This window comes from Thioalkalivibrio sp. ALJ3 (genome assembly GCF_000377205.1).
Lineage (GTDB): Bacteria > Pseudomonadota > Gammaproteobacteria > Ectothiorhodospirales > Ectothiorhodospiraceae > Thioalkalivibrio.
The window spans coordinates 1-111,081 of sequence record NZ_KB897907.1; the positions used below are offsets into that span (position 1 = coordinate 1).

The following is a 111,081-nucleotide window of genomic DNA, read 5'->3' on the forward strand; positions in this document are numbered from 1 at the left end:
GCTTGTGGGGTTGGTGCCCCCTGTTCCCCGATCCTGCGTTGCGCCGCTTGCGGGTAGAACCACTACCCGCTACACGACGCGCCTTGTCTCGGAAAACAGGGGGCACCAACGCGGACGTGCGATTAAATCAGCGTCTCCCTAGGTCAAAGGCAAGTGGCTGCTGAACGTGGACAGTTGCCAGAACAGGGTCAGCAGGGCGATGGGCGCGACATAGCGCAGGATCAGACGCCAGATATGGAAGGCCGCTGTGGGCCGTCCCATTTCGTCGCGAGTGATCGCCACCGGGAGGATCCAGCCGGCAAACACCGCGATCAGCAGGCCGCTGACCGGCAGCAGGATGTTGATGGCCGTGTGTTCCAGCAGGTGGTACAGCGTTGGCAGTTCGCGCCCCAGCACGACCAGGTCGATCTGGGCCCAGCCGGCCCCCGTAAACGAGAATATGGTGATCAGACTGAAGCCCCAGATGGCCAGCGCGCTGCCCAGGGCGGCCTGCAGGTTGGAGATACCGAAGTGGTCGTGCAATAGATGCACGAATACCTGGACGTTCGCGATCATGGTGCTGAAGGCCGCGAGGCTTAGCGTTGCGAAGAACAGCGTCGTGAGCATGACGCCCGCCGGGATCGCGGACAGCGCCAGCGGCAGTGCCTCGAACATCAAGCCCGGCCCGGTGGCCGGATCCAGGCCATAGGCGAAGACGATCGGGAAGATCGCCACACCGGCGATCAGCGCAATCACGGTGTCCGCAATCGCGACCCCGACGGCGGTGCCGGCGATGGAGGTTTGCCGGGGCAGGTAGGCACCGAACATCATCAGTACGCCGGCGGCGAGCGTCATGGTGAAGAATGCATGCCCGACCGCGATCAGCAGACTGTGACGGTCGAGGGCGGAGAAGTCCGGACGGAACATGAAGTCCAGGGCCAATTGGACGTCCCCGACCCAGAGACCGCCGACCATGGCGGCCAGCAGCAGGACAAACAGCAGCGGCATGACCAGCGCTACACCACGCTCCAGCCCGTTGCGCAGCCCCAGGGCCACAATCGCGAAGGTCGCCGCGATGCCGAAGGTGGTCCACAGCAACATGCCCGAAAGTGATGTCTGGACGCTCTCGAAGACCGCGATGACCTCGGTTGCATCGATGCCCGTGAAGGCGCCGCCGGCGGCGCGTGGGACATAGGAGAAGACCCAGCCGGCGACCACTACGTAGAACGTCATAATCACGAACAGGGCGATGATCCCGACCCAGCCGACCATCTGCCAGGCGTCGCGCACTCGCGCCTCGCGGGCGACCGCGAGCGCCGCGTATCCAGGGGAGCGGCGACCCCGCCGCCCGATCATGACCTCGGCCATCATGATCGGGATGCCGATCAGCGCGATCGTCAGCAGGTACACGGCCAGAAAGGCGGCGCCGCCGTTCTGGCCGAGGATGTAGGGAAACTTCCAGATGTTGCCGAGCCCGACCGCCGAGGCGGTGGCGGCCAGCACGAACGCATAGCCATGCGTCCAGCGCTGCCGGGTGGCGACGATGTCCATCAGCGGTGGACCGGGCGCGGGTCAGGTAATTACATCGGGTTTGTCGCGCCCGGCCAGGCCCGGGAGATCACCCAGGCGCACGGCGGCCTCGATCAGCGGGCGCAGCAGCTCCTGCGGCTCGCGGTCCAGGTGCTCCGGGTGGGTCTCGTACTGCTCGATGTAGATGCGCAGGGTGGCCCCTTCGGTGCCAGTCCCGGAGAGGCGGAACACGATGCGGGCGCCGCCCTCGAACAGGACCCGCAGTCCCTGATGCTCGGTCACGCCACCATCCACCGGGTCGCGGTAGGCAAAGTCGTCCGTCTCCGCGACACGCATGCCGGCGAGCGACTGTCCCGGGAGGCTCGAGAGCTGTTCACCGATACGCGCCATCACCTGTTCGGCACGGGCCGTATCCAGCGCTTCGTAGTCATGCCGGGTGTAGTAGTGGCGACCGTAGTCGCGCCAGTGGTCGCGCACGATCTCTTCCACCGACTGGCGGCGGGCGGCCAGCAGATTCAGCCAGAACAGCACGGCCCACAGGCCATCCTTCTCGCGTACATGGTCGGAGCTGGTGCCAAAGCTCTCCTCCCCGCACAGGCGGATGCGGCCGTCGTCCAGCAGGTTGCCGAAGAATTTCCAGCCGGTGGGGGTCTCGAAGCAGGGGATGCCGAGCGCTTTGGCGACCACGTCCACGGCCTGGCTGGTCGGCATGCTGCGCGCCACACCCTTCAGGCCGTCGGAGAACGCGGGTATCAGGTGGGCGTTGGCCGCCATGATGGCCAGGCTGTCGGAGGGCGTGACGAAGAAATGCGGGCCCAGGATCAGGTTGCGGTCGCCATCGCCATCGGAGGCCGCGCCAAAGTCCGGCGGGTTACGCCCGTACAGGGCCTCGCACAACTCGCGGGTGTGGGCCAGGTTCGGGTCCGGGTGGCGTCCCCCAAAATCGGCCAGCGGCTCCGCGCGCAGCAGGGTTTCGGCGGGGGCGCCCAGACGGTTGATCAGGATCTCCTCGGCGTAGGGCCCCGTGACCGCATGCATCGCGTCGAAGCGCATACGAAAGAAGTCCGAGCGCAGGAGTTCGCCGATGCGCTCGAGGTCGAACAGCGTCGCCATGTGGTCGGCATAGGCGCCCACGGGGTCGATGATCTCGACCGACATCTCCCCGAGATGGGTGCTGTGCAGGTGGTCGATGTCGACATGTGGCGTGCCGCTGGCGATGCGGTAATGGGTGAGCGACTTGCTGTGCTCGTAGATGGCATCGGTGACGCCGGGCGGCGCGGGCCCGCCATTGGCCGTGTTCAGCTTGACGCCGAAGTCTCCCTCCGGCCCTCCGGCGTTATGGGAGGCCGAGAGGATGATGGCGCCGGTGGCGCCGCGCGAGCGGATCAGGTGGCTGGCGGCCGGGGTCGACAGCAGTCCGGCGTGGCCGACCGCGACCTTCTTGACGCCGTTGGCCGCAGCCATGCGCAGGATGGTCTGGATCGCCTCGCGATTATGGAAGCGGCCATCCCCGCCCAGGATCAGTTCTCCTTCGCACAGGCTGGGGTGCGCCTCGAAAATGCTCTGGACAAAATTCTCCAGGTAGTGCGGTTGTCGAAACTGCCGTACCCGCTTGCGCAGGCCCGAGGTGCCGGGCCTTTGATCGGTAAACGGCCGGGTCGTGACGACACTGATATCCATGAAGTCGTGAGTCCTTGTTGGTTGCACGCCGGTGGTTCCCATCTGACTTGACGGTACCAAAAAGGGCCAGGGGTGTCCCGTGCCGGACGGGCGGTTTGGGTATGGTTTTCGGCAGCCGCTGGCCGCCGGCCAACTCGGGCTGGATGGCGTTGGCCAGTGACAAAGCGGAAGGTGGATCGTGGGAAACCGGGCACTCTTTCGTGCGGATTCATTGGCCAGTGTTTGTTCGGGGGCTGTTAGACTGCGCGGCATGTTGCTGGATACCCGCACCCCTGCCCATCTCGAGCCGCGCCCTGTGACCTTCGCGGCGCTGATGGAGATGTACGAGGAGAACTACCTGTCCGTGCGGCGCCTGTGCCCGGAGCTGCACCGCCAGCCGGTACGCTCGGTCTCGCGAGTCGAGGGGGCGCTGGATCTGCACATGGAGGTACTAGAACGCACGCGGTATACGACCACGCTGCGACTGACCTATGCGTTTGCCGGGCGTGACGAACCGCGCCTGCAACCGGATGCCCGGGTGCGCCTGTTCCACGATGCGCGGCAGGCCGAAGTGCTGGGGCGTCACTGCCGGCGCAGTGGCGAGGACCTGGTGATCGACACGATCGCGGGGCACCCGGGGTTGGGCTGCCGCTGGCGGCACAACCGGTTTCTGTTCAAGTGGCTGCGCTACTGCCTGCGCCAGGGCCACCGCTTTCACCCCGACGCCACGGCTGCTCCGCTGGCGACGGACTAGCTTCCTGCCGGAGCAGGCTCGCCGTTCAGGTCAGAAATTCTCGGTGGAGGTGAACAGGCCCACGCGCAGGTCATGTGCCTCGTAGATCGGCCGGCCGTCGACCTCGACGATGCCGTCGCCAATACCGAGCACCAGCTTGCGCGAGATCACCCGCTTCATGTCGATGCGATAGGTGACTTTCTTCGCGGTGGGCAGGACCTGACCGGTGAACTTTACCTCGCCCACACCGAGTGCGCGGCCGCGGCCGGGGTTGCCCAGCCAGGCGAGGTAAAAGCCGACCAGCTGCCACATCGCGTCGAGTCCCAGGCAGCCGGGCATCACGGGATCGCCGGGGAAGTGGCAGGCGAAGAACCACAGGTCCGGGTCGATATCCAGCTCGGCGATCATCTGGCCCTTGCCATGCTCGCCGCCGTCGCTGTTGATCTCCAGGATGCGATCCATCATCAGCATGTTGGGGACCGGCAACTGGGCGTTGCCCGGGCCAAACATGTTGCCGTAGCCGCAGGCCAGGAGTTCGTCGCGATCGTACTGATTCTTCTGCATGGGGGCGCCGCTCGGGGAAAAGCCCGGTATTGGACCGAAACCCGCGCGCAAAAGCAATTCCGCCGGTCACCGACGTGGCGCGTTCGCGGCCGCTCAGCCGCGGACGTCAGGCATCGCTGGGGTAGCGCAACAGCTCGGCCAGCGTGTAGAAGCGCGACCCGCGCAGGTAGCCCGCCTGGATGTCGGCCACCAGCGCGCCGGGGCGGCCTTCGGCGTCCCGCTCGGCGATCCAGCCCGCGGGCAGGGTGTCGAGAATATGAGTACAGGCCAGGCGGCCGTCTTCCAGATGGCTGGCATGCACCTCGCCGGTACCGCGATGGCGAAAGGCGGGCAACCAGCCAGCAGTGAAACCGGCGTCCAGCCAGCCGGGTTGTCCCATGCGTTCGGGAGCGGCGACGGGAAGTAGGTCGGTCTGCAGCATCTGAAGTTCTCCGGGGATTTACCCTGCTATCGGCGTGCCCACCGCAAACTTGAGTGGCAGGGAAGCGCTGCTTGATGTGCACACCCGCGTTTGGGCGGCTTTCGTGTGCGAACAAGGCGCGGTGACCGCCATGCAGGGATTCTGCACAAGGGAGCCGCAATGCTCTTCCCGCGCCCATTGCACGACGCGCCTTGGCTTGGAAAACCTGGGTACCAGCGCGAGCGTGTTCATTCATCAGCGTTTCCCCACGGTCCTCGCGCGTCGAACGGCGGGATCGGCCATAATCCGGCGGGGAGAGGATCGGCGACGGGTGAATGGCCGTTGCCAACCGTGCAGGGGTGGGGCTCGGTACATCCGGGGCACAGACAGAACCGATGAGGGGGTGGCGTGGCTATCACGATCCTGATTGTGACTCTGGCGATCATCGTCGCCATCGTGCTGCTGGACTGGGCGCGGAATCCGGTACGCGCTGTACTGTTCGCGGTTACCGGCGGACTGGTGCGCGTGATGTGTGCCCTGCGGCGACACCTCGTTCATCTGCGGGACGCCGTAACGGGCTGGCATCGCCGCTATCTGGCGCGTCTGGAGGCTGATCGCATTCACGGGGCAGTGGAGGCCCTGGAGCGTCGTTATGGCCATCTGGTGGGGCATGACCTGGCGCAGATGCCGCAGCTTCGCCAGGAGGCGACCGATACCTTGCGTGCCCTTCGCGAGGCCTACGAGCGGGACGAGACCCGTCTGCTCGATGAACCCGCCTGGGTGAGCCGTCTCGAGGCTCTGGCGAGCACGCCCGTCAGCGATACGCCCCAGAGCCAGCGGCTGGCCCAGGATATCCAGGAGACGATCCTGCGTATCGCGCGACTGGGCATGGAAGAACACCGACAATTGTCGCAGGGCATGCTGGCCGCCCGGCGGCGGCTCGAGACTCCGGTGGATCAACTAGTCGATCGCCTGGAGGGCCTGCAACGGCGTTTGGGTGACTTGCTCCGCCAGGGCGACCGTCTGGACCGCGCCTTGACACGTTGCGAGCAGACCGAACCCTCGGTTCGGCATCAACTGCCGTCGTATGTCCAGGCACTGAGCCAGGGGCTCCTGGGGGTGGTGGGACTGGTGCTGACAGTTCTGGCGGTCACTGTGTACCACCAGCTTTTCGGGCCGCCGTTCGCCGGGCAGTTCCCGGGGGCGGACGACGGTGGGCCCGGGACGCTGTCGGATCGAATTATCGCGCTGCTGCTGGGGATCGCGCTGGTGAGCGGGTGGTTGCTGGCCGAGAGTCGCGGGGCAATCCGGCTGTTGCCGCAGGCGGTGATGGAACGCGACAACTGGGCCCGCCTGGGGCTGGTGGTCACGGCATTGATGGTGCTCGCCGCCGTGGTGGTGCTGTCGGGCCTGGCCGGTTATCACCTGGAGTGGGTCCGCTACCGAAACGAGCTGTTGGAGACCCTGATGGCCGGGGAAGTGGCGCCTCCACCCACGTTGTACTGGACCGAACAGATGGTCGGTGCGGCCATCGGGTTGGTGGTGCCGCTGGTGGTGGCGCTGACGCCGTTGTGGCTGGTATCCCTTTTGCAGGCGATACGGGTACTGATCGGGGGCGTGCTGGGCATCTTGCTCGCGCTGCTGACCGGGGTGCTGCACCTGCTTGCCGTGGTCGCGCTGCAGTTGCGGCGCCTGTTGCCTGCGCTGTTCGAACTGGTGACCTTTCCGGCACGCACGGTGCGCGAACGGCTCACGGGGCGGTCGATGCCGGCCCGGGATACGGAGGCCGGAATGTGATCCGGATCACCCCGCAGGCGGTGCGTTCCCGCGAGCCGCGAATGCCACTGTAGAATGCGCCCCCCGGCCATGATGGCGACGCTCACTCAATGGCCGGATCGGGCAACCAGGTGAGAGGCAGGAAATGGGCATGCAGATGCAGCGGGTGATGCGCGGGCTGATGGTATCCGGGATTCTGATTCTGGGTGGCTTGACCGCGACGGCGGTGATGGCCGAGACCACGCGTTTCGTCAGCGACGAACTGGAAGTCGGGGTGCGCAATGGCACCGGACCGAACAGCCGAATTATCAGTTCTGTGCGTTCGGGGCAGGAGGTCACGGTGCTCGAGGAGAGCGGCGATGGCCATACCCGTATTCGCCTGCCCAGCGGTACCGAGGCGTGGATCCTGACGCGCTATCTGCAGGACGAGCCGCATTCCCGTGAGCGTCTGGAAGAGGTCGAGGCCGAGCTGGCCGAGATCCGCTCGGGCGCGGACGACCAGGAGGGACGCATCGCCGAGCTCCTGGATATCCGCAACGAACTCGAGTCCGAGCGTGACGGACTGGAGGTGCAGGTTGCGGATATGGAATCGGAGCTGGAGGAGTTGCGCGAGGTGGCGGCGCGGCCGCAGGAGATCCAGCGAGAGAATCGTCGACTGGAGGGCGAACTGGTCGAGGCCCGTGATTCCGCGGACGAGTACCGTCGCCAGGTCGAGGTGATGCAGGCCGACAGCCAGCGGCGCTGGTTCATGACCGGTGCGGCCGTGACCGTCGGCAGCCTGATTCTCGGCATCATCCTGACGCGCATCCCGCTGCGCCGCCGCCGAAGCGACTGGTACTGATCCCGCGGTCACCCCAACTCTGCCGCGAGCAGGCGCTGAAACGTGTCCCGATTCGCGTTTCTTGCGTGGCGGCGGTTGAGCCATTAGGCTTTCGCAGCTGTTTTGAAGCCGTCGCCGGTGGTCCTTGGTGACGGACGCAACTCCAGTAGCGTGATTCCCGGCAGATCGGTCGGTGTCACGCGGATAACGCCCGACGCAAAAGGACTCAGCTGGCCGGATGCTCTACGCAATTCTGTCAACATTTCTGGTGGCCGCGATTGCGCCCGCGGTCCATCGCGTCACCGGTCGCGCCAGCGGCTGGGTGCTGGGGCTCCTCCCGGCGGCGCTGTTCGTCTATTTCCTGAGTTTCCTGCCCGCGGTTTCGAGCGGGGAGTCCATCGTACTCAGCTGGCCCTGGCTGCCGGGCCTGGATATCCACCTGTCGTTCCTGGTGGATGGCCTGTCACTGCTGTTCGCGCTGCTGATCTCGGGCATCGGGTTCTTCATCGTCACCTATGCCGGGCGCTATCTCGAGGGCCACCGAGACCTCGGGCGGTTCTACGTAATCATCCTCGCCTTCATGGGCTCCATGCTGGGGCTGGTCTTGGCGGACAACCTGATCGCGATGTTCGTGTTCTGGGAGCTGACCAGCATCACGTCCTATCTGCTGATCGGCTATAACCACGAGAACGCGGACGCCCGCAAGTACGCATTGCAGGGCCTGATTGTGACCGTTGGTGGTGGCCTGGCTCTGCTTGCAGGGATTGTCATGCTGGCGATGGCCGGCGGCTCGTACGAACTCTCCGAGATCCTGGCCAATGGCGATGTCGTCCGCGAGCACTCGCTGTACCTGCCATTACTGATCCTGATACTGATCGGGGCCTTTACCAAGTCGGCACAGGTCCCGTTCCACTTCTGGCTGCCGCGCGCGATGGCCGCGCCGACGCCGGTCTCCGCGTACCTGCACTCGGCCACCATGGTGAAAGCCGGGGTCTACCTGCTGGCGCGCCTGAACCCGTCGCTGGGCGGCACCGAGATCTGGTTCACCACGCTGGCACTGTTCGGTGCGATCACGATGTTCACCGGCGTCTTTCTGGCCTTCCGCAGTACTGGGGTGAAGCAGGTTCTGGCCTATTCCACCGTGATGGCACTGGGCACACTGACCATGCTGATCGGTATCGGCACCGAGACCGCGCTGATGGCCGCGATGGCCTTCCTGTTGGCGCATTCGTTGTACAAGGGAGCCCTGTTCATGGTCGCCGGCATCCTCGACCACGAGGCCGGGGCCAAGGACTTCCTGCAGACGGGCGGGCTGCGCACCGCATTACCCGTTACCGCAGCCTTTGCGATCCTCGCCGCGCTCTCGCTGGGTGGGGTGATCCCGCTGTTCGGCTTCGTAGCCAAGGAGCTGATGCTGGAGTCGGTGCTCGAGGCGCCGGGTCTGGTGGGCATCCTGACGCTGCTGGCGGTGCTGACTGCAATCCTCGGCGTGGCGGTGGCCGCGATCGTCGGTATTCGGCCGTGGTTCGGGGCTCGGGTGGAAACACCCAAGACCCCGCACCACGAGGCGCCACCGGCGATGCTGGCCGGCCCGGTCGTGCTGGCGAGCCTGGGCCTGATCTTCGGTCTCGGGCCGGGGCTGGCGGACGAAGGGCTGGTCAACGCCGCGGCGGCGAGCGTGCAGGGCGCGCCGGTGGATGGCTACCTGGCGCTGTGGCACGGCATCAACTGGCCGCTGGCGATCTCCGCGTTCAGTCTGATCGCGGGTGGTCTGCTCTACTGGCGCTGGGAGCAGGCGCGCCGGGCCCTGGCCTGGGTGGACCAAGCGGCCGAGTACGGCCCCGAGAAGGGCTACTTCAAGATGATGGATGGCCTGGTCTGGCTCTCCGAATGGCAGACCCGCGTGCTGCAGAACGGCTATCTGCGCTACTACGTGATCGTGATCGTCGTGATGACCGCGGGCCTGGTCGGGGTGACTGCACAGCTGTTTGACGTGAGTGTTGGCACGGTGCACTTCGAGCGTCTGCGGATCCACGAAATGGCGATCATCGCGGTCCTTGCAGCCTCGATGCTGTTTGCGGTCACCACGCGCTCGCGTCTGGGCGCGGTGGCGGCACTGGGGTCGCTGGGCTTTACGGTTGCCCTGGTGTACGTGCTGTACAGCGCGGCCGACGTGGGGATTACCCAGGTGCTGGTGGAGACCCTGACGGTGATCCTGTTGGTGCTGGTGCTGTTCCGCCTGCCGGGGTTCCTGAGCCTGTCGTCCAGCGCGCTGCGGCTGCGTGATGCCGGGATCGCGCTGATCACCGGCGGCATGATCACTCTGCTGATGCTGAGTACGCTCGATGCGCGCCTGTTCGATTCCATCGCGCAGTACTTCATTGAGGAGTCGGAACCCTCTGGGTACGGCCGCAACATCGTGAATGTGGTGCTCGTGGACTTCCGGGCCCTGGATACGCTGGGCGAGATCTTCGTGCTGGCTCTGGCGGCGATCGGGGTGTACGCGATGATCCGCTTCCGTGCGGAGGACCGCCGATGAATATGCATTCGTTGATCCTGCGTACGGCCGGGCACTTCCTGCTGCCGCTTCTGCTGCTGTTCTCCGTGTTCCTGCTGCTACGCGGGCACGACGAGCCGGGTGGCGGCTTTATCGGTGGTCTGGTCGCGGCCGCGGCGATCGTGCTGTACCTGTTTTCGATGGATATCCGTTCCGCGCGCAAGGTGCTGCGCGTGGACCCGCGGGACCTGCTGGGGGCCGGTATGGTGCTGGCGGTCGTCAGCGCGTTGCCCGCAGCCTTCCTCGGACAGGCGTTCTTCACCGCCCAGTGGTGGGAATTCACGGCCCCGGTCTTCGGCGAGATCAAGCTCTCCACCGTGCTGGTCTTCGATATCGGCGTCTATCTCGTCGTGATCGGGTCGGTGCTGACGATCATGCTCAATCTGGCGGAGGCGGAAGACTGATGGAAGTCGTCATGTCCTTCGTGATCGGCGGCATGTATGCCGCTGCGATCTACATGATGCTGCGGCGTTCGATCGTCAAGCTGGTGATCGGCCTCGTACTGTTGTCGAACGCCGCCAACCTGCTGATCTTCACGATGGCCGGAATGCTGCCGGGCGCCCCGCCGCTGATCCCGCCGGGCGCCACGATGCCCGAGGGGTTGTCCGCCGATCCGCTGGCACAGGCGGTGGTGCTGACCGCGATCGTGATCGGCTTCGGCGTGCTGGCCTTCGCCGTGGTGTTGATCCATCGCGCCTACGAGGTCGTGAAGGCCGATGACATGGACCAGATGAAGGACACGGATCGATGAATATGTCCGTTGCCCTTCCGGTCATCATCCCGCTGCTCGCCGGCGCGCTGTCGGTGATGTTCTGGCGCTCGCATTTCGCCCAGCGCGCGCTGGGTGTGCTCGGCACAGGTGCGATGCTGGCAGCCACCGTCTGGCTGCTGCTGGAGACCTGGGAACACGGCCACATCGTGATGGAGATGGGTTCCTGGCCGGCACCGTTCGGGATTGTGCTGGTGTCCGACATGCTGGCCGCGATCATGGTGGTGCTGAGCGGCATCATCGGGTTTGCGACGGCGGTCTACTCCCTGTCCGGCATCGGCAAGATGTCGGAGAAGTTCGGCTACTATCCCCTGCTGCACCTGCTGCTGGCGGGGGTGAACGGCGCGTTCCTGACCGGCGACATCTTCAACCTCTACGTCTGGTTCGAGGTGATGCTGGTCGCGTCCTTCGCGTTGCTGATCCTGGGTGGTGAGCGCGCGCAGATGGAAGGGGCGATCAAGTACGTCACCCTGAACCTGCTGTCGTCGATGATTTTCCTGACTGCGATCGGCCTGACCTACGGTCTGACCGGTACGCTGAACATGGCGGACATCGGCGACAAGCTCTCCACGGTGGAGGATACCGGGCTGATCACCGTGATCGCGATGCTGTATCTGGTCGCGTTCGGGGTGAAGGCGGCGGCCTTCCCGTTCTTCTTCTGGCTGCCGGCGTCCTATCACACGCCGAAGGTCGCGGTCTCCGCGCTGTTCGCGGGCCTGCTGACCAAGGTCGGGGTGTATGCGCTGTTCCGTGTGTTCACGCTGATCTTTAACCAGGATGTGGATTACACCCACGAGATCCTGCTGTGGGTCGCTGCGGCCACGATGCTGACCGGCGTGCTCGGGGCGGCCGCCCACTACGAGTTCCGGCGCATCCTGTCGTTTCACATCATCAGCCAGATCGGCTACATGATCATGGGACTGGCGTTGTTTACGCCGCTGGCGCTGGTGGGTGGCGTGTTCTACATCATGCACCATATCATCGTGAAGGCGAATCTGTTCCTGATCAGCGGGATTACCTTCGTGATGAAGGGCACCCATGAGCTCAAGCACATGGGGGGCATCTACCGCACGAACCCGATGCTGGGGGTGCTGTTCCTGATTCCGGCGCTGTCGCTGGCGGGTCTGCCACCGCTGTCCGGGTTTTTCGCCAAGTTCATCATCATCCGCGCGGGCATCGAGGCCGAAGCCTACTGGGTCGTGGCCGTGGCACTGGTGGTTGGTCTGCTGACGCTCTATTCGATGATCAAGATCTGGGCCGAGGTGTTCTGGAAGGCGCAGCCGGAAGGGGTCGAAGACGAGCTCCGTGATGTCAGCTCCGGCCCGATGATCTGGATGTGGGTGCCGGTGATCATGCTCGCGCTGATGACCGTGGCCATCGGCCTGTACGGCGAGCCGATCTATCAGATGGCGGCGATGTCGGCGGAACAGTTGCTGGATCCGTCGCAGTACATCGAGGCGGTCCTCGGGGAGGCACGGCAATGATCGCGCTGACCTGGAATATCGCGCTGGCCCTGATCTGGGTGTTCCTGACCGGCAACTTCACCGGGGGCAACCTACTGATCGGTTTCTTCCTCGGCTATGTCCTGCTGGCATTCGCACTGCGCGACATGCCGGCGTTTGCGAGCTACGCCCGCCGGGTGCCCCGATTCTTTGCCTTCATTGGGTTCTTCCTGTGGGAGTTGTTCCTGTCGAACCTGAAGGTCGCCTACGATGTCATCACGCCCACGCACCACATGGTGCCGGGCGTGATCGCCTTCCCGCTGGATGCACAGACCGATGGCGAGATCACCATCGTCGCGAACCTGATCTCGCTGACGCCGGGTACGCTGAGTCTTGACGTATCCACAGACCGGAAGGTGCTCTACATCCATGTGATGTACCTGGAAGACCGCGACGCGGTGATCCGCTCGATCAAGTATCTGGAACACCGGGCCCTGGAGGTCCTGCGTTAGCGGGGGCACAGATGTTCGAAATCGCCATCATCGTCGCCAATGTCCTGCTCAGTATCTCGCTGGTGCTGGGGTTCTGGCGTCTCTATCTGGGGCCGACGCTGCCCGACCGGGTGGTGGCGCTGGAGCTGATCGCGTCGCTGACCATCGGCTTTATCGCCGTGTACGTGATATCCAGTGGCCGGACCCCGTTCATCGACGTGGCCATGGTCCTGGCGCTGACCGCATTCCTCGCCGCGATCGGCTTTGCCCGCTATCTGGAGAAAGGGGGGCACCGCGAAGATGATTGAGTTGATTACGGGCTTTTTCCTGGTCTCCGGCGCTGCGTTCATGGTGGTCGCGGCACTCGGGCTGGTGCGCATGCCGGATCTCCCCATGCGGCTGCATGCCACGACCAAGGCCGGAGTGCTTGGTGCCGGTCTGATGATGGTCGGTGTGGCCATCTACTTTGGAGAGGGGGGGGTGACCGCCCGTGCGGTGGCCGTAATCGGCTTTCTGCTGCTGACCGCCCCGGTGGCCGCGCATGCCATCGGCCGCGCTGGGTATTTCGTCGGTGTTCCGCTGTGGGAGCGTACGCGTTCCGACGAGCTGAAGGGGCGCTACGACGAAAAGACGCACACGCTCGCCTCGCCGCCGGAGATGAACGAGTCCTCGCCGGACGACGAACCCCGTCGGTAGGGCTCGCTACGGCGTGATCCATAAAAAGCCGGGACACAAGGTCCCGGCAATGGGCACAGTCGCAGGAAAGAAGTACGACTGGAGGTCACTCTGTCATCAGCACGGGCTCAGGCCGCCTGATGGGTTTCCTTCGCCTCGCGGGCGGCCTTGGCCTCTTCCGGGGAATACGCCGCACCCGACCAGAGCATCTCGTAGGCGATCTCTTCGTTACCGTTTTCGCACAGCTCCAGGACCTCCTGGAAAAGCGGCTGGAAGGTCTCGCTTTGGTGCGAGGCCTCGTGCTCCTCGAAGCTGCGCCAGAAGGTGATGATCAGCGCCTCCTTGTCCTTCATCGGGCTCTCCACGGCTTGGCCGATGGTGGAGCCTTCGTTGGATACGGCTCCGGAGTTCAGCGCGACGAAGCCGCCAACGAAGCCGGTATCCGAGTGATAGGTCTTCACGTTTTCGCACAGCATGGCGACACGCTCCTGCAGGTCATCGATGCTGTACTCCGGCTTCAGGATCACCCGGTTGATGGTGACGACGCCGTCGGCCGGGAAGTTGTGGATCAGTTGGCTCATGGTTGTCCTCCTTTCGGGAACGGGTGCCCAGCTGCGGGCACGGCTTGTCGGTTAGTTAGTTAACAACTGCTAATGAATAGTTCCCGAGTAATTTACTCAAGAATGGGCAGGGCACAACATGACCGCGTTCCCGCTTGGGCCTTGCACCTCGGGGCGGTGCGGTCTACCTTGCCGACTTCCCCATCTGGAATGCGTTCATGTCCGATCGCGAACTGAAGGATTTGCTCTATGACCAGGTCGCACGAATCGGCAAGGCGGCGTCCAGTCCGAAACGACTGGAACTGATCGAGATCCTGGTTCAGGGCGAGAAGAGCGTTGATCACCTCGCGGCGGATGCACAGATCAGCGTCAAGCTGGCCAGCGCCCACCTGAAAGAGCTTCGGCAGGCCCATCTTGTCGAATCCCGGCGCGAAGGGCGACGCATTTTCTATCGCCTGGCAGACCCGCGTGTCGCGGACTTCTGGGTCGTTTTGCGGGAGCTGGCCGAGAGCCGGTTGCTGGAGTTGCAGGGCGCCGTGCGCGATATGGCGGCCAGCGCCGGCGATATGGTCCCGCTGAGCGGTCGGGAGTTGCTGGAGCAGGCACGCAAGGGCGAGATCATCGTGCTGGACGTTCGCCCGGACACCGAGTACGCCACCGCGCATCTGCCACATGCCCGCTCCATCCCGCTGCGCGAGTTGAAACAACGTCTGGACGAACTGGCGCCGGATGTCCCGGTGGTCGCGTACTGCCGGGGGCCGTATTGCCTGATGGCGCGCGACGCGGTTGCGATTCTGGGCGAGCATGGTTTCCGCGCGGTCCGTCTTGATGAAGGCGTGGCCGAATGGCGCCATCAGGGGCTCCCCCTGGAACAAGGGAAACACTAGTTAATGTTTCCCTAGACCCCTCCGGGCGCTGAAGCCGCCTTGTGGTGGCGATGCCGGTTCGCTTACTCCGCGTCAGCGCCCCTAACGGCAACGCCTGCCCCGCGTGCAGTCGGGCGTTCGTCCGTTTCCTGCGCTGGACCCCATCTGCATTGGTCAGAACATATTTGACATCCCCTCGGCTGCGGAATAGTCTTTATTCTAAAGAATATTAGACTAAAACCGTGCCCGCCGGGGTCCGTTCGGTTGCGGAGGGGCTTCCCCGGTATGGAAGCAACCGTATTCCCATTCTCGCCGGATCCTTGTTGTCATCATGGATGATCCAGGAGGTATGTCATGTTTTTCCGTCAGTTGCCGACTACAGAATCGTCATTGTCCTATCTCTTTGGGTGCGGGTCGCTCGGCAAGGCAATCGCAGTGGACGTCGTCGAGGGTGATCAAGAGTGGTTCCTGGAGCAGGCGCGCCAGATCGGCGTCGAGATCACGCACGTGATCGATACCCATGTGCACGCCGATCACTATTCCGGTGGACGTGATCTGGCAGAGCGTGCCGGCGCGAAGTACTGCCTGCATGAATCGGATCGCGAGGTGGTCGAGTTCGATTTTCATCCCCTGCGCGACGGCGACCGGATCGAGGCCGGTAACGTCGAAGTAGAGGTTGTCCACACGCCGGGGCATACGGAGGACAGCGTGTGCCTGCTGGTGACCGACAAGCGTCGCGGCGGCCAGCCCTGGTTCGTGCTGACGGGTGACACGCTGTTTATCGGGAGCGTCGGGCGCCCCGACTTGGCCGGGCAGGAGCGCGAGATGGCCGGGCGGCTCTACGACAGCTTGCATCAGCGGCTGCTGGGGCTGCCGGATGAGCTCGAGATCTATCCGGGCCACTATGCCGGAAGCGCCTGCGGCGCGGGTCTGTCGGGCAAGCCGTCCTCCACCCTGGGTTTCGAGAAACGCTTTAACCCGGGGCTCGCATTCAGCGATCGCGATGCGTTCGTCGACTTCCTGACGAGTGACATCCCCCCGCGACCGGCGGGCATGGATGCCTATGTAGCGGCCAATATCGCGGCCTGAGTAGCGCAAGACAAGGAACTCTGATGAGCGATCCATCCAGGGCCGCGCAGGCTTATGAACACCTGACCCACGGGATCCGCGAGAACCTCGCGCAGTTCGGGCAGCAGCTGATCCAGGTCTTCTTTGTCGGCCTGACGATCGGGATGATGCGCACCGTCATCCCGGCGCTGGCCGAGGACGAGTTCGGCGTGGCCGAGGGCTCGTTCATGCTGTTGACTGCGTTCGTCGTCGCATTCGGCGTGGTCAAGGGCGTGCTCAATTTCGTGGCCGGACGCCTGTCCGAGCGCATGGGGCGCAAGACCGTGCTGATGCTCGGCTGGATCGCGGCCATCCCGATCCCGTTCATGATCCTGTACGCCCCGTCCTGGAGCTGGATCGTGGCCGCCACCATCCTGCTGGGCGTGAACCAGGGGCTCGCCTGGTCGATGACCCAGACCGCGAAGATGGACATCACCCGGGGCGACGAACGCGGCTTCACCATGGGCATGAACGAGTTCTCCGGCTATGTCGGGGTGGCCGTGGCCGGGATCGTGACCGGCTATATGGCCGCAGCCCTCGGGCCGCGCATGGGGGTGTTCGTATTCGGCGTAGTCGTGATCGCGATCGCGATCTTGATGACCGCACTGTGGGTGCGCGAGACCCTGGACTGGGCCAGGGCCGAGGGGGCACGGCATGCCGCCGGGCAATCCACCGGTCCACAACCGCGCTATCCCAAATCCATCGCCGATAAACCGACCACCTGGGAGGTGTTCACGCTGATGTCCTGGCGTGACCGGCGCATGGCCGCGTTCAGCCAGGCGGGCCTGGTGGAGAAGTTCGTCGATGCCCTGGTCTGGGTGTTCTATCCGGTATTCCTGTATCAGCAGGGACTGAGCCTGGCCGCGATTGGCTGGGTCGTCGGGATCTACGGCTTTGTCTGGGGTGGCTCGCAATTCGCCACCGGCAAGCTCTCCGACCATGTGGGACGGATGCAGCCCATCGTCTGGGGCATGTGGATCTGCGGCGCGGGCGTGGCCCTTACGCTGCTTGGCGAGGGGGTCATCTGGTGGTCGTTCGCGGCGGCTGTAACCGGCTTTGGCATGGCCCTGCTGTATCCCAATCTGAGCGCGGCGGTCGCCGATATCGCCCATCCAAACTGGCGTGGCTCGGCGATCGGCACCTACCGCTTCTGGCGCGATCTCGGCTACGGCGTTGGTGCGCTGGGTCTGGGGATTGTGGCCCACATCGGGGGCTCGGTCACGTGGGGCTTCTGGTTCGTGGCCATCGCCATGTTCCTGTCCGGCGCGCTGGTGCTGCTGTGGGGGGAGGAGACCCACCCGCGGCTGAATCCCGAGAAGGATTAGGTCCGTACGTGCGGCGCGCCTACCAGCGCGCCTTGTCCCACATCTCGGGATTGGCCCAGAAGCGGGCATTCAGCCAGTCCGGCGTCAGCTTGTAGTCGTACAGGCTGGTGCGGTAGACCGCATGATCCGGTGCGGCCGATTCGGCGTCCAGGTCGCGGCGAAAGCCCAGTGCCAGAAAGTCGTTCAGCCCCCAGCGTTCGTCGTCCAGCCGATGCAGGATCAGGACCTCGTCGGCCCAGCGATCCCGCAGCCCGCCGAGCAGGTGCTGGCCGGTCGGGATATCCAGCTCGCTGAGGGTGTCCAGTAGCAGGACCATTGGCACGCGGGATTCGGGTGGGTGTTCGAGAAAGACCTCCACGGTGATCTGTTCCAGCCCCGGTGGGCTGTCCGGTGGCTTGGCCCCGGCCGCGAGCAGAAGGGCCCGACCTTCGCGCAGGCGGCGCGGCAGATGTCGGCGCAGGGCATCAATGTCGATCAACGCAGGCCTCCTTGGTGATTCCCGTCGCCTGTGCCGACGGCGCGTTCGTTATACTCTAAATCACTCCCACTTCTACTGCGGACCCGTCAGAAGGAAGCCCCCTCATGTCCAAGGAACTGCTGACCGAATTCCTCTCCAAGCACCCGATCTCCGCGTCCCTGACGCCTGCGGAGGTCGAAGTCCTGCTCGAATACCTGGAGGTGGTGGAGACCCACCACAAGCAGGTGATCGCGGATATCGGCGAGGTGGGCGAGTCGCTGTTCTTCGTGGTGAGCGGGACGGCCGCGCTGTATCACGACGACGGCAGCCAGGAAATCGAGGTGGGCCGCATGCAGACCGGCGAGCTGGCCGGTTCGATGTCGTTCTTTGACCGCGTGCCGCGCGGCGTGCGCATGCGTGCACTGAGCGACAAGACACGGCTGCTGCGCCTGTCGCGCTCGATGTACGACCGCCTGCGGGTGGAGAACCCGTATATCGCGGTGAACCTGCTGGAGTTCGCGATCATCAGCCTGGATCACCTGATCCGCCGGGTCTCCGAGGATGTGGCGACCTACGCCCACTACCTCTATTCCCCGGGCAAGAAGTAAATCCCAGGGGACCGCCCATGCTCGCGTCCCTGCAAACCATCGCGGAACATTTGCTGTTGCCGCCAGGGCTGGGCATCGCCCTGACGGTACTGGGTGTGCTGTTGTGGCGGGCTGACTGGCGTGGTGGTCGGCCGCTCCTGGCGCTTGGGCTACTGGCGCTGGTGCTGCCCAGCCTGCAGGTCGTGGCGCAACCCCTGGCTGATACGCTGGAACGCGAGGTTCGTGACAGCGTACTGGCGACCGGGCGGGCGGATGCGATCGTGATCCTGGGCGGTGGTCGCTGGGTGGGCCGTGCGGAGGACGCCGGACATGATGCCCTGAACCCCCGCACCCACGAGCGTGTGCGCGAGGGCGCGCGACTGCACCGTGCGACCAACCTGCCCATTGTGGTTTCGGGTGGGGCGCCGAGAGCGCTGTCCGGGCGGCGTTCGGAGGCGGAACTGATGGCCGCGACCCTGCAACAGGATCTCGGCGTCTCGGTGCGCTGGCTGGAGAATACCTCGCGCAACACCTGCGAGAACGCCACGCATACGCGCCAGCGCCTGCAGGGGCAGGGCGTGGAGGCCGTGCTCGTGGTGACCCAGGCGATGCATCTGCCGCGGGCCCTGAAGTGTTTCGAACGCGCCGGATTCGACGCCTATCCAGCGCCTGCCGGCTTTCGTGGTAGCACCGGTGACCCGCGCAGCCTGCGCGACTTTCTGCCCACGGCCGAGGCCATCGAGACCTCGCGCTTTGCCCTGCGCGAGTGGCTGGCGCGGGCGGTGTTGCCCCTGCGCGAACGTCAGCGCGGCAGTTCGGGAGACTGAGGCCCGTGCCCCGTCCGGTGTGCTGGATGCTGGCGGGGCTTTGCGCGGGCGGCATCGTGGCGATGCCGTTCCCGGTGGTGGCCGAGCCCGATGTGTCCTTCGGGGCCGATCTGAATATCGAATCGCTGATGCACGAGGCCCTGAGTGCCGAGGGGCTGAGTTCCCGCGTTGGCTGGCGCGACGGTCGGCTGAGCCTCGATTTGCGCGCCGAGCGTATCGAGTTGCCGGACCCGGTGGGCACGCTGACGGCCGCGCGGGTGGAGTGTGCCGATCTGCGCCTGACCCGGCGCGAAGTGGCCTGCGATGATGCGCGCCTGTGGGGGCGCTCCGGCGACCTGCGCCTGGACGGGCATCGCCTGTCGCTCGCCTGGGGCCGCGACAGCGGCCATCTGCGGCTGTCCGGGGACTGGCCCGGGTGGTTCGGTGGGCGCGGAAGCCTGCGCGCGGATTTCGCCCCCGAGCGCGGCTGGGATATCGACGCCCGGCTGCAGGGGATCGATCTCCAGGCGCTGGCCGCATTCGACCGTTTGCCCGTCGAGTTGCCGGTGGCCATGGAAGGTGGTCAGGCCGACCTGGACCTGCGGTTGCGCCCGGACGGTTGGGCCACGGCGCGTCTGGCGCTGGAAGATGTTGCGTTCAGCGATCCGCTGGGCCTGCAGGCCGGCGAGGAATTGCGCGGCCAGGCGCAGTTGTCCGGCGACGGTACGCGGTGGGATCTGGATCTCGCGCTGGACGGGGGCGTCGTCTACATCGATCCGTGGTTCGTGGATCTGGATGAGGAGGGCCCGGTGGAGATCTCCCTGAGGGGAGTGGAGGGAGACCCCGAGGCCCTGGCATTACGCATGGACGCGCTGAATCTTCGCTACGGCAAAGCCCTGGAGGCGCGAGGCGAGGCGGTGGCCTTTGACCCGGAGACGGGGCTGGATGGCCTCTTTCATGGGCAGGTCCATGCACTCGCGCCCGTCTACAACTCCCTGCTGGCACCCTGGCTGGCCGGAACCGTGCTGGGAAATCTCGCCACCGGGGGGCAGATCGCAGGGTATGTGGAACTGGCGGGCTCGCAGCCCCGCCGCGCGGATCTGGCATGGTCGGAACTGGATGCCAGCGATCGGCGGGGGCGGTTCGGCCTGGCCGGTGCGCGTGGTGCACTCGACTGGTCGGCCGACGAGGCGGGCAGTCCCGGCACCTTCGCGCTGGATGCCGCACACCTGTACGGGCTGCCGTTCGATGCGTTCGAGGCGCAGATCCGTACCCTGCCGGCTGGTCTGGAGTTGTTGGCCCCTGCGGATATCCCCATTTTCGATGGTGGACTGCGCGTCGGGACTTTCGAGTTGCGGCAAACGGACACGGGGCCGGATGTGCGCTTCGAGGGCGGTATACGCGCGATCAGCCTCGAGCCGCTGACCGAGGTGCTGGGCTGGCCGCGATTCTCCGGGCGTCTGGCCGGCATGATTCCCCGGGTGCGCTATGAGCGGGGGGACTTGAACGTGGATGGGCGTTTGCTGGTCCAGGTGTTCAACGGCGAGGTTGTGCTGCGCGACGTATACATCCATGACCTGCTGGGTTATGCCCCGGAACTGGGCCTTTCGGCCGAGATCCAGCGGCTGGACCTGGATCCGCTGACACAGGCGTTCGACTTTGGACGCGTGCAGGGTCGCATTTCCGGGCACGTGCGCGACCTGGTGATGGTGGACTGGTCGCCGGTGCACATGGATCTGGAGTTGATGACGCCGGAGCGCGATCGGGGGCGCCGGAGGATCAGCCAGCGTGCGGTGGAAGACATTACCGAGCTGGGCGGTGGCTTCCAGGCCGCGGCGTCCTCGATCTTCCTGCGGGTGTTCGAGAACTTCAGCTACCGCCGTCTCGGATTTCGCTGCGAGCTGCGTGGCGAGGTCTGCACCGCATCGGGTGTGGCCGATCGGCCTGATGGCGGGTTTGTGCTGGTGCAGGGCGGGGGTATCCCGCAGATCCAGGTCATCGGCTACAACCGCCGAATTGACTGGCCCGAGCTGATCGACCGCCTCGCGACTATCCAGGCGGGTGATGGGCCGGTCGTGCATTAATCATTGTTTCCTTAAGGTGCGCGGTGTTTGGTTGCCGTTCAGGATGATGGTGTAGATTGATGAACATGCGGGATTGACCGCCTCGAAAAGGGACGTACGGCATGAAGGCTTTGTGGAGTATTCCGGGACTGGCACTGGTGTTCGCCCTGATGGCGGGCTGTGTGACCATCAATATCTATTTCCCGACGGCCGCGGCCGAAGAGGCGGCACGTGCGATCGTGCGCGACGCATTGCAAGTGGAAGAAGGCACACCGGAATCGGAGGCGCCATCCGAAGCGGAGCCCGGTGCGATGCTGATGCCGCGCAATACGCAGGCGAATGCCAGTCTCCCGGTCCCGGTGCTGGCGTGGGTGCTGGACCGGGTCGTGAGCCCGGCTGCCGCGCAGAGTCCCGACCTGCAGATCCAAACCCCGGCGATCAACCGTATCCGCGCTTCCATGCGTGAGCGGGCCCCGGAGCTTTCGCCCCATTTCCGCAGCGGGGCAATCGGCTTCGGGCGTAATGCCGATGTGGTGATCCGTGATCTGTCCGAGGTCCCGCTGCGTGACCGCAGCACCGTACAGCGGCTGGTGAGCGAGGAAAACTCGGATCGCGACTCGCTCTACCGCGAGATCGCGCGGGCGAACGACCGCCCGGACTGGGAGGACCGGATTCGCGAGACCTTCGCACGGGTCTGGGTGGAAGAGGCACCTTCCGGCTACTGGTACCAGGATCGCAACGGCCGGTGGCAGCAAAAATAGCCCGCATGAGGTTGACGGCTACAGGGAGTGACGGGTGCCGGCGCTGACGCTGGCCGAGCGCATCGAGGCCCAGCGCCAGCGGTTGGTATCGCTCGTGCAGGATACCGACCTGACGCGGCTGCCACGCTGGAAGGCCCTGCTGCTTGGCATCGTGCGGGGTGCGGGCGCGATCGTGCACGAGGCCAAGGAAGGCCAGCTCACGCTGCGCGCGATGAGCCTGGTCTACACCACGCTGCTCTCAATGGTGCCGCTGATTGCACTGTCGTTCTCGGTGCTCAAGGCCTTCGGTGCACACAACGCCGTAGAGCCGGTCGTCCTCGGCTTTCTGGAGCCGTTGGGGGAGCAGGGGGTCGAGATTGCGAACAACGTCATCGAGTTCGTCGACAACATGCGCGTCGGCGTCCTGGGTTTTGTCGGTCTGCTGTTCCTTGTCTATACGGTGATCGCGCTGGTGCAGAAGATCGAGCTGGCGTTCAACACCATCTGGCGGGTCGAGAACAGTCGTAACTTTGCCCAGCGGTTTTCCAACTATCTTTCGGTGATCCTGATCGGGCCCTTGCTGGTGGTGTCCGCACTGGGGATTACCGCGACAGTGATGTCCACCACCGCCATGCAGACCGTGGCCGGGATCGAGCCGTTCGGCACGCTGATCACCGGCGCCTCGCGGATGGTGCCGTACTTGCTGATTATGGCCGCGTTCACCTTCATCTACGTGTTCGTGCCAAACACTCGGGTACGGTTGTTCCCGGCCCTGGTCGGGGCCGTTGTGGCCGGGTTGCTGTGGCAGAGCGTGGGCTGGGGGTTCGCGACCATGGTGGCCGGGTCCACGCGCTATGACGCGATCTATTCAGGCTTCGCGATCATGATCCTGCTGCTGATCTGGATCTATCTGGCCTGGCTGATCCTGCTGATCGGGGCCAATGTGGCCTTCTACGTGCAGCATCCCGAGTACATGACGGTGCGCGGGCTGCGCCTGCGCCTGTCCGGCGCGGCGCGCGAGCGCATGGGCCTGCACTTGATGCAGCAGGTGGGTCAGCGTTTCCTCGATGGCCGCTCGCCGCCGACACTGGATCATGTGGCGCATGATCTGTCAGTGCCGGGCAATGCCTTGGGCGAGGTCGCGCAGGCGCTCGAGTCAGCGGGGCTGCTGGTGCGTGCCGGCACCGATGGCACATGTTATGTGCCGGGGCGTGATCTGGAGCGGATTCGGGTGGACGAGATCCTGGAAGCCCTGCGCCAGGATGCGGATGCCCGTGCCCTGCGCCGTTTGCAGGGCGACCCGGCAGTCGAGGCCACGCTGGAGGAACTGGAGGCCGCGCGCCGTGACCGTCTGGACGGGCGTACGCTGCGCGACCTGTTGAAAAGCGAGGGGGCCGTGGCGGCGGCCACTTGATGCCCTGCGCCGGGCTTACTGGCGCTGGGCCTCGAACTCGATGATCAGTTCGACCTCGTCCCCCACGAGGTCGCGGGTCAGGCCATAGGTCATGCCGAAGTCCGAGCGGTCGAAGCTGCCGCGCATCGAGGCGCCCAGCACGTAGGGTCGGCCGAACACCCCGCCGAGCGGAAACGGATAGCGCCCCACCTTGTTGATCGTCACGTCCAGGGTGACCGACCGGGTCTCACCCAGCAGCTCCAGATCGCCGGTCAGGCGTCCAGTGTCATCGCCCGTAGGCTCGTACTGGGTCGCGGTGAAGCGCATCTCCGGGTATTCCTCGACGTTCAGGAAGTCGTCGCTGCGCAGGTGGTCGTCGCGCTCCTCGTGGTTGGTGAACACGCTGTCGGTCTGCACGACGAAATACCCTTCGCGCAGCTCCCGCGTCTGCGGGTCAAAGGTGAATTCGCCTTCGGCTTCCAGAAACATGCCCAGGACTTTGGCGTAGCCGGCATGGTCAACCAGAAAGCCGACGGCGAAGTGTTCCGGATCGATCTCCCAGCGATCGGCCTGGGCAAGGGCAGAAAAGGGAAGGACCAGGGCCAGCAGGCCGGCCAGGAGCAGCGAACGTGGGGCACGGGCGTTGATCATGTCGAACCTCCGGGGCGGTGGCGATGTAACCAGTGGATGTCGGTGGCGAACGAACCGGTCAGGGCTGCGAGCCCGATCAGCGTGATCGCGATTGTCGCGCCCGCAGGCAGGCCCGGGATCAGGGCGATCAGGAGGACAACGCTCTGCATGACACAGATGGCCTGGCGCCGACGGCTCGGGGGCAGGTCCGCGGCCAGCCAGGGCCAGATGCGCTGTGCACCCAGGAACACGTAGCGCATGGCGCCGATCAGCACCACCCAGGGCCCGACCGCCGTCATCCACCAGACCAGGATCGAGAGGGCGAGGATGATGGCCGCGTCCAGTTCCATGTCGAAGCGCGCGCCAAAGGCCGTGCGGCTGCCGGTGCGGCGGGCGACGGCACCGTCCACGCCGTCCAGGATCAGGGCCGTTCCGGCCAGGGCCAGGATCCACAACATGACAGTCGTGTCGGGGACCGCGACCGGGGCCAGGACGAGCGCCCCCAGGGGCGTGGCGATAGCAGCGCGGGCCAGCGTTACACGGTTGGCTGGGCCGGGTCCGCGGTGCGCATCGGTCAGGCCGGCCTGTGGAGTGTTCACAACCAGCATCAGCCCCAGCAGAATCCAGATCCCTGCGTGTGCGACCAGCAGGGCGGCCACGGCACCGATCTGCCAGCCCAGCAGTGCGGAGAGCGCCAGTCCGGCCGTGCCGGCCAGTGCCCAGTCCCGCGCCCAGGTGCGCAGCCCCGTGCGCGCGCGTTCCGGCCAGCGGTTGGAGGTCAGCGTGGAGTCCATGGCTCGAGTGTAGTCCTCACAGTGGTAAGGAAACACTGATCCATGTACACGCTCGCGTTGGCACCCCAGGTTTTCCGAGACAAGGCGCGTCGTGCAGCGGGTAGTGGTTCTACCCGCAAGCGGCGCAACGCAGGATCGGGGAACCTGGGGTGCCAACCCCGAAGGGGCTCGGCCGCTTTTGCGCGCGCACGGCGTTGCGGCTCCCTTGTGCAGAATGACTGCACGGCAGTCACCGCGCCTTGTTCGCACGCAAAAGCGACTCGAGCGCGAGCGTGTACATGGATCAGTGTTTCCTTTAGGACCGTGGAAACGCCCGCGAGTTGCCGGGAATCACGACCATCGACCACACTGGCCCCATGCCGGACGATGATCGAACCGCTCCATGAGCGTCCCCCGTGCCACCGCCTTCTGGGTCACCGGACCCGGCCAGGGCGAGTTACGTGACGAGTCCCTTGAGGCGCCCCATGCCGACGAGGTGCGGGTGCGCAGCCGCTATTCCGCGATCAGCCGCGGGACCGAGTCGCTGGTGTTTCATGGTCGCGTCCCCCCCAGCCAGTACCCCGCGATGCGCGCACCCTTTCAGGCGGGCGACTTCCCGGCACCGGTCAAGTACGGCTACATCAGTGTGGGCGACGTCGTCGAAGGCCCCGGGGCGGGGCAGACGGTGTTCTGCCTGCACCCGCACCAGTCGGAGTATGTCGTGGCGGCCCAGGCCGTGGTGCCGGTGCCGAAGGGTGTCCCCGCCGAGCGTGCGGTGCTGGCGGCCAACATGGAGACCGCGATCAACGCGGTCTGGGACAGTGCCGCCGGTCCCGGGGATCACATCGCCGTGATCGGCGCGGGCGTGGTGGGTCTGCTCGCCGCCTGGTTGTTGCGAAGCATTCCCGGAACCGAGGTCGCCGTGATCGACCCCAACCCCGCGCGCGAAGAGATCTGCGCCGCCCTCGACCTGACCCTCCTGACTCCGGAGCAGGCCGCGCAGAAAGCCTCCCTGCAGGACCTGGATCTGGTGGTGCATGCGAGCGGCAACCCGGCTGGCCTGCGCCAGGCGCTGAGCCTGGCGGGCGTCGAGGCACGGGTGGTGGAGATGAGCTGGTACGGTGATCGGATGGCGGATCTGCCGCTGGGGGAAGGCTTCCACGCACGCCGCCTGATCCTGCGCAGCTCGCAGGTGGGACGCATCCCGCCCGAGCGGGCGCCGCGCTGGGATTACCGGCGGCGGCTGGCGCTCGCACTCGCGCTGCTCGACACCCCGGCCCTGGACGGCCTGATTACCGGCGAGGACGCATTTGCCGATCTCCCGGCCGTGATGCAGCGGGTGACAGGGCCGGAGGCGGACCGTACGCTGTGCCACCGCATTCGCTACTGATCCCTCCCGCACCATCACGCAAGGAAAACGTATGTACAGCCTGAATGTCCGTGACCACTTCATGATCGCTCACAGCTTTTCCGGCGAGACGTTCGGCCCGGCGCAGAACCTGCACGGTGCCACGTATGTGGTGGACGTGACCTTCCGTCGTGCGGCGCTGGATGCCGATGGTCTGGTGGTGGATATCGGCCGGGCAAGCGAGGTCGTGCGGGCCATCCTGAACGAGCTCAACTATCAGAACCTCGATGAGCGCGAAGACTTTCGCGGGCAGAACACGACCACCGAGTTTCTGGCCCACGCGATCCACCAGCGTGTGGCGCAGGCCATCGGCAGGGGTGATCTGGGCGATTCGGCCCGGGGACTGGACGCCGTCGCGGTGACCCTGCACGAGTCCCATGTGGCCTGGGCGAGCTACGAGGGCGCTCCCTGAGAAATGCCCGAGCTTGGTTTCGTGGTCCCCGGAGCACTGGACCAGCCCACCGGCGGGTACCGCTACGACGCACACATGATCGCCGGGCTGCGCGAGCAGGGCTGGCAGGTCGAGCTGCGCGAGCTGGAAGGCCAGTTCCCCGGGCCTGATGCGCGCGGGGAACGGGCCCTCGAAGAGGCCCTGGCGGGCTTTCCCGACGGCATGCGGGTGCTGGTCGACGGACTGGCCGCGGGTGCGCATCCCGCCACCTTGCGGCATCACGCAGGGCGCCTGCGGCTTGTCTACTTGATGCATCACCCCCTCGGCCTGGAGGCGGGGTTGACGCCTGCACGCTCCCAGGAACTCCTCGAGGCGGAGCGTGCGGCCGTGGCCCTCGCCGAACGGGTGGTCGTGACCAGTGACTACACGCGGGCGCAGGTGGCCGACTGGGGTGTGCCGCCCGAGCGCCTTTGCAGCATCCCGCCCGGCGTGGAACCGGCGTCACTGGCCCTCGGCCCGAAGGATGGGGTGCCGGTGCTGTTGTGCGTGGCCGCCTGGGTGCCCCGCAAGGGACAGCTCGAGCTGGTGCGTGCGCTGTCCGGTCTGCGCGATCGGTCCTGGCGTGCCGAGCTGGCCGGTGCGATGGATCGCGACCGGGACTACACGGCCGCCGTCCGTGCCGCCATCGCCGAGGGGGGCTTGGAAGCGCGGATCTCGACACCCGGCGTGCTGACACACGAGGGCCTGGCAGGGCTTTATGACCAGGCCTCGATCTTCGTGCTGCCGAGCGCCTACGAAGGCTTTGGCATGGCTTTCACCGAGGCAATGATGCGCGGCCTCCCGGTAATCGGGACCACCGGTGGGGCCATTCCCCGGACTGTGCCGGAGCCGGCGGGCCTGCTGGTGCCGCCCGGCAATGTGGAGGCCTTGCGCCGTGCACTGGAGGGGCTGCTGTACGACCCCGAACAACGTCGACGTATGGGCCGCGCGGGTCGCGCGCATGCCGAGTCTCTACCGGACTGGGCAGAGGGTACCCGGCGTCTGGCCCAGTGGCTTGGGAAACACTGATCCATGTACACGCTCGCGTGGGTACCCCAGGTTTTCCGAGACAAGGCGCGGTGCGCAGCCGGTAGTGGTTCTACCGGCCCGTTGTTGACTGATTCGGGCCGCAACGCAGGATCGGGGAACCTGGGGTGCCAACCCCGAGGGGGCTCGGCCGCCCGTTGTTATCAAAAACGGGCGTGGGAGCGGCGTTGCCGTTCCCTTGTGCAGAATGACTGCACGGCGGTCACCGCGCCTCGTTCGCACGCAAAAGCGACGAAGCAGCGAGCGTGTACATGGATCAATGTTTCCCTGGAGGCGGTCTGAGATGGCCGAGTACTTTTCCAGGGACTGGCTGGCCCTGCGCGAACCGGCGGATCATGCCGCCCGGCCGGAATCCCTGCTCGGCCCCTTGAACGACGCGCTTGCGGAGTGCGCGACGCCCCTGCAGATCGTGGACCTGGGCAGCGGTGCCGGTTCCAACCTGCGCTACCTGGCGCCGCGCCTGGTTGGGCCCCAGCACTGGACGCTGATGGATCACGACGCCGACCTGCTGGCGATGATCGCCGAGCCGGACGGCGCCGTCACCATTGCCCGGCAGGTGACCGATTTTTCCGCAGGCCCGCCACCGATTCCGCACGATACCAGTCTGGTGACGGCCTCCGCATTGCTGGATCTGGTCTCCGCAGACTGGCTCGACCGTCTGGTGACGATGCTGACCCAGTGGCCAGTCCCGGTACTGCTGGCGCTCAGCTACGACGGGCGCATCGAGTGGAGCCACCCGCATCCGGCCGATGAGCATGTGCGTACCGCAGTGAATTGCCATCAGCGTACGGACAAGGGTTTTGGCCCGGCCTTGGGGCCCGATGCCGCGGATTACTGTGCCCATGCATTTGCCGACAAGGGTTGTCGGGTGATGATCGAAACGAGTGACTGGCAGCTGGGGGCGGACCAGGCGGTGCTTGCGGCTGCCCTGATCGGAGGTTGGGCGGAGGCGGCCGCCGAGATGGAGCCGCAGGCACGTCCGATGTACCAGGAATGGGCCAGCTCGCGTCGCCGGGATATCGCGGACGGGCAGTTGCACCTGAGTGTTGGGCACTGCGATATGCTGGTATTGGGGAAACACTGATCAGTGCTTCGCTAGCGTAATTGGCGGGAGTAACTACGGCAATTGTGTTGTCACACGCGTTTAGGAGAATGCGCAGTTCGCCAGAATTCTGCATGGCGCTTGAATCTGGCGGTGCCTGGAGAAGGAGTCCAAACATGAAGCGACCACGCCACATTTTTTGGGGTGCCGCGTGCCTTGGCGGTCTGCTGCTGGCGGGGCCAGCGCTGGCGCAGGACGCAGACCCAGCGTCTGACAAGCCGGGCGCGATGTATGCACCCATGATCCCTGGTCCCTATGGCTACCCGGGAATGCACGGTCAGGGTGGACATCCTGGCGGTCCGGGCATGATGCATCGAGAAGGCATCCCCGGGCCCTACGGGCAGGGTGCTCGAGGCCCTGGCCATGGAGGCATGATGTACGGCCGGCCCATGGGGCCGGGCCCCTATGGTCCCGGGCACGGTTATGGGCCGGGCCACGGTTATGGCTACGGACATGGCTGGGATCATGGGTATGGTCCCGGTTATGGCCAGCGGCCTTATCATGGCCCTTATCACGGCGGGTCGATGCAGTACGGCATGCCGTATGGCCCCGGGGGGAAGGAGCGCATGCGCGACTTCGACCCGGATTTCGATCCCGAGGACCGGGAGGCGATGCGCGAGCACATGCGCGAGCGCCAGGCTGAGCGCGAGAAAATGCGCGAGGCACACCGCCAGGCCGCGGAGCGCGCGCGCGAGGTCTATCGCGAGGAAATGCGTCGCCACCGCGAGGCCATGCAAGAGCAGCAAGACGACGCCAACGGATCCTGAATCCTGGCGCGACCCACGGGGGTCGGGCAGTCGTCCGGCCCCGAACTCATGCAGGCAGCTCCGACGGAGGTTTCGTCATGAGCCAATCACGCAGTCTTCTAAAGGCCGGGGTCTTTGGTGCCCTGATGGCCGCCCCCTTTGCCGTTTCCGCGCAATACGCACCCGGTGACAACTCCGGCCTTGCGCCCTATTCCGGACCCACCGGTCTGGGTGAGCGTCCCGCATTCGCGAGCGAGCGGGGACACGGCCTGGACCAGGTTCAGGCCCCGGGTGGCGATCCGGGCGGCCCCGCGGGTGGGCCCCCTCCGGGTAGCGCACCCGGAGGTCCCCCGGGCGGGGCATCGCCGGGTGGTACCCCGGGAGGTGCCCCGCCGCCCGGGCAGGGCGAGCCGCCACAGCAGCGTGACCCGCAACAGCGCGACGCCGAACCAGGCGAGCCCCCGGGTGCTCGTGATCCGCGGGGCCGCGATCCACAAGGCCCGCCACCGGGACAGGGGCCGCAAGGTCAGCCGCCGCAAGGTCAGCCGCCGCAAGGTCAGCCCCCGCAAGGTCAGCCCCCGCAAGGTCAGCCCCCCGCCGGGGATCCCCCACAGGGGCAACCACCGCAAGGCCAGCCGCCAGCAGGGCAGGACATGCCACCTCGCGATGCCGAGCCCCCGGGTGAGCGAAGCGGAGATGGTCCAGGTGATCCGCCACCTACCGAGGGTGGCATGGGCGAAGAGCCATCCTTCGATGACGATACCGAGCTTACGCCGGAGATGAATGACTGATCGCCTCGCGCAAGAAACGCGCGGTGCGCGGACCGCTACAGAGGATGTAGGATTGACTTGGAAGGCAAACCGACGGGTGACGCATGGATAAAGCAGAAAAGCCGCGCAGTTTCATCAATCGCTACTTCATCGTGATCGTGATCGTGCTCTGGTTCATCGCGTGGTCGGCGCGCGATTTCCTCGCCCCGAGCGCCGAAGCGGTCCCCGAGGACGAGGCGGCCGAGCAGGCCGATGCCGTGCCGGCGGACGACACCGATGCGGAGGATGAGGTCGCGAAGGACGATGTCCGTCCGGGGCCGGCCCGGGACCTCAAGGAAGAGGGAGATCCTGACCCCATGACGGGGGCCGCGCATGATCAGCCATACGTTGAGGAAGACGCGGAGGTCGATCCGGCACCGGACCTGGCGGCCGAGCGCGAGCCTGCGTTTGAAGGTGATGCGGCGGTCGAGGCGGACGCCGAGCGTGTCGCGCAGTTTGCCCAGTCGGCTCTGCAGGCCGGGCGTGATGCCTACTGGCGTGGGGGTCCGCGCGCGGCGGTGGGCGTGCTGCGCGAGGGTCTGGAGGCGCTGCCGAAGGATTCGGTGCAGCGAGCGGATCTGTATGGCGAACTGGGTAACGCGCTGTTTGCCATGCGCGATATCGAAGGTGCGATGGACGCCTGGGAGGGCGCACTGGAGGTGCTGCCCGAGCGCGAACGGCAGCGCATGATCGAGCGCCTCACTCCGGTATACGAGCGGCATCATGAAGAGGGTTCGGCATACCTGGATGGATACCGTTAGCAGAACTTGAACCCGTAAACGTCGTTCCGACGTTCTGGGCCCCGAGTGGGGACCAGGTCCTGACTGCGAGCCACACAGGTGTGGACGCAGTGGGTATGATGAATGGAGCCAACTCACATCGCGGAGGCGTTCGGCGGGCACATAGTAGCTGTGTCTGCCGGGCGGCCGCCGCCGCAACGGAGTCCGCATGTTTAATCGTCCTGGTCGCCGCGTCCGCAAGCAGCTCAAGCTGCTGAGCGATCGCCTCGCCGAAGAAAATCCGGTCCTCAAGGGGGTCGTCGATCCCTTTCGCGAACTCGACCGGGTCGGCTATGCCTCCGGGCTGCTGAATCCGCAGGACGATTCCTACGCCTTTACCATCTCCTGGTGGCCGATGATTGCGGTACTGGGGACGTTTTCGTCGGGGAAGTCGACGTTCATCAACGAGTACGTCGGCACCACTGTGCAGCGCAGCGGCTCGCAGGCGGTGGATGACAAGTTCACGGTCATCAGCTATGGCGGCAGCGAACGGGTGCAGGAGCTGCCGGGGCTGGCGCTGGACGGCGATCCGCGTTTCCCGTTCTACCGCGTATCTGACGAGATCGAGCGCATCACCGATGGTGGTGGCCGTACGGTGGACCATTTTCTGGCGATGAAGACGGCCAACTCCGAGCGCCTGCGTGGGCGAATCCTGATCGATTCGCCCGGGTTCGACGCCGACGAGCAGCGCGCGACGATCCTGCAGTTGACCGACCACATCATCGATCTGTCCGACCTGGTAGTCGTTTTCTTCGACGCCCGGCACCCGGAGCCAGGCGCGATGCGCGACACGCTGGAACACCTGGTCAACCGGGTTGCCGAGCGCAACGACTTCAACAAGCTGGTGTTTGTGCTTAACCAGATCGATACCACCTGGCGCGAGGACAATCTTGAGGAAGTCGTCTCCGCCTGGCAGCGCGCGGTCGTGCGCCAGGGGAATGCCACCGGGCGTTTCTACTGCATGTTCAACGAAAGCGCCGGGGTCGAGATCGGCGACGAGCAGGTGCGCGAACGCTACGAGGAGAAGTCGCAGCGCGACCGCGCGGAGATCCACGAGAAGATCCAGGAAATCAGCTCGTCACGCTCGTACCGCATCCTCGGATCCCTGCAGGCGATCGCCGAATCCATCGAAATGGATGCACTACCGGCCCTGCGTCGGGCCCTTGAGCGGTGGCGGCGCCGGGTCATGCAGGTCGATGCCGCCATGTTCGCGGTGATTGCCGTGATCCTGGGCGTGATTGGCTACAACACGGCAGGCGGATTCGGGCCCTGGATGGACGGTTCGGCCTGGGCGTCGATGGGGGATCACCCGATCTGGACGTCGATCGGTGCTGCTGCATTGGTGTTTGTGCTGGTCGGGCTCCACTTTTTCAACCGCCGCTGGGTCGCCCGTCGCGTCGCCCGCACGTTGCCGACGGAGTCGGCGGCAGGTAACTGGCGGGCCGCGTTTGAAAAGAACACGCGCCCGTGGCGCTTGATGTTGCGCCGTGCCCCGCTGGGCCTGAGCCGGCGCAAAATTGGCCGCCTGCATGCGTTGCGCGACCGCGCCGAGGCATATATCCAGCGCCTGAACAACCAGTTCGTGGATGCCCGGCCCGTGTCCCGCACGGGCGGCCGTGCCTCGGCCGCCGATGTGCACCGCTCGGCAGGCCACGCACAATCGGATACTGTATCGGAGTCGGCCGGTAACGCCGAGCAGCACACGCCGGCTACCGAAACGTCCCGGGACGCGACCGCGGAGCGTCCCTAAGTGCGCCAGGAGGCGCTGAAAGGCGTCTCCCTGTAAGATCCGCGATACATGGTTTCCTCGTCGGGGGGCGGGGGCCATGACGGAGTATCACCATGACGGTTGTTGCCTGGTTGCTTTTTGCGCTGGCCATGATACTGGTCCCGATATCTGTGTGGGCCAGTCTTGCAGCGCTCGGAATCTGCGCGGGTTGCGCGTTGATTCGGGACTGGCGCAAGGCACGCCTGGCTTCCAAATAGCAGGTCCGAATTACCGTTGCTTTGTCCAAGTATCGAGGTCGCAAGGGGTGACCTCGGTCCACAGGGGGTGGGTCACGCGCAGGGGGCTGTGGCGAACCCATCCTCCACCACCAAGGAGGAGTGAATGAGCGATACCAAGAAGTTGGCCATTATTGCGACCAAGGGCAGTCTGGACTGGGGCTATCCCCCGTTCATCCTGGCCTCGACCGCGGCCGCGCTCGGCTATGAAGTCGAAGTGTTCTTCACCTTTTACGGGCTGCAGTTGCTGCGCAAGAAGATGGATCTGCAGGTCACGTCGTTGGGCAACCCGGGGATGCCCATGCCCATGCCCATGCCGGTCATGCTCCAGGGTCTGCCCGGCATGCAACGCATGATGACGACGATGATGAAAAAGAAGATGAAGGCGAAAGGCGTCTCGGATCTCGAGGATTTGCGGGAACTTTGCCAGGAGGCCGATGTGCGCATGATCGCCTGCCAGATGACAGTGGACCTGTTCGACATGGACACCAGCGAGTTCATTGACGGCATTGAGTATGCCGGCGCCGCCGCGTTCTTCGAGTTCGCCGGCGAGTCGGACATCTGCCTGTTCATCTAGTCCGGCGGAAGCCCCGGGCGACGCGTTCGCCTGTCTCGGCCCCGAGGCATTTGCCCGGGGCCGTTTTCGTTGTGGCGAGCCGAAATTCTGTGGGTCTGGAACTTCCAGTGGTTTCGAGGGGACCACGTGATTAGGTTCCATGCGTCGCCAACCCATGTCGAAACGCCCCAACCAGCGACCACGCCGTACTTTCCTCCAGTGGATGGCCGGCTCGGCCATCGCCGCCGGTACCGGCTGGCCGCTTTCGGGTGCGGCCGGCGAGGAACGCGAACCGAACAGGAAGGCGATTCCCTCCTCGGGCGAGGAGATCCCGGTGATCGGCATGGGCACCTGGATCACCTTCAACGTCGCGGATGACCCGGATGCCCTCGCGCTGCGCACCGAGATTGTCGATGCGTTCTTTCGACACGGTGGCGGGATGATCGACTCCTCGCCGATGTACGGGCGCGCTGAGGCGGTGGTGGGACACTGCCTGCAGGAACTGGGATATCCGGAAGGCCTGATCTCGGCGACCAAAATCTGGACGGGCAGCACCAGCACCGGGCGTAATCAGCATGCGAACTCGCTGGACCTGTGGGGGCTGGACACTCTGGATGTGCAGCAGGTGCACAACCTGCAGAACTGGGAGGCGCATCTGGAGACGATGCGCGAGAAGCGCGACGCAGGCGAGATCCGCTATATCGGGGTCACGACCTCCCACGGCCGCCGCCACGAACAACTCGAACGTATCCTCGATCGCGAGGACCTGGATTTCGTGCAGCTGACCTACAACATCCTCGACCGCGAAGCAGAGGACCGCCTGCTGCCGCTGGCCCGCGAGCGTGGGGTGGCCGTGATCGCCAACCGTCCGTTCCGCCGCAAGGAGCTGATCAACCGCTTCGAGAACGAGCCACTGCCGGACTGGGCGGAGGAGATCGATTGCGAGAACTGGCCGCAATTCCTGCTAAAGTTCATCGTCTCGCACCCCGATATCACCTGCGCGATCCCGGCCACCTCGGTCGTGGAGCACATGCGGGAGAACATGGGAGCCCTCTACGGCCCGATGCCGGATGACGACATGCGCCAGCGCATGATCGGCTACGTCGAAGCACTCTAAAGAAATTTCTCCTAAACCCTTTATCGTTCCCGGGAGCCCGAATGCTGCCATTCGCCGCCGAAACCCTGCTGTCGATTTTCGGGCAATACAATCGCGCCATCTGGCCGTTGCATGGGGTCGCGGCGCTGATGGTGTTCGTCGCACTGGCGATGGCCCTGGTGGGCGGCCGGGGGGGTGGGCGTGTCGTGGGCCTTTTGCTCGGCGTGCTGTGGATCTGGATCGGGGTCGTGTTCATCGGGGGCGTGCTGGCGGAATTCCACTTCTGGGCGACTCGTCTGGCGGGCGTGTTCGTCGCACAGGGCCTGATGCTTCTGTTCGCCCTCACCCTGCTGGGACGTCATGGTTTTGGCTGGCCGGGCGGTGTGGCCGGCGTTTTCGCGATCGTGGTGATCGCCTATGCGACGGTGGGCCATGCCCTGCTGGAGGTCCTGCTACTCGGGACACCCTGGGCACAGGCGCAGTACGTGGGTGTGGTGCCCGGCCCCACCATGCTGGTTACCCTGGGTATCCTGCTGCTGGCTCAGCCGCGCCCGGCGCTGATCCTGGCGGTCATCCCCTTCCTCTGGGCCCTGGTCGCCGCCTATATCGCCTGGGAGCTGGGCCTCTGGCTCGAATATCTGCCGGCCGCCCTGGGTGTGATCGCCTTCGTTTTGCTGCTGGGTCGCTGGTTTTACCCGGGTGAGAGGCGGCTGTTTCGCTCCGGCGGATAGGTGGCATTTTGGCGCCCGGTCGCGGCCCCGTTAGGCTTGCCATTTTCCCGGATAGAGGAGAACGCGATGTCCATTGAAGTGATCCATCGGCCGGAGCAGGAGCATCTGGAACGTCTCGGCGTATTCGACTGGCCGGTGTGGGAGAAGGAGGTTTCGACCTTCCCCTGGCACTACGACGAGCGCGAGGTCTGCTACATCCTGGAGGGCCAGGTGACGGTCACTCCGGACGGTGGTGGCGAGCCGGTGACGGTCGGCGAAGGCGACCTGGTGACCTTTCCCGAGGGCATGGGCTGCACCTGGGAGATCCACCGCGACATCCGCAAGCACTACCGCTTCGGCTGAACGACTTCAGCGGGCGAGCCACTGGGTGTCCAGGGCCGTGTTGAAGGTTTCCTCGACACGGCGCAGGTAGTAGAGCATGTCGACCGGCAGGTTGATGCCGTCGTGCATTTGCAGGGGGTAGAGGTCGGCGGCGATCACGCAGTCGGCGATGGATGGATGGCCGAGATAGAAGCGACTTGCGGCGAGGTGTTTCGCCAGATCCGGCAGACGGCTCAGCTTCGCCAGCTGGTTGTAGCCGTCGTAGCGGTCGTTGGCGAGTTCTTCCAGCGACAGGCCGAAGCGGTGCTGCACCTGGGCCTTGTAGTCGGCCAGGGCCTCGGCACTCTCGCCGATGCCGTGGCAGCCCGGCGCCAAGGGGGCGTACAGTCGATCGAGCACCACATCGACCTTGCTGCGCCAGTCCATCAGGGCCTGCCAGGCATCCTCGGGGATCACGCCTTCCGACAGGGGCTCGCCGGTCGGGAACAGGTGGTCGATATCGCGCAGCGCGGCGAATGTGTCCGTCAGCAAGGCGCCGTCATCCATCTGCAGGATCGGCGACTGGCGGGCCACGCCCAGCTCGAAGAAGGTCTCGTCGTCGAACCAGTCCAGCGCGACGGTTTCGAGCTCCACACCCTTGTAGCCACAGGCCAGGCGCAGGCGGTCGGCCTTTGCGTCGTGCGGGAAGTGGTAGAGCGTGGCCACGCGGTTATTTTCCGCGCTGGGCATGGCTCAGGATGAAGTCCCACTGCTCCTGGGTGATCGGCATGACCGACAGGCGGTTGCCGCGGCGCACCAGCGGGCAGTCCTCGAGCTGTGGCTGCTGCTTCAGCCAGTCGAGGGTGATGATGTCGCCGAATTTCTCCTCGAAGCCGACGTCTACCCGCAGCCAGCGCGGGTTGTCCGGGTCGCTCTTCGGATCGTAGTGCGGATCCTCGGGGTCGAAGGCGCAGGAGTCCGGATAGGCCTCCTTCTCGATGCGCAGGATGCCGACAATGCCCGGTGGCTTGGCGTTGGAGTGGTAGAAGAAGGCCAGATCACCCTTCTTCATCTCGTCGCGCATCATGTTGCGCACCTGGTAGTTGCGGATGCCGTCCCAGGGCTCCACGCCCACGCGTTCCAGGTCGTCGATGCTGAACTCGTCGGGCTCGGATTTCATCAGCCAGTAGGCCATGCGGGCTCCTCGTGCCGGATCGGGCGTGTGGGTCAGGTGTGCGTATTGTGCCGCGCGCGGCGGGGGAGCGCATGCCAGCCGGCCTCGGTGACCACACCGTCGAGCGGGACGTCCCATGGCTGGCTGGGGAGGGCCTCGACCCCCTGCAGGGCATGGGCCACGCCGATCAGCTTGGGTCGGCGGATGCCGAAGCGGCGGCGGGCGAAGTAGCGGTCGTAGTAGCCCGCGCCCATCCCCATGCGGTTGCCGGCGTGGTCGAACGCGACCAGCGGCAACAGTACCACCTGCATCTCGCGGCGCCAGATGCGCGGGGCATCGGGGCAGGGCTCGGCGATGCCGAAGCCGTTGTGGCACAGCGGCGCGTCCGGCCCCCAGGCGTGAAAGTGCATGCGTCCGGGGCGCTTGGCATCCATTACCGGCAGGGCAATGCGGGTGCCGCGTCGGGCCAGGGCCACGGTCAGCGGGGTCAGGTCCACCTCGCCGCGCAGGCCGCGATAGGCGCCGATGCAGTGCGGCTGCCAGCGCTGGAACCAGCGCAGCAGGTGATCGCAGATCAGGGCGGAATGGATCTCGAGCCGCTCGTCCGACAGCGCGGCGCGCTCGCGGCGCAGGCGCAGCCGAAGCTGGCGCAGTTCGTCAGGCGTGAAGGAGGTCTCGTCCCTGGACATACGATCCGCAAAAAATGAGGTGGACGCGCCCCGCGGGCGCCGGAGTGACCATCGACCTTGAACCAACGGTTCAGGTGGGAGAAGCCTCCGAATCTTAAGGCTTTCCGCTCGATGACGGACATGCGCAACGAAACGGAAGTGCTCGGTCCCGTGGTGAAGAATTAAGGCTCAAGGGTACCACCAGGCCACTTTCGCACGCCGCAGCGACGCGTCCGCCACCATTATGAACCAATCCCCCGGGGGTGTGCGCAACCATGATCACATCAGGGTTGCACGATCCACCCAGAGCGGAATCCGGCCGCTTGGGAGACTCGCCGGTTTGGATGGGTTTTAGCAATCAGGCCCGGGTGACGTAGGATTCGCGTTTTCCGGATGGATGCGAGCGGGCGGTATGCGACGAGTACCGGCCCTCTCCGGACAGTGCAGAGGAGCTCTATGGAATCGCCGCAGAAACTGATCCCGGGATACGCCAACGCCAAGGCGACGCGCCGGTATGCGGAGCACCACATGGCCGAGGGCAAGGCCGCCGAGGGCCACTACAGCGAGTTCTCGCGCGCCAAGATGCGCCTGTCCAGCCTGGGCATTGGCACCTTTGGCGGCGCCGCCACAGCCGAGGTGGATGCCGCGATCTCCGCCATCGTCGCCCGCGGGCTGACCGAAGGCATCAATGTCGTGGACACCGGTGCTCACTACCGCTACGGCCGTTCGCTGGCAGCCGTTGGGGCAGGGGTGCGCACGGCCCTGGAGGCCGGGGTCCCGCGCGAGGCGATGTTCCTGATCTCCAAGGGTGGGTTCCTGACGCTGCGCGGTGGTCCGCCGGAGGACATGGATGCCTGGTTCCAGCGCGAGATCGAGTCCCAGGGCATGGGCACGCGGGACGATCTGGCCAAGGGCGCGCACCTGCTGACGCCGGAATACATCCACTACCAGCTGGAGTTGTCGCGCTCGCTGATGGGGGTGGAGACGCTGGATGCCTTCATCGTCGACCAGCCCGAGGTCCACATCCACGAGATCGGCAAGGAGGCGACCAACCGCAAGCTGGAACCGGTCTTCGAGGTGCTGGAGCGCGCTGCGCGGGAGAAGAAGATCCGCGCCTACGGGATCTCCACCTTCGAGGGTTTCCGCGAGGAGACCGATGCCGCCGTGTTCCAGTCGCTGACCTCCATGCAGGGTCTGGCCGAACGGGCGGCCCAGACCGTGACCGGCGACGACCACGCCCGGCACCACTTCAAGATTGGGATGCTCCCGTTCAACCAGGTGATGCTGGAAGGCTTTACCCGCTTCAATACCGCGACCGGGCAGGGCAATGTGGCCAGCCCGCTGCAGGCCGCGCACCAGCTGGAGGTGTACATGTTCGCCTCCCATTCCATGCTGAAGGGACACCTCGCTCAGCAGTCGGTGGAAGTGGTCGAGCAGCAGTTGGCGAACCTGCCCAATCCGGCGCAGCGCGCAATGCAGTTCAACCGCTCCACGCCGGGGCTGGGAACATCCCTGGTCGGCATGAGCACGCCGGAGCACCTGGACGACATGCTGGCGGTGATGCGCGAACCGCTGCTGGAGAAGAAGGCCTACCTCGGGATGTTCAAGAAAGCCGAGGAGTAAACCGGGGCGCCGGCCTCATCCGGCCCCGGACCTCGGCTGCGATAGAGAATTCATGCACAAGGGTATGTCATGCAGGTTGATCTGAAGGCCCTCGAATTCCCCGCGATCCAGCGTCTGCTGGAGCGCCTGACCGCGACGCCCTACGGCGCGGATGCCGCGCGGGGGCTGGAACCGGCACCGAATCTGGATGCGGCGCGCGCGCTGCAGACCGCGGTGACGGTCGCGCGCCAGCGTCTGGATGCCGGCACCCTGCCGCGTCTCGGGCAACTGCCGGACGTGCGCGCGGCGCTGCGCCAGGCGTCCAACCCCGGGTCCGCGCTGCCGGTGCAGGCGCTGCACAACCTCCAGACGATCATGCGTCAGGCCCGCGAGCTGGCGGATCAACTGGCGGACACCCCCGAGATCTATCCGGCGGACCTGAACAAGCTGTATCCGCCCGAGGGGCTGGAAGAGCGCCTGTCAGCGTGCCTGAACCCCGGCGGGTCGCTGCGCGAGGACGCGAGCCCCGCGCTGGTCGAGGCCTTCGAGCAGCGCGGACGCCTGCGCGACGAGGTCGAGGCGGTGGTGAAAAAGCGCCTGGCGGCCTCCGATGTCGCGCAAAAGGGCGAGGACGCGCTGAAGGTGCAGTGGCACCAGGAGCGCGCGGTAATGGTCCTGCACGGCGAGGCGGCCAATGCGGTCAAGGGCGTGCGTCGCGGCACCGCGATGGGCGGGCGCGACCAGATCGTCGAGCCGATCGAGGCGGTGCCGTTGAACAATCAGCTGGATACGGTCAACGGCCAGATCAATACCGAGCAGCAGCGCCTGCTGCGCGAGCTGACCGACGTGGTGCGCCAGTATGGCGAGCCGCTGGAACTGATGCTGACCGCGCTGACCTGGATCGACCTGGCATCCGCCGCCGCGCAGCTATCCGCGCAGATGAATGCCCATGCCCCGCGGCTGGAGGCGGAGGCCGGTGTGGAGTTGATCGAGGCCTACCACCCGCTGCTGCTGTTGCAGTTCGCCGAGGGCAACGGGCCGCAGCCCGTGCCGCTGTCGATCCGGCTGGATGGCGAGCAGCCGCTGTTGCTGATCACCGGGCCGAATACCGGCGGCAAGACGGTCGCGCTGAAAACGCTCGGGCTGCTGGTCACCATGGCCTGGTGCGGACTGCATATCCCGGCCGAACAGGACTGTCGCATCGGGCGCTTCGACCAGGTGATGGTCGATGTCGGCGACAACCAGAGCCTGTTCCACCACCTGTCGACGTTTGCCGGGCATGTGGAGGTCCTGAAGCGCATCCTTGACCACGCCGGGCCGGAGAGTCTGATCCTGCTGGACGAGCTGGGTACGGGCACCGACCCGGACGAGGGAGCGGCACTGGCGATGGCGATGCTGGACGAATTGCGTGCGCGTGGCACGCGCGGGATCGTGAATACCCACCTGGCGCCGCTGAAGGACTATGCCGCCCAGCACGCGGGCATTGTGAACGCGTCAATGCAGTTCGATGCCGAGACGTTGTCCCCGACCTACCGGCTGCTGATTGGCGAGCCGGGCGTGTCCTTTGGTCTCACGATCGCCGAGAAGAACGGGCTGCCGGCCCAGCTGGTGGCGCGCGCACGCGAGCATTTCGCCGAACTCCCCACCGCCCAGGCCGGGGGCGATCCCGACAGGGGCTGATTCCCTCAGGGGAGGGCTACCACATCAGGTCGTCGGGGACGACGTAGTCCTTGTACGGGTCGTCGGGATCGGGCTCGGAACCGCCGCTTTCCTCGGCCGGGATGACCAGCGGCCATTCGGCATCCCGCTCGCGGATCCTGTCCGCGATCTCGCGGGGAATTACGCGGAAACCCTTGCTCGGGTGCAGCTCCAGGCCGGCCAGCGCCGCGCGCCCGTCGACCAGCCGCTTGCGTGTGTCCTCGGTCACCGGCAGGTGGCGGATCTGTCCGTCGAACTGGAAGTGGTAGTCGATCGCGGCGTCGCCGGTGGGGATCGGGGCCAGGTGCTGGTTGACCAGCTCGCGAATCTGAGCACGGCGCGCACGGCGTTCGGCCTTTTCCTGCCGTTCCTGGTTCTTCTCCCGCGAGCGCTGGGCCTGCTCGGCCTGGCGAGCCGCAGCGGCGCTGGCTTCGGCGTCGGCGGGCTTGCCCTTTTTCTTTTTCGGTTGTGTCTTCTGGGCCTTGTGCTTCTGGCTCTTGGCCTTGCGCACCTGTTTTTCGTCCACCAGCCCGGCCTTCAGGAGCTGGTTGCGCAGATCGTCCGACATGCCGCTTGCCTGTAGAAAATGTGCCGGGAGGATAGCCTATGTGCAGCCGACCTGTGTGAGTTGGGGTATCCCGTGCCGGATCTCGGTCACGGTCAGGCCCGGGAACAGGAGCCGCAGACGCCGCGTGAGGTTGGGGGTCGTGGCCGGATCACCGAGATTCTGGGCGGACTGAAACAGGCGCAACGCAGCCGTTCGTTCGCATGCGACCTCCAGCTCCTTTGTGGCGGCGTACAGCGCCGCCCGGTTCGGCTGGCGGGGGCCTTCGGGTTTGAGGCGGCGGCGCAGCGCGCGCACGCGCGAGGTGGTTTGTTCTTGCCAGTTCGCCGCAGCCTTCACCAGCTTTTCCCAGTCCCCTGTGCGTATGCCGCCCGGGTACCACAGGGCGAACAGGGCGAGGATGACATCGACGTCATAGCTCTCCTGCCAGCGCAACAGACGTTCCCGGGCTGGTGCGGAGGCCCAGATTCGCAGGGAGAAATCCCAGAAGCTGTCGAAGTCGTGTGGCCTGGCAGCCTCAGGCACTGCTGGCGGCGGGTGTGATGGTTACGCCAGCGGCGTTGCGGAGGCTCTGCGGCTCGAGGATCTCAAGATCCCGGGTGTGCAGGCTGATCACGCCCTGTTTGCGCAGTTGGGTAAACAGGCGGCTGATGGTTTCTTGGGTTAGCCCCAGGTGGTTGGCGATGTCGGCACGCGACATCGGCAGATAGAAGCGTTCGGTTGACAAACCTCGCGCACGATGACGCTCTGAAAGGGTTACCAGAAAGGTAGCCAGGCGTTGTTCCGCTGTGCGCTGTCCGAGCAGGGCGTGCAGGCTTTCGTCCTGGGCCAGTCCCTGGCTCATCACGTTCATCATGTGCTGTCGGAAGGTAGGTAGCCGGTCGGCGAGATCGTCCACATGGGTGTACGGGACCGCGCACACACTGGTGGATTCCAAGGCGACGGCACTGACCGGATGCTGGCCGGAATGGATCGCGTCCAGGCCCAGCAGATCGCCAGCGAGCGCGAAGCCGGTGATCTGTTCGGTGCCGTCGTCGGTGTTAAGCACGGTTTTCAGTGCGCCGGTACGGACGGCGAACAGGGTATCGAAGCGCGAACCCATATTGAACAGAGCCGTCCCTTTCTCGATCGGACGGCGCTGTTGAACAATCTCGTCGAGTTGCCAGAGTTCGTGCTGTGGCAGCCCCACCGGCAGGCAGAGCTGACGCAGAGTACAGTGTTCGCAGGCTTGGGTCGGGCGCAGTGTCATGGGCTCAGGTTAGCGGTTTTGGCTGCGGCGAGGGAAGCGCTCGCGCTTGCTGGCAGAAGGTGGCCCGCATTATGAATTCCGTTATGGTGAGTGAGGAACCTTTCGGAATGCCTGGGATCAGCCATTTCAGAGGCTTGCGGCGGAGCGGCTGCGATATCTAGACTCTGTTTAATATAGCAGACGATTCGCAAGGGAAGGGATGCAATGATCGAACGGATGCTGAACGAATACATGCGCCACGGCACGCTGATCCTGCGCGAGCCGGATGGGAGCGAGCGCCATTTCGGGCAAGGTGCGCCCGAGATAACGCTGCAACTCCATGATCGGGCCGCGCTCAAGCGCATCGCGCGCGATCCCGGATTCCAGCTTGGCGAGACCTACATGGATGGGCTCTGGTCGCCTGGCCCCGAAGGCATCCGGGTGTTTCTGGACGTGACCATGCGCAACTTCGCGCCCATGTTTCAGCGCCGTGTGCACCCACTGGTGTGTATGTTCCGCGCGATTCTCGAGCAGGGAAACCGCATCGCGCGCAGCTACCAGAATATCTCCCATCATTACGACGTCGATGAATGGCTGTTCCGCCGGTTTCTCGACGACGGCATGTTCTACAGTTGTGCCTATTTCGAACGTCCGGACATGACCCTGGAGGAAGCCCAGCAGGCCAAGTGCGCGATGCTGCGCAAGAAGTTGGTGCTGGAACCCGGCCAGCGGGTACTGGATATCGGCTGTGGCTGGGGTGGTCTGGCCTTCCATCTGGCCGAGAATGCCGATGTCCAGGTGGACGGGATCACCCTCTCAAGAGAGCAACTGCGAGTGGCTCAGGCGGAGGCGAAACGCCGGGGCCTCGATGATCGCGTTCGCTTCTTCTATCAGGACTACCGCGAACACAACGACCAGTACGACCGGGTCGTCAGTGTCGGCATGTTCGAGCATGTCGGTGTGCCCAACTACGGCACCTTCTTCCAGCGGGTGAACGACCTGCTGAAGGAGGACGGCGTGGCTGTCTTGCACACGATCGGTCGCCAGGGGCCACCGGGTACGACCAACCCCTGGCTGAGCAGGTACATCTTCCCCGGTGGTTACACCCCGGCCCTGTCCGAGGTGATGGAGGCGCTGGAGCCGACCCCGCTGCATACCACCGATATCGAGTTCTGGCGGTTGCACTATGCCGAGACGCTCGCGGAATGGTACCGCCGTTTCCAGAAGGTCCGCGCCGAGGCCGTGGATCACTTTGACGAACGCTTCTGCCGCATGTGGGAGTTTTATCTGGCCAGCTGCGAGGCGACGTTCCGCTGGTGGCGCCAGGTGGTCTTCCATATCCAGATGGCCAAGCGACAGGATGCCGTGCCATTGACCCGTGACTATCTGTATTCCGATACGGCGCCTGCGGTGGTCTCTACGCCGCCCGGTGAGGCGGCTTCCCAGAGTCGTAGCGCGGCGTAGCTCCAGCGTATTCAGCATTCGACCGAGCATTTTCCGCTAAGCGGCCGCCCGCAACCCTGCTGTTTTCCCTACACTTCACCAAAACGCTGAAGGGCAGGGACGACGGGTGTTTGGCAGGTTTCGCAAGCGGCAGCAGCAGGAGGCCCCGGAGGCGGCGAGCCCGAGTCAGGAGCATGTGCTGATCGAGGCGGCCGGGCGCAGCCGGATCACCGAGGTCGCGGCCAGTGCGCGCAAGGTGCCCTGGTCGCTGAACATGCTGCAGCTGTTGTGGGCCGCAGGTCCGGTGACCTTCCTCGCCATGCAGGGGGGTTACTTCCTGGGCTTCGGCCACGCCGCTCCCGCTCAGAATTTTATCTTCTTTGCCGTCTACACCCTGTTGTTCGGGGTGATTGGTCTGCTGGCGCGTTTCATTGCCGATGCCACGCGTGGCAAGCGTCAGGAGCGTTCGCGCGAGCAGTTGCGCAACACGATCGACCTGTTACCGGATTTGCTTTTCGTTACGCGTGATCTCGCGATGGCCGAGATGGCCCCGGACATGCGACGACGCAAGGCGGCCGAGGTGTTGCTGCACGAGGTGGACATCTCGCCGGAAGGGGTCGCGGTCGCGGTGCGCGAGATGACCGGTGATACCAGCCTTGCATCAGCCGCGGAGCAGATCGAGATCTACCGTCGGCTGGGGCTGCGCTCGCGCGTGGCCGATCTGGTCGATGCAACCGTGGATGCACGGCTGGCCGCGCTGGAAAAACTGCACCATGATGCCCCCGAACTGGCGGATCCGTTACGTGACCGCCTGCAGGGTCTTGCGCCAACCCGCGAGGATGGCGTGCGACGAATCGAACAGTTTCTGGATCGCCTGTTCTCGGCGGCGGATTCGGACGACCTGACCCGCTGTACGCTGGAAGATGCACAGGCCGTGTTCGTGCTCGCCTTTGAGCTGGTCAATGGGCGGCAGATCCGCCGGCTGAGTTTCGAGTGGTCGGGAGGTTGGCGGCTCGGTAATGCACTGGACCGGCTTGAGCACCAGGGCAATCGCTTCCGTGTTGCGCAGGCTGCAGTGGTTAGCCGGCTACGGTCGCTGGCAACCTTGCTGGCGCAACATCCGGTGAGCACACTGGACCCGCAGGTGCTGCGCGAGCCAACCCTCGAGATGGGGCGTGAAGTACTGCGGACCCTGCTGCAGCTGGAGCAGTCTCGTCCGCCTGTGCATTCGCCGGAAGGCCGACTGCTGGGGCGTGCACTGCGTTACGTCGAGGGCCTGCGTGCGGCACGTGACCAACTCATTCAGGCCCAGAGCCGTTACGCCACCGCAGTTGAACGCTGGGAGGCATTACGGCGCAAGGAGGTCGAGAAGAAGGGTCAGAAGAGCTGGTTCAAGCGCAGCGCACGGGGCATCCGGGTCAGCGAAGAAGTGATTGAACTTACGGACGACCAGAAGCTGCGCCTTGCCGATCGTTTCTGCGAGTACCTGTCGGAACTCGGCATCCAGCGCGAGGGCGACCTGTTCAAGCTTGCGGGGCACCCCCTGGAGGAGGAAGCTGCCAAGCGGATCGGTATCCAGCTGGCATTGATTCTGGAGCCGTTGGTGGATCTGACCAATCCCAGTATTCAGCGAGCGATCTATGCGAATCCGGCGGCCTATCTGGGTGGGCTTTATGTCGGCATGAGTGCGGATGCCAAGGCAGGTTTGGGTTCGGCGATGGTACGCCTGGTGCGCCAGGACCTGGGGCGCACGGCGGAGTGGCTGGCACTGCGCTTGACACGCATCTACTACCTGCCGTTGTCCGACTCCATGCGCGAATTTCTGGTTCAAAAATATGGCGCCAATCCGGAGCGCCTGGAGATGCTGGCGGCGCACCCGGTGGAGGAGGGCGCACAGACGCCGCCGGTGGCATTGCGTGCCGAGCGCTCACCAGAGTTCGATGCCATGTTGCAGGACAAGGCCTGGGGTCGGCTGCTCAAGCGTGGAGCGCGTTATCTGCAGGCGGATGCGCAGCACTCCTGACGCGGGGCCACGTTGCGGGCCTGGCAATTTCTTGACCAATTGTGTAGGCTTTCGTGCGTTTTCTGGTGCCCGCCGGCGTGTCTCGCCGGAGGTTAAACGGGAAGATCGGTGAGTCCGCCCACGGCTGTGGGTGACTCGGGACGAATCCGACGCTGCCCCCGCAACGGTGATCGAGCGAGAGGCCCTGATGGCCTCTGATGGTCGCGGCATACGCCACTGAACGGAATCGTTCGGGAAGGCGCCGCACCGGAACGTTCGTCAGCCCGGAGACCGGCCAGGGAATGATCGCGCGGCATGCGGCGGGCATGCGAGGCGGATGGTCGGCCCGGCCGCTAGTCGGTTGTTGCCGGTCTCCCCCGTGTTTGTCTCCCCCTGTCTGCGTGGTCCCGACGAATTTACGGCGTGCGGGCGGCTCGCCGGGAGACACGGACGACATGAAACGCACAGCACTTTCCACGGCCATCCTGCTGGCCACGACTCCGCTTCTGGCCGAGACACCGGACTCCGATTCCGAAGCGCACACCCTCGATGTGGTTCAGGTCACGGCCGCGCGTATCGCGCAGACGGTCGACGAGGCCCTGTCCTCGGTCACCGTCATCGACCGCGAAGAGATCGAGCGCCTGCAGCCGCAGCAGTTCACCGACCTGCTGGAAGGCCGCGCCGGGATCGAGACCTCCCAGAACAGTGCCTTCGGCAAGACCACCTCGGTCCACACGCGTGGCACCAGTTCCGACCACACCCTGCTCCTGATCGACGGGGTGCGCATGGGGTCGGCCACCAGCGGCGGGGCAAGCTGGCAGTTCCTGCCGCCGGAGGAGATCGAGCGCGTGGAGATCGTCCGCGGGCCGCGTACCAGCATCTACGGCTCCGATGCCATTGGCGGCGTGGTGCAGGTCTTTACCCGCGAGGGCAAGAAGGGACCGCCAAGGGTGAACGCGTTTGTCGGGGGCGGCAGCTTCAACACCTGGGAAACGGGTGTGGGTGTCGCCGGCAGAACCGAGAACACCAACTACAGCTTCTCGCTCAGCCACTTCGAGACCGACGGCATCAACGTCCAGGATGACGTTGGCGATGACGACCGTGACGGCTACGACAACACCTCGCTCGCGACCAAGGTGACCCACCGTCTGGACAACGGTGCGGAGGTCTTCGGGAATATGTTGTATTCGGAAGGTTCAACCGAGTTCGATACCGATTCCCAGTTCTCGCCGGACTCCTCGGACTTTGTGCATGCGGCCTTGCGGGCTGGCTTCCGTATTCCGGTTACGCGGCAGTGGCAGACGGAACTGTCGGTTGGCCACAGCCGTGACGAGTCGGAGAATTTTCTCGACGGCGAATTCTTTTCCCAGTTCGATACACGTCGCGACATGATCGACTGGCGCAACGATATCGATTTCGGGGATCGCGTTTACCTCGTGACTGGTATTGATGCGCACGAGGACCGCGTCGAGAGCGACACCGATTACGATGAAGGTTCGCGTTACAACGTTGGAGCGTACTCCGTGGTGCAGGTGGATCTTGGGCGCCACGATCTCGAAGGCAGCCTGCGCTACGACGACAACGAGCAGTTCGGGGACAAGACGACCGGTCAGGTCGCATGGGGCATGCAGGCCTCGGAAACGGTTCGGTTGCGGGCTTCCTACGGCACGGCGTTCAAGGCACCTACGTTCAATGATCTCTACTTCCCGGGGTTCGGAAACCCCGATCTTGATCCGGAGACCTCCCGCACGTTTGAGTTCGGCGCCCGCTACACCAGCGGGCCGTACTATGCCGATGCCGCCATCTTCCAGACCGATCTCGACCAGATGATCACCTTCGATCCCATCGCATTTCGGGCAGAAAACGTGGACGAGGCCCGGATTCGCGGCGTCGAACTGGAAGGGGGTTACGACGGAGCCCAATGGGTCTCTCGCGCCTCCCTGACCTTCCTGGATGCCGAAGACCGGGAGACTGGAAACGAACTGCGTCGCCGCTCGCCCGTCACGGCGCGCGTGGATCTGGATCGCCAGTTCCAGCGTTTCTCCATGGGGAGCTCGGTCATCGCCAAGAGCCGTGCCTACAATGATCGCGACAATGAGGAACGGCTTGCCGGGTACGGACTGTTGAACCTGCGTGCGAGCTATCAGATTGCGCCGGAATGGCAGATTCAGGCGACGGTCAATAACGTGTTCGACAAGGACTACGAGACGGCTCGCGGTTATAACCAGCCGGGGCGGGCGGCGTTCGTGAAGCTGCGCTACCAGCAGAGGTGATGCATGGGTAATCGACTGTCGAAGATTGCGACCCGTACGGGTGACGAAGGCCGGACCGGCCTGGGCGATGGCTCGCGGGTGGACAAGGACAGCCACCGCGTCGAGGCGTTTGGCGACGTGGACGAGCTGAACAGTGTCGTGGGCCGGGTGCTGGTCCACGATCTCCCGGAAGAGGTTCGGCGCGTGCTGGCTCTGGTTCAGCACGAGCTGTTCGACCTGGGGGCGGAGCTGGCAGTGCCGGGGCATCAGGCACTGCCGGATGCCTCTGTGGAGCGGCTCGATGTGGAGCTGGAAAGCTTCAACGCCGAGTTGCCGCCGCTCGAAGAGTTCATCCTGCCGGGCGGTGGCCCGGCCACGGCCGACTGCCACATCGCCCGTACGGTCTGCCGGCGCGCGGAACGTCGTCTGGTGGCGGTGAATCACCATGAGACGCTGCGGCCAAGCTCGCTGGCCTACATCAATCGCCTGTCGGATCTTCTGTTCGTGCTCTGCCGTGTCCTTGCGCGTCACGAGAACGGTGCGGAAGTCCTCTGGCAGCCGGCCAACAAGCGCGGCTGAGACCGCCCGCGTCTGCCGGTTTTCGGGTGCCGTTTCCACGGCACCCTCCTGCGCATAACTGACTGGCGACGCCACCATTGCACCGGTCGCGTCGCCCCATCGGATTTTCTTCGGGGTTCATCGCATGTCCTTCTGGAAACGCAGCCTGGTTTTGCTGATCGTCATACTGTGGAGCGCGCCCGCCTGGGCAGGACCCCAGATCGTCGGCATCGTCTCCGAGCGCTCGGCCCCCGAGGTAGCCGCCGGTGCGCATCGATTCCTGGAGGCCGTGCCGGATGCCGAGGTGGTGCTGCGCACGCCGGAGCAGTTGGCGGACAAGTCGGACTCGTCAATCCAGGCGCTGTGGCGCGATGCCGACGCGGTGCTCGTGGCAGCGGTGTTCGGGGACCAGGCCGGTCGTCTCGAACGTCTGCTGCGCGAAGAGCCACCGGCCGAGTCAGCGCCGATCCTCGCGATCAACAGCGAACGGCGCCTGACCGCGTTGTCCCGCATCGATGGCCAGGTGGTGCTGGAGGAACTGGACGAGGAGGCCCGGACCGAACTGACCGAGAACCCTGAAGCGGGCGAGGATCCGCGCGAGCACCTGGCCAGGCAGCAGGAGCGCTTCTCAAACCAGGCCGACTGGCTGACCGGACGTGCGTTCTATCAGGGCCGCACACCGGAGAACATGGAGGGCATGATGCGCTGGCTGGCCGCTCGGGGCGGGCACTCGATCGAGGTGCCGGAACCGGATCCGCGCGAGACCATCCGCTATTACCGGGATGGCCAGTCGGTGGCCGACCCGGAGGATCTTGGCCTGGATGCCAGGCCGGCCGTGGTCGTGCTGGACCTGGATACCGGTGACCGTCCCGGTGACCGCGAGCTGATGGATGCGACCTGCGAGGCGCTTGAGGCCCGGGATATCCAGTGCTTCGCGGTACTCGCGCGCTGGGGTGGGGCCAGTCGCGAGGCGGTCGAGAATCTCGCGGCATCGGCGGCACCCGCCGAACTGAGCGGGATCGTCAGCCTGCAGGACTTCGTTGTGGGCGGCGGTGGCAATCGCGAGGCGGTGGCCGAGGCCTTCGCCGAGCTGGATGTCCCGGTGGTCAAGGGGATTCGTCTGGCGGACGTGAGCGAGACCGAGTGGCGGCTCTCGCACGAGGGCATCCCCTGGGACAAGGTCCACTATCACGTGGCCATGCCGGAATTGCAGGGCGCCAGCCAGCCGATGGTGCTGGCGACCGCGGGCGAGCCCACGCAGGACGAACGCACCGGTGTGCAGCTGGCCCTGCCCGAGCCGGTGGGCGAGCGGGTGGAGGCCCTGGCCGACCGGATGCAGCGCTGGGACCGGCTGCGCCAGCTGGACAACGCCGACAAGCGGGTCGCGGTCGTCTACTACAACCATCCGCCCGGTCGCCAGAACATTGGCGCCGACAAGCTGGACGTCCCGGAATCACTGCTGGAGATCCTGCAGCGGCTGGAGGCCGCCGGGTACGACCTCGGGGACAAGGTGCCGGAGGATGCCGAGGCCCTGCTGGACCTGATTCAGGACCGGGCGGTGAATCTGCCGGAACAGGCAGATGCGCTGGACGCGATCGCCGGCCGGGTCGCCTCGCTGGATCGCGATCAGTACCAGGCCTATTTCGACGGCTTGCCCGCCGCGGTGCAGGCAGAGCTGGTCGACGGACCGATCGGCTACCTGCAGGCGCGCCTGGAGGCGGCCAGGGACGCGGACAAGCACGAGCTGGCGGAAGCCGCGCTGGAAAGCGGTGTTGGCGATCTGCGGCATATGCTCGAGAGCTACCCGCACGATGTCCAGGAACGGGCGCTGGATCTGCTCGCCCAGTACGAGGCCGCCTGGGAGGCCACGCTGGCCGGTGAAGACGAACACGAATCCACCGAACAGCTGCGCAAGGCCCTGGTGCGTACAGGGATTCCGGGGCTGACCGGATGGGGCGAGCCGCCGGGCGAGGCCATGACGCGCGACGGCGAGATGCTCTTCCCGGGTATCGAGTTCGGCAACGTGTTCATCGGCCCGCAGCCGCCGCGCGGATGGGAGGTCAGCGAGCGCTTGCTGCATGCGAACACGACCTTCCCGCCGACTCACCAGTACGCCGGTTTCTATCACTGGATTCGGGATTATTTCGAGGCGGATGCGCTGGTCTATGTCGGCCGCCATTCCACCCGCGAGTTCCTCCCGCGCCGGCGTGCGGGGCTGGCACCGGACGACTACCCCGAGATCCTCGGTGGCGACCTGCCGATCATCTATCCCTACATCGTCGATGGCGTCGGCGAGGGCATCCAGGCCAAGCGCCGCTCGATGGGCGTGATGATCAGCCACCTGACGCCGCCGCTGGCGGCCACCGAGCTCTACGACAGCCTGCTGGAACTGCGCCAGCTGGTGGAGACCTACGAGGCCGCGGCCCAGCCCGATGCGGCCACCCGCTCACGCGCCGCCCAGACCCTGCGCGAGCGTATCGACGAGCTGGGCCTGACGGAGACCATCGAACGCGAACTGGCGCGGGGCCATCACCATAACGGCGACGACGACGGAGATGGGCACCACGATGACCACTCCGACGGGCATGACCAGGACGATGGCCATGGACATGACGATCATGGCACCGACGATGATCATGGGGATGACCACGGGCACGACCACGGGCACGGTGACACTCCGCTCGCGGAGATGGATGAAGAGCTGCTGGTGCACGAGATCGGCCACTACCTGACCGACATGCAGGAGGACCAGATGCCGCTGGGTCTGCATGTGTTCGGTCGCGACTGGTCGGACGAAGCCGTGGACACCATGCTCGAGTCGATGGCCGGTGACGGCGAGGCCGGTGACGACTGGGACGCCAGGCTGCGGGGTTCGCCCGCCAGTGAACGCGCCCATCTGCTGGCCGCCCTGGAGGGTCGGTTCGTGCCACCGGGTCAGGGCAACGATCCGATCCGCACGCCGGATGTACTGCCCACTGGGACAAACTTCCATGCCCTGTCGGCGGACCTGGTGCCAACACGAATCGCTTGGGGCATCGGTCAGGAACTCGCCGCGGATGCCCGCGAGCACGGTGATCCGGAAGCGGATGGCAGCGAGGCCATCATCCTCTGGGCCTCCGACACCGTGCGTGACGAGGGGGTGATGATCGCCTTCGGCATGGACATGCTGGGTATTCGTCCGGCCTGGAACAGTCGCGGCATCGTCCAGGGTCTGGAACGCATGGACCTTGATGAAGCCGAACGCGACCGCCGTCGCGATGCCCTGTTTACTACCTCCGGTCTGTTTCGCGACCTCTACGAGGACCAGCTCGTGTGGCTGGACCGGGCCGCACGGCTGGCGCTGGATGGCGCCTCGCAGACCATCCTCGAGGAGCACCCGGAACTGGAAGAGGCCCTGGAAGCGGCCCTGGCTCCGCTGGCGGAGGATCTGCGCGACCCCGGCGACGAGGCGTTGGCGCGTAATGATGTCGCCGCGCAGTGGGTGGAGGACACCGAGGCCCTGCGCGCGGCGGGGCTGGACGGTGCTTCCGCCGGGGAGCAGGCCGCGCTGCGCGTGTTCGGCACCGCACCGGGGGCGTACGGCGCCGGGGTCAACCGCCTGGCGGACCGTTCCGGTGCCTGGGAGGATCGCGCCGAACTGGGCGCGGCCTACCTGCGCCGCATGGGGCATGCCTACGGCACGACTGCATCCGGAGATGCGGCACACGAGGCGTTCGAGTCGCGCGTGGCCGGGGTCGGGCGCACCTATCTGGGGCGCGCCTCGCACCTGTACGGGCTGCTGGACAACGACGACGGCTTCGATTTCCAGGGCGGGCTCTCCACTGCCGTGGAAAGCCTGCGCGGCGAGGTGCCGGACAACCGCGTGCTGCAGCATGCCGACCCGGACAACCCGCAGGTGGAGACGCTGGGGCGCGCGCTGATGCGCGAACTGCAGGGGCAGAACCTGAACCCGCAGTGGATCGAACCGTTGATGGATCACGGCTATGCCGGGGCCCGCACCATGGCCCGCGACTTCGTCGACAACCTGTGGGGCTGGCAGGCCACCAACCCCGAGATCGTGCGCTCCTGGGTCTGGGAAGAGGTGCACGACATCTACCTGCAGGACCGGCACGGACTGGGCGTGGACGAATTTCTCGCCGACGGCCACAACGTGCATGTGAAGACCCACCTGCAGGCCGTGCATCTGGTGGCTGCCAGCCGCGGGTTCTGGGAGGCCGAGCCGGAGGTACTGGACGCCCTGTCCGAACGCTTCGCCGAACTGGTTGCGGAACACGGCCTGCCGGGCAGCGGGCACACACGCCCCGACCACCCGATGCTGGACGAGGTGGCCGAACGCCTGGAGGACCCCGAACTGCGCGAGGCCTTCGAGGCCGTGCGCGCGTCCGCGCAGATCGATCGCGCACAGGCGGAGGCCGACCCCAGTCGTGTCACGGAGATCCAGCCGCTGGAGGACCCGGACGCCCGGGAGATGCAGGAGCTGCCGGAAGCGGCCGAGGCCGAGAGTGGCCAGGAGACCGGCGACGAGGCGGCCGGCATGCCCTGGATTCCCTGGCTGGTCGCCGCCGCGCTGTTCCTGTTGCTGATCGGCGGTATCGCCGCAGGCCGCCGGCGATAGCCGCCGCTTGGGTATCTCCTGTAGGAGGCCAGCCCTCTGGCCGATGGGGTCTATCCGGCGGCCCATCGGCCAGGGGGCTGGCCTCCTACGCAAGAAATGCAGGAAGCGCCGAACAAAGGTTAGTGAGGTAAACGCGAATGCCGTTCTCGATCACGATGGAACTGATGGACACCGTAGTGCGCTGGCTGCTGGAGCCGGTGATCGTCGGCCTGCTGGTGCTGGTGGCGGTCGCTGTCTGGGAGCTTGGGCTCGCACTGGGCGAACGCTCCGGCGGGGTGCGCCGGCTGGAGGCCACCGGTGACGCCGAGCGCCTGGCCTACCGCGCACGGCGCCGCATTGACCGCGCGGATCTGCTGGCACGCATCGGCCCGATGCTCGGGCTGATGGGGACGCTGATCCCGCTGGGTCCAGGGCTGGCCGCGATGGGCCGGGGCGAACTGGAAATCCTCGCCCAGGCCGTTACGGTGGCGTTCAACACCACGGTGCTGGGGCTGCTGGTCGGCATCCTCGGCTTCCTGCTCGGACGCCTCCGGCGGCGCTGGTATGACGCCGCGATGGAGCGCCTGGAGGCGGCGGCATGAGGGTCCCGCACTACCGCGCCAGCCGCTTCGATGCCCCTGACGAAGAGCCGATGGGGCCACTGGCCAACCTGGCCGACATCATGCTCGTGTTCGCCGTCGGCCTGATGGTGGTGATGGCCGCCTCGGGGAGTGGCCTTGAACCGGCCAGCGGGGGCGCCGAGATCGAACCCGGGCGCGAGATCCCGGACCCGCCCGAGGGTGCCGGGGAGGCCGGCTCCGGCTTCGAGTCGATGGGGCAGGTCTACCGTGACCCGGAGACTGGACGAATGATTCTGATCGGCGAGTAGGCCGTACTACGCGCCCCGAATACGCAATAAGCTCAAGGAGTACATCAACATGACCGACGACACCGAAGCGGCACGCGCCGAACGCCATGCCCAGCGTATGGCGCGCAAGAAGGAGATCGTGGACCGCAAGATTGCCGAGGCGCAGGAAGAAAAGGGCGTATTCCTGATCCTTACCGGCAACGGAAAGGGCAAGAGCTCCTCGGGCTTCGGCATGGTCGCCCGGGCCCTCGGGCACGGGATGCAGGTCGGCATCGTGCAGTTCATCAAGGGCCAGTTCGCCACCGGCGAGGAGGCCTTCTTCCGTGGTCAGGACAACGTGCAGTATCACGTGATGGGCGAGGGCTATACCTGGGAAACCCAGGATCGCGAGAAGGATGCCGAAGCCGCCCGCCATGCCTGGGCGCATGCCCGCGACATGCTGCGCGACCCGAATGTCGACCTCGTGCTGCTCGACGAGCTGCATATCGCCCTGAAGTACCAGTACCTGGATGTGGCCGAGGTGCTGGAAGACCTGGCGAACCGCCCGCCGATGCAGCATGTTATTACCACCGGCCGCGCCGCGCCGAAGGCACTGATCGAGGCGGCCGACACCGTGAGCGAGATCGGCGTGGTCAAGCATGCCTTTCAGGCCGGCATCAAGGCGCAGAAGGGGATCGAGCTGTGAGTGTCAGCTGCCCCGCGGCGTTCGTGGCGGCCCCGGCCTCGGGCCAGGGCAAGACCACGATCACCGCCGCCATCGCCCGTTACCACCGCAACCAGGGTCTGCGCGTGCGCGTGTTCAAGACCGGCCCCGACTTCCTCGACCCGATGATCCTGGAACAGGCCTCCGGGCATCCGGTCGACGCCTTGCATCTGTGGATGGTCGGGGAAGAAGCCTGTCGAGCGATGCTGTACGAGGCGGCCCAGGAGTCCGATCTGATCCTGGTGGAGGGCTCGATGGGGCTGTTTGACGGGGATCCGTCCGGTGCGGATCTGGCCCAGGCCTTCGGCTTGCCGATCCTGACCATGGTGGATGCCAGCGGCATGGGCCAGACCTTCGGGGCGCTGGTGCATGGCCTGTCGACCTACCGCCCGGGTCTGTCCTTCGCGGGCGTGATTGCCAACCGGGTGGGCAGTCCGGGCCATGCGCGGATGCTGGAGGATTGCACCCCGGAGGCGATCCGCTTCTTTGGTGCCGTGCAGCGTAACGAAACGCTGAGTGTCCCGGATCGTCACCTGGGGCTGGTGCAGGCCGGCGAGATCGCCGATCTGGATGCGCGGCTGGAGGCGGCAGCGGCCGCGATTGAAGAGGCTGGGGTGACAGGGCTCCCGGAGCCGGTGCGCTTTGATCCGGAAACAATTGCGCCGATCGAGGCGGCGCTGTCCGGCGTGCGCATTGCGATCGCGCGGGATGCGGCTTTTGCTTTCATGTATCCGGCCAACCTGCGCCTGCTGGAGAAGATGGGCGCCGAACTGCGGTTCTTTTCCCCGCTTGCGGGGGACGGGTTACCAGAGGCCGATGCCGTCTGGCTGCCGGGTGGCTACCCCGAGTTGTATCTGGATCAGCTGTCCGCCAATGCTGTCCTGAAGTCGGACCTTGAGGCCCATCATGCGGCGGGTCGCCCCATCCTGGCGGAGTGCGGGGGCTTTCTCTACCTGCTGGATGAACTGGCCAATCGCGAGGGTCATGCCGCGGCCATGGCCGGGCTGGTGCCGGGCAAGGCCCAGCTGGCAGACCGCCTGCAGGGTCTGGGGCTCCAGGCGGCTCCGCTGCCGGAGGGCGAGCTGCGCGGGCACACCTTCCATCACACCCATTCCGAGGTCGGGCTCGAGCCCTATGGTCATTGCTGGCGTGCGCGCGGGACGGGGTCGCAGGGCGAGGCGATCTATCGTGACGGGCGCCTGACCGCGACCTATCTGCATGCCTGGTTCCCCTCCAACCCGCAGGCCACGGCGCGACTGTTCCAGGCATGAGCGGTACAGGGCAGCACAAGGTGGCCAGGATCGGATCCGGTGCACGCCCTGGGGTGACCCTCCCGTTTCGCGGCGAGCGGCGGGCCGGGTGCGTGGATCTGGTGGGCGCGGGGCCGGGCGATCCAGGCCTGCTGACACTGGACGCGCTCAGCGCGATGCAGCACGCGGATATCCTGCTGCACGACCGCCTGATCCCGCAGGCGATCCTGGATCTGGCAAACCCCAAGGCGCAGCGTCTGTACGTGGGCAAGGCGCGCTCGCGGCACAGTTGTGATCAGGGCGATCTGAACGATCGCATGGTCGCGCTGGCCCGGGAGGGGCACTACGTGGTGCGCCTGAAGGGGGGTGACCCGTTTGTCTACGGGCGGGGCGGCGAGGAGGCCGCCGCGATTGCCGCCGCCGGGGTGCCAGTGCGCATCGTGCCGGGGATTACCGCAGCCGGTGGCTGTGCAGCCTATGCAGGGATCCCGCTGACCCATCGCGATCACGCCTATCGCTGCCAGTTCGTGACCGCCCACCGGCGTGCCGGCGAGACCAATCTGGACTGGGCCTCGCTGGTGCATCCGCAGCAGACCCTGGTCGTCTACATGGGGCTGCATACCCTGGCCGAGGTCTGTGGCGAGATGATGGCGGCGGGTGCGGACGGCGCGATGCCGGCGGCGCTGGTCGAACAGGGGACGCGCCCGGGCCAGCGTGTCATCGAAGGCGTTCTGGCCGACCTCCCCGCGCGGGTGGCGGATCTGGATATCCAGTCGCCGGCGCTGCTGATCGTGGGCGAGGTCGTGCGCCTGCGCGAGACGATCGCCACGCAGGGTGCCGAGTCCGTCCCGGGAACGCATGAAACCGGCTGAGCAGAACAGCTCGGCGGGCGGAATGCGCCCGGAGACGCCCGAGACGAGCGGGCGTCTGCGCACGGGGCTGACCACCGGTGTGTGTGCGACCGCCGGTGCCGTTGCCGGCGCACGCTGGCTGCTGGAGGGGCGGTGGCTCGAGATGGTGGAAGTCATCCTGCCGAAGGGGCAGGTCGTGAGCCTGACACTGAACGACCTCGAACCCACTCCGGGCGGCGCGGTTGCCGGGGTCATCAAGGATGCCGGCGACGACCCGGATGCCACCCACGGGGCCCGGGTCTGGGTGGAGGTGAATCTGTGCGGTGCGCCCGGTGTCGAGTTCGTGGCGGGTGCCGGGGTCGGGACGGTCACGCGCCCGGGACTGGTGCTGGAGCCGGGCGAGCCCGCCATCAATCCGGTCCCCCGACGCATGATCCAGGGGCATCTGGAGACACTGGCTGCAGCCGCTGGGTACAGCGGGGGCTTCAGGGTCACGGTCGGCGTGGACGGTGGCGAACGCATTGCCGGGCGGACCATGAACGCCCGCCTGGGGATCCTCGGGGGGCTCTCGATCCTGGGCACCACCGGCATCGTCCGGCCGTTCTCCTGCGCCGCCTATATCGCATCCATTCATCAGGCCATAGACGTGGCCCGCGCCAACGGCTGTCCGCGTGTGGCCTGCTGCACCGGGGGTACCAGCGAGGCGGCGATGCGCGAACAGTACGGCCTGGACGACATGGCGCTGATCGAGATGGGGGATCTGTTCGGGGCGGCACTGAAGTACCTGGGGCGTCATCCTCTGCCTGCGGTGGTGCTGGCCGCGGGGTTCGGCAAGCTCAGCAAATTCGCGGCCGGACACCTGGATGCCCACAGCCGCAAGTCGCGCATCGATCTCGACGCGCTGGCGGAGGAGGCGGCGGATCTGGGAGGCAGCCAGGAACTAGTCGCGCGCATCCGCGCGGCGAATACCAGCGCCCAGGCGCTTGCGGATTGCCTGGAGCAGGGTGTGGCGCTGGCCGACCGTATCAGTGCGCGCGCCTGGAAGCGGGCGCGCGGGATGCTGCCGGAGACCACGGCGCTGGAGGTCTGCGCGGTGGATCGGGCCGGACGCATCGTCGGGTTGGCCAGGGACACCGGGGGGCTGGCGCCATGATGGCCCCGGCAATCGCCCTGAAGTCGGTGGCCAAGCGCTATGCCGGTGGCCGGGTCGGGCTGGCGGACGTGGACCTGGAAGTCCCGGCGGGCCGCTTTTTCGGCCTGCTGGGGCCGAATGGGGCCGGCAAGACGACCCTGGTGGGACTGCTGACCACGCTGGTGCGGGCCGATCGCGGGTCGATCCGGGTCTGCGGCTTCGACGTGGCGACACAGGCGGTTGCGGCGAAGGCCTGCATGGGCGTGGTGCCGCAGGAGATCAACTTCAACAGCTTCGAGCCGGTGGGCGAGATTGTTGAAGCCCAGGCGGCCTATTACGGATTGTCCCCGCGGCGGGCGCGCGAGCGTACTGGCCAGGTACTGGAACAGGTGGGCCTGGCGGACCGGCGGCGGCAGTCCGCCTGGGGGCTGTCGGGCGGAATGAAGCGCCGGCTGATGATTGCCCGGGCGCTAGTGCACCGCCCGCATGTGCTGCTGCTGGACGAGCCGACCGCGGGGGTGGACCTCGAGGGACGCCATACAACCTGGGAACTGCTGCGTGCGCTGAATGCGGATGGTGTGACCATCCTCCTGACGACGCACTACCTCGAGGAGGCGGAAGCGCTGTGCGATTCGCTGGCGATTCTGGATCAGGGCGAGATCGTTGCGCGCGGCGAGACCGGCGAACTGCTGCACGGGCTGAACGTGCAGACCCTGGTGCTCGAGTTGAGCGCCCCCCTTGATGCGTGCCCCGAGCTGGAAGGGTTGGCGATCCGGCGGGTGGATCGCTGGACCCTGGAGATTGACCTGCCGCAGGGCATGGAGGTGAACGCGCTTTTTGAGCGTCTCGGTGTGTACGGTGTCCGGGTGGCGGGCCTGCGCAACAAGCGCAACCGGCTCGAGTCGCTGTTCCTGCAGCGCATCGCGGAACGTGCCAGTGCATCGCAGGGGGCCGGGACATGAGGCTCGCGGCTTACGGATTTGCCTACCGCGGGATGGTGATCAAGCAGGTGCGCCGCTTCCTGCGTGCCTGGGTGCAGAACCTGCTGCCATCGGTGGTGACGACCGTTCTGTTTCTGGTGATCTTTGGCCACCTGGTCGGGCGCGAGCTGGGCACCATGCGTGGCGTCGACTACGCCGATTTCATCCTGCCGGGCCTGATCATCCTGGCCGTGGCCACCAACGCCTACAGCAATGTGACGCTGGCGTTCTATGGCGCGCGCCTGCAGCGGCACATCGAGGAATTGCTGGTTGCGCCACTCCCCGCCTGGCTGATCGTGGCGGGCTTTGCAACCGGCGGGGTGATCCGCGGTCTGCTGGCCGGGGCGCTAGTGGCGCTGGTTGCGATCCCGTTTACCAACCTGCAACTGCACCACCTGGCGGCGACTCTGGGGATCGCGCTGGTCAGTGCCACGCTGTTCGCCCTGGCCGGCCTGCTGAATGGCCTGTACGCGCGCAGTTTCGACCACACCTCCGTGGTGGCGACGTTCGTGCTGACCCCTCTGATCTATCTGGGAGGGCTGTTCTATCCGGTGGAACGGATGCCCGAGCCCTGGCAGTCTCTGGCAGCGCTGAACCCGCTGTACTACATGGTCGAGGGCTTTCGCTACGGTCTGCTGGGGATCGGGTCCTTCGCCTGGGCCACAACCTTCTGGGTGCTCGTGGGGACCACCCTGGTTGTCGGCGGGGTGGCCTGGACCCTGGTCGCTCGCGGCGTGCGGATCCGGTCATGAGCAGGGGTCCGAAGCCGTTGGGTGCCGAGCATCCGCGTGTGCGCCGGGCGTGTCCCGGAGTCGCTGCGCCCATGACGACCGGAGACGGGCTTCTGATGCGGGTACGTCACCCGATCGGAGGGCTTGACGCGGCGCAGGCGCGCATCCTCGCCGAGGTGGCGCTGCGTTTCGGTTCCGGTGACCTGGAGCTGACCAGTCGCGGCAATCTGCAATTGCGCGGTCTGGACACGCCGGGCCTGGAGACGGCACGGGCCGAACTGGAGGCGGCGGGTCTGGCGGATCGCGATCCCGAGGCGGAGGCGGTGCGCAATGTGCTGGTGGCACCGGCGACGGATATCGACCCGGAGGCCGCCATGGATGTACAGCCCATCGCGCGGCAACTTGCGCGGGCACTGGGCGCAACCCCGCGCCTGCGCGCACTGCCGCCGAAGGTCGGGGTGCTGGTGGAGGCGGGTGGCGATTTGCCGCTGGACCGGGTGCCGGCGGACCTTCGGCTGGAGGCCTGTACGGGACCGGGTGGCGTGTGGATTCGCGTGGCCGTCGGGGCGTCGGCTCAGGTCGCGACGGTGCTTGGGTGGGCACGCCCAGAGAAGGCTGTGGACGCCGCCTTGCAAGTCCTCGAGCAATTCCTGGCGCTGCGCCAGGGGGATCCGGATCCGCCGGGGCGCTTGCCCGGCGCCCTGGCTCGGTTCGGCGCGAAGGCCCTGACGCCTCCCGGACTGGAGCGAGTCCTTCCGGGTGGGGATCCGATTGCGGCACGGAGCAGCGAAAACGCCGACTCCGGGATTGGCGCGGGCCTGAATGGCGACGCCTTCGGGGTCGCGTTTCCGTTCGGAGCCCTGCGCGCCGAGGCCCTGCGGGGGCTGGCCGAGCAGATCCGCGGCGGGGAAGGGCGCCTGCGGCTCACCCCCTGGCGCAGCGTGCTGCTGGTCGGGGCGCGGCCGATCGCCCTGGACCGGCTGGCTGCATGGGGCGGTGTAACGGATCCAAGGGATCCTCGCCTCGCGGTGAGCGCCTGTGTCGGTCAGGCGGGGTGCTCGGCGGGTACGACATTCACGCGGGCGGACGCCGCGATGCTCGGGCCAGCCGCCCGCGGACTGCTGGCCGGTGACGAATATCTGCATGTCAGTGGCTGCGAGAAACACTGCGGGAGGCCCGCGAATGCCCGGGTGGTCCTTGCGGCGCGGGCGGGGCATTACGACCTGTCGCTGCAACGTGCACCGGCGCACTGGGAGCCCCTACTTGTGGGCCTTTCGCCGGATCAGCTGCGAGCGGCCCTGTCGGCGCTTGAACAGATTACGCACGCAGAGCGCGTCGGGATGCTCGCGGCCCTGCACAGGCTGGGACCGGCCGAGCTGGGTCGGCGCCTCAACGCGATGGTGAATAACGGAGACGAAACATGACGCAGAGCGATACCGCCGGGGCCGTACCGGATTATGAGCGCGATGGGACGGCCATCTATCGGGAGTCCTTCGCGATTATTCGATCCGAGGCGGCGCTGGATCGTTTTCCGGAGGATCTGGTGTCTGCGGTGGTCCGCATGATCCACGCCTGCGGCATGACCGACCTGCCGCAGGACGTCGGGTTTTCGACTGGCGTGGCCGGGGCGGCTCGCGCGGCGCTGGCTGCCGGCGCGCCGATCCTGTGTGACAGCAACATGGTGGCCCATGGAGTCACGCGGGCCCGGCTGCCGGCGGATAACCCGGTGATCTGCAGCCTGCGCGAGGACGGAGTGGCGGCTGCTGCCGAGCGTATGGGCACAACGCGTTCGGCGGCGGCGCTGGAATGGTGGCGACCGCATATGGAGGGTGCGGTGGTGGCGATCGGGAATGCACCCACGGCCCTTTTTCACCTGCTGGAGATGCTGCACCAGGGGGCGCCACGTCCGGCCGCGGTACTCGGTATCCCGGTGGGCTTTGTCGGTGCGGTGGAGAGCAAGGAGGCGCTGGCCGCCAGCCCGCTGGACCTCGAGTACCTGACCATCTTCGGACGCCGCGGTGGCAGCGCCATGGCCGCGGCGGCCATCAACGCCTTTGCGAGTGACCGGATATGACGACTTCTTCCCCTGTGAATGCATCCCCGGAGGCGGGCTGCCTGTATGGAGTCGGCACCGGGCCTGGCGATCCCGAGTTGCTGACGTTGAAGGCCGCGCGCCTGATCGCACAGAGCCCGGTAGTGGCCTACTTCTGCCGCCGCGGCGGGCGCGGTCAGGCCCGTGCGATCGTGGATGCCCACCTGGGTACCGGGCAGTGCGAGATGCCGCTGGAGTACCCGGTGACCAACGAGATTCCGCACGGCTCCGAGGAATACCGCCGCTGCATCGAGCAGTTCTTCGACGCTTGTGCCGAACAGCTGGCGGCCGAACTGGAAGCCGGGCGCTCGGTCGTGGTGCTGAACGAGGGCGACCCGTTCTTCTACGGCTCCTTCATGCACGTATACCTGCGGCTCAAGGAGCGCTTTCGCACGAGTATTGTGCCCGGAGTGACTTCGATGATGGCCTCTGCCGCCCAACTGCCAACTCCGTTGACCATGCGCGATGACCTGCTGACGGTGATCCCGGGCACGATGCCGATGGACGATCTGCGCCAGGCCCTGCAGGGGACGGATGCAGCGGTCATCATGAAAGTGGGGACCCATCGCGATGCGGTGGTCGGTGTCCTGCAGGAGCTGGGGCTGAGTGAGCGCGCCTGGTACGTGGAACGCGCGAGCACTGCCGAGGAGCGGGTCCTGCCGCTGTCCGAGATCCCGGAACGGGTGCCCTATTTCTCGATGATCGTGATCCCCGGGCGAGGGGTTCGGCGATGATCGGGGATGGCGGTCCGGTGGTCGGTCGGTTGAGTGTGGTCGGGGTGGGTCCGGCGGGGCCGGAATGGATCACACCGGAGGTCGCTGCCCGTCTCGAAGCGGCCACCGATCTGGTGGGGTACGGGCCGTACCTGGAACGGATTGCGGGCCCTCATCACCGTGTTCACGCCTCGGATAACCGCGAGGAACTGGCGCGTGCGATGCACGCCCTGGACATGGCCGCCGAGGGGCGGGACGTGGTCGTGGTCTCGGGGGGCGACCCGGGTGTATTCGCCATGGCGGCGGCGATCTTCGAGGCGCTGGAAGGGGCGCAGGCACAACGCTGGGCGGGAGTCGAGGTGGACGTGACTCCCGGGGTCTCGGCGATGCAGGCCGCCGCCGCGCGGCTGGGTGCGCCGCTGGGCAACGATTTCTGCGTGATTTCGCTGTCGGACAACCTCAAGCCGTGGTCGCTGATCCAGCGCCGGGTGCGGCTGGCGGCCGAGGCCGACTTCGCCATGGCGTTCTATAACCCGATCTCGCGCGCGCGACCATGGCAGCTGGGGGAGGCCCTGGGCATCGTGCGCGAGGCCCAGGGGCCGGACACCCTGGTCGTGCTGGCCACCGCGGTGGGCCGCGGCGAGCGCGAAGACGTGCAGATCTCCACCCTCGGCGAGGTGGACCCGACGACGGCGAACATGAGCACGCTGGTGATCGTGGGCGCCGCCTCGACCCGGGTGCTGGAGCGCCCCTCCGGCCGGCGGCACGTGTACACCCCGCGCTATGTCGAGTCGGCGGAGTCGCGGTGAACGCGCGCGAGGTCTTCCAGCCACTCCAGGGTGGCTTGCGGGGCGTGGAAGCGGGGCACCCCGGGGGCGTCCGGCGGCCGGTCCACCATCACCACCGGGATGCCGCGTTCGCGTGCGGCCTGCAGCTTGGGGGCGGTGGCCTCGCCGCCGCTGTCCTTGGTGACCAGCACGTCGATGGCGTGGGTCTCCAGCAGCCGGTGCTCGTCGGCCAGGCTGAACGGGCCGCGGGCCCGCAGCCAGGTGACCCGGGGCAGCGCCGGCGGCGGTTCCGGCAGGTCGATGGTGCGGATCACGTAGTCCAGTTCGGGCGCCGCCTCGAAGGCCTCCAGGTGCTGGCGCCCGGTGGTGATGAGCACGCGCCGGCCGAGGCCGGGGAGCGCGCGGGCGGCGGCCTCCAGGTCGGGCACGCGCAGCCAGTGATCCCCGGGGCCGGCCTGCCACGGCGGCCGGGTCAGCCGGGCCAGGGGTACGCCGGCGCGGCGCGTGGCGGCGACGGCATTGGCCGAGATCTGCCACGCGAACGGGTGGGTGGCGTCCACCACGGCGTCGATGGCGTGGTCGCGCAGCCAGGCGGCGAGGCCGTCGGCGCCGCCGAACCCGCCGGTGCGCCGCGGCAGTCGCGAGGGCGCGGGCCTGCGCGTGCGTCCGGCCAGCGACACGGTGGCGTGCAGCCGCGGGTGGCCGTCCAGCAGCGGTTCCAGTGCCGCGGCCTCGGTGGTGCCGCCCAGCAGCAGGATCTGCCGCGGGCGCGCCGCCCCGGTGCCGGTATCGGAGGATGAACGGGAGCTCATGAGGATGACCAGTCTAGCCACGAACGAGGAGCGAGCGCCATGGCTGAACATCGTCGGCGTGGGCGCGGGGGGACTCGCCGGGCTGGCCCCGGATGCCCGCATGGCGCTGGACACGGCGGCGACGGTGATCGGCGGCGCGCGGCATCTGGAGATGCTGCCGGAGCGGCCGGGGCAGGAGCGCCTGGTGTGGCCGTCGCCGCTGGAGACTGCGCTGGACTGGATCGAGGCGCGCGCCGGGCAGCCGCTGTGCGTGCTCGCCAGCGGCGACCCCTTCTGGTTCGGGGTGGGCGCGACCCTGATGCGGCGTTTTCCGGTCGCGCAGACCTGCGTCTGGCCGGCGCCCTCGGCGTTCAGTCTGGCCGCTGCGCGCATGGGCTGGCCGCTGCAGCAGACCCGCTGCCTGTCGGTGCACGGCCGGCCGATGGAGGCGCTGCGGCCCTGGCTGCATGACGGCGCGCGGCTGCTGATCCTGAGCCGCGACGGGGATACCCCGGCGGAACTGGCGCACTGGCTGACCGGGCTCGGCTTTGGCGATTCCACCCTGACCGTGCTGCAGTCGCTGGGCGCGGACCGCGAGGCGGTCGTCAGCGCGCGCGCCGGGGCCTGGCCGGAGGTCGCGATCGAGGCGCTGAACACCGTGGCGCTGGAATGCCGGGCCGATCCGGCGGCGCAGGTGCTGGCGGCCAGTGCCGGCCGGCCGGAGGCGCAGTTCGAGCAGGACGGCCAGATCACCAAGCGCGAGGTGCGGGCGGTGGCGCTGGCCCTGCTGGCGCCCGGACGCGGCGAACGGCTGTGGGACGTGGGCGCCGGCTCCGGAGCCATCGGCATCGAGTGGATGCTGGCGGATCCGGCCAACACCGCCGTGGCGATCGAGCCGCGCGCGGAGCGCCTGGAACGCATCGCGCGAAATGCCAGCACGCTGGGGGTGCCGGCGCTGCGCCGCATCCACGGGCGGGCGCCGGAGGTATTGAAAGACCTGCCGCCACCCGACGCGATCTTCATCGGCGGCGGGCTGACCACGCCGGGGCTGGTGGAGCACTGCATGGACCAGCTGCGCCCGGGCGGGCGGCTGGTCGCCAGCAGCGTGACCGTGGAAGGGGATGCGGTGCTGGCGGCGGCGCACGAGCGCCACGGCGGCGAGCTCACGCGGATCAACGTCAGCCGCGCGGAGCCGCTGGGCGGCATGGCCGGCTGGAAGCCGCTGCGGCCGGTGACCCTGTGGTCGCTGCGCCGGAGCTGAGGGAAACGCTGAGCGGGGCACGTGTCCGGGTGACCCCCGGCGTCGGCTTCGCCTCGGCCTGCACGGCCGGCGAGCTGGAGGCACTGGTTCGCGAGGTGCTGGCCGAGGCGCACGCCATGTTGCGGACGGGGGGCGCCGAGGCGGTCGTGACCCGGCAGCTGGCGGCCCCGGCGCACAAGGGCGACAGCCCGGTGCTGTTGACGGCCGCGCGAGACCTGGAGCTGGAGCCGGTGTTCGCGTCGGCAGCCGCGCTGGTCAAGCACGACGCTGCCCTGCCCACGGACTCGCCGCGCTCGCGTGCCGCCGCTGGGGTCGGTTCGGTGGCGGAGGCGGCGGCGCTGGAGGTGGCCGGCGACGGGGCGCGCCTGCTGCTGCCGCGGCGGCTCTCCGCGCGGGCGAGCTGCGCGGTGGCGGTGCGCACGGGGAACGGGACGGACGAGCTTCTCGAGGAGTGGTGATGACGGTTCATTTTGTCGGAGCGGGGCCGGGTGCGGCCGATCTGCTGACCTTGCGCGGGAGGGATCGCATCGCGGCCTGCCCGGTGTGCCTGTATGCCGGTTCGCTGGTGCCGGAGGCGGTGCTGGATCATGTGCCGGAGGGGGCACGCGTCGTCAACACCGCGCCGCTGACGCTGGACGCGATCATGGAGGAAATCGAACGTGCCCACGCGGCGGGTCAGGACGTGGCGCGGTTGCACTCCGGCGATTTGTCGGTTTACAGCGCGCTGGGGGAGCAGATCCGCCGGCTGGAGGCGGCCGGGATCGACTACAGCATCACGCCCGGCGTGCCGGCGTTCTCCGCTGCCGCCGCGACTCTGGGGCGGGAACTGACGGTGCCGGAGGTGGCGCAGTCGGTGGTGCTGACGCGTACGCCGGGACGGGCGTCCTCCATGCCGGAGCGCGAACGGCTGGCGAGCTTTGCCGCCACTGGGGCGACCCTCGCGATCCACCTATCGCTGCACAATATCGAGACCGTGGTCGAGGACCTGCGGCCGCACTATGGCTGCGACTGCCCGGTGGCGATCGTGTTTCGCGCCAGCTGGCCGGACGAGACCGTGGTGCGCGGTACGCTGGGGAATATCGCGGAACGGGCGCAGGCCCTGACCATGCGGCGCTCGGCGCTGATCCTGGTGGGCCCGGCTCTGGATCCGGGCGATTTCCGCGACAGTGCGCTGTACGACCCGGCGCATGTGCGCCGCTACCGTGGCATGGATGGCGACTGAGTGTCGGGCGGCTGATCGGGAAAGGGGCCGCCAAGCGGCGGCCCCGGGTGTCAGAGTGATTCAGCGACGGCGGTAGTTGTCGTGGCAGGCGAGGCACTGGTGGCGCACGCCGTTCAGGACCTCGGTTGCGCGCACCTGGAAGCTCTCGTCCTCCAAGTCGTCGGCCGCGTCGACTTTTCGTTGCAGCTCGGCCGTGGCCTCGCGGAATGCCGCCTTGTATGCGGAGAACTCCGGGTCCTCCCAGGCCTTGGGGAGCGCCCCCGGCTCGCCTTCACGAGCCGGTGTCTCCTTTGCGAACCAGGTTTCGATGTCGTCGCCCCTGCGCGCCAGTTCGCGGGCAAGGTCGGGCAGTTGCCCTGCGAATGGAGCGTCATAGCGCAAGATCTGCTCGATGCTCCGGTAGACGGCCGAATTGCCCTGCATGCTCTGCTGACGAAAGCGCTGGAAGGCCTCGCTGGCATCGACTCCGGCCGGATCGTCCAGGGTCTCCGCAAAGTCGTCGCCCCAGGGGCCCGGCATCGCGACGCTGACCTCGGCGGTGGCCGGGCCTGCCGCGGCAGCCAGTACCAGCACGGCGGTGAGGGCGGTGGTCAGAGCTTGATGGGTGGATTGCGTCCGTTTCATGGCGATTCTCCCTGTTCGTTCAGAAGCGGAACTGGTGCTGCAGGTGCAACTCCCAGTCCGAGGTGTCGGCGTCGCGGTCGAACCACACAAGCTGGGTCTTCTGCCGCTGACCTCGGTGGTACCAGTTCAGGCCGGCGCCCCATTCGCGCTGCCAGCGCTCGTCAGTGCCAAGGTCGTCGCCCGCGTCGTGGCGCAATACGGCGTGGCGCGCGGCGAACTCCAGTCCCTCCATTGGCAGTGATTGCGCCAGCTCCAGCTCCGCACCCAGGTCGTGGTAGCTCGCGGTCTGGTCTGGCGAGACGTCGCGCCGGAAAGCGGCCAGTGAGAGCGAGGTGTGACCAAATTTGATTACGGCATCGGCCGTGGTGGTCACCCAGTCGGCGCGCTGGTTGTCCACGGTGTCTTCCACACCGCGGCTCCAGTCGCGCAGATGGTTACGGTTGGCGGCCTGTACGCCCACTCCCAGGGCGACGGTGCGCTCCACGGCTTGGCCCACCGTGGTGTTGTCACGCGGGACCATGCCGACCGGGGCCCATGCGCCGCGTGCGCTGAACAGATGGCCGGATGTGGAGGGGCGATCGTCGCGCTGATCCAGACGCCCGCGACCGTCAAACACGCCGATGGCCCATGCGCTGTCGTCGCCGGCGCCGCCCAGCAGGGCGATACCGGTGTCGCGGCCGGCCGGAACCTCGAACTGGTTGCCGGCGATGCTCAGTTCGGTGAACAGGCGGTTGGGTCCGCCGATATCCCGCGACAGGCCAAAGGGGACCGTAAACTGGCCAGCCCGCAGGCCCAGGTGTTCACCCAGTGCGTACTGCAACCAGATGTCGCGCATGGACAGCTCGCCGCTGCTGAAGTCCGGCTGCAGGCGGAAGCTCAGATCGGGGTGAACCAGAGTTCCCGAGGTGTCTAGCCAGGCACGGCGGACGTCGAATTCGCTGCTGGAACCGTCCGGGTCGCGGTTATAGCTGTAGCGGCCCTGGATCAGGGGATCCAGGGTGACTTGAAGCCCGTCATCCGCGTCGCCGAACTCGAAACTGGCCTGCGCGGCGCCGACGCTTGCCGATGTTATCAGGCACAGCATGGACAGCGCCGGGACGGCATGCCGCACCGGCTGAAGTTGGGCATTTTTCATTGTTGTGGTGCTCCCTAGGCGCGCTACCCCGCACGCCGTGGATGAAACGACGCCGGAAGCTGGACAGGGAGCAGGGGAGGCCGGGCGATGCGAGCACGCCGGTCTGGCCCGCTCGGCCGCCCACCGCGGCGTCGGGTGTCCTCCAGGCCGGTCTCCGGACTCGCGGAGTGGATGCGCGATGCATCCAGGGCGGATCGCCTTCCCGCGGGCATCCCGGGGATGCACCGCAGTGGCATTGGATCCGCCCGTCTCCGCCTACCGTTGCGGGGGCAGTGCCGGCCTTGCGAATGTCGATTCGCGCACCGGCTTCCCGATTATCCCCGGCGACTGAACGCCGGGGCACCTGGAGAGAGGCGAACCGTAATTGAACGGTTTGAGGGGGTCAAGGTTGCCCGGGCATCCCGGGAAACGGTGTTTTGGGCGCAAACTCGGCTTCCCCTGGAGGCTGATAATTGATCCAGATCATCCCCGAGCCGGATTTTGATCGCGACCAGGTTCCCACGTCTGTAGGGTGGGTTTCAGGTGGTTTGGACCGAGTCTATATCGGTTCGCACCGATGCCCGCTTCTCAGATGTCCATTGCTCAAGGGAGACCTGTATGAAAACGCTTTCCGGATTCCGCATGACGGCGCTGGCGGCCTGCGCGGCCGTCGCATTCGGGGCGGCGGCACCGGCCGTGGCCGATACCGACTATTCCGAATACCGCGACGTGTTCGAGCCGCTGCCGGCGCTGCCGCCGATCCCGGCGGACAACTCGATGACCAAGGAGAAGATCGAGCTGGGCAAGATGCTGTTCTTCGAACCGCGGATCTCCAGCTCCGGCGTGATCTCCTGCGCGACCTGCCACAACCCGGCGCTGGGCTGGGCGGACCGCATCCCGCGCGCGGTCGGCCATGACGGCCAGGTCGGCGAACGCAACACCCCGACCGTGCTGAACTCCGGCTTCTTCACCGCGCAGTTCTGGGATGGCCGCGAGGACGATCTGGAAGGCCAGGCCCTGGGTCCGATCCAGGACGCGATCGAGATGGCGATGCCGCTGGAGGAGGCGATCGCGCGCCTGGAGGAGTTCAACGAGTACCAGGAGAAGTTCGAGGCTGCCTATCCTGACTATGACGGCGACAACGTGATCAATACCGACCACGTGGCCAAGGCCCTGGCGACCTTCCAGCGCACGCTGAACACCCCGAACTCGCCGCTGGATCGCTGGCTGGCCGGGGACGAGGGCGCGATGAGTGATCAGCAGATGCGCGGGATGAAGCTGTTCGCCGATAACGGCTGCGTGGCCTGCCACAGCGGGCCGGCGCTGACCGACAGCGGTTTCCATCGTATCCAGGTACCGGGCTCGGAGGACAAGGGCCGCTATCTGGTCACGGGCGATGAGGCCGACAAGTTCGCGTTCAAGACCCCGACGCTGCGCAATGTGGCGCTGACCTACCCCTACATGAACAACGGCGAGACCGCGACGCTGGACGAGGCGATCCGCATCATGGGGCAGGAGATGCTGGGCATGGAGTTCAGCGATGACGAGGTCGCGGACATCGAGGCCTTCATGCATGCGCTGACCGGCGAGATGCCGCGCTTCGAGATCCCAGCCCTGCCGTAAACGCGCACGCGCGTGACCGAATTCTCCTTGTGGGGATCCTTGCAGGCCGGGGCTTTGTCCCCGGCCTTTTTCGTTTCCGGGCGGTCGGTCCGCGGCGCTTCTGCTACCCTGTGCGCCTTTCACGACCACCGGAATCGAGTGTCTGACGCATGAGTTTTCGTACCCGTTTTGCCCCCAGTCCGACCGGCTATCTGCATATTGGCGGTGCCCGCACCGCGCTGTTCTCCTGGCTGTACGCGCGCCACCACGGTGGCGAGTTCGTGCTGCGTATCGAGGACACCGACCTGGAGCGCAGCAATGCGGAATCGGTCAACGCGATCCTCGAGGGCATGAACTGGCTGGGGCTGACCTACGATCACGGGCCGTTCTATCAGACGGAGCGCTTCGATCGGTACAAGGAAGTGATCGACCAGTTGATGGCCGCGGGCCACGCCTATCGTTGCTACTGCACGAAGGAAGAGCTGGATGCGATGCGCGAGGAGCAGAAGGCGCGCAAGGAGAAGCCGCGCTACGACGGCCGCTGCCGTGCGCGCACCGAGCCGCGCGAGGGCGTGGAGCCGGTGATCCGTTTTCGCACGCCGGACGAGGGTGTGACCATCGTCGACGACATGGTGCGCGGCAAGGTCGCGTTCCAGAACAGCGAACTGGATGATCTGATCATCGCCCGCTCCGACGGCTCGCCGACCTACAACCTGACGGTGGTGGTCGATGACATGGATATGGAGATTACCCATGTGATTCGGGGCGATGACCACCTGAACAACACCCCGCGCCAGATCAACATTCTTAAGGCGCTGGGCGTGGAGCCGCCGCGCTACGGCCACCTGCCGATGATCATGGGCCCGGACGGCGCCAAGCTCTCCAAGCGCCACGGCGCGGTCTCGGTGATGCAGTATCGCGACGAGGGCTATCTGCCGGAGGCCCTGCTGAATTACCTGGTGCGCCTGGGCTGGGCGCATGGCGATCAGGAGATCTTTTCGGTGGACGAGCTGGTACGCCTGTTCGACATCCAGGACGTGAACCAGTCCGCCTCCGCGATCAACCCCGACAAGCTCCTGTGGCTGAACCAGCACTACATCAAGTCGCTGGACCCGGACCATGTGGCGCTGGAGTTCGGCTGGCACCTGGGGCAGCTGGGGATCGACCCGTCCAATGGCCCAGCGATGCGCGATGTGGTGATTGCCCAGCGCGAGCGGGCGCGCACCCTGCGCGAGATGGCCGAGAACAGCGTGTACTTCTACCGCGAGTTCGAGGAGTACGACGAGAAGGCTGCGCGCAAGCAACTCACGGCCGATGCCGAGGCCGTGCTCCAGACTTTGCACGACGGTTTCAGCGCGCTCGGCGCCTGGGAGAAGGAGCCGCTGCACGAGGTCGTGCTGCACACCGCCGAGCGTCTGGATCTGAAGCTGGGCAAGGTTGCACAGCCGCTGCGCGTGGCCCTGACCGGGGGCACGGTATCGCCGCCGATCGACGATACGCTGGTCCTGATCGGGCGCGAGCGTTCACTCGCCCGGATCGACCGCGCGCTCCAGAAAATTTCGGCGGAGGCGGGTTGACACTCCAGGGGGTGCTGGCTACAGTACGCGCTCGCCTGACACGGGGCCATAGCTCAGCTGGGAGAGCGCCTGCATGGCATGCAGGAGGTCGGCGGTTCGATCCCGCCTGGCTCCACCAAATTCGGGTGTAAGCGAGATCACCGATGCATCGTTTTGGGGTTATATCCATCTGGGTGGGTCTGGTGATCGCAGTGGTTGGGCTGTTCGGCGGTTTCGGGCTCATGTTCACCGGGGAACAAACCTGGTCCAAGCCCCTGATTGCGGCGGTTCCGATCGGATTTCTTCTGGTGTTTACCGGTGTCGTTACCACGATTATCTATCGTGAGACGGCCGGAGGCAGAGGAAGCGGCCGGCCGCAGGGCCCGCCGAACTAGCAACAAGACGTTGCCTCTACGTCCCCATCGTCTAGAGGCCTAGGACACCGCCCTTTCACGGCGGCGACCGGGGTTCGAATCCCCGTGGGGACGCCATTATTCCGAAAAGGCCCGAACCGAAAGGTTCGGGCCTTTTCTTTTTCCGCTGATCAAGCCAGCGTTTCCCCCAGAATCGGCTCAGGCGAGCCGCGGGTTCTGCTGCAGCCTCTCTTCGGGTGTGGGTCGGCGCGGGATGATGCAGCGGTTGATGCGCTGGATCTCGCGTTCGCTCCACTGGCGCCAGACGTCGTCCCGAGTGAAGCGGGCATAGTCGAGCAGGGTCAATCGTTCGATATTCGGGTTGCCGTGGTCGTGGGCCAGACGGCGTGCTCGCTCCAGTTCCTGCCAGCCTTCGCTGTCGGTGCCGTCGCTGCGTTCGAGCAGCGCATGGGCACGTAGCCGCCGGGTCGAGGGCTCGAAGCCGTGGTCGCCCCGTTTAAGGCAGTTTTGCAATGTTTCTGTCGCAATCTCGAGCCGGTCGGAGGGGTCGGCTTCGGTGGCATGCAGTGCGTCGAGTACAAACAACTGAAAAATGGTGCTGACGCCGTCCATGATGTGGCGCAGCGCTTCTGCCTGCTCCCGGAGCGGTGCCACGGCGGAGGCGTCGCCCTGCCGGGCTTGGGCCCAGTGCTGCAGTGCCAGGCCGGAGGCCCGCCACAAGGGATAGTCGTAGGCCTCGGCGATCGCCAGTGTGCGGCGGGCCGAGATCAGCGCCTCGTCGGGGTCGTCCGCGAAGAAACCGAGCGCTGCCCGGAACGCGTAGACAAAGGCCTCTGTGGGGCGATGTTCAAGTTCGGCTGCCTCGGCACAAGCGGCGTCCATTTCGTCCCAGGCGCGGGCATGGTTACCAAAGAACAGAAGTGTCCAGGCCATGAAGCCTCGTGCACTGATCGCGGGGTTCTCGGTGTGGCGCGCGACGAGATGAGGGTGATCGTCCGCGCGGTACAGATCGAGCGCCCGGGTCTGGTGTTCCAATGCCAGCGGGAACTGCCCACTCCAGAAGTGCGTGTTGCCCTGAACATAATGCGCAGCGATCTGTAGCATGCGGTCATTGGATTGAACGGCGACCTGTTCCATGTCGTCGGCCAGGCGGTGGGCTTCCTCAAAGCCGTACCAGGAGCCAGCGCCATGCCACAGGCCCCAGAGCACACGGAAATACTGCACTCCGTCGCGTTGGGGCGCGGTGATGCGCAAGGCACGTTCGAATATGGCGTGGACCGTACTGGAGCCGTAGCCGAGTAGCGCCAGATTCGAGGCCCCAAGTCCCCCCAGGGCGCGCAGGGTTTGCGTATCGCGCTGTTCCGATGGTTTCTCGTCGACCAGTTCGCGATCGAGGCAACTCAGTGCGTCTTCGAAGTAATGAGAGGCCTCCAGCAGCATGCCACGCGCAAACGCAGTTTCGCCCGCCTGGAGCCAGGCGGGCACCGCTTCGTCAAAACGCCGGGCATGATAGAGGTGCCTGGCGACCTGGTCCCAGTCGACGCTGTCCAGACTGGGTCCGTCGCGGAGAAGGTCAGCCAGCCGACTGTGCAGCTGTGCACGGTCGACAACCAGCATCGATTCGTAGGCAGCCTGCTGGAACAGCGCATGGCGGAAGCGGTAGCGCACGCCATCCAGTACGCCGACGGGTTCGATGAATCCACGGCCCGTCAGGCGGCTGAGCTGGCGGCGGATTTCGTCAGCCGGCTGCCCCAGGAGGAGGCTCAGAATCCGGGTATCAAAGTCGCGCCCGATCACGGCCGCGGCATGGGCCAGGCCGCGCGCGGTTCCGGTTTGTTCCAGGCGTGCCACCAGGAGATTCGCGAGCCCCGGTGGCAGGCTGTCGGGAAGGGCGCCGGTACGTGCCGCTTCCAGGGCGTAACGCGTCAGCTCCTCGAGAAAGAGGGGGACCCCTTCGCCGCGGTCGATGAGTTGCTGTCGCAGGTATGTCGACAGACGATGCTGCGTGTCGATGCGCTCAACGAGCTCGCCAGCGGCCGTATCCGACAATGCGTGCAGTCGCAGATGCTCAAGGGGTACGTCGCGCCAGTTGGAGCGAAAACTCATGCGCGCGGTGAGCAGGGCCATCAGCGGGCGGTCATGCAGGCGCTGATGCAGGCGTCTCAGGAACTCGGCCGTACCCGAGTCCATCCAGTGCAGGTCGTCGCAGATGAGCAGGATGGGCCCGCGGCTCGCGCGTCGCCGGGTGACTTCAACGAGTACATCGATGATTCGGTCCCTGTCCAGCCCCTGTTCGGCCAGCGACTCGAGCCCATTGCTGTCCGGGTGCGTGAGCCAGTGTGTCAGGGCGTCGGCCGTATCAGGTTCGAGTGACTGGATAGTGCCCAGGGCGCGTGCCAGACGTCGTTTCCGGCTGGCGTTCATTGTCCCGCGCCCGATCCAGGCGGCGAGTGCCTGACGTACGGGCGTCAGCAGGTGACGCGAGCGGTCTTCGCGGCACTTCAGCAAGAAGCGCGAGCGGGCCTGCCCACGGATACGCTCGTCCAGGTGCCGGGCGAGACGGCTCTTGCCCAGCCCCGCTTCCCCCTGGATAAGCACAAAGTGTGGCTGGCCCTGATCAAGGGTCTGGTGCCAGGTCTGCAGCAGGCATTCAAGCTCCTCCGTACGCCCGGCCAGGGGGGTCAGGCCACGTACATGCTGAGCGTCGACGCGATCCAGGGGGCCGGGGTCGCCAGCGACGCGCCAGCTTCCTTCGAGCTCGCCGTCACCGTCGAGCGGGCTGAACAGAAAATACCCCGAGACACGCTGGTATACCGGTGGGGAAACCACAAGCGTTCCGATGTCGGCGGCACGTGCCAGCGTCTGTGCATGCTGACTGAGCTGGCCGGCTGGGTCGGGGGTATCAGGGTCGACGCCGGTTACGATGAGGTCAGAGTGGACACTGACGCGTAGCTGACAATTGGTTGGTGGTGTTTGCAGGACTTGCCACGCGGCGTGGACCGCGTCGACGGTGGCTTGCTCGCGGCCCGCGGGGTAGCCGAAGTAGGCGAGCAGACCACTTCCGTGGGCGCGTATCACGTGGCCTCTGTGGTTCAGTAGCACCAGATCCAGTTGTTCCAGCGCGGTTTGCATGCGCTCATGCTGCACTTCGACATCGAGATTGGTGTTGGGCTGGACCAGGCAGGCCACGACCGTGACTCGACGGCGTTCGGCACGCAGGGCGGCGGGCTCGGATGCGGCGTTCGACGGTGCCGCTTGCGCAGGGTTCTTCTGGGCGGGAGCCAGGATCTCGTCGCGGGTGCGCACCAGCAGGTTGCCGGGCGCTGCGTCTGCCCGGCGTTCCAGCCGCCGGAAGTGTTCCAGCGCGCGCTCACGATGTCCCATGCCCGACAGGGTCAGCATTAGAAGGCGGTGCAGGGCGTCTTCATGCGGTTCCAGTGCGAGCAGCCGGTGGATTTCGGCGAGCAGCGGCTCGGCATCAATGGAATGACAGAGGTCTTCGAGGTCTTCCTCGATCAGGTTCAGCAATTGGGACCAGTAATGATCCCGCTGTGTCTGCGCCCAGGCGGCCAGTTCGGGCAGGTCCTGAAGTGCCCGAACAGGATCGAGAAAGGGACCGCGATAGCGCCGGATCACGGCCAGCGCTTGTTCGGCCAATTCGCTGGGGCTCAGATGGCTGCGGTCGGCGCGCAGCCGGTGCAGGGCGAGGAAGTCAATGTCCGCCGCCGGCTGTAGCTGAAAATGGACATAACGCGGCGTGGCTTCCAGCGTGGCTGGCGGCTGCTTGGGCAGTTGCCGCCGCAGCTGGAAAAGCCCCTGACGCAGGTTGACACGTGCGCTGTTGGTGTCGAGCTCGGGCCAGAACAGGCGCGCCAGTTCCTGGCGTGGCACACGCCGTGGGCATTCGGCCGCCAAATAGGTCAGCAACAGACCCAGTTTGGTGCCGGAGAGGGCGGGTATATCACGGCCCTCGACCCGCACGCCGACCGTGCCAAAGGTCGTGATCTCCAGATGAGCCAACCATCTCTCCCTGTCGCCAATACCGGGTGTGCGCCAGCGGACGAAGACAACGCCGCTGTGGGCCCGGTGTTTATTGTGCGATTCGCCCGCGACCCCAGACTGCGAGCAAGGATACTACCCGGATTGTAACGGGATTTAGAGCGTCGGGTTAGTCGATCCGGATGGTGGTGTATCCCTGCTGCTCGTAGCCCATGATGGAGAGGAAGGTATTCCCCACCAGGTTAATGCCCGGAATCAGGTCTTCCTGCCCGAGATCGAAGCGGCGGGTGGCGATGTGGCAGGCCTCCATGTGGACGCCATCGAGTTCCTGGATGTCGGCCAGACGGTCATGGATGTGGCGCACGGCCGAGACGTCCTCGATCTCGAGGTGCTCGGTATCGCGCGCGATCAGCGCGGCGGCACCACCGCGAAACGCGAACACCATGTTCGGCTCCAGGCCTTGGCGCACCATGTCCTCGTAGGTCTCTTCGATGACGCTCAGCCGGGCAATCAGGCGTTCAGGGTCGCCGATGGTGATGTCCCAGAGGATCTGGCCGTGTTCCAGCCCCGCAATTGCGCGCTCGTCGGAAGGCTTTTCCGCCGCCGCTGGGCTGGTGAGCAGAAAAGCCAGCAGGACAGTGCCGAGAATGCCGATCAGCCGATACTTCATGGCGAACCCCTTGCCGACGCCAGGTCGGTTTCTGTCGTGACTATGCTCCGAGTTTAGGGCATGGGGCCCATCTGCACACGAGTCCCCATGCCCCAGACTCCTTCGGGGAGGAGCCGGCTGGATGACCCCCCCGCGGGCGACTTAGTGCCCGTGGTAGCCCTTGTGCAGGTACTCGACGCCCTCGAGGGTTTGCACCTGGATCTCGCGTACCGGGATGAAGCGCGCGGAGCCGGGCGCGATGATCTCCTCGGTCACGCGAATGCGATAGGGGGCTTTGGAGTTCAGGATCTGCCCGACGTAGCGCTTGCCCTCATGGGTCACGCGTACCGGGGTGGTCTTGTCGTGGCGGCTGAAGTTGTAGCTGACGCCTTTGGGGTAGTCGAGGTTGCGTTCGGAAAAGGTCATGTCTGGGCCTTGCTGGATTGTTCTTTAACTGGGTGAAGTCTTCTTGACGGCCTCGAAGGCCTCCAATGCGGCCTGGCGGCTGGCTTTCAGGTCGACGATCGGGTCGGGATAGTCCTGGGTGCCGCCGGCGCCCGGGGCGTGAATATACCGTGTTTTGGTCTTCTTGAGCACCGGCAGGAAGCGTCGCACGAATCGGCCGTCCGGGTCGTATTGTTCCCCCTGGCGTTGCGGGTTGAAGATCCGGAAATAGGGTGCGGCATCGGCGCCGCAACCACCGGCCCATTGCCAGCCCAAGGTGTTGGAGGCGAGATCGGCGTCGACCAGGGTGTCCCAGAACCAGCGGGCACCATGCCCCCAATGCAGGCGCAGGTTCTTGGTCAGGAAGGATCCGACGACCATGCGCAGCCGGTTGTGCATCCAGCCGGTTTCCCACAGCTGGCGCATCGCCGCGTCCACGATCGGGATACCGGTGCGGCCTTGCTGCCAAGCGGCGAGATCGGCCTCCGATTCGCGCCAGGGGAAATCCTCGAAGCGCGGGTTCAGGGGCTGCTCCGGCGTGTGTGGAAAGTGATAGAGCACATGGTGTGCAAAGTCGCGCCAGCCAAGCTCGCGCACGAAGGACTCGGGTCCTTTCTGCTCCGGGCTGATGCCGGCATCGCGCAGCGCGCGCAGCACCTGGCGCGGCGAGACCTCGCCAAAATGCAGATGGGGTGACAGCCCGGAGGTGCCGTCCTGGTCCGGACGGTCCCGGCTGTCGGAGTAACCTGTGATCGTCCGTCCGAGGAACCGCTCCAGGCGGTCCCGGGCGCCACGCTCGCCGGGCGTCCAGGTGGCGTGCAGGCCGCCGGCCCAGTCGATTTGTGGCAGCAGTGCCAGGTCGTCGAGCGTCAGGGATGCTGGTGGTTTCGCGGGCCCCGGCAGGCGGGAGGGGGCGGGGAGCGGGTCCTCTTCAATGCCGCGCTGCAGGCAGGCGCGCCAGAACGGAGTGAACACCCTGTACGGGCTACCCTGTCCGGTCTCGACGTCCCAGGGCTCGATCAGCAAGGCCGCGTTGAAGCTGCGAACCTCCAGGCCATCGGCGCGCAGCCCGGCCTTGACGCCCTGATCGCGCAGGACGCGGGCCGGTTCGTAGACACGGTTCCAGTACACGGCCTCGGCCCCGGTCTCGGCGACCAGCTCGCGCAGGGTGTCGAGGCTCGAACCCCCGCGAATGATCAGAGGGCTGCCGGCCCCTTCAAGTGCCTCATTCAGCTTTTCCAGGCTGTGGTGCAGCCACCAGTTGGACGCGGCTCCGGGTGCCCACTGCAGGTCTTCGTCCGGGGCATGGATGAAGACCGGGACCACGGCTCCGCCACGTTCGAAGGCGGCGTGCAGTGCGGGCTGGTCGGCCAAGCGCAGGTCTTGCCGCAGCCAGACGAGAGTGGGGCCGGGCATCAGGGGTGTTCTTCCTGATGCTGCCGTTCGCGCGTCGGGGGGCTCTCGGACCGCGATTCAGTGGGTGTCCGGTTCAGAGGAGGAGTTGCCGGCTGAGTCGTTCGGCGGCTTCGAGGGGTGCGCCGGGCAGCACTTCGATCTCGCGCCGATGTTCTGCCTGCGAGAGTTCCAGAGCGGCCGAGCCTGCCAGATAGCAGCGCGGTCCGGGGTGATCAAGGATGGCCTCGACCCGTGGAAGCTCGGGGGAACGCATCAGCTGCGAGGAACCGTGGATGATGACGGCAGGAGCGGACAGGCGTTGCACTAGGGTGTCCAGGGCCTCGGGGCTGGTGGCGTCGAACAGCGGTAGCGTTTTCAGACCGCGCCGGGCGCAGGCTAGTTGCAGGAGCATGCCGCCCACCTGCTGATGCCCGCCACCGAGCACCAGACAGGGAATCGCGGGTTCTTCGCAGGCGCGGATTGCGGCACGCAACTGATCGGAGAAAGCCGCGGTAGCCCAGGCGGCAAATACCGCCAGGCGTACTTCCCCTTCAGGCGTGTGTCGCGATTCCCCCCGCAGGCGCCGGTAGACCTCGAGAAAGGCGCTTTCATGCACCCCGTCCCAGCCGTGGCGCATGACCAGCCGTGCGTAGGTGCGTTCCAGTTGCCCGGCATCCAGGTCCACGACAGAGGCATACAGTGCCTCGGCCAGTGGGTCGAGGGTATGCGGGGCTACGCCCGGTTCGCTGGAGCCGGCGCGGTTGCGGCGTGCGGGCGTGGTGGAGTCGGGCTGCGAAGAAGAGGGCAGAGCGGTAACGGCGTTTTCACTGGCGAGAACCCGATGGACCTGAGAAACCGGAATGCCCTGACCGAGCAGCTCCAGGATGCGCCTGATGCGAGCAATGTCGTCCGCGCTGTACAGTCGGTGTCCCTTGGGGGTGCGCATCGGGCGGATCAGCCCGTAGCGGCGTTCCCAGGCGCGCAGGGTTACGTCGTTGATCCCGGTCTCCGCGCACACGTGGCGGATGGGGTAGAGACCTTCTTGATCATGGGTGCTCAGTTGAGTCGCGCTGGCCATGGTCAGATTGTACAGCATCTGTACGGATCATGTACCTGGTGCCAGGGAAAAGCTTCGGTCGGGACGGCGGATGCCGTCAACCCCGACACTGATTCGGTGGTGGGAGCGTCCTGGGTTCATACGCCAAGCGCAGCATAGCGGCGAGGGTCGCGCCTTGCAGGAAGGTTGCGCCCGGTTCGAGCCCGTACATCCATAGGGGCGTTCCAGGTGGAATGAACCCCGGCAGGAATCAGTCCCCTAACAGCACAATGAAGAATTAAATGGAGGCGAGTCATGTCGCAGGGCGGGAACAACATGCGATATCCGTTCATTCGGAGCGGTTCCGTGCTGGCCACACTGTCGGCCCTGTGCCTGGCCGTAGCCGTACCGGTGCAGGCCAACCCCGAGATGGCGGACAGCATTTCTCCGTATCTACGCCTGCATGTCGACGATCCGGTGAAGTGGCGCGCCTGGGATCCAGCCTTGCTGGACAAGGCGCGCGAGGAACAGCGCCCGCTGCTGATCTCCAGCGGGTACTACTCCTGCTACTACTGCCATGTCATGCAGGACGAGAGCTTCAAGGACGAAGGGATTGCCGAGCGTCTGAACGAGCATTTCATTCCGGTCAAGGTCGACCGCGAGGTGAATGGGGCGCTAGACACCTATCTGCTCGAGTTCCAGCGCGCGACGGCGGGTAGCGCGGGATGGCCGCTGAACGTCGTGGTGACCCCTGACGGTCATGCGCTTACCGGTGTGGTGTACGCCCCGCGTGACGATTTTGCGGAGTTTCTGGACGGCATCACCGAACGCCTGGAGGCGGATTACGATGCGTTGGTCGACCTTGCCCGCCGCGGCAGTGATGAGCTCTCCGAGCGACTGCGCAAGGGTGAAGAGCCCCTGTCCGACAGCCGGGCGGCGCGTCTGCCGCAGGTCCTGTGGACCGCCATGGAACGTGAAGCGGATGACCTCCAGGGTGGGTTTGGCAGCTCAACCAAGTTTCCGCATTCGCCCTGGTTGCGCGCATTGCTGGAGGCCGAATACATTGGCGAGGCGCCGGGCTGGGTCCCCGAGTTCCTCGATATCACGCTGGAAGAGATGGGTGGCTCGGGACTGCGCGATGTGCTGGGCGGCGGCTTCTTTCGGTATTCCGATACGCCCGACTGGGGCGAGCCGCATTTCGAGGTCATGCTGGAGGATCAGGCACAGCTGGCCTGGGTATACCTGAAGGCGGGTGAGCGCTTCGACCGCCAGGACTGGATCGAACTGGGTCTGGAAAACCTGGACTTCGTCAAACGCGACATGGCGCTGCGTGAGGATGATCTTGGGGACCAGGCGGAGCCCGGTCCGGACGGCTTTCGTGGCTTTGCCGCGAGTCTCTCGGCAGTGGACGATCAAGGCCGCGAAGGCGGAGCCTATCTGTGGCCGGAAGAAGATCTGGAGTCCGCGTTGGCGGACCACGAGAATCCCGAACTAGTGCGTGCCTACTTCGGGATGGAAGGTGCCACGGTGTTCGATCTGGGCTACCTCCCGCGGAGCGGTGAAACGGTCGCGCAACTGGCCGAACGCTTCGAACTCGACGAGGAGGCGGTACAGGAGAAGGTCTACAGTGGCCGCGAAGCCCTGATCGTGGCCCGAGAAGAGCGCGGTCTGCCGCGCGACGAAAAGGTCCTGACCGGGGCCCATGGACTTCTGCTGTCCGCGCTGGCGCTGGCGGCTGACCACGACGAGCGCTTCGAGAAGGCCGGAGAGGCCGTGCGCTCGTGGTTGCTGGAGGTGGCCGGGTCACCCGATGAACTGCCGACCCTGATGGGCTTGCCGAGCGAAGACGCGGGCGAGGCAACGCTGAACGATTACGCCTATGTTGCCCAAGGGTTGCGTGACTGGGATTCCGCGCGCGACAGTGGTGATCGCGGTGCCGCAATTGCCCTGCTGGAGACGGCCTGGGAGCGCTTCCTTGACGACGACGGTTTTCGGTCCGAGCCGGAACCCCCGTTGCCGGGGATGATCTCGCAACGCTTCCATCCGGCGGTGCATCGGCCGTCACCCACCACGCTCATCCTGCGGATGACCGAAGAGTGGCTGGAGGAGAGCGAGACGCTCAAGACTGCCTTCGAGGAGTATGACCTGCGCCCGGGGCGCGGAGTCGAGGGACAGCCGAAGCATCACGCGCGGCTCATCCTCTGGTTCCAGGAACGCGACTGATCGCCAGCGGCGGATCGACGGCACGTAAACACCGGATTCCGAACTAGGCCCAGCCTCAACGGCGCGGAAGGTGGCCGGGTGCGCGCCTACCGGGGCGTTAGCCCGGCAGGGCGATCGAAGGGAGGGGTTTAATCGCTCGCTTGGGCGCTGCGTTCTTTTTCGGCCTGGTGCAGGCGCTGCAGCATGGCCTTGAGCACCTTCGGGTTGGCGGCGACGACATCGCCGCGGCGCAGCACGTCCGGGTTACCGGCCCAGTCGCTGACCACGCCACCCGCCTCCTGCACCAGCAGCAGGCCTGCCGCGATGTCCCACGCCTGCAGGCCCATCTCCCAGAAACCATCGAAGCGCCCGCAGGCAACCCAGGCCAAATCCAGCGCGGCGGAGCCAGGACGGCGCACACCGGCGGTACCCGGCACCAGGTGACGCAGGCTGCTCAGGTAGCGCTCCAGATCCTGGCCTTCGCGGAAGGGGATGCCCGTGCCCAGCAGGGCGCCGTTGAGGTCCTTGCGGTCGGAGACGCGGATCCGGCGGCTGTTGAGAAACGCCCCGGCGCCCCGTGTCGCAGTGAACAGCTCTTCTTTCAGCGGGTCGTAGACCACCGCCTGTTCCAGCCGCCCCTTGTGCTTGAGTGCGATGGAGATGCCGTACTGCGGGATCTCGCGCAGGTAGTTGGTGGTGCCGTCCAGCGGGTCGATGATCCAGACGTATTCGGCGTCGGCCCCGTCTTGCTGGCCGCTTTCTTCCGCCATGATGGTGTGGTCGGGGTAGGCGCGGCGCAGGGTCTGCACAATGGCCTGCTCGGCGGAGAGGTCGACATCCGACACCCAGTCGTTGCGGGCCTTCTCGCGTGTGTTCATGCGATCCGGCCGTCCCCAGGCGCGGGTGGTGATGCGTCCGGCCTCGCGGGCCGCCGATACCGCCGTGTTCAGCATGGGGTGCATGGGGTGTCTCCTGGTGTTCTGCGGGGTGTCCCGCAGGCGCGTGGACGCGCCGCGGAAAGGCCGCGAACAATACACAAGCGGCTCTTTTTTGGGAAGTCGCGGGCACCGGTGTGTACAATCCGACGCCTTGAATGAAGGGGGTCCCGCAAATGGAGGAATGCCTTGGGCGGGTGCGGGTCGTGCTGGTCGGTACGACGCATCCGGGCAACATCGGCTCCGCCGCTCGCGCAATGAAGGCCATGGGGATTGCCGATCTGGTCCTGGTCGCGCCGGAGCGGTTTCCGCATGCCGACGCCACGGCGCTGGCTTCCGGGGCCGATGACCTGCTGGTGCGGGCACGGGTGGTGGACGACCTGGCGGCTGCGGTCTCGGACTGTGTGTGGGTCATCGGCACCAGCGCTCGGCTGCGCACCCACTCCGTACCCGTGCTGGGTCCGGATGTCGCGGCCGAACAGGTGCTGACGCATGCGTCCGAGCGGCCGGTGGCGCTGGTGTTCGGGCGCGAGCACAGCGGGCTGACCAATACCGAGCTGGATCACTGCAATGCCTTTGTCCAGATCCCGACCGTAGCGGATTTCAGCTCCCTGAATCTTGCTGGCAGCGTGCAGGTGATGACCTATGCGCTGCGCATGGCGGCCCTGGCCGGGGCGTCGGCTCCGGTGGCAGTTGAGCCCAGCGATGCGCGCGACCCGCTGGCAACTCAGGCGGATATGGAAGGCCTGTTCAGCCATTTCGAACAGGCGCTGACGACCATCGATGTGCTCGATCCCGAGAATCCACGTCATTTGATGAGGCGGTTGCGCCACCTCTATATGCGTGCGGGGTTGAGTGCCAGCGAGGTGCGCATGTTGCGCGGAATATTGACGCACACTGAGCGTGGCCGCTGAAGCGGGACGCGGACGTAAGTGATACCTTAGTAAATGACTCAGGAATGAGGCCGGACCATGTTTGACAGGATGCGCGAGGACATTCGCTGCGTGTTCGCACGCGACCCCGCCGCCCGCAACGCCTTCGAGGTGTTGACGGCGTATCCCGGTCTGCATGCGCTCTGGTATCACCGGCTGGCGCACTGGCTGTGGAATCATCGTATGCGCTGGCTGGGGCGGGTGATCGCCAACTTCAGCCGATGGGTGACCGGAATCGAGATCCACCCGGGCGCAAAGATCGGTCGGCGCTTCTTTATCGACCACGGCATGGGCGTGGTGATCGGTGAAACCGCCGAGGTCGGCGACGATTGCACGATCTACCACCAGGTGACCCTGGGCGGTACCAGCTGGGAGGGCGGCAAGCGCCACCCGACGCTGGGCAACGAGGTGGTGATCGGTGCGGGGGCCAAGCTGCTCGGTCCGATCCACGTTGGTGAGCGCGCGCGCGTCGGGTCGAATGCCGTGGTGCTGAAGGATGTCCCGGCGGATGCGACCGCGGTGGGAATCCCGGCGCGGGTCATCGGTCCGCGACCGGAGCCGGATCCGCGTTTTCAGCAGATGGCCGACCGCATGGGTTTCGATGCCTATGGTGTGGCCCGCGACATGCCCGACCCGGTGGCCAATGCGATTCACCGGATCGTGCATCGCGTGCACGAGCTGGACGAGCGCATGGACAAGGCCTGCCAGGCCCTGAAACGCGCGGGGATCGATCCCGGCGAGGTGGTGGGCGATGCGGACTCGAGGCCGATCGAGCCCTGCGATCTGGAGGGACTGGAGCCGGACGAATGCGAGGTTCCTGCGCGGCCGGAAAACCAACAAGAACGTAAACAGCAGGGGAATACTTGATCGTTTTGGTCGGGTATTTTAAGCTGCGCGGCAAATGAGCGAGAAGCACACACAGCCATGAAACTGACGACCAAAGGACGCTACGCCGTCACCGCCATGCTGGACGTGGCGATGCACACCGAGAACGGCCCGGTATCGCTGGCCGAGGTGGCACGGCGCCAGAAACTGTCGTTGTCCTATCTGGAGCAGCTTTTTTCCAGGCTGCGCCGGCAGGGGCTGGTGAACAGCAGTCGTGGCCCGGGCGGCGGTTATGCGCTGAGCCGGGAGCCCGAAGGCATCACGGTGGCGGATATCGTCGTCGCGGTGGACGAGCCGGTGGACGTAACGCGCTGTGGTGGCAAGGCCAACTGCAATTCGGAGTCGCGCTGTCTGACACACGACCTGTGGACGGATCTGAGCCAGCAGGTCTATGACTTTCTCAGCAACCGGACGCTGGCCGACGTGCTGGAGCGGCACCGAGCGCAAATGGCGCAGGACGGCGTGCAAGAAGTCGTCATGCATGGCGACGCCCTCAAGGGCGGTGCGACGAAACCGAGCAATGCAACCGCCTAGGCGGCTGCGAAAGGAGTGAACGAGTAATGAGTGACCTGAAACTGCCCATCTATCTGGACTACTCCGCGACCACGCCGGTCGACGAGCGTGTGGCCGAGAAGATGACGGGCTGCCTGACCAAGGACGGCCTGTTCGGCAACCCGGCTTCGCGCAGCCACAGCTTTGGCTGGAATGCGGAAAAGGCCGTGGAAACTGCCCGCGAGCAGGTTGCAGCGCTGGTTGGCGCTGACCCGAAGGAGATCATCTGGACCTCCGGTGCCACCGAGTCCGACAACCTGGCGATCAAGGGTGCCGCGCACTTCTACCAGCGCAAGGGCAAGCACATCATCACGGTCAAGACCGAGCACAAGGCCGTGCTGGATACCGCGCGCCAGCTGGAGCGCGAGGGCTTCGAGGTCACCTATCTGGGCGTGAAGGACAACGGCCTGGTGGACCTGCAGGAGCTCAAGGACGCGATCCGTGACGACACGATCGTCGTCTCCGTGATGCATGTGAACAACGAGATCGGCGTGATCCAGGACATCGAGGCGATCGGCAACTTGTGCCGCGAGCATGGGATCGTGTTCCACGTGGACGCGGCCCAGTCCGCCGGCAAGGTCGCGATTGACCTGTCCAAACTCCCGGTCGACCTGATGAGCTTCTCCGGGCACAAGGTCTACGGGCCGAAGGGCATCGGTGCGCTGTACGTGCGCCGCAAGCCGCGGGTGCGCATCGAGGCGCAGTTGCACGGCGGTGGCCATGAGCGCGGCATGCGCTCCGGCACGCTGGCGACCCACCAGATCGTCGGCATGGGCGAGGCCTTCCGCGTCGCCGGCGATGAGATGGGCGCCGAACTTGAGCGCATCCGCATGCTGCGCGACCGCCTGTGGGCGGGCCTCGACGGCATGGAAGAGGTCTACCTGAACGGCGATGCCGAGCACCGGGTCGCGCACAATCTGAATGTCTCTTTCAACTTCGTCGAGGGCGAGAGCCTGATCATGGCGCTGCGCGACATCGCCGTGTCCTCCGGCTCGGCCTGTACCTCGGCGAGCCTGGAGCCGTCCTACGTGCTGCGCGCACTGGGCCGCGACGACGAGCTGGCACACAGCTCGATCCGCTTCTCTATCGGTCGCTACACGACGGTGGAGGAGGTCGACCATACGGTCGAGATCGTGCGCGCCGCAGTCGCCAAGCTGCGCGAGCTCTCCCCGCTGTGGGAGATGTACCAGGATGGCATCGATCTGAGCACCGTCGAGTGGGCGGCCCACTAGGCCACCGACTCGGCACCACGAACGCAACGCGTAACACGCAACAGGAGAACGGTCATGGCTTACAGTGACAAGGTTCTGGACCACTACGAAAATCCGCGCAACGTCGGCAGTTTCGACAAGAACGACGACACGGTCGGCACCGGTATGGTCGGTGCCCCGGCCTGTGGCGACGTAATGAAGCTGCAGATCAAGGTCAACGACAACGGCGTGATCGAAGACGCCAAGTTCAAGACCTACGGCTGTGGCTCGGCCATCGCCTCCAGCTCGCTGCTCACCGAGTGGGTGCGTGGCAAGACCCTGGAAGAGGCGAGCCAGATCAAGAACACCCAGATCGCCGAAGAGCTGGCCCTGCCGCCGGTTAAGATCCACTGCTCCGTGCTGGCCGAGGACGCCATCAAGGCGGCCATCTCCAACTATCAGGAGCGGCACGATCAGGGCGAGCAGGCCGAGCAGAAGACCGCCTGAGGTGCCTATGGCGATTACACTCACCGAACCGGCGGCCGAGCGCATCCAGAGCTTTCTTGCCCAGCGTGGCAAGGGCGTAGGCGTGCGCCTCGGGGTCAGGACGACCGGCTGCTCGGGCATGGCCTACGTAGTGGAGTTTGCCGACGATGTCGAAGACACCGACACGGTGTTCGAGGATCGTGGCGTGAAGCTCGTGGTCAACCCGAAATCGCTGGTCTATCTGGACGGCACCGAGCTGGACTTTGGCAAGGAAGGCCTGAACGAGGGTTTCAGGTTCAACAACCCGAACGAGAAGGCCCGGTGCGGCTGCGGTGAAAGCTTCAGCATCTGACTGATGCACGCATCCGGGGTGGTGCATGGTGGTTGCCTGGCAACCACTGTCCCACCCCGTTTTGCGTTGGGTGTCCGCGCCTGAAGCCAGTTCGTTGCGAGGACAACAGGACGTCATGACCGACCCCTTCGAGCAGTTCGACTTGCCGGTCGCCTTCGAGATCGACCGCCAGCAGCTGGCCGAGCGCTTCAAGCGCCTGCAGGCCGAGTTGCACCCCGACCGCTTCGTCCTCCAGGGCGACCAGGCGCGGCGCATGGCCGCGGCCATGGCGGCCGATGTCAACGAGGCCTACGCGATCCTCGACGATGACTACCGTCGTGCGGTGGCGTTATTGGAACGCGCTGGTATCAAGTTCGATGCCGAACGCGATACCAGCCAGAACATCGAGTTCATCGAGGCCCAGATCGAGTGGCGTGAACGGCTGGAAGAGGCCGAAGCCGCCGGCGACCGCGAGGAACTGGACGCGGTGGGGATGGAGCTCGAGAAGGCCCGCGACGAAGCGCGTTCGAAGGTCGCCGAGGCCCTGGCCGATCCGGCATCGCCTGGGGCACAGGCCAAGGACCGCGTGTTCGAGCTGCGCTTTTTCGATCGCCTGCTGGCCGAGCTGAAACGAACCCGACAGAACCTGGCGCGCGGCTGAGCCGCCGCCGTGTGAAGGAGCCGAATTTCGATGGCGTTACTGCAGATCACCGAACCCGGAGCCGACTCCGCCCCGCACCGGCGGCACCTGGCGGCCGGGATCGACCTCGGCACCACACATTCGCTGGTTGCCACCGTGCGCAGTGGCGTGGCCGAAACCCTGCCGGACGAGCAGGGCCGGCATATCCTGCCTTCGGTCGTGCACTACGCGCCGGACGCGGTGAGCGTCGGGCACGCGGCGGCAGAGCACGCGGCGGATGATCCGCACAACACCATTGCCTCGGTCAAGCGCCTGATCGGCCGGGGCGCGGCGGATGTAGCCACGCTATCCGGTGAGCTGCCGTTTCGGCTGAAGACCGGGGACTCCAGCGTTCCGCGGATCGAGACGGCGGCCGGGGACAAGACGGCGGTGGAGGTCTCGGCCGACATCCTCCATACCCTGCGCGAACGCGCCGAAGCCACGCTCGGTGACGAGCTGGAAGGCGTGGTCATCACCGTGCCCGCGTACTTCGACGATCCCCAGCGCCAGGCGACGCGTGATGCGGCGCAACTGGCGGGCCTGAATGTTCTGCGCCTGATCAGCGAGCCGACCGCCGCCGCGGTGGCCTACGGCCTGGACCAGGGCGAAGAGAGCACCATTGCGGTCTATGACCTGGGTGGCGGGACCTTCGATATCTCCATTCTGCAGCTGCGTCGGGGCGTGTTCGAGGTGCTGGCCACCGGGGGCGATTCCGCCCTGGGCGGCGACGACGTGGACCGCGCGATCGCCGACTGGCTACTGAACCAGGCCGGAATGGCCGGCGAGAGCGATCCGCAGCGCCTGCGCCGCGTGCTGTTGGCCGCGCGCGAGGCCAAGGAGGCCCTGACCGACGCCGACAGCACCCGCGTCGAGGTCGTGCGCGCCGATGGCTCGATCCACACGGCGGAGGTTGACCGCGCGACGCTGATGGAACTGGCCCGGCCGCTACTGGATCGCACGATGGCGTCCTGTCGACAGGTGCTGGAGGATGCGGACCTGGCGCCGGATGCGATCGACGAGGTCGTACTGGTCGGTGGTTCCACACGCATGCCGGCGGTCCGTGAGGCGGTGGAGAAATTCTTTGGTCGCGCGCCGCACGCCGGAATCGATCCCGATCGCGTGGTGGCCATCGGGGCCGCCCAGCAGGCGGATATCCTGGCCGGCAACAAGCCCGATACCGAGCTCCTGCTGCTGGACGTGATCCCGCTGTCGCTGGGCCTGGAGACGATGGGGGGACTGGTCGAATTCATCATCCCCCGCAACACCACGATCCCGGCGACCCGCGCACAGGACTTCACCACTTTCAAGGACGGCCAGACCGCGATGTCGCTGCACGTGGTGCAGGGCGAGCGTGATGTGGTCGATGCCAACCGTTCGCTGGCACGTTTCACCCTGTCCGGTATACCGCCGATGGTGGCCGGGGCCGCGCGTATCCGCGTGACCTTCCAGGTCGATGCCGACGGCCTGCTGAACGTGACCGCGCGCGAGCAGACCCAGGGCGTGGAGGCGCATATCGAGGTCAAGCCGAGCTACGGCCTGACCGACAGCGAGATCGAGCAGATGCTGCGCGATTCCGCCTCCTCCGCGCGCGAGGACATGGAGGCGCGGCGTCTGCGCGAGGAGCAGGTCGAGGCCGACCGCGTGCTCGAGGCGCTGGATGCCGCGCTGGAGACGGACGGCGATCGCTACCTCGAGGCTGAGGAGCGCCAGACCATTGAGCAGGCGCGCGACGCGCTGCGTGCCGAACGCGAGCAGGGTGCCGATCCCGACGCCATCGAGGCGGCGCGCAAGCGCGTGGAACAGGCCTCCGAGGCCTTCGTCGCGCGGCGCATGAACGACAGCATCCGGCGCGCGCTCGCCGGACACAACGTTAGCGAATACGACGCAGGGAACTGACAACATGCCCCAGGTAATCTTTCTGCCCCACGAGGAATTCTGCCCGGAGGGGGCCTCCATTGAGGCCGATCCGGGCATCAGCATCTGCGATCTCGCCCTGAAAAACGGGATCGAGATCGAGCATGCCTGCGAGAAGTCCTGCGCGTGCACGACCTGCCACGTCTATGTGCGCGAGGGCTTCGACAGCCTTGAGGAGCCGACCGAGGACGAGGAAGACATGCTGGACAAGGCCTGGGGCCTGGAGCCGGATTCCCGGCTTTCCTGTCAGGCGGTCGTGGCCGACACCGATCTAGTGGTCGAGCTGCCGAAGTACACCATCAACCAGGTCTCCGAGAACCACTGAGGGCACGGCAATGAAGTGGACCGATACCCAGGAAATCGCGATTCAGCTGGCGGACGAGCACCCCGACGTGGACCCGCGCAATATCAACTTCATGGACCTGCGCCAGTGGGTCATGGAACTGCCGGAGTTCGACGACGATCCGAACCGCTCCGGCGAGCGCATCCTCGAGGCGATCCAGGCCGCCTGGATGGAAGAGGCCGACGTCGACGACTGAGCTACTCGCCCGTCGTCGCCGGATGAGTCTGCTCGGCCTCTTCCTGCTGGTGGCGCCATAGCCGCGCGTAGGCACCGTTCAGGGCCAGCAACTCGCGGTGCGTGCCGCGTTCGACCACGTGGCCGTGTTCCATGACCACGATCTGTTCGGCATCGATCACCGTCGACAGCCGATGCGCGATTACCAGCGTGGTACGCCGCGCCGAGACCTCGTTCAGCGCGCGCAGGATCGCCTTCTCCGAACCCGAATCCAGCGACGAGGTCGCCTCGTCGAAGACCAGGATCGGTGGATCCTTCAGCAGCATGCGGGCGATCGCGATCCGCTGTTTTTCCCCGCCCGAGACCTTCAGTCCCCGTTCCCCGACGATCGTATCCAGCCCGTCCGGCAACTGGACGATGAAGTCGTCCAGGTGCGCGAGGCGCACCGCGCGGCGAATCGCTTCCTCGTCCGCACTCGGCTGGCCGTAGGCGACGTTGTAGCGAATGGTGTCGTTGAACAGCACGGTGTCCTGCGGCACCACGCCGATGGCGCGGCGCAGACTGGCTTGCGTCACCTCGCGTATGTCCTGGCCGTCGATGGTGATGCGCCCGCCGTCGACGTCGTAGAAGCGGAACAGCAGGCGCGCCAGGGTGGATTTGCCGGCCCCGCTGGGGCCCACTACGGCCAGCTTGTGCCCGGCCGGGATCTCCAGCGAGACGTCCTCGAGGATGCGCCGGTTTGGGTGGTAGCCGAAATCCACATGCTCGAAGCGTACTGTGCCCGCCCGGACGTCGAGATCGGGGGCATCCGGGCGGTCCTCCACCTGAACCGGTTTTTCCAGCAGGCCGAACAGTCGCTCGATGTTGGCCAGCGACTGGCGAATCTCGCGATAGACGAAGCCGAGGAAGTTCAGCGGCATGAACAGCTGGATCATGTAGGCGTTGACCATCACCAGATCGCCCAGCGACATCTCGCCGGCCGCCACCTGGCGCGTGGCCAGCAGCATGATCACGGTGATCGCGGCGGCGATGATCAGGGCCTGGCCGGAGTTCAGCAGCACCAGCGACAGGACGTTCTTGGTGCGCGCCTGTTCCCAGGCCGCCAGCCCGCGGTCGTAGCGCTCGGCCTCGAAGGCCTCGTTGCCGAAGTACTTGACCGTCTCGTAGTTCAGCAGGCTGTCGATCGCGCGGGTGTTGGACTCGTTGTCGCGCAGGTTGGCCTCGCGCACGAAGCGCGTGCGCCACTCGGTGATCCAGATCGAGAACGCGATGTAGACCGCGACCGCCACCAGCACCGTAACCATGAACACCGGCCCCACGGCGATCAGCAGGATCACCGCGACCAGCGCGATCTCGATCAGGGTCGGCAGGATGTTGAATACGGTAAAACGCAGCAGGAAGCTCATGCCGCTGGTGCCGCGCTCGATGTCGCGCGCCAGACCACCCGTCTCGCGTGCGAGGTGAAAACCCAGCTCCAGTCGGTGCAGGTGCTGGAACACGCGCAGCGAGGCACGGCGCATCGCGCGTTCCGCGACGCGCACGAAGACCGCGTCGCGCAGCTCGCCGAACAGCGTGCTGCCAAAGCGCAACAGACCGTAGCCGATCACCAGGGCCACCGGTACGGCGACCAGCGCCTCGGTGCCGGCGTCCTCGAAGTGCTCGACGATGTATTTAAGCGCCAGCGGGATCGCGACCGTGGCCAGTTTGGCCAGGCCCATCAGCACGAGCGCCAGGATCAGCCGCCCGCGAAACTCCGCCAGATAGGGGAGCAGGCTCTTGAGGATGCGCCAGTTCACCGCCCCGGGAGGCGGGGCATCTGGATGCGTCGTGTGGCCGCGCATTCAGGCGGTTTCGACGCGGTTGCGGTTGGCGCGCTTGGCCGCGTACAGCGCCTCGTCCGCGCGCGCGATCAGGTTCTCGGCCGACTCCCCCGGCTGGTGGCCGCTAACACCGAAGCTCGCGGTCAGCGGTGGGTCGGTCCCGAAGTCATGTGCCTCGATTGCCTGGCGCAGGGCCTCGGCGAGATTCGCGGCCTGTTCGGCGGTGGTGTTCGGGCAGAGGATCAGGAACTCCTCGCCACCCCAGCGTGCGGCGGTATCGGAGCTGCGGATGCGGCTGCGCAGGAGTCGCCCGGTCTCGCGCAGGACATGGTCGCCCCGAGCGTGCCCCTGCTGGTCGTTGATCGTCTTGAAGTGATCCAGATCCATCAGGATCGCGGTCAGCGGGCTCGCCTCCCGGCGGGCCTGGAGGATTGCTTCCTCAAGGGCATGGTTGCCCTTGAGGCGGTTGTGCAGCCCCGTCAGGGGGTCGGTGGTGGCCAGGCGCTCCAAGTGCTCCTGAGCGGCCTCGAGATCCCGCGTGCGTTCGCTGACCATGCGATCCAGGACCTGGGCGCGGTCCTCCAGCTCCTTGATCGGGTAGGGCTCGTCGGTCCCGTGGACGGTGGCGGGAAACGAGCCATGCAGGTGTGCCAGGCGCCAGCCGTCGTCGGTGCGCCGAAAAACCAGGGTGCCCCTTAATTCGTTGAGTTTGACCTGTTGCCCGTGGATCCGGGTGTGCATGCCGAAGGTGATCATCGCGATCGCAACCTCCGGATGCGGAAAGGTCACGTGTTCGCGCTCGATCGTGTAGTCGAAGGACTCCGGCGCCTGCTCGATATCGCGCCGAATAATCGAAGCGGCCTCGTCGGGCGAGAACGCCGCCTCGCCCATGCCGGTACCGAAGCCGCAAAGCGTGTCGGTGTGAAGTGCGAGCAGCTGATCGAAGTCCCGGTGCCGCAACCAGGTATCCAGGTACTCGCGGACCGCGCTGCGGACTTCCTCTTCAACCGAATTAGGCATGCTTTCGGGCCATCACGTCTGGTGGTGGATGCGGGTCGGGCGGGGTGGTAACCAATGTACACGGTGGGGCCTGACCGGCACCAGCCGTGATACCGGGGACTGTCTGGGCGCGGCAGACTGTTTCGAGGCTTGCAGCCTTGCCGGGCATTCGGCAGGCTTCGATGTTTGCCAACCCTTGGAGCTTCTCTTGGAACCCACACGTCTCGCTGCCGGGCATGCGCAGGGAAGCGCCCCGGCCATTGCGCCGCTGGACATCCTGCGCGAGACCTTTGGCTATTCCGATTTTCGTGGCCAGCAACAGGCGGTCATCGAGCATGTGATCGCCGGTGGCGATGCCGTGGTGCTGATGCCCACTGGCGGCGGCAAGTCGCTGTGCTACCAGGTACCGGCACTGGCCCGCCCGGGCTGTGCGGTGGTGATCTCGCCGCTGATTGCGCTGATGCAGGATCAGGTGGCGGCCTTGCGCCAGAACGGGCTGGCCGCGGCCAGCCTGGATTCCGGCCAGGACGCCGAGACCGCGCGTGGTGTGCTGGCCGCACTCCATGCGGGCGAACTGGATCTCCTGTACCTGTCCCCGGAACGGCTGTTTGCTTCGGGCATGCTGGAGCGTCTGCAGGGGATCGAGCTGGCCCTGTTCGCGATCGACGAGGCGCACTGCGTTTCCCAGTGGGGCCACGACTTCCGCCCGGAATACGGCCAGCTCGCGGTGCTGGCCGAGCACTTCCCGGATGTCCCGCGCATGGCGCTGACCGCCACGGCCGACGGGCCGACCCGCCAGGAGATCCGCGAGCGGCTGCGGCTGGAACAGGCCCGCGCGTTCATCAGCTCCTTCGACCGTCCCAATATCCGCTATCGCGTCGCCCAGTCCGATGGCGGGCGTGGGGGTGCCCCGCGTGACCGCCTGCTGCGCTTTATCCGCGAGGAGCATGCGGGCGAGGCGGGCATCGTCTATTGCCTGTCGCGCAAGAAGGTCGACGCCCTGGCCGAGTGGCTGGCGGAGCAGGGGGTTCCCGCGCTGCCCTACCACGCGGGCCTCTCCGCGCGCACGCGCACGGAAAACCAGACCCGCTTCCTGCGCGAGGAGGGCGTGATCATGGTGGCCACGATCGCGTTCGGCATGGGGATCGACAAGCCCAACGTGCGGTTTGTCGCGCACATGAACCTGCCCAAGAGCCTGGAGGGTTACTACCAGGAGACCGGGCGCGCGGGGCGCGACGGGCTCCCGGCCAACGCCTGGATGGTCTACGGCCTGCAGGACGTGGTGACCCTGCGTCAGATGCTGGAGGGCTCGCAGGCTGGCCCGGAGCGCCAGCGCATCGAGCAGCAGAAACTGGATGCGATGCTGGGGTTCTGCGAGATCACCAGCTGTCGCCGTCAGGCCCTGCTGGCGTACTTCGACGAACACATGCCGGAACCCTGCGGGACCTGCGACAACTGCACGGATCCGCCCGCGACCTGGGATGCCAGTGTGCCGGTGCAGAAGCTTCTGTCCTGTATCTACCGCACCGGCGAGCGCTTCGGGGCCGGGCATGTGATCGACGTGCTGCGGGGTTCTTCGAGCGAGCGCCTGCAGCGGCTCGGGCACGACCGACTGAGTACCTACGGGATTGGCACCGAGCTGGACAAGATGCAGTGGCGCGGGGTGGTCCGCCAGTTGCTGGCCCGTGGGCTGCTCCGCCTCGACGACGAGGGCCACGGCGGCTTGCGCCTGGATCCCTCCTGCCGGGGCGTGCTGCGCGGGGAGGAATCCATCCATCTGCGCGAGGAGCAGGCCCGCCCGGCGCGCCAGGCTCGGCCCGCGCGCCGCGACACCGCGCGCAGCGTGTCCGCGATGGATGCGGAAGACCGGGGTCTGTGGGAACGCCTGCGGGCGCTGCGCACGGACCTGGCGCGCGAGCAGGGGGTGCCGCCGTATGTAATCTTCTCCGATGCCACGCTGCTGGAGATGGTGGCCAGCGCGCCGCGTACGCCCGAGGAGATGGCGGGGATTACCGGGGTGGGGCAACACAAGCTCGAGCGCTACGGCGATGCGTTCATCCGGGCCATCGAGGGGCATTTCGGGCTATAGTGGTGCAAACGCCGGGACAGGCCCAATAACAAGACGACAACAGCCGGGGAGACCGCGTGAGCCACACCCCTTTTCTGAAAAATTTCTACGAACTCCGGGATGGCCAGGTGGTGGTCACGCCCGAGCAGGGCAGCGAGTTCGCCAAGACGCTGGCGGGTGACTTCAACCCGATCCATGACGCCGACAACCGGCGTTTCTGCGTGCCCGGCGATCTGCTGTTTGCCCTGGTGCTGGATACCTTCGGCGCGAGCGCGAACATGCATTTTCGCTTCACCAGCATGGTGGGCGGGCATGTGCCGCTGATCTTCCCGGACAACCCCGGCGATGCCTTCGCCATTACGGCGGACGGCGGCAAGAGCGTGATCGAGGTCGAGCGCTCCGGGCGTGTGATCGATGATCCGGATGTGATCGAGTCGCTGATCCGCAGCTACGTCAGCTTCTCGGGGCAGAATTTCCCGCATGTGCTTGTGCCGCTGATGGAGGAGCACGGGGTGATGGTGAACCCCAAGCGCCCGCTGGTGATGTACGAGCGCATGGGCTTCAGCCTGCCGGAGCCGCTGGCCGCATCGGCCGGCGTCCCGGAGCCGCGACTCAAGGATGCGGTGATGACCGTGAACGGCAAGCGCGGCGAGATCCGCCTCGACTACGAGCTGGTGATCGACCAGGCCGTCGTGGCCGAAGGCAGCAAGCATCTGGTGCTGAGCGGCCTGCGCCCGTACGACGCCGCGGATGTCGAACAGCTGGTGGCCGACTACGAGAGCTGGAAGGCCGCCTACACTGGCGAGGCCCGCGCACGGCGGGTGGTCGGCTAGGTCCGCAAACTCCGCATCCTTCGGACTTGCCCCGAGGGCAGCCTGTTGAAAAAACTAGTCGGCGGTGTCGCGTGCGTGCTCAGCCAGGATATCGCGCGAGATGATCGCCAGCGTCTCTTCGTGTGTCGCACGCAGGAACACCCCCGGCGCACAGCCGGCCTTGTAGGCCTCCAGCCAGCGCCCGGCACAAAGGCACCAGCGGTCCCCGGCCTTCAGACCCGGGAATCCGAACGCCGGGTTGGGTGTGCTGAGGTCGTTTCCTTTGGTGCGCGAGAACTCCAGAAATTCCTCGGTTAGTTCGGCACATACGGTATGAATGCCCTGGTCGTCGTGGCCGGTGGCGCAGTCACCATCGCGATAGAAACCGGTGACGGGATCGGTGCCGCAGGGTTCCAGCGGGCGACCAAAGACATTGCGGGATTCGAAACGCTGCATCGTCAGCATCTCCTGGTGAATGAAATCCCTGGCAGGATAACGAACTCGCCAGCGTACCGATCGGTTCCTGCACAGGTGATGAGAGTTCATCCTGGATCCATGCCACCAGGCCTCGTGGAGTGGCGGCACACTGTGAAGGCATTGGCAGTTTTCGGGCTGCATCGGAACAACCGGGTCTTTCAACTGGACTCACGGGCAGGAACCCACACAAGGAGTAGGTGACATGATGTCGACGAAACGCTGGGTACTGGCCGTGGCGCTTGGTACGTTGTTTTCAGTGGGTACCGCTCAGGCGCAACCGGGTCCGGGTGGACCGCCGGGTGGTTCGCCCGGGGCCAGTGGCGATACGCCGGCCGCGGGCAATCCGCCGCCGGGCCATGGCGGGACGCCTCCGGGGCAGCAGCGCGGTGGCAGCAGCCCGGACCTGCCGGAGCCGCCGCGGACGTCCGGCCCGCCGAGCCCGCCCGAGCCGGGGGATGGTCCGTTGCCGGATCCGTCCGATCTGCCGGAGCCGCCGACACCGCCCACGCCCGATCTCTGATCGGTCTTCCGAACGGGCTATCGGCTTCCTGCCCGCGGCGCGCGCAGCGCGGCGGGCAGGGCCGGGTTCATCAGGAGCGCATAGGCCGCAGTGGCAGCCACCACGCCGATCAGCGGCGGCACGACGGGCGAGTAGTACGCGGCCGCCGAGCCGACGGCGTAGGCCAGCAGTCCCGGCCAGTGGAAGCTCGGGAGCCGGATGTCGGCCAGTTGTGGATATTGGCCGCGATGGCGTAGCCAGTAATCGGCCATGATTACGCCGCCCAGCGGCGGGATGAAGGTCCCCAGCAGGATCAGGAACGGCACCAGGTAGTCATACATCCCGGCCACCGCCAGCGCCGTGCCGATGGCGGCGCCGAGGACCGTGACCAGCCGCCGGCGCTGGGTGCGCAGCAGATTGCAGCCGGCCACGCCGAAGTTGTAGATGGTGTTGTCCTGGGTGCTCCAGATATTCAGGAGCAGCATCAGCAGCGTGAAGCTCACGAACCCCTGCGCCAGCATCACGTGGACAATGTCGGCCTCGTGATAGATCAGCGCGCCCAGCGCGCCGGTCAGTACCATTAGTCCATTCCCCAGAACGAAGGCCGCCAGGGTGGCGATCACCGCAATGCGGGGTGTGCGGGCGAAGCGGGTCCAGTTGGTCGCCAGCGTCGCGCCGCCGACAAAGGTGCCGATCACGATGGTCAGCGCGGCACCGAAACCCATCTCTGTGGCCGGATCCTGCCCCAGCAGACCGCCAGGCCCGCCCACCTCGCCCACGCCAATGAACAGCGTGAACAGGATAAACAGCAGCATCACCGGAACGGCGACGCGGGAGAGCCAGTCGAGGCCGCGGTAGCCGATCATCGCGGTGATGCAGAAGGCGAAGCCGAACAGCACCATCAGCCCGACCTCTATGGGTTCGGGGAGGGCGGTGGTCTCGACCAGGATGATCGCAACCGTTGCGGTACCCCAGGCGTACCAGCCGATCTGGGTGAACGCGAGGATCACGTCGGAGAGCTTGCTGCCCCACTCGCCGAAGCAGAAGCGCCCCATCAGCACCGTGTGCAGCCCGCTTCGGCAGCCGATGTAGGCGAGGGTGGCGGCATAGGCCCCGAGCAGGAGGTTGCCCAGTGCAATCACCAGCATCAGTTCGCCGAAGGTGAAGGCGGTGCCCAGGGAGCCCCCGGCCCAGAGGGTCGAGGTAAAGAACGTGAAGCCGAACAGGACGATAGTCATGGACCAGAAGCCCTTGCGGGCGTGTTCCGGGACTTCGCTCAGGGGGTGGTCGTTGTGGTTCACGCAGGTCCGTTGGCCGGGAGTCCCAGGGAGTGTACCGATGGTCGCGTTACTTCGCCTGCCCTCCCAACTCCCGCATTCTTTCCAGCCAGCGTTCACGGCTAGCGGCATTGCCCCCGGACTGCCCGATCAGAGTGTGGCGCACGGGACCGAAGCCGCAGAAGCGAAAGACGTTGCGCTCCAGGCTTTTCACGCTATGCGCGCGGTAGAACCAGCGGTAGACCGGCGCCGGCATGCCCATGGTGACGACGATGCGCACGGAGCGGCCCTTGAGTCGTGTATGGCGCAACTGATTCATATCGCCGTCGGCCACGAAGGATGGCCGAAAGACCTGTTCCAGAAAGCCCTTGACCAGTGCCGGCATATCGCCCATCCACAGTGGATAGATCAGCACCAGGTGGCTGGCGACCTCGATCAGTTCCTGAGCTTCGAGGATTGCGGGAGGCACGGTTGTGTCCAGGAACTCGGCCTGGCTGCGCAGTAGTGGGAAGTCGCGCTGGGCGATCGGGAACCGGTCCACCGCAAGCCCTGCGTGTTCTGCTCCTTCGTGGTAGGCATCGGCCAGCGCATGGTCGAAGTGGCCTTCGGTCGGGTCAGGGTGGCCCTGCAGGATCAGGATGCGCGCCATCACTCAGTCTCCGACTGTCCAGAAACAAACAGCTCCCCCGAGCGTAGCCCATCATCCGGGTAGCCCGACCGTCCATGATGCTTGGCACCCACACCCAGGTGGACATTGCATGCCGTTTGCCTACGATGTTTCCAGTACCAGGGTTGTGTAACGGAGATGGGTTGAAATGGCTTTTGATCCGGTGGTTCTGTTCTTTCTGCTGGGGGCAATTGCCGGGCTGGCCAAGTCGGACCTCAAGATCCCGATGGCCATCTACGAGGCGCTGTCGATCTATCTGCTGCTGGCGATCGGCCTGCACGGTGGCGTGAAGCTGGCGGAGAGCGAACTCGTACCGCTCATCCTGCCGGGCCTTGCGGTGCTGGCAGTGGGCTCCCTGATCCCGCTGCTGGCCTTTCCGGTGCTGCGCTGGCTGGGGCATATGCCGCGCGCGGATTCGGCCTCCATCGCCGCGCACTACGGCTCCGTCAGTGTGGTGACGTTCTCGGTGGCGGTCGCCTTTCTCGCGGCCCGCGGGATCGACTACGAGGGCCACATGGTGGTCTTCCTGGTGCTGCTGGAGATGCCGGCGCTGGTGATCGGGATCCTGCTCGCGCGCATGGGCACGAAGGGAACGGTGCAGTGGGGCAAGACCATGCACGAGGTGTTTTTCGGCAAGAGCATCTTCCTGCTCGCGGGCGGGCTGGTGATCGGCTTCGTGGCCGGCCCCGAACTGATGGATCCGCTGGAGCCGATGTTCTTCGACTTGTTCAAGGGAGTGCTGGCCCTGTTCCTGCTGGAGATGGGGCTGGTCGCCTCCAGCCGGATCGCGGAGGTACGCCAGTATGGGCTCTTTCTGGTGATATTCGCGGTCGTGATGCCGGTGGTCTCGGCGATCCTCGGCATCCTGCTAGGCTGGGGAATCGGCCTGAGCATGGGTGGCACAGTGCTGCTGGCCACCCTGTATGCGAGTGCGTCCTACATCGCGGCGCCCGCGGCGATGCGTATCGCGGTACCCAAGGCCAACCCCGCGCTGTCGATCGGTGCCTCGCTGGGGGTCACCTTCCCGTTCAATATCTTCCTGGGCGTCCCGCTGTATTTCTGGATGGTCCAGTGGCTTTACTCGCTGGGAGGCTAGGGCAATGCAATCGGAGGAGATGCTGCTGTTGACGGTGGTCGCCGAGGCCATCCTCGAGGACATCCTCATCGAGGAGGTGCGCCGCCAGGGCGCGGCGGGTTACACCGTGTCCGACACCCGGGGCTGGGGCAAACATGGCAAGCGCCGAGGCAACTGGCGCCAGGGCGGCAACATCAAGCTGGAGGTGGTCGGGTCCCCGGATCTGTGCGACCGCATCGCCAAACAGTTCAAGGAGCAGTACGAGGCGGACTACGGCCTGTTGATGTTCACGGCCCCGGTGACACTCAAGAACTGAGCCGGGTACGCGCAATCACCCGGTAGGGTCCGGGGGAGCCGCCTTGTCCGGACTCGATCAGCACGACCTCATCGGCATTCCATTGAATGGGATGCTGCGGTTGGTTGGATTCGGGCGGGAGCGCGAAGCGGCGCAGGGTCACATGCGGCCGGAACGGGTGATCCTCCGGCGTGGCGCCGCAGGTCCGGGTCAGGTCGCGTGCCCGGTTCGCGAGCGCGTCGAGCTCAGCCGGGACCCTGGAGGGGGCGATCCAGCTGACGCGCGCCCGCTCGAAATGGCCCAGTCGGTCCAGTGTGAGCGGGAAGACTTCCTGTTCCAGCGTGCCGATCTCCTGGGCGATGCAGTCGGCCTGGGTGGCGGGCATGGTACCGGCAAAGGCCAGGGTCAAATGCAGATGGGCCCTGGGTATGGGCCGGCCCGGGCCGCCCAGGCGTTTCGCCTCTTCATCCAGCATCCCGCGCGTGGTGTCGTCGGGCCACAGCGCGAGGAACACGCGGCGTACATCGTTCAAGGCGTCTCTCCTCGACCCGGTCAGCCGCCCGGTCAGACCCCTCAAGGGCGGGGCAGGTTCTCGCGCTGGCGGCGTTCCCACAGGGTTTTGCGGCTGATGCCCAGGGCGCGGGCGAGTTCGGTTTCGGTCATCTGGGCCTGGTTCTGCTGCACGAAGCGTCGGAAGTAGTCATTGAGGCTCGACCCCCCTGTATGCCCATCGCCATTGGCCGTGGTCGGGGCCAGTCCCAGGTGGTCCGGCTCGATCCGGCCGTCCGGGCTCAGCACCCAGCCGCGTTCCAGGGCATTCGCCAGTTCGCGCACGTTGCCCGGCCAGTCGTGGGACTCGAGCGTTCGTTGCGCGGCCGGGGTGAGTTCGGTGGGTGGTCCGCCATTCCCTGCCAGGTCGGCGAGGAAATGTCGGGCCAGCGCCGGGATATCCTCGCGGCGCTCGCGCAGCGGCGGGATGAACAGCTCCAGCACGCGCAGTCGGTAGTACAGATCGGCACGAAAGGCCTGCTCCCCGATCATCGCCTCCAGGTCGCGATGCGTGGCCGCCAGCAGGCGGACATCGACCTTGAGGTTTTCGTTCGCGCCGACCGGGCGGATCTCGCCGTCCTGTAATACGCGCAGCAGGCGTGCCTGCGCCGCCGGGGCCAGTTCGCCGATCTCGTCCAGGAACAGCGTGCCGCCGTGGGCGGCCTGGATCAGGCCGGTGCGTGCCTTGACGGCGCCGGTATAGGCGCCCTGGGCATGGCCGAACAACTCGGCCTCGACCAGCCCCTCGGGGATGGTTGCGCAGTTAACGGCAATGAACGGCCCGGCCGCGCGCGAGCTGAGCCGATGCAGAGCCCGCGCGGCGAGTTCTTTGCCGGTGCCCGATTCGCCGCGCAGCAGTACGGTGGACTGAGTGGTCGCGACACGGCGGATCTGGTCGCGCAGGAGTTGTATGGGCGCACTGTCTCCCACCAGGCCCAGACCATCGTCGACGGAATCGCGATCACCGGTCGCCGTTGTGCTGGCGCGCAACGCCGCGCGCAGAGTGAGCAGCAGGGCATCGTGGTCAAAGGGCTTGGCGATGTAGTCGGCCGCGCCTTCCTTCATGGCGGTGACCGCGGACGGGACCGAGGCGTAACTCGTCATGATGACCGTGGGGGTTTGACCGGTCTCCGCGAGTAGCTCGATGCCCTCGCCGTCGGGCAGGCGCAGGTCCACCAGCATCAGGTCCGGCAGTTCGTCGCTCAGGGCGGTGCGGGCGCTGGCGAGGTCTTCGGCCAGGCGCACCTGGAAGCCGTGGTGCTCCAGGAACCGACGTACGGCACGGCGGATCGGGGCTTCGTCGTCAACCAGAAGGATGCGCGTCATGCGTGGTCGCCATCGGGTTTGTGTCGCGGCAGGATCAGGATAAAACGCGCCCCGCCATCCGGACGGTTCGCGGCCATCAGGGTACCACCGTGGTCGCGCACAATGCTGTAGGCGACCGGCAGGCCGAGTCCGGTGCCGTGGCCGGCGGGCTTGGTGGTAAAGAACGGCTCGAACAGCCGCTCCAGGCTGGATTCATCGATCCCCGGCCCACGGTCGTCGATGATCAGGTGGATATTGCGCCCGCGCGCGCTGGCGCTGATCGACACCGTCGCATTCTCGGGTGAGGCCTGTTCGGCGTTGGTCAGCAGGTTGATGAACACCTGCAGCAGGGTCGCGTGCGAGCCGCGCAGATAGAGGGCTTCGAGGCCGCTCAGTTCGAAGCGCAGATCCTTGCGCCCGGCCAGGCGGGTGAGGCGGATCGCCTCGTGGACGATGGCATCCAGCGCGATGGTCTCGAAATGCCCGGCGGAGGGGCCTTCGTCGGCATGGGCGAACGTGACCAGCGACTGCACGATCGCATTGATGCGCCGTGTCTGCGCGAGGATGTCCTCGGCGGCGCCCCGGACCTCTTCCGGGTCCTCCTCCAGCGGGAGGTTTTGCGCCAGCGAGGCGATGCCCGTTAGCGGGTTGCCGATCTCGTGCGCGACCCCGGCGGCAAAGCGCCCGATCGAGGCCAGGCGGTCACCGTGGGCGATTTCGGATTCCAGCTGGGCGCGCTCGGTGATGTCCTCGATCAGGACGATGCGGCCCTCCAGCCGCCCCTGACCATCCTGGAGCGAGGATTTGTGGAGGTTCAGCCGCCGGTTGCCCTCGGGCAGGTCGACGTTGAGCTTGTACCACTGGCGATCCGGGCTTTCGATAAAGGCCGTTAGCAGCCCTGCCCAGGGGCTGTCGAGTTGCTGGATATTGCACCCGACGGCCCGATTCGTGGGGATCGTGGTCAGCCTGGCCAGCGCCTGGTTCCAGCCGGTGATCTCGCCCGTGGTGCCGAGGCTTGCAACGCCGAGCGGGAGTTCGTGAAGGATCTGGCGGTGGAAGCGGCGCAAGGCGTCCAGTTCGGCTGCCAGGCCCGACAGGGGCAGGGACCGGGTCTCGAGCTGTTCCTCCACCCGGCGCAGGCTCTCGCTGAGGGTGTGGCGCCCGGCCGCATCGAGACGCAGGTGCTGGTCCACGATCATGCGCGCGAGCACCGGGCCCAGTAGGCCCGACAGGTTGCGTTCGATCCGTTCGCGCAGCGAGCGCAGGTCGCCGCGCGAACGGGTGTGGCGTGGCAGACCGAGGTCGTCGAGGGCTCGCTGTACCTCGTGGCGCGCGGCGCTGGCGCCGAGCGTGGCGGCCAGTGCGGTCTCCATCTCGGCGACGTCGCCCGCCAGCGGCAACCCACCGCCGGTCCCGGCCGACTCGTTGGGACAGCAGGCGCGTCCGGCCTCGGTCTCCTCGCGGTTGGGGCGTGTCAGTAGCGAGCCGAGCACGAACAGCACGGCATTGATGCCGAGGCTGCACATCAGGGCAAAGCTCCACGGGTCCAGTGCCTCGGCCTGGAGCAGGGCTTGCGGGTCCGGGTAGCCAGTCACGATGCCAGCCTCGGCCATCAGCGGCAACACCAGCGTAAACGCCCAGCCGGCGATTCCCGCGCAAAGACCCAGCAGGAACCCGACGCGGTTGGCCTGCTTCCACAGCATCAGCCCAATCAGCCCCGGCAGCAGCTGGGCCACGGCGGCAAACGAAATCAGGCCCAGCTGGGCCAGGCCCTCGACCACCTGCAGCAGGCCGTAGAACGCGTAGCCCAGACCGATGATGAACACGATCCACAGCCGGCGTCCCCAAAGGAGTCGGGAGTAGAGGTTGGCGGCGGCGCTGTCCTCGTCGTGCAGGCGAGTGAGCGGCGAGAGGTAATTGGTCCCCATGTGGGCCAGGGCCAGCGTGGTCACGATCATCATCGCGCTGGCGGCAGAGAGTCCGCCAATGAACACCAGCAGGGCCAGCGAGGGCGAATCGAGCATGCCGGCGATGCCGATTGCGTAGTAGTTGGTGTCGATGCCGAGCCCGGCCGACTCACCGGCCCAGTAGAGCACCGGCATCGGCAGATTCAGCAGGAGCAGGAAGGCGGGAAAGGCCCAGGCAGCCCGGTTGAGCGCCGCCGGGTTGATGTTCTCGGTAAACAGCATGTGGAACTGACGCGGCAGCAGGAAGGCGGCGGCAAACGCCAGGATCATCATCGCGAACCAGCCGCCCTCGCGCACCGGCGCATACAGTGCATCCACGGCCTCCGGATTCTCGGTGAGCCAGGTGTCCAGGCCGGAGAACCCGCCGAACACCGCGTACAGCGCGACTGCGGTTATCCCGAGGATCGCCACCAGCTTCACGATGGACTCGAACGCGATGGCCAGCACCAGCCCCGTGTGTTTCTCGCGCGGCGCGATATGGCGGGCGCCAAACAGGATCGCGAACAACGCGATGGTGGCACTGAAGGTCAGGGCGAGCAGGTGCGGCGGCGTCTCGGCCGTTAGCACACCGGCGGATTCGGCGACCGCCTTGATCTGCAGCGCGATGTACGGAAGCACCCCGGCCAGCATGAACAGCGCGACGATCGGGCCGGTCCAGCGGCTGCGGTAGCGGAACGCGAACAGATCCGCCAGTGAGGTGAGCTGCTGCTCGCGGGTCAGGCGCAGGATCGGGCGCAGTAGCCACGGGGTGGCGGCGAAGGCCAGGGTCACGCCCAGGTAGATCGTCAGGTACAGGTAGCCGTGGTCCGCGAGGAAACCGAGGTTGCCGTAGAAGGTCCAGGACGTCGCATAGACACCCAGCGACAGGCTGAACACCCAGCCATTGGCCGCGATGCGCCCGACGCGCGGAACGCGATCGGCCAGGAAGGCGATCCCGAACAGCAGGGCCAGATAGGCCACGCCGACGGCGTAGATCAGGCCCAGGCTAAGGGTCACGGCGATCCCCGGCAAAGACAACGGCGACCAGCAGGATGAAAGCCGCCCAGCCCGCGAACGGCCACCACCAGGCCGGCGTCAGGTGCGCGACCCAGATCACCAGTGGGCTGAGGAAGAGCAGCGCACCAAGCAGGGCGACCAGGATCGCGCGTGAAGACTCCATGGTCAGCGTCCCGGATTGCGCCAATGCGGCCTGCGACGGGGCGCAGGCCGTGGCGCGAATGTGGCGGTGGACAGGCGCAGCATGGCCGCAGTCTACCTCGCGAGATTGCGGGCGGGCACGCCGGTGGCTAGTGGCAAGCGGGTCGCCAGGGGGCGCTCGGTCAGACGGTCCAGTGCCTCGGCCAGCTGGGTAGCGGGACGGTCGGGATGATCGTGATCGCTGGGTGTCAGTCCGATCCAGGTCAGAAGCGAGGCGAGCTGGGCGCGTGTGGTGTCCTCGCGCAGGCCGTCGGCGCCCGTCGTTTTGGACAGCTTCTGGCCACCTGCGGCGATCAGCACGGGGTGGTGCGCGTAGCGGGGCCAGGGTGTGGCCAACGATTGATACAGCTGCATCTGACGGGGGGTGGATCCCAGCAGATCGACTCCGCGAACCACGTCGGTCACCCCCAGCTCGAGATCGTCCACGACGGTGGCCAGCTGGTAGGCAAACAGGCCATCCGCGCGGCGGACGACGAAGTCACTGCCGAGGGCCTCGAGGTCGAAGGCGACCGGGCCCAGGAAACGGTCTTCCACATCCCAGTGTGACTGCACGGCGCGGGCGCGGAACGCTCGCGGCGGGTGTCCGGCCGGCGGGCCGTGGCGACAGGTCCCGGGGTAGATCGGGCCTTCCCAGCCCGGTTTCCCGTTTTGGGCGAGGTCGCGCCGGGTGCAGGCGCAGCCAAAGGCGAGGTCCCGCTCCAGCAGGTGCTCGAGCGCGGCCTGGTATGTCGGGGTGCGGTTGCCCTGGCGGGTGACCGGGCCGTCCCAGTCCAGGGCGAAGGCCTCGAGTGCCGAAAGGATCGCGGCCTCCGCGCCCATCTGGACACGAGGGGTGTCGATGTCGTCGATCCGCAGGTGCCAACGGCCATGGTGGCTGCGGGCATCCAGCCACGAGACGACGGCGGCGAACAGGGAACCGGCATGCAGCGGGCCGGAGGGGGTGGGGGCAAAGCGCCCCACGTAAAGGGCGCCTTGATTCGGGCTGGCGGTGGTCATGGCACGGCATCCTGCCGCCAGTGGCGTATTACGCCATCTGTTTTTCCTTGATCTCCGCCAGCTGCTTGCAGTCGATGCACATCGTGGCGGTTGGACGGGCCTCCAGTCGGCGGATGCCGATCTCGACGCCGCAGGTTTCGCAGTAGCCGTAATCCCCGGTGTCGATCTTGCGCAGCGCCTCGTCGATCTTCTTCGACAGCTTGCGCTCGCGATCGCGGGCACGAAGCTCCAGGCCGAATTCCTCTTCCTGGGTGGCGCGGTCGGCCGGGTCCGCGAAATTCGCGGCGTCCTGGCGCATGTGGCCCACGGTACGGTCGACCTCTTCGGCCAGCTCCTGGCGCCATGCCCGCAGCAGGCTGCGGAAATGATCGAGCTGTTCCGTATTCATGTACTCTTCGCCGGACTTCGGCTCGTAGGGCGCGATGCCTCCGGCAACCATGTGCTTGGTGGAGGGGTGGTCCTGATTCTTGTCAGCAGCCATGCGGGCATTCTCTCCGGCTGGAAAAATAAGGCGCACTTAGTATCAGAGACAGCTCGGCTGGGCAAGTCCCGTGCCAGAGTTTTTGGGCGCTCCCCGAAGCGAACCCCCCTTTATCAGCTACATACCCAGAGGAACTCGGATGCAGGAACTGAAGGCCTTGATCTTCGATGTCGACGGCACACTGGCCGATACCGAGCGCGACGGGCATCGCGTCGCATTCAACCAGGCGTTTGCCGAGGCCGGGCTGGACTGGGAGTGGAGCGTCGAGCGCTACGGGCAGTTGCTGCGCGTGACGGGTGGCAAGGAACGCATCCGCCAGTACCTCTCGGAGGATCATCCCGACATCCTGGACGAGCCCGGCATCGACCAGAGCATCCGTGACCTGCATGCGGCCAAGACCCGCCACTATGTGGCGTTGCTGGAGACCGGTGCGATCCCGCTGCGCCCGGGGGTCGAACGCCTGATGGACGAGGCAGCGGCCGACGGCCTGCGCTTGGCCATTGCTACTACCACGACACCCGCGAATGTCACTGCGCTGTTGCAGGCTAATCTGGGCGACGAAGGGCCGGAGCGCTTCGAGGTGATCGCGGCCGGTGATGTCGTCCCGGAGAAAAAACCGGCTCCCGATATCTTCCGGCACGCCCTGGAAGCGATGGATCTTCCGCATCAGGTCTGTCTTGCCCTGGAGGACTCCGACAACGGCGTTCGCGCGGCCCGGGGAGCGGGTCTGAATGTAGTGGTCACGACCAACGAATACACGCGCGAGCAGGATTTCAGCGGGGCGCTGGTGGTTCTGGATGGATTTGGCGAGCCTGATCGTCCAGCCAAGGTGTTGCAGGGGCCGGACCTGCCGGGACCATGTGTCAACGTGGCGGCGCTCCGCGAGTGGGCCGCAACAGCGGCCGATACACGCTGACCCCGAATGGACATTTTCCAATAAGCGCATCAGGCGGGCCGCGACAGCGACAGGCTGGCCATGGCTCCGGCAGTGCTTCGGGGGTGTGTAACCAGCATATACCGGTGCTGATCCAGCCGGGGCTGCAGGTGCCGCAGCGCGATCGGTCGAGGGTCGGAGAAGGGTTCGTCGAGCAGCACGATCGGGCGATCCTGGAGCATCAGCGCGACGAGCGTCAGCCGCCGAACAGCGTCTATCATTAGGGAAGCGCTGAAGAAAACCATCCTGGCGTTTTCAGCGCACGCGTCGCTGCATTTTCATGCATATCTTTGCACTGACCTAAGGGGTTTGAAGCGGGCTTCGGACTCAACCAGTTGCCGTGGTCGATTCTGGTGACGTTCGCTGTTACCCACGGAAACGCCAAACAATCAGCGTCTCCCTAGCGTTCGAAAATGATTTATTGAAAACGCATGAACACAGGCGCGTGCGATGCGGTCAAAGCTTTCGGTTCACGTGAGCATCCGAGGTCTGGAAGACGCCGGGCAGCAGGAAGTCTGACTTGTAACGAGGTCGGGATTATCCAAAGCTCGGAACTTGCCGGATTCCCGCAAGAGGTAAACTTATGAAAAAGCCCACCCTTGCACTGTCTCTGGCGGCCGTGTTGCTGGCCGCACCAATGACCGTGGCCGCCGATTCGCTGTCCTTCGGCGAGCAGCAGAATATTCGCACCATGATCGGCGGCAATATTGGCCAGGCAATCGCTAGCAAGCTGGAAGTCGAGTCTCTGGCTGTCGTCAACAACCGTTCTGCGATCTGTAGCGCCCTGACTGGTGGCATCGGGGCAGCGCTGTTGGTAGCCAACCCGGAAGCTCAGTTTCGGATCGCCGGTATGGGAGACCCAGAGGATGCGGCCGAGGCCGTGGCGGCGATTGATGACGCGGAGGTCACCTATCTGGCCTTCGGCGCAGGCGTTAGCCGCGACACTAATGTCGCCCTGGCTCATGGTCTGCTCAGCGAACTCGCGAAGGCCGAATGGGATGGCACCTTGATGCTGCATGCCTCCACCTGGATGCAGCGGCAGGTCCAGGCGGCCGTCTCGAAGGATGAGTCCGTGGCGGAGTACCTGACCGGACGTTCGATGATCGCGCTCAGCCCCGACTTGGAAGCCGGTGAGGCCGTGATGCTGCGCGTCTCCTTCGACGGCTCCGAGTTCACAACCGAGGAGATGGATCGCCTGCCGATGCGCGACGATCTCGTCGAGCTCTTCCGCCGCATGTAGTGTCGGGTGGGTTGTTTGGGGAACCCGATCCCGAGCGGGCAGGTCCACGGAGCCGTATGGATCCGACAGGAGTTCGCGGGATGAGCAAGACGATATTGATGGTGGTGACCAGTCACGGCGAGATCGGCGATGGCCATGCGACCGGCGTGTGGTTCGACGAGTTCTCGGTGCCGTATGACCGCTTCCGCAAGGCCGGTTTCGAGATCAAGGTGGCCAGTCCCAAGGGCGGGCCTGTCCCTCTGGATCCCAAGAGCCTGGAGTCGAATCATCCCGGCCCGGCGGCCGTCGCCGCGCAGGAGGCCCTGGATGACACGATCCATCTCGATGAAGGCATGCACCACGATGCGTACGCGGCGATCTTCTTCCCCGGCGGGCACGGGACGATGTTCGATCTCCCGGAAAACCCGCATGTGCAGCGTCTGGTGGGCGAGTTCCTGGAGAACGACAAGGTCGTGGGCGCGGTATGCCATGGGCCGGCCTGCCTGGTCGGTGCGATGCTGAAAGATGGCAGCCCGGCGGTGAAGGGGCGCAAGGTGGCCGCGTTCACCAACAGCGAGGAGAAAGCCGTTCAGCTCGATAAGGCCGTGCCGTTTCTGCTGCAGGACCGGCTCGCCGAACTGGGTGGAGAGGTCGAGACCGCCGAAGACTGGGCCGACCATGTTGTGGTGGATGGCAAACTGGTCACCGGGCAGAACCCGCAATCCAGCAAGAGTGTGGCCGACGCGATCGTGCGACTCGTTCGCGAATCGAGCTGACGGTTCTGCCTTGTGCATGCGACCGGGGCCATTGCGCCCCGGTTTTTTTGTTCATGGGATTTGAACGGGGTTCAAATCTTGGCGCGGATTCGGTACGGTGCGCCGATGGGTACCGAGAACCGCCGCCAGCGCGAACGTGAAGCACGCGAGACACTTTTTATCGAAAAGGCCCACGAGCTGATCCGCTCGGAGGGACTTCTGGCATTGCAGATGTCACGTCTGGCCGCGGCCTGCGAGTACGCGACCGGCACGCTGTACCAGCATTTCAATTCCAAGGAGGACCTGCTCGCGGCTGTCGCCACCCGGACGACGCGCCAGCGTGCCGAGGTTTTTCGGCGGATTCCGCGGCTGCCTTTGGGAACGCGTTCACGAATGCTGGCCATGGTGCTCGCGGATATTGATTTCGCACAGACGAATCCGGACTACTATCGCCTGACCCAGTTCGTTACCACGGAGGTGGTCTGGGCGAGCACGTCGGAAGTGCGCCGCGACGAGTTGCTGGAGGCGGCCCAGCCAATCAGCGAGGCGGTAACCGCGATTGTGTCCGAGGCCCGGGCCAACCAGGACCTTCCATTGGCACAGGAACTGGGCGAGGAAGAGATGGGGCTGGGTCCGTGGGCGCTGAATACCGGCATGCAGACGCTTGCCAACGCCCAGGGGTTGCTGGATGCCTACGACATCCACCGACCCTATGAACACTTGATTCGCCACACCCATGCGCTGCTGACTGGCTGGCGCTGGGAACCGCGGATCGATCCAGACGAACCCTCGGTCGTGCGCGCCGAGACGGAGCGGGTGCGCGCGGTCCTGCGCGAGTACATCCCCGAGGCAAATCCATGAGCAAGCGATTCTTTCTGATGCTGCTGGGCGTGGCCCTTGTCCTGGGCGGCATTTTTGGTTTCAAGGCCTTCGTCGATCAGCAGATCGCGGAGTTCTTCGACGAGATGCCGGAGCCGACCGCGACCATCAACGCGGCGACGGTGGAAACCGATCGCTGGGCCCCCCAGCTACGTGCGGTGGGCGATCTCGAGGCGGTTCAGGGAGCGACCCTGAGCTTCGAGGCACAGGGTATTGTGGACCGTATTCACTTTGCCAGTGGCGCGTTCGCCGAGGCGGGCGAGACACTGGTCGAGCTCGATACCGAGCTCGACGAGGCAGAGCTGGAAAGCCTGCGTGCGGAAACCGAGTTGGCGGAGCGCGAACTGGAGCGTGCACGAGGACTGATTCAGCGCGATGGCATCTCCGACTCGGAGTTCCAGCGCCGCGCCACCGAGGCGCAGCAGGCACAGGCGGCGGTGAAGGCACAGGAGGCGCGCATTCGTCAGAAGCGTTTGCGTGCGCCCTTCGATGGGCAGTTGGGCATTCGCCAGGTGAAC

112 protein-coding genes, 2 tRNA genes, 1 other RNA gene and 2 riboswitches (1 of these 117 only partly in view) are annotated in these 111,081 nt (G+C 66.1%); of the genes, 78 read left to right on the top strand and 37 right to left on the bottom strand.

What is annotated here, in order from left to right; genetic code table 11:
- Positions 1-138: 138 nt before the first annotated feature.
- Both C935_RS0106480 and C935_RS0106485 read right to left on the bottom strand, forming a co-directional pair.
- Entirely contained in the window at positions 139-1,530 is a 1,392-nt protein-coding gene (locus C935_RS0106480; RefSeq protein WP_018861707.1) for a sodium-dependent transporter, read from the bottom strand.
- Between the two features lie 21 nt (positions 1,531-1,551).
- Positions 1,552-3,189 (bottom strand): alpha-D-glucose phosphate-specific phosphoglucomutase, encoded by a 1,638-nt coding sequence (locus C935_RS0106485; RefSeq protein WP_018861708.1) that lies wholly within the window; start codon positions 3,187-3,189, stop codon positions 1,552-1,554.
- Positions 3,190-3,439: 250 nt separating this feature from the next.
- Here C935_RS0106485 and C935_RS0106490 point away from each other — a divergent pair, with 250 nt between their 5' ends.
- A complete protein-coding gene (locus tag C935_RS0106490) occupies positions 3,440-3,922 on the top strand; it encodes a DUF1249 domain-containing protein (protein ID WP_018861709.1) in 483 nt (160 codons plus the stop codon).
- 30 nt (positions 3,923-3,952) lie between these two features.
- On the opposite strand, the gene fabA is transcribed toward C935_RS0106490, so the two are convergent.
- Both fabA and C935_RS0106500 read right to left on the bottom strand, forming a co-directional pair.
- Positions 3,953-4,465: a 3-hydroxyacyl-[acyl-carrier-protein] dehydratase FabA gene (gene fabA / locus C935_RS0106495; protein WP_018861710.1), complete on the bottom strand. Its 513-nt coding sequence runs from the start codon at positions 4,463-4,465 to the stop codon at positions 3,953-3,955.
- A gap of 106 nt (positions 4,466-4,571) precedes the next feature.
- The gene (locus C935_RS0106500; protein WP_018861711.1) at positions 4,572-4,886 is read right to left on the bottom strand and encodes a hypothetical protein; all 315 of its coding nucleotides are present in this window, start codon (positions 4,884-4,886) and stop codon (positions 4,572-4,574) included.
- A 387-nt stretch (positions 4,887-5,273) separates the two neighbouring features.
- Here C935_RS0106500 and C935_RS0106505 point away from each other — a divergent pair, with 387 nt between their 5' ends.
- The 9 genes from C935_RS0106505 to mnhG all read left to right on the top strand — a co-directional run bounded on the left by C935_RS0106505 (position 5,274) and on the right by mnhG (position 13,416).
- Positions 5,274-6,662 carry a hypothetical protein gene (locus C935_RS0106505; protein ID WP_018861712.1) on the top strand — a complete coding sequence of 463 codons (1,389 nt, stop codon included), beginning with the start codon at positions 5,274-5,276 and terminating at the stop codon, positions 6,660-6,662.
- 130 nt (positions 6,663-6,792) lie between these two features.
- A complete protein-coding gene (locus C935_RS0106510; protein ID WP_018861713.1) occupies positions 6,793-7,482 on the top strand; it encodes a TIGR04211 family SH3 domain-containing protein in 690 nt (229 codons plus the stop codon).
- 217 nt (positions 7,483-7,699) lie between these two features.
- Complete coding sequence (locus tag C935_RS0106515) at positions 7,700-10,000, top strand: putative monovalent cation/H+ antiporter subunit A (RefSeq protein ID WP_018861714.1); 2,301 nt, start codon at positions 7,700-7,702, stop codon at positions 9,998-10,000.
- Positions 9,997-10,422, top strand: coding sequence for a Na+/H+ antiporter subunit B (locus C935_RS0106520; protein WP_018861715.1), 426 nt, complete (start codon positions 9,997-9,999; stop codon positions 10,420-10,422). Before C935_RS0106515 ends, C935_RS0106520 begins: the two co-directional genes overlap by 4 nt.
- Positions 10,422-10,769, top strand: a complete 348-nt coding sequence (locus tag C935_RS0106525) for a Na+/H+ antiporter subunit C (RefSeq protein WP_018861716.1) — start codon at positions 10,422-10,424, stop codon at positions 10,767-10,769. Before C935_RS0106520 ends, C935_RS0106525 begins: the two co-directional genes overlap by 1 nt.
- Entirely contained in the window at positions 10,766-12,271 is a 1,506-nt protein-coding gene (locus C935_RS0106530; protein ID WP_018861717.1) for a Na+/H+ antiporter subunit D, read from the top strand. Before C935_RS0106525 ends, C935_RS0106530 begins: the two co-directional genes overlap by 4 nt.
- Positions 12,268-12,741, top strand: coding sequence for a Na+/H+ antiporter subunit E (locus C935_RS0106535; protein ID WP_018861718.1), 474 nt, complete (start codon positions 12,268-12,270; stop codon positions 12,739-12,741). The genes C935_RS0106530 and C935_RS0106535 overlap by 4 nt, the downstream gene beginning before the upstream one ends.
- 11 nt (positions 12,742-12,752) lie before the next feature.
- Positions 12,753-13,028, top strand: coding sequence for a cation:proton antiporter (locus C935_RS0106540; RefSeq protein ID WP_018861719.1), 276 nt, complete (start codon positions 12,753-12,755; stop codon positions 13,026-13,028).
- Positions 13,021-13,416 carry a monovalent cation/H(+) antiporter subunit G gene (mnhG, locus tag C935_RS0106545; protein ID WP_018861720.1) on the top strand — a complete coding sequence of 132 codons (396 nt, stop codon included), beginning with the start codon at positions 13,021-13,023 and terminating at the stop codon, positions 13,414-13,416. The genes C935_RS0106540 and mnhG overlap by 8 nt, the downstream gene beginning before the upstream one ends.
- 107 nt (positions 13,417-13,523) lie before the next feature.
- Here the strand turns inward: mnhG and C935_RS0106550 are convergent, their stop codons facing one another.
- A complete protein-coding gene (locus C935_RS0106550; RefSeq protein WP_018861721.1) occupies positions 13,524-13,976 on the bottom strand; it encodes a hypothetical protein in 453 nt (150 codons plus the stop codon).
- Positions 13,977-14,173: 197 nt separating this feature from the next.
- On the opposite strand from C935_RS0106550, the gene C935_RS0106555 reads away from it, so the two are divergent.
- The 3 genes from C935_RS0106555 (at position 14,174) to C935_RS0106565 (ending at position 17,253) form a co-directional block, all read left to right on the top strand.
- On the top strand, positions 14,174-14,842 hold the full coding sequence (locus C935_RS0106555; protein ID WP_018861722.1) for a metalloregulator ArsR/SmtB family transcription factor: 669 nt from the start codon (positions 14,174-14,176) through the stop codon (positions 14,840-14,842).
- 333 nt (positions 14,843-15,175) lie between these two features.
- A complete protein-coding gene (locus C935_RS0106560; RefSeq protein WP_026278694.1) occupies positions 15,176-15,910 on the top strand; it encodes an MBL fold metallo-hydrolase in 735 nt (244 codons plus the stop codon).
- Between the two features lie 23 nt (positions 15,911-15,933).
- On the top strand, positions 15,934-17,253 hold the full coding sequence (locus tag C935_RS0106565) for an MFS transporter (RefSeq protein WP_018861724.1): 1,320 nt from the start codon (positions 15,934-15,936) through the stop codon (positions 17,251-17,253).
- 19 nt (positions 17,254-17,272) lie between these two features.
- On the opposite strand, the gene C935_RS0106570 is transcribed toward C935_RS0106565, so the two are convergent.
- On the bottom strand, positions 17,273-17,731 hold the full coding sequence (locus C935_RS0106570; protein WP_018861725.1) for a DUF6231 family protein: 459 nt from the start codon (positions 17,729-17,731) through the stop codon (positions 17,273-17,275).
- A 104-nt stretch (positions 17,732-17,835) separates the two neighbouring features.
- Here C935_RS0106570 and C935_RS0106575 point away from each other — a divergent pair, with 104 nt between their 5' ends.
- The 5 genes from C935_RS0106575 to C935_RS0106595 all read left to right on the top strand — a co-directional run bounded on the left by C935_RS0106575 (position 17,836) and on the right by C935_RS0106595 (position 23,320).
- Positions 17,836-18,318 (top strand): Crp/Fnr family transcriptional regulator, encoded by a 483-nt coding sequence (locus tag C935_RS0106575; protein ID WP_012982173.1) that lies wholly within the window; start codon positions 17,836-17,838, stop codon positions 18,316-18,318.
- A 17-nt stretch (positions 18,319-18,335) separates the two neighbouring features.
- Positions 18,336-19,124 (top strand): YdcF family protein, encoded by a 789-nt coding sequence (locus C935_RS0106580; RefSeq protein WP_018861726.1) that lies wholly within the window; start codon positions 18,336-18,338, stop codon positions 19,122-19,124.
- A 26-nt stretch (positions 19,125-19,150) separates the two neighbouring features.
- Positions 19,151-21,187, top strand: coding sequence for a hypothetical protein (locus tag C935_RS0106585; protein WP_018861727.1), 2,037 nt, complete (start codon positions 19,151-19,153; stop codon positions 21,185-21,187).
- Positions 21,188-21,288: 101 nt separating this feature from the next.
- Positions 21,289-21,927, top strand: coding sequence for a YdbL family protein (locus C935_RS0106590; protein WP_018861728.1), 639 nt, complete (start codon positions 21,289-21,291; stop codon positions 21,925-21,927).
- Positions 21,928-21,961: 34 nt separating this feature from the next.
- Entirely contained in the window at positions 21,962-23,320 is a 1,359-nt protein-coding gene (locus C935_RS0106595; protein ID WP_018861729.1) for a YhjD/YihY/BrkB family envelope integrity protein, read from the top strand.
- A 15-nt stretch (positions 23,321-23,335) separates the two neighbouring features.
- On the opposite strand, the gene C935_RS0106600 is transcribed toward C935_RS0106595, so the two are convergent.
- Positions 23,336-23,950, bottom strand: a complete 615-nt coding sequence (locus tag C935_RS0106600; protein WP_018861730.1) for a YceI family protein — start codon at positions 23,948-23,950, stop codon at positions 23,336-23,338.
- Positions 23,947-24,723 (bottom strand): CDP-alcohol phosphatidyltransferase family protein, encoded by a 777-nt coding sequence (locus tag C935_RS0106605; RefSeq protein WP_018861731.1) that lies wholly within the window; start codon positions 24,721-24,723, stop codon positions 23,947-23,949. The genes C935_RS0106600 and C935_RS0106605 overlap by 4 nt, the downstream gene beginning before the upstream one ends.
- Before the next feature lie 382 nt (positions 24,724-25,105).
- On the opposite strand from C935_RS0106605, the gene C935_RS0106610 reads away from it, so the two are divergent.
- The 5 genes from C935_RS0106610 to C935_RS13390 all read left to right on the top strand — a co-directional run bounded on the left by C935_RS0106610 (position 25,106) and on the right by C935_RS13390 (position 29,456).
- Positions 25,106-26,092 (top strand): zinc-binding alcohol dehydrogenase, encoded by a 987-nt coding sequence (locus tag C935_RS0106610; protein ID WP_018861732.1) that lies wholly within the window; start codon positions 25,106-25,108, stop codon positions 26,090-26,092.
- 31 nt (positions 26,093-26,123) lie between these two features.
- Complete coding sequence (locus tag C935_RS0106615; protein ID WP_018861733.1) at positions 26,124-26,522, top strand: 6-carboxytetrahydropterin synthase; 399 nt, start codon at positions 26,124-26,126, stop codon at positions 26,520-26,522.
- Between the two features lie 3 nt (positions 26,523-26,525).
- A complete protein-coding gene (locus C935_RS0106620) occupies positions 26,526-27,569 on the top strand; it encodes a glycosyltransferase family 4 protein (RefSeq protein ID WP_018861734.1) in 1,044 nt (347 codons plus the stop codon).
- A gap of 301 nt (positions 27,570-27,870) precedes the next feature.
- Complete coding sequence (locus C935_RS0106625) at positions 27,871-28,671, top strand: hypothetical protein (protein WP_018861735.1); 801 nt, start codon at positions 27,871-27,873, stop codon at positions 28,669-28,671.
- Between the two features lie 134 nt (positions 28,672-28,805).
- Positions 28,806-29,456: a hypothetical protein gene (locus tag C935_RS13390; protein WP_231367701.1), complete on the top strand. Its 651-nt coding sequence runs from the start codon at positions 28,806-28,808 to the stop codon at positions 29,454-29,456.
- Between the two features lie 75 nt (positions 29,457-29,531).
- Here C935_RS13390 and C935_RS13475 read toward each other — a convergent pair whose 3' ends face one another.
- Entirely contained in the window at positions 29,532-30,152 is a 621-nt protein-coding gene (locus C935_RS13475) for a pentapeptide repeat-containing protein (protein WP_155996730.1), read from the bottom strand.
- Between C935_RS13475 and C935_RS13350 the strand changes: the two genes are divergently transcribed.
- The 7 genes from C935_RS13350 to C935_RS0106670 all read left to right on the top strand — a co-directional run bounded on the left by C935_RS13350 (position 30,089) and on the right by C935_RS0106670 (position 35,752).
- Complete coding sequence (locus C935_RS13350; protein WP_155984196.1) at positions 30,089-30,226, top strand: hypothetical protein; 138 nt, start codon at positions 30,089-30,091, stop codon at positions 30,224-30,226. The two genes, C935_RS13475 and C935_RS13350, sit on opposite strands and share 64 nt — an antisense overlap.
- 83 nt (positions 30,227-30,309) lie before the next feature.
- Entirely contained in the window at positions 30,310-31,005 is a 696-nt protein-coding gene (locus tag C935_RS0106640; RefSeq protein WP_018861738.1) for a hypothetical protein, read from the top strand.
- A gap of 187 nt (positions 31,006-31,192) precedes the next feature.
- On the top strand, positions 31,193-32,773 hold the full coding sequence (locus C935_RS0106645; protein ID WP_018861739.1) for a dynamin family protein: 1,581 nt from the start codon (positions 31,193-31,195) through the stop codon (positions 32,771-32,773).
- A 360-nt stretch (positions 32,774-33,133) separates the two neighbouring features.
- Entirely contained in the window at positions 33,134-33,604 is a 471-nt protein-coding gene (locus C935_RS0106655) for a DsrE/DsrF/DrsH-like family protein (protein WP_018861741.1), read from the top strand.
- 202 nt (positions 33,605-33,806) lie between these two features.
- Entirely contained in the window at positions 33,807-34,700 is an 894-nt protein-coding gene (locus C935_RS0106660; protein ID WP_018861742.1) for an aldo/keto reductase, read from the top strand.
- 41 nt (positions 34,701-34,741) lie between these two features.
- Positions 34,742-35,410, top strand: a complete 669-nt coding sequence (locus C935_RS0106665) for a DUF6064 family protein (RefSeq protein WP_018861743.1) — start codon at positions 34,742-34,744, stop codon at positions 35,408-35,410.
- A 66-nt stretch (positions 35,411-35,476) separates the two neighbouring features.
- Positions 35,477-35,752 (top strand): cupin domain-containing protein, encoded by a 276-nt coding sequence (locus C935_RS0106670; protein WP_018861744.1) that lies wholly within the window; start codon positions 35,477-35,479, stop codon positions 35,750-35,752.
- Between the two features lie 6 nt (positions 35,753-35,758).
- Here the strand turns inward: C935_RS0106670 and C935_RS0106675 are convergent, their stop codons facing one another.
- The 4 genes from C935_RS0106675 to ssrS form a co-directional block, all read right to left on the bottom strand.
- Positions 35,759-36,436: a glutathione S-transferase family protein gene (locus C935_RS0106675; RefSeq protein WP_026278696.1), complete on the bottom strand. Its 678-nt coding sequence runs from the start codon at positions 36,434-36,436 to the stop codon at positions 35,759-35,761.
- Positions 36,437-36,440: 4 nt separating this feature from the next.
- Positions 36,441-36,905, bottom strand: a complete 465-nt coding sequence (locus C935_RS0106680; RefSeq protein ID WP_018861746.1) for an EVE domain-containing protein — start codon at positions 36,903-36,905, stop codon at positions 36,441-36,443.
- A 32-nt stretch (positions 36,906-36,937) separates the two neighbouring features.
- On the bottom strand, positions 36,938-37,573 hold the full coding sequence (locus C935_RS0106685) for a 5-formyltetrahydrofolate cyclo-ligase (RefSeq protein ID WP_018861747.1): 636 nt from the start codon (positions 37,571-37,573) through the stop codon (positions 36,938-36,940).
- Between the two features lie 24 nt (positions 37,574-37,597).
- Positions 37,598-37,783: non-coding RNA, 6S RNA (gene ssrS, locus C935_RS13000), on the bottom strand.
- 225 nt (positions 37,784-38,008) lie between these two features.
- On the opposite strand from ssrS, the gene C935_RS0106690 reads away from it, so the two are divergent.
- Together C935_RS0106690 and C935_RS0106695 are read left to right on the top strand one after the other, a co-directional pair.
- Positions 38,009-39,175, top strand: a complete 1,167-nt coding sequence (locus C935_RS0106690; RefSeq protein WP_018861748.1) for an aldo/keto reductase — start codon at positions 38,009-38,011, stop codon at positions 39,173-39,175.
- A gap of 69 nt (positions 39,176-39,244) precedes the next feature.
- Positions 39,245-40,834: a DNA mismatch repair protein MutS gene (locus C935_RS0106695; RefSeq protein WP_018861749.1), complete on the top strand. Its 1,590-nt coding sequence runs from the start codon at positions 39,245-39,247 to the stop codon at positions 40,832-40,834.
- Between the two features lie 16 nt (positions 40,835-40,850).
- Here C935_RS0106695 and C935_RS0106700 read toward each other — a convergent pair whose 3' ends face one another.
- From C935_RS0106700 to fnr, 3 genes are read right to left on the bottom strand one after another with little or no spacing between them, the layout of a single operon-like run.
- Positions 40,851-41,420: a DUF2058 domain-containing protein gene (locus C935_RS0106700; protein WP_018861750.1), complete on the bottom strand. Its 570-nt coding sequence runs from the start codon at positions 41,418-41,420 to the stop codon at positions 40,851-40,853.
- A gap of 36 nt (positions 41,421-41,456) precedes the next feature.
- Positions 41,457-41,942 carry a TIGR02444 family protein gene (locus C935_RS0106705; RefSeq protein WP_026278697.1) on the bottom strand — a complete coding sequence of 162 codons (486 nt, stop codon included), beginning with the start codon at positions 41,940-41,942 and terminating at the stop codon, positions 41,457-41,459.
- On the bottom strand, positions 41,935-42,666 hold the full coding sequence (fnr, locus tag C935_RS0106710) for a fumarate/nitrate reduction transcriptional regulator Fnr (RefSeq protein ID WP_018861752.1): 732 nt from the start codon (positions 42,664-42,666) through the stop codon (positions 41,935-41,937). The genes C935_RS0106705 and fnr overlap by 8 nt, the downstream gene beginning before the upstream one ends.
- A 204-nt stretch (positions 42,667-42,870) precedes the next feature.
- Between fnr and C935_RS0106715 the strand changes: the two genes are divergently transcribed.
- The 17 genes from C935_RS0106715 (at position 42,871) to cobJ (ending at position 63,623) form a co-directional block, all read left to right on the top strand.
- Positions 42,871-44,109, top strand: coding sequence for a cyclopropane-fatty-acyl-phospholipid synthase family protein (locus C935_RS0106715; protein ID WP_018861753.1), 1,239 nt, complete (start codon positions 42,871-42,873; stop codon positions 44,107-44,109).
- Between the two features lie 106 nt (positions 44,110-44,215).
- Positions 44,216-46,111 carry a hypothetical protein gene (locus C935_RS0106720; RefSeq protein ID WP_018861754.1) on the top strand — a complete coding sequence of 632 codons (1,896 nt, stop codon included), beginning with the start codon at positions 44,216-44,218 and terminating at the stop codon, positions 46,109-46,111.
- Positions 46,112-46,157: 46 nt separating this feature from the next.
- A riboswitch (cobalamin riboswitch) is annotated at positions 46,158-46,405 on the top strand.
- A 140-nt stretch (positions 46,406-46,545) separates the two neighbouring features.
- Positions 46,546-48,363 (top strand): TonB-dependent receptor domain-containing protein, encoded by a 1,818-nt coding sequence (locus tag C935_RS0106725; protein ID WP_018861755.1) that lies wholly within the window; start codon positions 46,546-46,548, stop codon positions 48,361-48,363.
- Between the two features lie 3 nt (positions 48,364-48,366).
- On the top strand, positions 48,367-48,921 hold the full coding sequence (locus tag C935_RS0106730; protein WP_018861756.1) for a cob(I)yrinic acid a,c-diamide adenosyltransferase: 555 nt from the start codon (positions 48,367-48,369) through the stop codon (positions 48,919-48,921).
- Between the two features lie 124 nt (positions 48,922-49,045).
- Entirely contained in the window at positions 49,046-53,515 is a 4,470-nt protein-coding gene (locus C935_RS0106735; RefSeq protein ID WP_018861757.1) for a cobaltochelatase subunit CobN, read from the top strand.
- Between the two features lie 137 nt (positions 53,516-53,652).
- A complete protein-coding gene (locus C935_RS0106740; RefSeq protein ID WP_018174775.1) occupies positions 53,653-54,096 on the top strand; it encodes a MotA/TolQ/ExbB proton channel family protein in 444 nt (147 codons plus the stop codon).
- Positions 54,093-54,383: a DUF2149 domain-containing protein gene (locus tag C935_RS0106745; RefSeq protein ID WP_018138715.1), complete on the top strand. Its 291-nt coding sequence runs from the start codon at positions 54,093-54,095 to the stop codon at positions 54,381-54,383. The genes C935_RS0106740 and C935_RS0106745 overlap by 4 nt, the downstream gene beginning before the upstream one ends.
- A gap of 49 nt (positions 54,384-54,432) precedes the next feature.
- On the top strand, positions 54,433-55,047 hold the full coding sequence (cobO, locus tag C935_RS0106750) for a cob(I)yrinic acid a,c-diamide adenosyltransferase (protein WP_018861758.1): 615 nt from the start codon (positions 54,433-54,435) through the stop codon (positions 55,045-55,047).
- Complete coding sequence (locus tag C935_RS0106755) at positions 55,044-56,336, top strand: cobyrinate a,c-diamide synthase (protein WP_018861759.1); 1,293 nt, start codon at positions 55,044-55,046, stop codon at positions 56,334-56,336. Before cobO ends, C935_RS0106755 begins: the two co-directional genes overlap by 4 nt.
- Complete coding sequence (cobA, locus tag C935_RS0106760) at positions 56,333-57,187, top strand: uroporphyrinogen-III C-methyltransferase (protein WP_026278698.1); 855 nt, start codon at positions 56,333-56,335, stop codon at positions 57,185-57,187. Before C935_RS0106755 ends, cobA begins: the two co-directional genes overlap by 4 nt.
- Positions 57,188-57,209: 22 nt before the next feature.
- Positions 57,210-58,319 (top strand): cobalt-precorrin-5B (C(1))-methyltransferase, encoded by a 1,110-nt coding sequence (locus C935_RS0106765; RefSeq protein ID WP_026278699.1) that lies wholly within the window; start codon positions 57,210-57,212, stop codon positions 58,317-58,319.
- A complete protein-coding gene (locus C935_RS0106770; RefSeq protein ID WP_026278700.1) occupies positions 58,316-59,260 on the top strand; it encodes an ABC transporter ATP-binding protein in 945 nt (314 codons plus the stop codon). The genes C935_RS0106765 and C935_RS0106770 overlap by 4 nt, the downstream gene beginning before the upstream one ends.
- Complete coding sequence (locus C935_RS0106775) at positions 59,257-60,030, top strand: ABC transporter permease (RefSeq protein WP_038040478.1); 774 nt, start codon at positions 59,257-59,259, stop codon at positions 60,028-60,030. The genes C935_RS0106770 and C935_RS0106775 overlap by 4 nt, the downstream gene beginning before the upstream one ends.
- 71 nt (positions 60,031-60,101) lie before the next feature.
- Positions 60,102-61,433: a precorrin-3B synthase gene (gene cobG / locus C935_RS0106780; RefSeq protein ID WP_018861764.1), complete on the top strand. Its 1,332-nt coding sequence runs from the start codon at positions 60,102-60,104 to the stop codon at positions 61,431-61,433.
- A complete protein-coding gene (locus C935_RS0106785; RefSeq protein WP_018861765.1) occupies positions 61,430-62,083 on the top strand; it encodes a precorrin-8X methylmutase in 654 nt (217 codons plus the stop codon). Before cobG ends, C935_RS0106785 begins: the two co-directional genes overlap by 4 nt.
- A complete protein-coding gene (locus C935_RS0106790; RefSeq protein WP_038044491.1) occupies positions 62,080-62,835 on the top strand; it encodes a precorrin-2 C(20)-methyltransferase in 756 nt (251 codons plus the stop codon). Before C935_RS0106785 ends, C935_RS0106790 begins: the two co-directional genes overlap by 4 nt.
- Positions 62,832-63,623 carry a precorrin-3B C(17)-methyltransferase gene (cobJ, locus tag C935_RS0106795; protein ID WP_018861767.1) on the top strand — a complete coding sequence of 264 codons (792 nt, stop codon included), beginning with the start codon at positions 62,832-62,834 and terminating at the stop codon, positions 63,621-63,623. Before C935_RS0106790 ends, cobJ begins: the two co-directional genes overlap by 4 nt.
- On the opposite strand, the gene C935_RS0106800 is transcribed toward cobJ, so the two are convergent.
- A complete protein-coding gene (locus tag C935_RS0106800) occupies positions 63,596-64,414 on the bottom strand; it encodes a cobalt-precorrin-6A reductase (RefSeq protein WP_018861768.1) in 819 nt (272 codons plus the stop codon). The genes cobJ and C935_RS0106800 overlap by 28 nt on opposite strands.
- Positions 64,415-64,418: 4 nt before the next feature.
- Between C935_RS0106800 and C935_RS0106805 the strand changes: the two genes are divergently transcribed.
- The 3 genes from C935_RS0106805 to cobM are packed head-to-tail and all read left to right on the top strand — an operon-like array spanning position 64,419 to position 66,876.
- A complete protein-coding gene (locus C935_RS0106805) occupies positions 64,419-65,654 on the top strand; it encodes a bifunctional cobalt-precorrin-7 (C(5))-methyltransferase/cobalt-precorrin-6B (C(15))-methyltransferase (protein WP_018861769.1) in 1,236 nt (411 codons plus the stop codon).
- A gap of 29 nt (positions 65,655-65,683) precedes the next feature.
- Positions 65,684-66,112, top strand: coding sequence for a cobalamin biosynthesis protein (locus C935_RS0106810; protein ID WP_026278702.1), 429 nt, complete (start codon positions 65,684-65,686; stop codon positions 66,110-66,112).
- On the top strand, positions 66,112-66,876 hold the full coding sequence (gene cobM, locus C935_RS0106815; RefSeq protein ID WP_018861771.1) for a precorrin-4 C(11)-methyltransferase: 765 nt from the start codon (positions 66,112-66,114) through the stop codon (positions 66,874-66,876). The genes C935_RS0106810 and cobM overlap by 1 nt, the downstream gene beginning before the upstream one ends.
- A 60-nt stretch (positions 66,877-66,936) precedes the next feature.
- On the opposite strand, the gene C935_RS0106820 is transcribed toward cobM, so the two are convergent.
- Positions 66,937-67,500: a cytochrome c gene (locus C935_RS0106820; RefSeq protein WP_018861772.1), complete on the bottom strand. Its 564-nt coding sequence runs from the start codon at positions 67,498-67,500 to the stop codon at positions 66,937-66,939.
- Positions 67,501-67,519: 19 nt separating this feature from the next.
- Positions 67,520-68,635, bottom strand: coding sequence for a porin (locus tag C935_RS0106825; RefSeq protein ID WP_018861773.1), 1,116 nt, complete (start codon positions 68,633-68,635; stop codon positions 67,520-67,522).
- 127 nt (positions 68,636-68,762) lie between these two features.
- A riboswitch (cobalamin riboswitch) is annotated at positions 68,763-68,997 on the bottom strand.
- Between the two features lie 259 nt (positions 68,998-69,256).
- Between C935_RS0106825 and C935_RS0106830 the strand changes: the two genes are divergently transcribed.
- The 5 genes from C935_RS0106830 to C935_RS0106850 all read left to right on the top strand — a co-directional run bounded on the left by C935_RS0106830 (position 69,257) and on the right by C935_RS0106850 (position 72,263).
- Positions 69,257-70,237, top strand: a complete 981-nt coding sequence (locus C935_RS0106830; RefSeq protein WP_018861774.1) for a cytochrome-c peroxidase — start codon at positions 69,257-69,259, stop codon at positions 70,235-70,237.
- A gap of 149 nt (positions 70,238-70,386) precedes the next feature.
- A complete protein-coding gene (gene gltX / locus C935_RS0106835; protein ID WP_018861775.1) occupies positions 70,387-71,793 on the top strand; it encodes a glutamate--tRNA ligase in 1,407 nt (468 codons plus the stop codon).
- 42 nt (positions 71,794-71,835) lie between these two features.
- Positions 71,836-71,911, top strand: a tRNA-Ala gene (locus C935_RS0106840).
- A gap of 25 nt (positions 71,912-71,936) precedes the next feature.
- Positions 71,937-72,167, top strand: coding sequence for a hypothetical protein (locus C935_RS0106845; protein ID WP_018861776.1), 231 nt, complete (start codon positions 71,937-71,939; stop codon positions 72,165-72,167).
- A 20-nt stretch (positions 72,168-72,187) separates the two neighbouring features.
- A tRNA-Glu gene (locus tag C935_RS0106850) sits at positions 72,188-72,263 on the top strand.
- Positions 72,264-72,344: 81 nt separating this feature from the next.
- On the opposite strand, the gene C935_RS0106855 is transcribed toward C935_RS0106850, so the two are convergent.
- The 5 genes from C935_RS0106855 to C935_RS0106875 all read right to left on the bottom strand — a co-directional run bounded on the left by C935_RS0106855 (position 72,345) and on the right by C935_RS0106875 (position 79,729).
- A complete protein-coding gene (locus C935_RS0106855; protein WP_018861777.1) occupies positions 72,345-76,166 on the bottom strand; it encodes an AAA family ATPase in 3,822 nt (1,273 codons plus the stop codon).
- Between the two features lie 148 nt (positions 76,167-76,314).
- The gene (locus tag C935_RS0106860) at positions 76,315-76,815 is read right to left on the bottom strand and encodes a hypothetical protein (RefSeq protein WP_018861778.1); all 501 of its coding nucleotides are present in this window, start codon (positions 76,813-76,815) and stop codon (positions 76,315-76,317) included.
- A gap of 141 nt (positions 76,816-76,956) precedes the next feature.
- Complete coding sequence (locus C935_RS0106865; RefSeq protein WP_018861779.1) at positions 76,957-77,220, bottom strand: hypothetical protein; 264 nt, start codon at positions 77,218-77,220, stop codon at positions 76,957-76,959.
- A gap of 24 nt (positions 77,221-77,244) precedes the next feature.
- Positions 77,245-78,654, bottom strand: a complete 1,410-nt coding sequence (locus C935_RS0106870) for a deoxyribodipyrimidine photo-lyase (protein WP_018861780.1) — start codon at positions 78,652-78,654, stop codon at positions 77,245-77,247.
- Positions 78,655-78,727: 73 nt separating this feature from the next.
- A complete protein-coding gene (locus tag C935_RS0106875; RefSeq protein ID WP_018861781.1) occupies positions 78,728-79,729 on the bottom strand; it encodes a MerR family transcriptional regulator in 1,002 nt (333 codons plus the stop codon).
- A 276-nt stretch (positions 79,730-80,005) separates the two neighbouring features.
- Here C935_RS0106875 and C935_RS0106880 point away from each other — a divergent pair, with 276 nt between their 5' ends.
- Positions 80,006-81,892 carry a thioredoxin domain-containing protein gene (locus tag C935_RS0106880; RefSeq protein WP_369771391.1) on the top strand — a complete coding sequence of 629 codons (1,887 nt, stop codon included), beginning with the start codon at positions 80,006-80,008 and terminating at the stop codon, positions 81,890-81,892.
- Positions 81,893-82,020: 128 nt separating this feature from the next.
- Here the strand turns inward: C935_RS0106880 and C935_RS0106885 are convergent, their stop codons facing one another.
- Positions 82,021-82,833, bottom strand: a complete 813-nt coding sequence (locus tag C935_RS0106885; protein ID WP_018861783.1) for an inositol monophosphatase family protein — start codon at positions 82,831-82,833, stop codon at positions 82,021-82,023.
- A gap of 149 nt (positions 82,834-82,982) precedes the next feature.
- Between C935_RS0106885 and C935_RS0106890 the strand changes: the two genes are divergently transcribed.
- The 10 genes from C935_RS0106890 (at position 82,983) to iscX (ending at position 90,314) form a co-directional block, all read left to right on the top strand.
- Positions 82,983-83,720 (top strand): RNA methyltransferase, encoded by a 738-nt coding sequence (locus C935_RS0106890; RefSeq protein WP_018861784.1) that lies wholly within the window; start codon positions 82,983-82,985, stop codon positions 83,718-83,720.
- Positions 83,721-83,777: 57 nt separating this feature from the next.
- Positions 83,778-84,605, top strand: a complete 828-nt coding sequence (gene cysE / locus C935_RS0106895; protein WP_196799770.1) for a serine O-acetyltransferase — start codon at positions 83,778-83,780, stop codon at positions 84,603-84,605.
- Between the two features lie 57 nt (positions 84,606-84,662).
- On the top strand, positions 84,663-85,157 hold the full coding sequence (locus C935_RS0106900) for an Rrf2 family transcriptional regulator (protein WP_018861786.1): 495 nt from the start codon (positions 84,663-84,665) through the stop codon (positions 85,155-85,157).
- 26 nt (positions 85,158-85,183) lie between these two features.
- Entirely contained in the window at positions 85,184-86,407 is a 1,224-nt protein-coding gene (locus C935_RS0106905) for an IscS subfamily cysteine desulfurase (protein WP_018861787.1), read from the top strand.
- 54 nt (positions 86,408-86,461) lie between these two features.
- A complete protein-coding gene (gene iscU, locus C935_RS0106910) occupies positions 86,462-86,872 on the top strand; it encodes a Fe-S cluster assembly scaffold IscU (protein WP_018861788.1) in 411 nt (136 codons plus the stop codon).
- 7 nt (positions 86,873-86,879) lie between these two features.
- The gene (gene iscA, locus C935_RS0106915; RefSeq protein ID WP_018861789.1) at positions 86,880-87,203 is read left to right on the top strand and encodes an iron-sulfur cluster assembly protein IscA; all 324 of its coding nucleotides are present in this window, start codon (positions 86,880-86,882) and stop codon (positions 87,201-87,203) included.
- A gap of 115 nt (positions 87,204-87,318) precedes the next feature.
- Positions 87,319-87,843, top strand: a complete 525-nt coding sequence (gene hscB, locus C935_RS0106920; RefSeq protein WP_018861790.1) for a Fe-S protein assembly co-chaperone HscB — start codon at positions 87,319-87,321, stop codon at positions 87,841-87,843.
- A gap of 30 nt (positions 87,844-87,873) precedes the next feature.
- Positions 87,874-89,757 carry a Fe-S protein assembly chaperone HscA gene (gene hscA / locus C935_RS0106925; RefSeq protein ID WP_018861791.1) on the top strand — a complete coding sequence of 628 codons (1,884 nt, stop codon included), beginning with the start codon at positions 87,874-87,876 and terminating at the stop codon, positions 89,755-89,757.
- Between the two features lie 4 nt (positions 89,758-89,761).
- On the top strand, positions 89,762-90,100 hold the full coding sequence (gene fdx / locus C935_RS0106930; protein WP_018861792.1) for an ISC system 2Fe-2S type ferredoxin: 339 nt from the start codon (positions 89,762-89,764) through the stop codon (positions 90,098-90,100).
- A gap of 10 nt (positions 90,101-90,110) precedes the next feature.
- Positions 90,111-90,314: a Fe-S cluster assembly protein IscX gene (gene iscX / locus C935_RS0106935; RefSeq protein WP_018138879.1), complete on the top strand. Its 204-nt coding sequence runs from the start codon at positions 90,111-90,113 to the stop codon at positions 90,312-90,314.
- Between the two features lies 1 nt (position 90,315).
- Here iscX and C935_RS0106940 read toward each other — a convergent pair whose 3' ends face one another.
- Positions 90,316-92,133: an ABC transporter ATP-binding protein/permease gene (locus tag C935_RS0106940; RefSeq protein ID WP_018861793.1), complete on the bottom strand. Its 1,818-nt coding sequence runs from the start codon at positions 92,131-92,133 to the stop codon at positions 90,316-90,318.
- Complete coding sequence (locus C935_RS0106945) at positions 92,134-93,132, bottom strand: diguanylate cyclase (protein WP_018861794.1); 999 nt, start codon at positions 93,130-93,132, stop codon at positions 92,134-92,136. It lies immediately after the preceding gene.
- Between the two features lie 187 nt (positions 93,133-93,319).
- On the opposite strand from C935_RS0106945, the gene recQ reads away from it, so the two are divergent.
- Together recQ and C935_RS0106955 are read left to right on the top strand one after the other, a co-directional pair.
- Positions 93,320-95,200, top strand: coding sequence for a DNA helicase RecQ (recQ, locus tag C935_RS0106950; RefSeq protein ID WP_018861795.1), 1,881 nt, complete (start codon positions 93,320-93,322; stop codon positions 95,198-95,200).
- Between the two features lie 56 nt (positions 95,201-95,256).
- Positions 95,257-96,012: a DUF3581 family protein gene (locus C935_RS0106955; RefSeq protein WP_018861796.1), complete on the top strand. Its 756-nt coding sequence runs from the start codon at positions 95,257-95,259 to the stop codon at positions 96,010-96,012.
- Between the two features lie 54 nt (positions 96,013-96,066).
- Here C935_RS0106955 and C935_RS0106960 read toward each other — a convergent pair whose 3' ends face one another.
- The gene (locus C935_RS0106960; RefSeq protein ID WP_026278704.1) at positions 96,067-96,447 is read right to left on the bottom strand and encodes a DUF2237 family protein; all 381 of its coding nucleotides are present in this window, start codon (positions 96,445-96,447) and stop codon (positions 96,067-96,069) included.
- 223 nt (positions 96,448-96,670) lie between these two features.
- Here C935_RS0106960 and C935_RS13005 point away from each other — a divergent pair, with 223 nt between their 5' ends.
- The gene (locus C935_RS13005) at positions 96,671-96,988 is read left to right on the top strand and encodes a hypothetical protein (protein ID WP_155984200.1); all 318 of its coding nucleotides are present in this window, start codon (positions 96,671-96,673) and stop codon (positions 96,986-96,988) included.
- A gap of 17 nt (positions 96,989-97,005) precedes the next feature.
- Here the strand turns inward: C935_RS13005 and codB are convergent, their stop codons facing one another.
- Both codB and C935_RS0106970 read right to left on the bottom strand, forming a co-directional pair.
- The gene (gene codB / locus C935_RS0106965; RefSeq protein ID WP_018861798.1) at positions 97,006-98,268 is read right to left on the bottom strand and encodes a cytosine permease; all 1,263 of its coding nucleotides are present in this window, start codon (positions 98,266-98,268) and stop codon (positions 97,006-97,008) included.
- Between the two features lie 46 nt (positions 98,269-98,314).
- On the bottom strand, positions 98,315-98,893 hold the full coding sequence (locus C935_RS0106970; RefSeq protein ID WP_018861799.1) for an NAD(P)H-dependent oxidoreductase: 579 nt from the start codon (positions 98,891-98,893) through the stop codon (positions 98,315-98,317).
- 166 nt (positions 98,894-99,059) lie between these two features.
- Here C935_RS0106970 and C935_RS0106975 point away from each other — a divergent pair, with 166 nt between their 5' ends.
- Both C935_RS0106975 and C935_RS0106980 read left to right on the top strand, forming a co-directional pair.
- Positions 99,060-100,007, top strand: coding sequence for a sodium-dependent bicarbonate transport family permease (locus C935_RS0106975; RefSeq protein ID WP_018861800.1), 948 nt, complete (start codon positions 99,060-99,062; stop codon positions 100,005-100,007).
- Positions 100,008-100,011: 4 nt separating this feature from the next.
- A complete protein-coding gene (locus C935_RS0106980; RefSeq protein ID WP_018861801.1) occupies positions 100,012-100,302 on the top strand; it encodes a hypothetical protein in 291 nt (96 codons plus the stop codon).
- On the opposite strand, the gene thpR is transcribed toward C935_RS0106980, so the two are convergent.
- The 6 genes from thpR to dksA all read right to left on the bottom strand — a co-directional run bounded on the left by thpR (position 100,292) and on the right by dksA (position 106,776).
- Positions 100,292-100,813: an RNA 2',3'-cyclic phosphodiesterase gene (thpR, locus tag C935_RS0106985; RefSeq protein ID WP_018861802.1), complete on the bottom strand. Its 522-nt coding sequence runs from the start codon at positions 100,811-100,813 to the stop codon at positions 100,292-100,294. The genes C935_RS0106980 and thpR overlap by 11 nt on opposite strands.
- Before the next feature lie 41 nt (positions 100,814-100,854).
- Positions 100,855-102,156: a sigma-54 dependent transcriptional regulator gene (locus C935_RS0106990; RefSeq protein WP_018861803.1), complete on the bottom strand. Its 1,302-nt coding sequence runs from the start codon at positions 102,154-102,156 to the stop codon at positions 100,855-100,857.
- Complete coding sequence (locus C935_RS0106995) at positions 102,153-105,098, bottom strand: sensor histidine kinase (protein WP_018861804.1); 2,946 nt, start codon at positions 105,096-105,098, stop codon at positions 102,153-102,155. Before C935_RS0106995 ends, C935_RS0106990 begins: the two co-directional genes overlap by 4 nt.
- Positions 105,088-105,261: a hypothetical protein gene (locus C935_RS13355; RefSeq protein ID WP_018861805.1), complete on the bottom strand. Its 174-nt coding sequence runs from the start codon at positions 105,259-105,261 to the stop codon at positions 105,088-105,090. The genes C935_RS0106995 and C935_RS13355 overlap by 11 nt, the downstream gene beginning before the upstream one ends.
- A gap of 92 nt (positions 105,262-105,353) precedes the next feature.
- Complete coding sequence (gene gluQRS, locus C935_RS0107005) at positions 105,354-106,295, bottom strand: tRNA glutamyl-Q(34) synthetase GluQRS (protein ID WP_018861806.1); 942 nt, start codon at positions 106,293-106,295, stop codon at positions 105,354-105,356.
- Between the two features lie 28 nt (positions 106,296-106,323).
- Positions 106,324-106,776, bottom strand: a complete 453-nt coding sequence (gene dksA / locus C935_RS0107010) for an RNA polymerase-binding protein DksA (RefSeq protein WP_018861807.1) — start codon at positions 106,774-106,776, stop codon at positions 106,324-106,326.
- Positions 106,777-106,915: 139 nt separating this feature from the next.
- Here dksA and C935_RS0107015 point away from each other — a divergent pair, with 139 nt between their 5' ends.
- Complete coding sequence (locus C935_RS0107015; protein ID WP_018861808.1) at positions 106,916-107,692, top strand: HAD family hydrolase; 777 nt, start codon at positions 106,916-106,918, stop codon at positions 107,690-107,692.
- 29 nt (positions 107,693-107,721) lie between these two features.
- On the opposite strand, the gene C935_RS0107020 is transcribed toward C935_RS0107015, so the two are convergent.
- Complete coding sequence (locus C935_RS0107020; RefSeq protein ID WP_231367700.1) at positions 107,722-107,931, bottom strand: hypothetical protein; 210 nt, start codon at positions 107,929-107,931, stop codon at positions 107,722-107,724.
- A 362-nt stretch (positions 107,932-108,293) separates the two neighbouring features.
- On the opposite strand from C935_RS0107020, the gene C935_RS0107025 reads away from it, so the two are divergent.
- The 4 genes from C935_RS0107025 to C935_RS0107040 all read left to right on the top strand — a co-directional run.
- Positions 108,294-108,950 carry a hypothetical protein gene (locus tag C935_RS0107025; protein WP_018861810.1) on the top strand — a complete coding sequence of 219 codons (657 nt, stop codon included), beginning with the start codon at positions 108,294-108,296 and terminating at the stop codon, positions 108,948-108,950.
- A gap of 80 nt (positions 108,951-109,030) precedes the next feature.
- The gene (locus tag C935_RS0107030; protein ID WP_018861811.1) at positions 109,031-109,705 is read left to right on the top strand and encodes a type 1 glutamine amidotransferase domain-containing protein; all 675 of its coding nucleotides are present in this window, start codon (positions 109,031-109,033) and stop codon (positions 109,703-109,705) included.
- 105 nt (positions 109,706-109,810) lie between these two features.
- Positions 109,811-110,545 (top strand): TetR/AcrR family transcriptional regulator, encoded by a 735-nt coding sequence (locus C935_RS0107035; protein ID WP_018861812.1) that lies wholly within the window; start codon positions 109,811-109,813, stop codon positions 110,543-110,545.
- Positions 110,542-111,081: the start of an efflux RND transporter periplasmic adaptor subunit gene (locus C935_RS0107040; RefSeq protein WP_018861813.1), read on the top strand. It continues 573 nt past the right edge of the window; 540 of the gene's 1,113 nt are visible here — the first part of the coding sequence; its start codon is at positions 110,542-110,544; its stop codon lies beyond the right edge, outside the window. Before C935_RS0107035 ends, C935_RS0107040 begins: the two co-directional genes overlap by 4 nt.

What these genes read in the sequence shown, in the direction of transcription:
- C935_RS0106480 (WP_018861707.1), bottom strand. Translation starts at nt 1,530, where the DNA reads ATGGACATCGTCGCCACCCGGCAGCGCTGGACGCATGGCTATGCGTTC.
- C935_RS0106485 (WP_018861708.1), bottom strand. Translation starts at nt 3,189, where the DNA reads ATGGATATCAGTGTCGTCACGACCCGGCCGTTTACCGATCAAAGGCCC.
- C935_RS0106490 (WP_018861709.1), top strand. Translation starts at nt 3,440, where the DNA reads ATGTTGCTGGATACCCGCACCCCTGCCCATCTCGAGCCGCGCCCTGTG.
- fabA (WP_018861710.1), bottom strand. Translation starts at nt 4,465, where the DNA reads ATGCAGAAGAATCAGTACGATCGCGACGAACTCCTGGCCTGCGGCTAC.
- C935_RS0106500 (WP_018861711.1), bottom strand. Translation starts at nt 4,886, where the DNA reads ATGCTGCAGACCGACCTACTTCCCGTCGCCGCTCCCGAACGCATGGGA.
- C935_RS0106510 (WP_018861713.1), top strand. Translation starts at nt 6,793, where the DNA reads ATGCAGATGCAGCGGGTGATGCGCGGGCTGATGGTATCCGGGATTCTG.
- C935_RS0106515 (WP_018861714.1), top strand. Translation starts at nt 7,700, where the DNA reads ATGCTCTACGCAATTCTGTCAACATTTCTGGTGGCCGCGATTGCGCCC.
- C935_RS0106520 (WP_018861715.1), top strand. Translation starts at nt 9,997, where the DNA reads ATGAATATGCATTCGTTGATCCTGCGTACGGCCGGGCACTTCCTGCTG.
- C935_RS0106525 (WP_018861716.1), top strand. Translation starts at nt 10,422, where the DNA reads ATGGAAGTCGTCATGTCCTTCGTGATCGGCGGCATGTATGCCGCTGCG.
- C935_RS0106530 (WP_018861717.1), top strand. Translation starts at nt 10,766, where the DNA reads ATGAATATGTCCGTTGCCCTTCCGGTCATCATCCCGCTGCTCGCCGGC.
- C935_RS0106535 (WP_018861718.1), top strand. Translation starts at nt 12,268, where the DNA reads ATGATCGCGCTGACCTGGAATATCGCGCTGGCCCTGATCTGGGTGTTC.
- C935_RS0106540 (WP_018861719.1), top strand. Translation starts at nt 12,753, where the DNA reads ATGTTCGAAATCGCCATCATCGTCGCCAATGTCCTGCTCAGTATCTCG.
- mnhG (WP_018861720.1), top strand. Translation starts at nt 13,021, where the DNA reads ATGATTGAGTTGATTACGGGCTTTTTCCTGGTCTCCGGCGCTGCGTTC.
- C935_RS0106550 (WP_018861721.1), bottom strand. Translation starts at nt 13,976, where the DNA reads ATGAGCCAACTGATCCACAACTTCCCGGCCGACGGCGTCGTCACCATC.
- C935_RS0106555 (WP_018861722.1), top strand. Translation starts at nt 14,174, where the DNA reads ATGTCCGATCGCGAACTGAAGGATTTGCTCTATGACCAGGTCGCACGA.
- C935_RS0106560 (WP_026278694.1), top strand. Translation starts at nt 15,176, where the DNA reads ATGTTTTTCCGTCAGTTGCCGACTACAGAATCGTCATTGTCCTATCTC.
- C935_RS0106565 (WP_018861724.1), top strand. Translation starts at nt 15,934, where the DNA reads ATGAGCGATCCATCCAGGGCCGCGCAGGCTTATGAACACCTGACCCAC.
- C935_RS0106575 (WP_012982173.1), top strand. Translation starts at nt 17,836, where the DNA reads ATGTCCAAGGAACTGCTGACCGAATTCCTCTCCAAGCACCCGATCTCC.
- C935_RS0106580 (WP_018861726.1), top strand. Translation starts at nt 18,336, where the DNA reads ATGCTCGCGTCCCTGCAAACCATCGCGGAACATTTGCTGTTGCCGCCA.
- C935_RS0106585 (WP_018861727.1), top strand. Translation starts at nt 19,151, where the DNA reads ATGCTGGCGGGGCTTTGCGCGGGCGGCATCGTGGCGATGCCGTTCCCG.
- C935_RS0106590 (WP_018861728.1), top strand. Translation starts at nt 21,289, where the DNA reads ATGAAGGCTTTGTGGAGTATTCCGGGACTGGCACTGGTGTTCGCCCTG.
- C935_RS0106600 (WP_018861730.1), bottom strand. Translation starts at nt 23,950, where the DNA reads ATGATCAACGCCCGTGCCCCACGTTCGCTGCTCCTGGCCGGCCTGCTG.
- C935_RS0106605 (WP_018861731.1), bottom strand. Translation starts at nt 24,723, where the DNA reads ATGGACTCCACGCTGACCTCCAACCGCTGGCCGGAACGCGCGCGCACG.
- C935_RS0106610 (WP_018861732.1), top strand. Translation starts at nt 25,106, where the DNA reads ATGAGCGTCCCCCGTGCCACCGCCTTCTGGGTCACCGGACCCGGCCAG.
- C935_RS0106615 (WP_018861733.1), top strand. Translation starts at nt 26,124, where the DNA reads ATGTACAGCCTGAATGTCCGTGACCACTTCATGATCGCTCACAGCTTT.
- C935_RS0106620 (WP_018861734.1), top strand. Translation starts at nt 26,526, where the DNA reads ATGCCCGAGCTTGGTTTCGTGGTCCCCGGAGCACTGGACCAGCCCACC.
- C935_RS0106625 (WP_018861735.1), top strand. Translation starts at nt 27,871, where the DNA reads ATGGCCGAGTACTTTTCCAGGGACTGGCTGGCCCTGCGCGAACCGGCG.
- C935_RS13390 (WP_231367701.1), top strand. Translation starts at nt 28,806, where the DNA reads ATGAAGCGACCACGCCACATTTTTTGGGGTGCCGCGTGCCTTGGCGGT.
- C935_RS13350 (WP_155984196.1), top strand. Translation starts at nt 30,089, where the DNA reads ATGCCACCTCGCGATGCCGAGCCCCCGGGTGAGCGAAGCGGAGATGGT.
- C935_RS0106640 (WP_018861738.1), top strand. Translation starts at nt 30,310, where the DNA reads ATGGATAAAGCAGAAAAGCCGCGCAGTTTCATCAATCGCTACTTCATC.
- C935_RS0106645 (WP_018861739.1), top strand. Translation starts at nt 31,193, where the DNA reads ATGTTTAATCGTCCTGGTCGCCGCGTCCGCAAGCAGCTCAAGCTGCTG.
- C935_RS0106655 (WP_018861741.1), top strand. Translation starts at nt 33,134, where the DNA reads ATGAGCGATACCAAGAAGTTGGCCATTATTGCGACCAAGGGCAGTCTG.
- C935_RS0106660 (WP_018861742.1), top strand. Translation starts at nt 33,807, where the DNA reads ATGGCCGGCTCGGCCATCGCCGCCGGTACCGGCTGGCCGCTTTCGGGT.
- C935_RS0106665 (WP_018861743.1), top strand. Translation starts at nt 34,742, where the DNA reads ATGCTGCCATTCGCCGCCGAAACCCTGCTGTCGATTTTCGGGCAATAC.
- C935_RS0106670 (WP_018861744.1), top strand. Translation starts at nt 35,477, where the DNA reads ATGTCCATTGAAGTGATCCATCGGCCGGAGCAGGAGCATCTGGAACGT.
- C935_RS0106680 (WP_018861746.1), bottom strand. Translation starts at nt 36,905, where the DNA reads ATGGCCTACTGGCTGATGAAATCCGAGCCCGACGAGTTCAGCATCGAC.
- C935_RS0106685 (WP_018861747.1), bottom strand. Translation starts at nt 37,573, where the DNA reads ATGTCCAGGGACGAGACCTCCTTCACGCCTGACGAACTGCGCCAGCTT.
- C935_RS0106690 (WP_018861748.1), top strand. Translation starts at nt 38,009, where the DNA reads ATGGAATCGCCGCAGAAACTGATCCCGGGATACGCCAACGCCAAGGCG.
- C935_RS0106695 (WP_018861749.1), top strand. Translation starts at nt 39,245, where the DNA reads ATGCAGGTTGATCTGAAGGCCCTCGAATTCCCCGCGATCCAGCGTCTG.
- C935_RS0106700 (WP_018861750.1), bottom strand. Translation starts at nt 41,420, where the DNA reads ATGTCGGACGATCTGCGCAACCAGCTCCTGAAGGCCGGGCTGGTGGAC.
- fnr (WP_018861752.1), bottom strand. Translation starts at nt 42,666, where the DNA reads ATGACACTGCGCCCGACCCAAGCCTGCGAACACTGTACTCTGCGTCAG.
- C935_RS0106715 (WP_018861753.1), top strand. Translation starts at nt 42,871, where the DNA reads ATGATCGAACGGATGCTGAACGAATACATGCGCCACGGCACGCTGATC.
- C935_RS0106725 (WP_018861755.1), top strand. Translation starts at nt 46,546, where the DNA reads ATGAAACGCACAGCACTTTCCACGGCCATCCTGCTGGCCACGACTCCG.
- C935_RS0106730 (WP_018861756.1), top strand. Translation starts at nt 48,367, where the DNA reads ATGGGTAATCGACTGTCGAAGATTGCGACCCGTACGGGTGACGAAGGC.
- C935_RS0106735 (WP_018861757.1), top strand. Translation starts at nt 49,046, where the DNA reads ATGTCCTTCTGGAAACGCAGCCTGGTTTTGCTGATCGTCATACTGTGG.
- C935_RS0106740 (WP_018174775.1), top strand. Translation starts at nt 53,653, where the DNA reads ATGCCGTTCTCGATCACGATGGAACTGATGGACACCGTAGTGCGCTGG.
- C935_RS0106745 (WP_018138715.1), top strand. Translation starts at nt 54,093, where the DNA reads ATGAGGGTCCCGCACTACCGCGCCAGCCGCTTCGATGCCCCTGACGAA.
- cobO (WP_018861758.1), top strand. Translation starts at nt 54,433, where the DNA reads ATGACCGACGACACCGAAGCGGCACGCGCCGAACGCCATGCCCAGCGT.
- cobA (WP_026278698.1), top strand. Translation starts at nt 56,333, where the DNA reads ATGAGCGGTACAGGGCAGCACAAGGTGGCCAGGATCGGATCCGGTGCA.
- C935_RS0106765 (WP_026278699.1), top strand. Translation starts at nt 57,210, where the DNA reads ATGCGCCCGGAGACGCCCGAGACGAGCGGGCGTCTGCGCACGGGGCTG.
- C935_RS0106770 (WP_026278700.1), top strand. Translation starts at nt 58,316, where the DNA reads ATGATGGCCCCGGCAATCGCCCTGAAGTCGGTGGCCAAGCGCTATGCC.
- C935_RS0106775 (WP_038040478.1), top strand. Translation starts at nt 59,257, where the DNA reads ATGAGGCTCGCGGCTTACGGATTTGCCTACCGCGGGATGGTGATCAAG.
- cobG (WP_018861764.1), top strand. Translation starts at nt 60,102, where the DNA reads ATGACGACCGGAGACGGGCTTCTGATGCGGGTACGTCACCCGATCGGA.
- C935_RS0106785 (WP_018861765.1), top strand. Translation starts at nt 61,430, where the DNA reads ATGACGCAGAGCGATACCGCCGGGGCCGTACCGGATTATGAGCGCGAT.
- C935_RS0106790 (WP_038044491.1), top strand. Translation starts at nt 62,080, where the DNA reads ATGACGACTTCTTCCCCTGTGAATGCATCCCCGGAGGCGGGCTGCCTG.
- cobJ (WP_018861767.1), top strand. Translation starts at nt 62,832, where the DNA reads ATGATCGGGGATGGCGGTCCGGTGGTCGGTCGGTTGAGTGTGGTCGGG.
- C935_RS0106800 (WP_018861768.1), bottom strand. Translation starts at nt 64,414, where the DNA reads ATGAGCTCCCGTTCATCCTCCGATACCGGCACCGGGGCGGCGCGCCCG.
- C935_RS0106805 (WP_018861769.1), top strand. Translation starts at nt 64,419, where the DNA reads ATGACCAGTCTAGCCACGAACGAGGAGCGAGCGCCATGGCTGAACATC.
- cobM (WP_018861771.1), top strand. Translation starts at nt 66,112, where the DNA reads ATGACGGTTCATTTTGTCGGAGCGGGGCCGGGTGCGGCCGATCTGCTG.
- C935_RS0106820 (WP_018861772.1), bottom strand. Translation starts at nt 67,500, where the DNA reads ATGAAACGGACGCAATCCACCCATCAAGCTCTGACCACCGCCCTCACC.
- C935_RS0106825 (WP_018861773.1), bottom strand. Translation starts at nt 68,635, where the DNA reads ATGAAAAATGCCCAACTTCAGCCGGTGCGGCATGCCGTCCCGGCGCTG.
- C935_RS0106830 (WP_018861774.1), top strand. Translation starts at nt 69,257, where the DNA reads ATGACGGCGCTGGCGGCCTGCGCGGCCGTCGCATTCGGGGCGGCGGCA.
- gltX (WP_018861775.1), top strand. Translation starts at nt 70,387, where the DNA reads ATGAGTTTTCGTACCCGTTTTGCCCCCAGTCCGACCGGCTATCTGCAT.
- C935_RS0106845 (WP_018861776.1), top strand. Translation starts at nt 71,937, where the DNA reads ATGCATCGTTTTGGGGTTATATCCATCTGGGTGGGTCTGGTGATCGCA.
- C935_RS0106860 (WP_018861778.1), bottom strand. Translation starts at nt 76,815, where the DNA reads ATGAAGTATCGGCTGATCGGCATTCTCGGCACTGTCCTGCTGGCTTTT.
- C935_RS0106865 (WP_018861779.1), bottom strand. Translation starts at nt 77,220, where the DNA reads ATGACCTTTTCCGAACGCAACCTCGACTACCCCAAAGGCGTCAGCTAC.
- C935_RS0106870 (WP_018861780.1), bottom strand. Translation starts at nt 78,654, where the DNA reads ATGCCCGGCCCCACTCTCGTCTGGCTGCGGCAAGACCTGCGCTTGGCC.
- C935_RS0106875 (WP_018861781.1), bottom strand. Translation starts at nt 79,729, where the DNA reads ATGCTGTACAATCTGACCATGGCCAGCGCGACTCAACTGAGCACCCAT.
- C935_RS0106880 (WP_369771391.1), top strand. Translation starts at nt 80,006, where the DNA reads ATGCGATATCCGTTCATTCGGAGCGGTTCCGTGCTGGCCACACTGTCG.
- C935_RS0106885 (WP_018861783.1), bottom strand. Translation starts at nt 82,833, where the DNA reads ATGCACCCCATGCTGAACACGGCGGTATCGGCGGCCCGCGAGGCCGGA.
- C935_RS0106890 (WP_018861784.1), top strand. Translation starts at nt 82,983, where the DNA reads ATGGAGGAATGCCTTGGGCGGGTGCGGGTCGTGCTGGTCGGTACGACG.
- cysE (WP_196799770.1), top strand. Translation starts at nt 83,778, where the DNA reads ATGTTTGACAGGATGCGCGAGGACATTCGCTGCGTGTTCGCACGCGAC.
- C935_RS0106900 (WP_018861786.1), top strand. Translation starts at nt 84,663, where the DNA reads ATGAAACTGACGACCAAAGGACGCTACGCCGTCACCGCCATGCTGGAC.
- C935_RS0106905 (WP_018861787.1), top strand. Translation starts at nt 85,184, where the DNA reads ATGAGTGACCTGAAACTGCCCATCTATCTGGACTACTCCGCGACCACG.
- iscU (WP_018861788.1), top strand. Translation starts at nt 86,462, where the DNA reads ATGGCTTACAGTGACAAGGTTCTGGACCACTACGAAAATCCGCGCAAC.
- iscA (WP_018861789.1), top strand. Translation starts at nt 86,880, where the DNA reads ATGGCGATTACACTCACCGAACCGGCGGCCGAGCGCATCCAGAGCTTT.
- hscB (WP_018861790.1), top strand. Translation starts at nt 87,319, where the DNA reads ATGACCGACCCCTTCGAGCAGTTCGACTTGCCGGTCGCCTTCGAGATC.
- hscA (WP_018861791.1), top strand. Translation starts at nt 87,874, where the DNA reads ATGGCGTTACTGCAGATCACCGAACCCGGAGCCGACTCCGCCCCGCAC.
- fdx (WP_018861792.1), top strand. Translation starts at nt 89,762, where the DNA reads ATGCCCCAGGTAATCTTTCTGCCCCACGAGGAATTCTGCCCGGAGGGG.
- iscX (WP_018138879.1), top strand. Translation starts at nt 90,111, where the DNA reads ATGAAGTGGACCGATACCCAGGAAATCGCGATTCAGCTGGCGGACGAG.
- C935_RS0106940 (WP_018861793.1), bottom strand. Translation starts at nt 92,133, where the DNA reads ATGCGCGGCCACACGACGCATCCAGATGCCCCGCCTCCCGGGGCGGTG.
- C935_RS0106945 (WP_018861794.1), bottom strand. Translation starts at nt 93,132, where the DNA reads ATGCCTAATTCGGTTGAAGAGGAAGTCCGCAGCGCGGTCCGCGAGTAC.
- C935_RS0106960 (WP_026278704.1), bottom strand. Translation starts at nt 96,447, where the DNA reads ATGCAGCGTTTCGAATCCCGCAATGTCTTTGGTCGCCCGCTGGAACCC.
- C935_RS13005 (WP_155984200.1), top strand. Translation starts at nt 96,671, where the DNA reads ATGATGTCGACGAAACGCTGGGTACTGGCCGTGGCGCTTGGTACGTTG.
- C935_RS0106970 (WP_018861799.1), bottom strand. Translation starts at nt 98,893, where the DNA reads ATGGCGCGCATCCTGATCCTGCAGGGCCACCCTGACCCGACCGAAGGC.
- C935_RS0106975 (WP_018861800.1), top strand. Translation starts at nt 99,060, where the DNA reads ATGGCTTTTGATCCGGTGGTTCTGTTCTTTCTGCTGGGGGCAATTGCC.
- C935_RS0106980 (WP_018861801.1), top strand. Translation starts at nt 100,012, where the DNA reads ATGCAATCGGAGGAGATGCTGCTGTTGACGGTGGTCGCCGAGGCCATC.
- C935_RS0106990 (WP_018861803.1), bottom strand. Translation starts at nt 102,156, where the DNA reads ATGACGCGCATCCTTCTGGTTGACGACGAAGCCCCGATCCGCCGTGCC.
- C935_RS13355 (WP_018861805.1), bottom strand. Translation starts at nt 105,261, where the DNA reads ATGGAGTCTTCACGCGCGATCCTGGTCGCCCTGCTTGGTGCGCTGCTC.
- gluQRS (WP_018861806.1), bottom strand. Translation starts at nt 106,295, where the DNA reads ATGACCACCGCCAGCCCGAATCAAGGCGCCCTTTACGTGGGGCGCTTT.
- dksA (WP_018861807.1), bottom strand. Translation starts at nt 106,776, where the DNA reads ATGGCTGCTGACAAGAATCAGGACCACCCCTCCACCAAGCACATGGTT.
- C935_RS0107015 (WP_018861808.1), top strand. Translation starts at nt 106,916, where the DNA reads ATGCAGGAACTGAAGGCCTTGATCTTCGATGTCGACGGCACACTGGCC.
- C935_RS0107020 (WP_231367700.1), bottom strand. Translation starts at nt 107,931, where the DNA reads ATGATAGACGCTGTTCGGCGGCTGACGCTCGTCGCGCTGATGCTCCAG.
- C935_RS0107025 (WP_018861810.1), top strand. Translation starts at nt 108,294, where the DNA reads ATGAAAAAGCCCACCCTTGCACTGTCTCTGGCGGCCGTGTTGCTGGCC.
- C935_RS0107030 (WP_018861811.1), top strand. Translation starts at nt 109,031, where the DNA reads ATGAGCAAGACGATATTGATGGTGGTGACCAGTCACGGCGAGATCGGC.
- C935_RS0107035 (WP_018861812.1), top strand. Translation starts at nt 109,811, where the DNA reads ATGGGTACCGAGAACCGCCGCCAGCGCGAACGTGAAGCACGCGAGACA.